Genomic DNA, 95,122 nt, shown 5'->3' on the forward strand with positions numbered 1-95,122 from the left:
GGTGCCGCTCGGGGTGGCCGTCACCGTCGGTTTCGCCGGCCCGCTGGTCGTCTCGCTGCTGGGCAGCCGGCGGGTGGTCGACGTGCTCTGGGCACTGCTGGCCGGCACCGGGGTGCTGCTCCTGGCCGGGCTGGGCGGCGCCGGCGTCGACCCGCTCGGGCTGCTGCTCTGCGGGCTCATCGCGGTCGGCTGGGCCGGTTACGTGCTGCTCGGCAAGGCCATGAGCAACCACCTGCCGGGCACCCGGGGGCTGGCGCTGGGGATGGCGGTGGGCGCGGTCTGCGTACTCCCGTTCGGGGTCGCGTCCGGCGGCGCCGAGCTGCTCGACCTCCGGATCGTGGCGCTCGGGCTCGGGGTGGCGCTGCTGTCGTCGGTGCTGCCCTACTCGGCGGAGCTGGCCGCGCTGCGCCGGATGCCGGCGCGCGTCTTCGCGGTGCTGCTGAGCCTGGAGCCGGCGGTGGCCGCGGTGGTCGGCACGCTGCTGCTGGGCGAGCTGCTGGCCTGGCCGCAGCTGGCCGGCGTGGCCTGCGTGGTGGGCGCGGCCCTCGGCGCCACCCTGGCCCGCCGAGACTGACAACTCACCCGTCCACGCTCGAAGCCCGTCCGGGATCTTGGTAGGAAATGGCCCCCATAGGGGCCACTTCCTACCAAGATCTTTCCGAAAATCCTGCCCTTCGGACGACGTGAGCAGGGGTTGATACCAGTGCACGACGATGACGAGGCAGCGCCAGGAGTCTGGACCTGGCTCCAGGCCTGGTACGCCATCCGGTGCGACGGCGACTGGGAGCACGAATACGGCATCCGGATCGAGTCGCTCGACAACCCGGGTTGGTCGTTGACCATCGACGTGGCGGACACCGGTCTGGCGGACCAGCCCTACGAACAGCAGGAGATCCACCGCAGCCAGCACGATTGGGTCATCACCAGGGTGCAGAACGCCCAGTTCCATGCTGCCTGCGGCCCACTCAACCTCGGCGAGGCGCTGCACCTGTTCCGCCGCTGGGCGGACGCCGACGGTTGACCTCGCGCAGGACCGAGTGCTGGCGCGGCGGGTGACGTCGAGGGCATGCTGATCCGATGGGGGTACGCGTCGAGCACGCCGGTCCGGTGACCACGGTGATCCTGGACCGGCCGGAGGCCCGCAACGCCGTCGACGGCCCGACCGCCCGGGCCCTCGCCGATGCCTTCCGGGCCTTCGAGGCCGACCCGGACGCGGCGGTCGCCGTGCTCTGGGGCGCGGGCGGCACCTTCTGCGCGGGGGCCGACCTCAAGGCCATCGGTACGCCGCGCGGCAACCGGGTCGAGCCCGAGGGCGACGGTCCGATGGGCCCCACCCGGATGCGCCTGTCCAAGCCGGTGCTCGCCGCCATCTCCGGTCACGCCGTGGCCGGGGGCCTGGAACTGGCGCTCTGGTGCGACCTGCGGATCGCCGAGTCGGATGCCACGCTCGGCGTGTTCTGCCGGCGCTGGGGCGTGCCGCTGATCGACGGCGGGACGGTCCGGCTGCCCCGGCTCATCGGCGAGAGCCGGGCCCTGGACCTGATCCTCACCGGCCGCCCGGTGGCCGCCGACGAGGCGTACGCGATGGGTCTGGTGAACCGGGTGGTCGCGCCGGGTGCGGCCCGGGCGGAGGCCGAGCGGCTGGCCGCCGAGATCGCCCGGCACCCGCAGACCTGCCTGCGCAACGACCGGGCGGCGGTGCTGTCGGGCGCCGGGCTGCCCGAGCCGGAGGCGATGGCCACCGAACTCGCCTTCGGGATGGAGTCCCTGGTCACCGACGCCGTGAAGGGCGCGGCCCGGTTCACCGCCGGCGCCGGCCGGCACGGCGCGCCGGCCGACTGACGGCTACTTCAGGTTGCGCAGGGCGTCCTCGATGGCGCGGTGGAAGGTCGGGTACGCGTAGATCATGTGCCGGAGCTGGCTGACCGGGACGGCGGCGTGCACCGCCACGACCAGCGCGGAGAGCACCTCGCCGCCGGCCGGCCCGACGGAGGTGGCGCCGATCAGCACGCCCTGGTCGGCGTCGGCGACCAGCTTGATGAATCCCGCGTTGCCGGCCTTGTGGATCCAGCCGCGGGTCGACGAGGTCAGGTCGGTGTAGCCGACCTGGACGTTGATGCCGCGGGCGCGGGCCTGCTGCTCGGTGAGGCCGACCGCGCCCACCTCGGGGTCGGTGAAGGTGACCCGGGGCAGCGCGCGGTAGTCGGCGACCGGCACGCTGCCCGGCGCGGCTGCCGAGCCGCCCGCGCTCATCGACCCGCCGACCGCGCTGACCACGCCGGCCGCCCCGCCCATCACGCTGGCGGTGCCGCTGGCGTCCGGCCCGCCCTTCATCCGCCGCACGTGGTCGAGGACGTCGGCGACGACGATGCCCGCCTGGTACATGGCGATGTGGGTGAACGCGCCCTCGCCCGTGAGGTCGCCGACCGCCCAGATCCCCTCGGCGGCGTGCATCCGCTCGTTGACCGGCAGGTAGCGCTGCGTGCAGTCGATGCCGACCGAATCCAGGCCCAGCTCCTCCAGGTGGGCCTTGCGGCCGGTCACCACCAGCAGCTTCTCGCCACTGAAGGCGCGGTCGCCGGAGTGGACGGTGAAGCTCGTGCCGTCGTGCGCGACCCGCTCGGCCCGGACCCCGGTGTGGATCTCGACCCCGTCGGCGCGCAGCGCGGCTGCGGCGATCTCGGAGGCTTCCGGCTCCTCGACGGCGAGCACGCGGTCGGCCGCCTCGACCACTGTCACGCGGACCCCGAACCGGGCGAAGACCTGGGCCAGCTCCAGCCCGATGGCGCCACCACCCAGCACCAGCAGCGAATCCGCCAGCTCCTCGACCTCGATGGCCTGGTGGTTGGTCCAGTACGGGGTGTCGGCCAGCCCGTCGATCGGCGGGACCGAGGGGCGGGTGCCGGTGCCGAGGACGACGCCGTACCGGGCCTCGAACACCTGGTCGCCGACGTGGACCCGGTTCGCGCCGTCCAGCCGCCCGCTGCCCCGGACGAACCGGCCCCCCTTGCCGGTGAACCGGTCCACCGCGACCTTGTCGTCCCAGGTGTCGGTGGCCTCCTCGCGGATCCGCTTCGCGACCGGCGCCCAGTCGGGGCGTACCTCGGCGCTGCCGGCCAGCCCGTCGACCCGGCGCGCCTCGGCGAGCGCGTTGGCCGCCCGGATCATCATCTTGCTCGGGATGCAGCCCCAGTAGGGACATTCGCCGCCCACCAGGTCCCGCTCGATGCCCACCACGGTGAGGCCGGCCTCGGCGAGCCGCCCGGCCACCTCCTCGCCGCCGACCCCGAGCCCGACCACGACCACGTCCACAAGTTCCGGCTCCGCCATGCCGCCAGCATTCCGCACGGCCGCGCCACCGGCCACCGCGTCGGGCCGGAAATCCCGCGCCGGTGATCATCGCCACCGCCTACGGTGGCCGCATGCAGGAACGCTTCGCCCCGGTCCGGGACTGCTTCCACGACCTGTTCGCCACCGGCCGGGAGACCGGCGCCGCGCTGGCTGTCTGGTACGACGGCGCGCCGGTGCTCGACCTGGTGGGCGGCACCCGCGCCGCCGTACCGCCCGGCGCGGTCGTACCGGCCGTGGGGGCCGAGGCGCCGTGGCGGCCGGACACGCTGGTGAACGTCTACTCGGTGGGCAAGCCGGTGGTCGCGCTCTGCCTCCTGCTGCTCGTCGACCGGGGCCGGGTCGACCTCGACGCGCCGGTGTCGGCGTACTGGCCGGGGTTCCGCGCGCCGGCCACCGTGCGGCAGGTGCTCGCCCACACCGCCGGGCTGCCCGCGTTCCCGGTGCCCCGGCCCGCCGCGGCCATCGCCGACTGGGGGCTGCTCTGCGCCGACCTGGCCGCCGCCGAACCGGAGTGGGCGCCGGGCAGCGTCGCGGGCGAGCACGCCTGGACGTACGGGCACCTCGTCGGCGAGCTGGTCCGCCGGGTGGACGGGCGGCCGGTGGGCCGGTTCCTGGCCGAGGAGATCGCCGGACCGTGGCGCCTCGACCTGGGCTTCGGCCTCGACGCCGCGGACCAGCGGCGCTGCGCCGACCTGTCGTACGCCGATCCGGGCTGGCCGGTGCGGATGCTGGGCGAGCCGGGGTCGCTGCGTGCCCGGGCGGTGGGGAACCCGGCCGGCGGCCTGGACGTGGCGGTGGTCAACGGCCCGCTCTGGCGCGGCACGGAGTTCCCCGCCGTGAACCTGCACGCCACCGCGTCCGCCCTGGCCCGCCTCTACGCGGGCCTGCTCGCCGGCGGCACCCTCGACGGGGTACGCCGGTTCAGCCCCGACCTGGTCGCCGAAGCGACCCGGACGCAGTACGAGGGGCCGGACCTGCTGCTGGACCGGCCGGTGTCCTGGACGTTGGGCATGCAGTGGGAGCCGGACGGGAGCTGGGGCATGGGCGGGATCGGCGGCAGCAGCGCCTGGGCCGACCCGGAACGCGGCTACACCTTCGCGTACGCGACCGCCCGGCTGGCCGACCACGACCGCGTGGAGGAGCTGGTCGAGGCGCTGCACTCCTGCCTCTAACGGCCTCCAGCAGGGGCGGGCAGCCCCGGGGAACTCACGCGGCCAGGGCGGGCCGGAGCACCGGGCCGGGGACCCGCACGGGCGCGCCGGCAGGGGTGACCAGCGCCTGCGCGGCCACCGCCACCCGCCGCCGCCGGGGTACGCGGGCCCGCCGGGTGAACACGTCGAAGTCCTGGGCGGCCACCTCGTCGAGGATCCCGCCGTAGAGCGCGTACGCGGTGCGCATGCACGCCTGCGAGGCCGGGGCGAGCAGCGGGATGCCCGGCGCGGCGGCCGCGTAGTGGGCCTGGGCGCGGGTCACCTCGTACTCGATCAGCTCGCGGAGCCGCGGGGTGGCGCGGCCGGCGGACCGGGCCGCGAGCAGGTCGTCCCGGGTGACGCCGAACGCGGCCAGGTCCTCGTCGGGCAGATAGGTCCGTCCCCGGTCCAGGTCCTCCGCGACGTCCCGGATGAAGTTGGTGAGCTGGAAGGCGAAGCCGAGCTGGCGGGCCGGCTCGCGGGCGGCGGCCGGGTCGGAGCTGCCCAGGATCGGCAGCATCATGGTGCCGATGACCGCCGCGGACCCCTCCATGTAGTCGAGCAGGTGGTCGTAGGTCGGGTACGCCAGGACCGTCAGGTCCATCGTCATGCTGCGCAGGAACGAGGCGAAGTCGTCGCGGTCCAGGTCGAAGACGGCGATGGTGTGCAGCACGGCGGGGAGCAGCGGGTCGTCGACCGGCTCGCCGTGCAGGCCGGCGACGAACCGGGCGGACCACTCCGCCAGCCGGGCGGCGCGCTCGGCCGGAGGAAGCGCGTCGGTGCGGTCGACGATCTCGTCGGCGTAGCGCGTGAAGCCGTACAGGGCGTGGACGTGCCGCCGTTTCCAGGCGGGCAGCAGCCGGGTGGCGAGATAGTAGGTACGGCCGTGGCGCCGGTGCAGCTTCCGACAGCGCTCGTAGGCAGCGGTGAGATCCGTGTCCACCGGCCCTCCTCGGATTCGACGCAGCAATCGACGCAACTCGCACTCTAGGGTACGCTCGCCGACATGGCCAACGACGCAGTTGCCGGTAGTCCGCCCCGCTTCGTCGCGCCGGCTCAGACCGGGGGGACCGACGATCCGGTCCGTGGCGTCCTGGCCGCTTTCACCAACGACCTGGTCACGGGGGTCGACGAGACCCTGGCCGCGTTTCTGGCCACCGAGGTCGACGCCCTCGCCGAGATCGACGCGGCGATGGGCGGGTTCGCCGCGACGGCCCGCGACTGCGTGCTGGCCGGCGGCAAGCGGGTCCGGCCGACCTTCGCGTACTGGGGCTGGCGCGGTGTGGTCGGCGTCGACGCGCCACTGCCGTCGGTGCTGCCGGCGCTCGCCGCGCTCGAACTGCTGCACACCTTCGCGCTGGTGCACGACGACGTGATGGACGGCTCCGACACCCGGCGCGGCCGGCCCACCGCGCACCGGGCCGCCGCCGCCCGGCACCGGTCGGCCGGGCACACCGGCGACCCGGAGCGCTACGGCGAGGCGGTCGCCGTGCTCATCGGCGACCTCTGCCTGATCTGGGCCGACCGGCTGATGGCACACGCCGCCGTGCCGCCGGCCCGCCTGCTCGACGTGCGCCGCTGCTACGACCAGATGCGGGTGGAGACCGTCGCCGGGCAGTTCCTCGACGTGCTCGGCGAGCACGATGCTGCGAACTGGTCGGTCGACCGGGCGCTGCGGGTGGCCCGCTACAAGACGGCCGGCTACACCGTCCAGCGGCCACTGCTCTTCGGCGCCGCCCTGGCCGGCGCCGAGGCGGACACCCCGCTGATCGCCGCCTACACCCGCTACGGGCTGGCCGTCGGCGAGGCGTTCCAGCTCCGCGACGACCTGCTGGGCGTCTACGGTGACCCGGCCACGACGGGCAAGCCGGCCGGTGACGACCTGCGGACCGGCAAGCCGACCGTGCTGCTCATGCTGGCGCGGCAGCTCGCCACTCCGGCCCAGCGCCGCGCCCTGGAACGGGCCGGCACGGTCACCGGGGCGGGCGAGGTGGCCCGCCTGGCCGACCTGGTCCGCGACACCGGGGCGGTGACCCGGGTGGAACGGATGATCGCCGAGCGGGTGGCCGAGGCGCAGGTGGCGCTCGACGGCGCGCCGATCGACGGCACCGCGCGGACCGCGCTGACCGGCCTGGCCACCGCCGCCACGACGCGGCGGGCATGATGGGCAACTTCGCGAACAGGAGGGCCGGAATGCGCACCGTGAGCGGGCGTACCGACCGGGTGGTGGTCGTCGGCGCCGGGCTGGGCGGGCTGGCCTGCGCGCTGCACCTCGCCGGCAGCGGCCGGCAGGTGACCGTGCTGGAACGCGAGCCGGTGCCGGGCGGGCGCGCCGGCCGGCTCGGCGTCGACGGGTACGAGTTCGACACCGGCCCGACCGTGCTCACCATGCCCGACCTGATCGCCGAGGCGCTCGGCGCGGTCGGCGAGGAGCTGGACGACTGGCTCGACCTGACCCCGCTCGACCCGGCCTACCGGGCGTACTACCCGGACGGGTCGACGCTGGACGTCATCAGCGACACCACCCGGATGGCGGCCGAGATCGCCCGGGTCTGCGGGCCCCGCGAGGCCGACGGCTACCTGCGCTTCGTCGACTTCGCGCGGGACCTGTGGCGCTGGGAACGGGCGGACTTCATCGAGCGCAACCTGGACGCGCCGACCGACCTGCTCACCGGCAACCTGCTCAGACTGCTGGCCAACGGCGCGTTCCGGCGGCTGCAGATCAAGATCAACCAGTTCTTCCGCGACCCGCGTACCCAGCGGATCTTCTCCTTCCAGGCCATGTACGCCGGCCTCGCGCCGCACGACGCGCTGGCCATCTACGCGGTCATCGCGTACCTCGACTCGGTGGCCGGGGTGTGCTTCCCGCGCGGCGGCGTCCACGCGGTCTCCCGGGGGATGGCCGGCGCGGCCGAGAAGCACGGCGTGCAGATCCGGTACGGCACCACGGTGACCCGGGTCGCGACCGCGCACGGCCGGGCCACCGGCGTCGTCACCGCCGACGGCGAGTTCGTCCCGGCGGACGCCGTGGTGCTCAACCCCGACCTGCCGGTCGCCTACCGGGAGCTGCTGCCGCCGGGCCGGCAGCGCCGGCTCACCTACTCGCCCTCCTGCGTGGTGCTGCACGTCGGATCGACGCAGGGCTACGGCCGGATCGCCCACCACAACATCCACTTCGGGCGGTCCTGGAAGGGCACGTTCGACGAGGTGATCCGGCGCGGCGAGCTGATGAGCGATCCGTCGCTGCTGGTGACGAACCCGAGCCGGACCGACCCGTCGGTGGCCCCGGCCGGGAAGCACACCTACTACGTGCTCGCCCCGGTGCCCAACCTCGACCGGGCGCCCCTGCACTGGCCGGGCGACCTGACCCGCCGCTACGCCGACCAGCTCGTGGCGACGCTGGAGGAGCGGGGCTACGTCGGCTTCGGCGACGGCATCGAGGTCCTGCGCGCCGTGACCCCGGCCGACTGGGCGGCGCAGGGGATGGCCGCCGGCACCCCGTTCGCCGCCGCGCACAGCCTCTTCCAGACCGGCCCGTTCCGCCCCCCGAACCTGCACCGGACGCTGGGCAACGTGGTCTTCGTGGGCTCCGGCACCCAGCCCGGCGTGGGCGTGCCGATGGTCCTCATCAGCGGCAAGCTCGCGGCCGCCCGCATCACCGGGACCGTGTCGTGACGGCGCGGGAGAAGCACCTCGTCGAGCTGGTGGACGACGGCGGGCGCGTGCTCGGCGAGACCACCGTGGCCGCCGCCCACCAGCCGCCCGGCCGGCTGCACCGGGCCTTCTCGGTGCTGCTGGTGGACCCGCACGGGCGGATCCTGCTCCAGCAACGGGCCGCCGTGAAGACCCGGTTCCCGCTGCGCTGGGCCAACGCCTGCTGCGGGCACCCCCTGCCCGGCGAGTCGCTGATCGAGGCCGCCAACCGCCGGCTCGCCGAGGAGCTCGGCGTCGACCCGGTCGACCTCACCGAGGTCGGGGTGTACGTCTACTACGCCGAGGACCCGGCCACCGGTCGGGTCGAATTCGAGTACGACCACGTGCTGCGCGCCGACGTACCGGCCGACCTGCCCATCCGGCCCGACCCGGACGAGGTGGCCACGCTGCGTTGGGTCGACCCGCGCGAGCTGGAGGCCGACCTGGACACCGACCCCCGCGCGTACGCGCCCTGGCTCGGCGGGGTGGTGAACCGGCTGCTGCGGCCGGCCCGGCCCGCCACCGACGTGGCGCGGGCGGGCGCGCCGGCCGACGAGGCACCGGAGCGGTCGGGTGGCCGATGAGGCGCTGAGCGCGGGAGCCGTCGCGCGGCGGCTGGGGGTCGCCGTCACCACGCTGCGCACCTGGCACCAGCGCTACGGCCTCGGCCCGAGCGAGCACGTGCCGGGGCACCACCGGCGCTACACGCCGGCCGACCTCGCGCGCCTGGAGATCATGCGACGGCTCACCGCCGAGGGCGTCGCCCCCGCCGAGGCCGCCCGCTGGGCCCGGCAGGCGCCGGCCGTCCTTCCGCCCGAGCGGCTCGGGCCGCAGCGCCGGGTCGCAGCGGCCCGGGACGGCGGCGGTACGACGATCCCGGTGGGCCGGGCCGGACCGGTGGCCCGGGGCGTGGCCCGTGCCGCCATGCGGCTGGACGCGGTGGCGATCGGGGAGACCGTCGCGCACGCCCTCATCACCGACGGCGTGGTGCCGACCTGGGACGGGCTGCTCCGGCCCGTGCTCGCCGGCATCGGCGAACGGCATGCCGCCACCGGCGGGCTCATCGAGGTGGAGCACCTGATGTCCCGGTGCGTCTCCGAGGCGTTCGCCACCGTGGCCCGGGCGCACCCGGCCGCCGGGACGGCCCGGATCCTGCTCGCCTGCGCCGATGAGGAACAACACACGCTGCCGCTGGAGGCGCTGGGCGCCGCCCTGGCCGAGGCCGGGGTGGGCTACCGGATGCTGGGCGCCCGGGTGCCGGTGGGCGCCCTGCTCGAGGCGGTCCACCGGACCGGGCCGGCGGCCGTGGTGCTCTGGTCGCACACCCCGCTCACGGCCGATCCGGCGCAGCTCACCGCGGTGCTCGCCGCTCCGCGCCGCCCGTTGCTGGTGCTCGCCGCCGGGCCGGGCTGGCGCACCGACACGCTCCCGGCCGGGGTGGTCCGCCCGGTGCACCTGGCCGAGGCGGTCTCGCTGGCGGTGGCCGTACGCGATTCCCTGGACCAGTCGACGGCGGGCTGACGGCCCCTCCCGATTCGGCGCGGCGTCCACTACGGTCGGAAAGTCCGCCCGACCCGACCCCTCTCGGGAGCGACGATGCGTCCACGCGCCGTGCTGGCGCTCGCCCTCGGCCTAGTGCTCCTGCTCACCGGCTGCGGCGAGCCCGGCAAGACGCCGTCACAGGCCGGCGCCCCGCCGTCCGCCTCGGCCGTCCCCACGCCGACGCCGAAGCCGAAGCCGCGCCCCAGTCCGAGCCGCACCACCCCGCCGAAGCCGAAGCTGCGCCCACTGCCGAAGACCCTGCCCGCCGGGTTGCACCGGACCAGCGGCGACCGGGGCGTCGCCCTCACCTTCGACGACGGGCCGGACCCCCGGTACACGCCCCAGATCCTCGACCAGCTCCGCGCGGCCCACGTCACGGCGACCTTCTGCCTGGTCGGCAAGCAGGCCAAGCGCTACCCGCAACTGGTGGCCAGGATCGTCCGCGAGGGCCACCAGCTCTGCAACCACAGCTGGCGCCACGACATCAACCTCGGCCGGCGACCGCTCGCCGAGATCCGGGCCGACCTGGTCCGCACCAACCAGGCCATCCGGGCCGCCGCGCCGCGCGCGCCGATCACCTGGTTCCGCCAGCCGGGCGGCCGCTGGACGGCGGAGGAGCTGATCGTGGCTCGCCAGCTCGGGCTGCGCCCGCTGCACTGGAGCGTCGACCCGCAGGACTGGGAGCACCCACCGGCGAAGACGATCATCAAGCGGGTGACCGCCGCCACCCACCACGGCTCGATCGTGCTCATGCACGACGCGGGCGGCGACCGGACCCAGACGATGGCCGCCTGCCGGCGCCTGATCCCCGACCTCAAGCGGCGGTACGGGATCTCCCGGCTCCGGTGACACCGCCTCTGACCTGCGGTTTCACTGGGCTGCGCGCCGGCAGCCATACCGGTTTGGCCGACCGAGGAGGCATGGCATATGCTTCTCATGCCTCCGGCGGGGCCGGATGGGAGCAAGTCCGCTTGAAGTTGCGAGTGTGCAATGATGGCGGGGCCGCCCTCATCGTCTAGCGGCCCAGGACGCCGCCCTTTCAAGGCGGTAGCACGGGTTCGAATCCCGTTGGGGGCACGGTCCGGCTCACGCCGGATGCAACACCAGCTAGGTCCTGTGGAGCAGTCGGAGTGCTCGCCGCCCTGTCAAGGCGGAGGTCGCGGGTTCAAGTCCCGTCAGGACCGCAAGCGCTGACGCCGCGCCCTTCATGCGCGGCGTTCTGCGTATCGGCCTGTGCGGTAGCATGAGCCGAGCAACACGGCCAGGTAGCTCAGTTGGTACGAGCGTCCGACTGAAAATCGGAAGGTCGGCGGTTCGACCCCGCCCCTGGCCACATAGCCTTTCGCCGGGCTACCGGAGCGCCGACCAGCGGAAACGCCGGTCGGCGCTTCTGCGTTGGGCTCGAAATCCCGCCTGCCGGGTCTGCCCTTGGTTGACCCCGGAATCCCGCTGGTGACCGCCCCCATTCGCACGTTGATCGCACGCCGTTCCCGCTTCTGGATGCTGCGCGTCTGGTCGCTCGTACATACAGTGCCTAGCCGTGGGGGATCTCTTCGGAACGCTGGCGGCTGCGGCCGGGGTGTTCGCCGGTACGAACGTCGACGACATCATCGTGCTGACCGTCCTGTTCCTGTCCGCTCGGGCGGCCGGCAAGCCCCGGCGGTGGCAGATTTGGGCCGGCCAGTACGGCGGAATTGGTGCCCTAGTGGCGATCTCCGCGGTGGCAGCCCTTGGCCTGACGATCGTGCCTGACCGGTGGGTGGGTCTGCTGGGCTTGATCCCGTTCGGGCTCGGGGTGAGGGGCCTCATCGGGGCCATCCGCCGCCGCAATGACGAGGAGCTGCCGACTCCGGCCGTGGCTTCGGGTCTTCTCTCCGTGATGGGGGTCACGATCGCCAACGGCGCGGACAACATCTCGGTCTACACGCCGATGTTCCGCACGATCGGTCCTGCCGCCAGCCTGATCACCGTCGCCGTGTTCGCCCTCGGGGTAGCCGTCTGGTGCCTGGCGGGCTCGTGGCTCGGCTCCCACCGCAGCGTCGTCAACGTCATTGAACGGTACGGCCACTGGATCGTGCCGGGCGTGTTCATGCTGATCGGCACCGTGATCGTGATTGAGTCCGGCGTCCTTGGTCGGATAGCTGGGTAACCGCTCCTGGTGGTTCTAGCGGAACTCTGGCCGACCTGATGAAGCGACTCCGGCACTCGTCCATGGCGGCGGCCAGCCCATCGCCCGATGGTTAAAGGCCCCCAACCCTGGGACTTACTCGTCTAGGGCTCGAGTGTGGCGGGCATGCTGAAGGCGGCGAGGTGACGGGCACCGATGAAGGCGTTGCTCTCCACGATCTTCCCGTTCTCGATCCGGAGTACGTCGACGACCAACGCCTCGTAGTGCGGGCTGCCGGGCCGGCGGAGATAGTTGATCAGTGCCGGGCGCCCGTTGGCCGAGGTGGGGAACGTACGCCAGTCGAGCGGTCGGCCGAGGAACTCCGCGGCCGCGTCGATCCCGACGACCGGCGGCTCGGGCGGCATCGTGATCCGTACGTCCTCGGCGAGCAGTGCCCGGAACGTCTCCGGGTCCTTCGCGTTGGCGTAACGGCGCAGGATCTCCTCGTCCTCGCTGGTGAGCTGCGGGCGGCGCCAGTCCTGCGGGTCCGACGGAGCGCGCCGCCGGAGGGTGTGGCGGGCCCGCTGGAGGAGGCTGTTGACGGCCGCTACGGCGGTGTCGAGCGCGGCGGCGATCTCCTGCGGCGTCCAGCCGTAGACCTCGCGCAGCACGAAGGCCGCCCGCTGCCGCGGCGGCAGGTACATGAGCGCCGCGATCAGGGCCAGCTCGACGGTCTCCCGGGCGGCGAGACCGGTCTGCGGATCGTCGGCCAGCAGAGCGTCCGGATAGGGACCGAGCTCGGTGGACCACTCGAAGGGGTCACCATGAGGAATCGTCCGGTGACCGGCCGCCTTGCGGCTGTCGAGGAAGACGTTCGTGGCGATCCGGTAGAACCAGGTGCGCGCCGACGCCCGACCCTCGAAGCGGTCGCGAGCCCGCCAGGCGCGCAGGAAGGTCTCCTGCACCAGGTCGTCCGCGTCGGCGACGTTCCCTGCGAGGCGGTAGCAGTGCACGTGTAGCTCACGCCGGTGCTCGTCGAAGGCGTGCTGCAGCCAGACCGCCTGCTCGTCAGGCGAGTCGGGCATGTGATCTCCCCGGGGCTGACTGGTTTTCACAACCGTACTGACGACCGTGGACCCCGTCCGTCATCGGTCACCGATGACGATCGCCGGCTCGGTCGTCTGTACCTGTGACCGATCCCCGCTCCACGAAGGAGACAGCCATGACGGCAACCCCCGCGTCCAACGTCGCCACGCCCCCGGTCGTCGACCGGGAGACCTGGCTGCGCGAGCGCAACGAACTGCTGGTCCGGGAGAAGGCCCATACCCGCGAAGGAGACGCGATCGCAGCGGCTCGCCGTCAGCTGCCGATGACCTTGATGCCGGCGGTGACGGTGCAGGGCCCTGGCGGGGACACCCCGCTGGTGGAGGTGTTCGAGGGCCGCCGGATGCTCATCGCCTACTTCCACATGTGGCACGACGGCAAACCGTACGAGGATCAGTGTGAGGGGTGCACCTTCTCGACCTGTCACATGCAGATGCTGGACTACCTGCACGCTCGGGACGTCACCTACGCCGTGTTCTGCCAGGGTCCCTACGACGAAAGTGCCCCGTTCGCGGAATTCATGGGCTATACGTTCCCCTGGTATTCGGCGAAAGACTCCGACCCGGCTCTGGCCGACGGTCGCGGCTTCGGGTTCATCTCGTGCTACCTGCGCGACGGCGACCAGGTCTACGAGACCTACTGGACCACCGGGCGGGGCGTGGAGGCGTTGACGACCAGCTACCACGCCCTGGACCTCACGGTGTACGGCCGGCAAGAGCACTGGGAAGACTCGCCTGAAGGCTGGCCGCGGGTCACCGGGCACCCGTGGCGTCTCAACGGCCGCCCCACCGCGCAATGGTCACGCCCCGGCGTCGCACCGCGATGACGTCCTCATGATCGAGGTGATCATGCTCGGGTCGGCCGCGCTGTCAGCCTTCTGCTGCGTGGTGCCGCGGGCGGGCGCTTCCCGCAGGGCCCGGATGCTTGCGGGTGCCATGGTGGCTGTCATGGTCGCGGTGACCCTCGACGCCGCACCGGTTGTGCAGTACGCGAGCACGCTGCTGCTCCTCGCCGTGGCGGTGGCAACCGCCGTCGGCGGTCCGGCCGAGCGCGGCCCGGAGATGGAGTGGCACCGAACGGCCGCGGCCGTGCTCATGGCGCTCGCCGTGCTGATGCATCAACACGGCGAGCCGATGGCTGACCACCACCTGGCCGCCGGGCCCCGGACGGACCACGGCACCGCCTCCGGCCATGACGCGGCGCTCGTGTTGCTACGCGCCGCCACGGCCGCGTACCTCTGCTGGATGGCGGCCGCACTCGTCCGGCTGCGCAATCGACCGATCACGGACCTGCTCCGTTGGGAGCACCTGGCCATGGGGGCAAGCCTCGCGGCCATGATCTTCTTCATGAGCTGACCGGGTAAGCGCGTTGATCAAGAGGTTTGCGTCAACCCAGGCCGACTTCTCGACGTGAACTTCTTGGTCGACATCGGCCGGGGTCAGGGTTCGGGTTCGGGGTTGGGCCCGGGTTGGTCCCGATGGTCCGGCGCCCGGGTGGTGCCGAGACTGGCCGTATGACACGAGATCGGCTTGACGTTTTCGCGCCCTGGCGAATCGCCTACGGGATGGGGAGTTGGCGGCGGCTCGCCTGGTCGGTGGTTGCGGTGCCTCCCGCCGTGGGCGCGCTGGGTCGCGCGCTGTTCCGGGCGGGGCGGCTGCGGGCACTGGGCGGGGCGCTGCTCGCGCTGCCGGTCGCGGTCGCCTCCACCGCGCTCACCGCCGTGCTCGCCTACCTGGTGCTGATCAACGTGGTGGGGTACCCGTTGCGCCCCATGCTCGGGCTCAGCGAGCAGACAGGCACCGCCTGGTACGAGAACGCCTGGGGCGGCCCGACCCTGGCCGGCGCGTGGGCGACCCATGCCGCCCTGATCCTGCTGCTGGCCGTGCCGCCCGTGGTCTGGGCCGTCCGCGGGCTGACCGCCCTCCAGCTGCGGCTGACCGGCCACCGGTCGGCCCCGGCCGCACCGGCCGTCGCGTCCCGCCGCACCGTGGACGTCCGACGGACCGGCGCCGAGCAGGTGGACGTGCGACCCGTCGCCGCCGCCGAGCGAGCGGCGCTTCGCTGATCCTCGACGGGACTACCGCTTCGGACGGTGCTGGCCCATGCCGCTCTGGATCGCCTCCCAGACGCTCCGGCCCGCTTGCAACAGCGTCTCCCCGGCCTGGCCGGCGAGTTGGGCCGGCCCGGGCGGACCGGCCGCCCCCTTCTCCGCCTCCGGCTTCCCGCCGCCCGGCTTCCCCGCCTCGCCGGCCTTCCCCTGCGCACCGGCCTTCCCCTGCGCACCGGCCCTCCCCTGATCCGAGGGCTTCCCAGGCTCTGCGGCCTTCCCCTGGTCCGCGGGCTTCCCAGGCTCCGGTGCCTTTCCAGGCTCTGCGGCCTTCCCAGGGGCAGGCGGCTTGCCAGGGGCAGGTGGCTTGCCGGGTCCGGTGGGCGCCTCACCGGCCGACGGCCCGCGCGCGCCCCCGCCGCCTCCTGCGCCGGAAGGGCCGCCCGCGCCGGGCTGCCAACCTTCGCGGGACGGGGCGCCGCCGCCCTCCCGGGTGGCGCAGGGAGGCTCGCCGCCACCCCCGGGACCCGACGGCTGCTGCCCCCGGGCGGGCGGACCGCTCGGCGGCGGACCACCGGCGCCCGTCGGCGGCTTCACCTGTCCCTGGTCGCCGGTCGGCGGCTCCGGCGCACGTGCCCCGGTCGGGGTCGACACGGACGGCGGCGCCGGCTGGCCGACACCCTCCCGCAGTGCCCGGTCGGCCACCGCGCCGACCGTCCCGATGCGCTGCCCGCTGTCGTCCAGGATCGGTGCGCTGGCAAGCTGCTGGGCCGCCCGGTTGACGTCGTCGACACTGCTGACGGCGGAGCGGGCCAGCGCTTCGATCAGCTGCGGGTTCCGGTCGATGGTGGTCAGCGCGCGGTCCAGGATCTGCACCAGCTTCTCCAGGCGTACCTTGAGCAGCGCCTCGGCGCTCACACCGGTGACGTCCAGTTCCACGTTCTCCAGGTGCACCCGCACGCCGGCGTCGAGTTGGAGCAGGTTGGCCAGCCGGGCGCGCAGCGACAGGTCGGCGTCGAGCCCCTCGACCGAGAGCCGGATCTGGTCGACCGTCACCTCCGGGATGTCGAGCAGGACGTCCGGCTCCGCCTGCCCGCCGCCCTCGCGGCTGGGCCGCCCGCTCGTCGGGTCCGGCTCCCGCCCGGTCGCTCCGCTCTCGCTCATGCTTCCCGCTCCCCGCTGGCCCGCCGGCCGGGCCGGATCAGCCGCGGTTACCCGCTTTCCGGCCCGGCATCCCTGGTGGTCCGAAAGGTCCCGCACGACAGCGGCGACGGCCGACCGGAGAGCGATCTCCCCGTGTCCGGAAGCCGGCCGACAGGAAAGCTGCACAGCGAGGCATGAGCCGGTATGGTCCGGGCCTATGGGACAGGGGATGGCCGATCCGGATGAGGTCCGGCAGGAATTCGACCGCTTCTCCCTCCGCAGCACCCTCTTCGCCCCCGCCTCGGCCGAACGGGCGTACGCCGTGTTCACGGGGTCGCTGACCGACTGGTGGGTGCGCGAATACACCTGGTCGGGGCCGGAGGCGCTGGCCGAGCTCGGCATCGAGCCCCGGGCCGGCGGCATGCTCTACGAGATCGGCCCGTACGGGTTCCGTGGCGACTGGGGCCGGGTGCTGACCTGGGATCCGCCCCGGCGGCTGGTCTTCACCTGGCAGCTCGGACCGGACCGGGTGCCGGTGCCGGACCCGGCGCGGGCCAGCGAGGTCGAGGTCATCTTCGAGCCCGAGGGGCCGGAGCTGACCCGGGTCGACGTCGAGCACCGCTACTTCGACCGGCACGGCGACGCCGCCGAGGGCTACCGCAAGGCGCTCACGGCCGGCTGGCACGAACTCCTCTGCCGCTACCTGGCCACGGTCGCCCGCACCACCGACTGACCGGCGGGCGGGTCAGCCGCCGATGCCCCTCGCCCTCGCAGCGGCGCCGGTCACGCCGGTGCCGCCGAGGTCGGCCCGGCGGCCCGCGGCCGCACCCGGACCGAAGCCACTGCCCGCGAGCCGGCGGCGCGGGGCGGTACACAGCCGCGGGTACACCTCGGCGAGCCGCCGCTGGACCCGGTCGGAGCGGTCGGCGAGCACCAGCGCCACCGAGGGCGCCCCGGACTCGGCCACCGCGCCCGCCTCGGCCGTCCGCAGCCGCTCGGCGACCACGTGCGCGAAGCCGGCCAGCCAGGTGCGCCGGAAGGCGGCCGGATGCTCCCCGGCCGGTACGGCGGTGCCGGCCAGCCCGTGCGCGGCCTGCACGAGCAGCGAGGTGAAGAGCAGCTCGACCCGTTCGAGGTCACTGGCGAAGCCGAACAGGTGCAGGTCGAAGCCGCTGCCCCGCTGGCGGCGTACGCAGCGGCAGCGCAGGGGGTCGGCGACCGCCGCGAGCAGGCCGGCCTTGTCCCGGGCGTACGGGGCGACCACCTCGACCACCCGGTCACCGACCGGGTCGGTGGCCGGCTCACGGGCGGCGAGCAGCGCCCGGTCGACGCCGTAGCGGGCGATCAGCTCGGTGGCCTTGGCCATGAAGGCGGCCGACTCGGCGGGCGTGCAGGCCGGGTCCTCGGCCTGGGCGAGCAGCTTGCGGACCTTGCTCAGCATCGCCTCGGACATGCACCAGAGCTATCACAGGCCGGTCGGCTCGACGCGGCTGCGCAGCGTCGCGACCGTCGAACCGGCCAGGGTGAGCAGGCAGTCGGGCAGCAGCCCGTCGGCCGCCGCGGCCCCGAACAACGCCTCGCCGGTGTCGGCGTCGTCGTTGGCGTACGCGCTGACGAAGCGGGCCACCCACCGGGTGTCGTAGTCGGCCTGGTCGATTCCGGGGAAGTCGAGCGCGGCGCCACCCGCGGGTGCGTCGTCGCCGACCATCGTGGCGGCCAGGCACCAGGCCACCCCGTACGCCCCGGCGAGCCCGGAGCGGTCCACGACGGCGTCGAAGGTGTCCACCACCCCGGGGCCGTCGCCGGCCAGCGCCGAGCGGAGCACGGCGGTCGCATCGTCCAGCGTCTGCTGTGCTTCGTCGGTCACCTGCCGAACAGTAGTTCCGGGGGTCAAGCGGTGACCCCGGAACGGCTCGGCAATCACACAGAGTGATACCGGCAGTCGGGGTGCCGACGGACGGACCTCCACGGTCCCGCTCTCCGCGCCGGCACGCTAAGGTGCGCAGCGGACCTTCGCCGGAGGAAGGACGACCATGCTCAAATCTCGCGCGTCGCGTGCGGCCCTGTCCACGGCCTGCGCGGCGCTCCTGCTCGCCACCAGCGCCTGCGGGAGCGACAAGCCCGAAGAGGCCGCCGCCACCCAGGTGCGCCTCTACGGCACCGACGGCAACATGCAGAACTCGTACGTCGACGAACTGAAGGACCGCGCGGACCTTCTCAACGGCATGAAGGGCACCACCCCGCTCACGCCGCTGCCCGAGAGCTTCAAGGATCGGCTACGCACCGTAGACCCGAAGCTCAAGGATTACCTCTACTCGGCGGAAACCTACGACGCGATCGTGATAAGCGTGCTGGCCGCCCAGCTCGCTGGCACGACCGAGCCGCGCGAGATCGCCCAGCAGATCGTCGGCGTGACGACCAGCGGCCAGCAGTGCGACGAGGTCGCCACCTGCCTCCAGCTGGCCCGTGCCGGCCAGGACATCGAGTACCGCGGGGTGTCGCTGACCCGGGCCGGGTTCACCGACGTCGGCGAGCCGGCGGCCGCCAGCTACGCGACGCTGCACTTCGGCGACCGGCAGCTCGACGACGGCAAGACCGAGTTCGTCGGCGCCGGTGACGAGTCGGGGGCGAGCACCAAGGCACCGCCGAAGGGCAAGAAGTCGCGTCCGGCCAAGTCCTACAAGGAGGACGGCTCCCCGCTGGTGCTCGGTGGGCTGCTGCCGAAGACCGGTGACCTGGCCCTGGCGTACCCGCCGATGGCGGCCGGCGCGGCGCTGGCGATCCGGGAGATCAACGCGGCGGGCGGCGCGCTCGGCGAGCCGGTGGTCTGGAACGAGGGCGACGACGGCACGGACCCGAAGGTGGCGAAGGCGACGGTGGCCTCGCACGTCCAGCAGGGCGCGCACGTCATCATCGGTGCCGGTGCCTCGGGCATCTCCCGGGCCGTGCTGCCCGACGTGGTGGCCGCCGGCCGGATCCTCTTCTCCCCGTCGAACACCGACGCCGGGCTGAGCACGGTGGACGACAAGGGCCTCTACTTCCGCACGGCGCCGCCGGACGGCCTCCAGGGCCGGGCGCTGGCCGACGTGATAATGCGCGACGGACCGCACAAGATCGCGATCGTCGCCCGTAAGGACTCCTACGGCGAGGGCCTCCAGGAGAACGTCCGCTCCGAGCTGGAGCGGGCGGGCATGGGCGCCGACAAGGTGAAGCTGCTGTCGTACGTGCCCCCGGAGGGCGCGTCGGCGCCGCCGGTGGACTTCTCGGCGGGTGCCAAGGAGATCAAGGACTACGGGGCGGACGCCGTGCTGGTGATCGGCTTCGGCGAGTCGGCGCGCGTGATCACCGCGCTGGCGGACGCCGGGGTGCAGATCCGGCACTGAGACGACGACGAGGGCCGCACCGGGCGAACCGGTGCGGCCCTCGTCGTGTCCGCGGTCAGCGGGAGCGGCGCCGCTCCAGGAACTCGGTCATCCGCCGGTGCTTCTCCTCGTCCTCGAAGAGCACCGCCTGGCTGAGCAGGTCGAGCTGCGGGTGCGCGGCGGCCGGCGCGTCCACGGCCAGCTTGGTCAGCCGCAGCGCCAGCGCCGAACCCTTGGCCATCTCGTCGAGCAGGCCGTGCGCGGTGGGCAGCAGCTCCGCCGGCTCGGCCACCACCCGGTTGACCAGCCCGATCCGCAGCGCCTCGTCGGCGTCCACCCGCCGGCCGGTGAACAGCAGCTCCTTGGCCCGGGCCTCCCCGACCAGCGCGGGCAGCCGGTAGGTCGCGCCGGCGCCGGCCAGGATGCCAAGCCGCACCTCGGGCTGGCCGAACACCGCGCGCGCCGTGCACACCCGCAGATCGCAGGCGTACGCCAGTTCGGCGCCGCCGCCCAGCGCCGGGCCGTCCACGGCCGCCACGGTGGGCATCGGCAGCGCCCGGATCCGGGCGAACGCGGCCTGGTTGATGGCGGCCAGCGCGTCCAGCCGGCCGCGCTCGCGGAGCTGGGCGATGTCCGCACCGCCGGCGAAGATGCCGTCCGTCCCGCCGGTGAGCAGCAGCAGCCGGGGCCGTGCCTCCAGCTCCGCGCAGACGGCGTGCAGCTCGCCGATCAGGTCGGCGTCGATCGCGTTGCGCTTCTCCGGCCGGTCCAGGGTGACCACGAACCGGTCCGGCAGCTCCTCGATCCGCAGTCCGCTCACTGTGCCCGCCTTTCGTTCGCGACTGCGGGGCTCGCAAGCTCACTCCTCGCGCTCACTGCTTGACCCCGCTTCTCCAGGTGTAGAAGCCCTGCCCCGACTTCTTGCCCAGCCGGCCGGCGGCCACCATCTCCTCCAGCAGCGGGGGCGGCGCGAACCGGTCCCCGTACGCGGCCTGGAGGGTGCGGGCGATGTCGAGCCGGACGTCCAGCCCGACCAGGTCGGTCAACTCCAGGGGGCCGACCGGGTGCCGGTAGCCCAGCACCATGGCCTTGTCGATGTCGGCGGGGCTGGCCACCCCGTCGGCGACCATCCGGATCGCCTCCAGGCCGAGGGTCACGCCGAGCCGCGAGGTGGCGAAGCCGGGCAGGTCGCGTACCACGACGGGGTCCTTGCCCAGCCGGCTGGCGAGCGCGACGGCCGCCTCGGTGGTCTCGGGCGCGGTGGCCGGGCCGACCACGACCTCGAGCAGTGCCATCGCCCAGACCGGGTTGAAGAAGTGCAGACCGAGGAAGTCGGCCGGCCGCTCCAGCCCCTCGGCCAGCTCGGCGATCGGGATGCTGGACGTGTTGCTGCCGAGCAGGACGGGCCGGCGGCCCTCCGCGTCACGCAGCACGGCCCGCTTGAGGTCGAGCCGCTCGGGGACCGCCTCCACGATCACGTCGGGGCCCTCGGCCACCTCGGCGAGCCCGGCCCGCAGGGTGACCCGCTCGCGGTTCGCCGTCGCCGCCTCGGCGGTCAGCTTGCCGCGCTGCACGCCGCGGTCCCACAGCTCGCCGAGCCGCCGTACCGCGTCCGCGCCGCGCGCCGCGTCCACCTCGACCAGCTCGACCGCGTAGCCGGCCCCGGCCGCCACGTACGCAATGCCGAGGCCCATGGTGCCGGCCCCGACGACCACAAAACGACCACTCATCGATGTCCCTCCGCCGCGGCCGGTGACGGGCGGGGTCTCCGCCGCGCCGGACCGTCCGCTGGTTCCTGGATGCGACCCTATGCAGGGCCGGGACCGGGGGCATGCGTGGGGGCGCGCCGGATCGGGTACAGACGGCCGTCAACGCCGAGGGAAGGATCGAGATGAGCCAGGCACCGGAGAGCGCGGAGAGCACCGAGACCGTGGAGACCCGCGGCGACGAGCGGGTGGACCTGCTCCGCGCGGACACCAACAACGACGGGAAGACCGACGTCTGGGTGGTGGACACCGACGGCGACGGCAAGGCCGACCTGTTCCAGTTCGACACCGACGGCGACGGCAAGGTGGACATCACCATGGTCGACATCGACGAGGACGGCACCCCGGACGAGGTGGTCGACGGCGACGGCGGCCTGCCTCCGGAGCAGACCACCCCCACCGTGCAGGTCTGACGCCGACGCCGGCGGGTGCCTCCGGTGCCCGCCGGCCTCAGGCCAGTCGGAGCGTCGCCAGGTAGTACGGGTGGTCGCGGTCGTCCACGTCGGCCAGTCGCCAGGGCGAGCCGTGGACCAGCTCGGCGAACTCCTCGACCGAGCACACCAGATAGTCGAACCACTCGGTGCCGAGCAGCCGGTAGCGCAGCCGCAGCCGGAGCTGCCCGCCGAGCCGCCCCCGCCGCCGGTTCAGCTCGTGGTAGCCGGTGTGCACCGGGTCGGTGGTGCCGTACGGGTCGGTGCCGTGCGCGATGATCTGCGCGCCGGGGCGGGCCAGCGCGGCGAGCGCGGCCAGCAGCGCGGGGGCCCGCTCCCGCCCCTCGAACAGCCCCAGGTTGTTGCCGAGCAGCAGGAACGTGTCGTAGCGCCGGCCGTCGGCGACGTGCTCGTCCACGGTGCCGAGCACCAGGTCCCGTACGCCCCGGTGCCGGCTGACCCGCAGCGCCCCTTCCGAGGTGTCCAGCCCGGTGACCGGCACGTTGCGTTCCTGGAGGTGCAGCGCGATCCGGCCGGCCCCGACGCCGATGTCCAGCACCTGCCCGTGCACCTGGTCCACGGCCCGGTGGTCGTACGGCTGCCAGCGCTCCGGCGGGTCCAGGTAGTGCTCGGCGGGTGCGCCGTTGACCAGCCCGTCGTCGCGCTCGATGATCTCGATGACCGGCCGGGGCAGCCGCCCGCCGACCATCGGCCGGGGCCCGATCCCGGTGCTGACCGCGTACGCGTCGCGGATCATCTCACCGAACACGTCGCCGATTCTGGGTTCCCCGGTCACGGCGTCACGCTATCCGGGCTCGGCCCGGCTGTCGCGGCCGTATCCTGAGCGGCGTGACAGACCTGGACCGCCTGGCGGCGGAGAAGTACGTGCTGCTCACCACGTTCCGGAAGGACGGGCGGGCGGTGCCGACTCCGGTGTGGGCGGTACGCGACGGCGAGGCGCTGGCGGTGTGGACGGTGTCGGACTCCGGCAAGGTGAAGCGGATCCGGCGCGACGGCCGGGTCACGGTGGCGCCCTGTGACGTGCGCGGCCGGCCGCACGGCGAGGCGGTGCCGGGGCACGCGACGATCAGCGGCCCGGAGTCGACCCGGCGGATCCGGGGCCTGCTCAAGCAGAAGTACCGCCTGATCGGCCGGCTGAGCCTGCTGGGCAGCCGGCTGCGCCGGGGTGAGGCCGGCACGGTGGGCCTGCGCATCGTGCTCGACTGAGCCGGCCCCGGAAACGATTGAGGGCGGTGGATCGTCGCTGTCGCGACGTCCCCCGCCCCTGATCGGAACGCCTGAGAAACGTCCGGGTCTCAGTCTCCCTGACGCTGCTGGGGAATCTGCCCCTGCAGCAGGGCCCGAACCTCCGACTCGCGGTAGCGGCGGTGGCCGCCCAGGGTCCGGATGGCGCTGAGCTTGCCAGCCTTGGCCCACCGGGTCACCGTCTTCGGGTCGACACGGAACATCGACGCCACCTCGGCCGGTGTGAGTAGCGGCTCTGGTTCGTGCGTTCGCGATGCCATCGGGGTCACTCCTCCACATGTATAGACATCGGCCGGGGTCCCGCCGGCCGACGCGTCTCCCATGGTCCGGCTAGTCCCCGATGTCCGACATGGGCCGAACGGCTGAAGGTCCCTAGACGGACGGATGAACCATGCCCGATTTTTACGACTTTTATGCCGCAGAAACTACCTTAATGGGACTCATGATCACGGGTCGTGATGCGTCAACTACGAGACACTCTCGCATCGAGATGCCTCAACCCGGGCAAACCCGGCCCTAGTTGCAGCGCTCCAGCAGCTGCACGGCGCGCCACCGGGCGACCAGCTTGTCGTACGCCGCCGAGGCGTCCTCCGCCTCGCCCCGGGAGAGCCCGGCCAGCCCGGCCGCCACCAGCTCGGTCGAGTCGTCTGCGGCGAGGGTGTCGTCGGGCAGCAGCTGCACCAGGCCGCCGTAGTCCAGCTCCACCACGGAGCGGGGGTGGAACTCCTCCAGCCAGCGGGCGGCCTCCTCGACCGCCTCGGTGATCGGGGCCTCGCCGACCGACTTGCGCAGCACCGACAGCGCCCGGGACGAGCGGCGGCGCGCCTTGGAAATCTCCGTCCGGTAGCGCAGCGCCCGCCGCTCCGGCTCGGTGACCAGGTGCCGCTCCTGCGGGTCGAAGAGCACGAACCAGCGCAGCGGCACCCCCCAGGTGGCGATCTGCTCGTGCACCCGGGGCACCCCGTGCTCCAGCACCCGCGCCCCGCTGCGCCAGTCCTCCACCACGGCCTTCGCCTGGCCGGCGAGGACCGGCGGGACGAACGCGTCGGCCAGCACCGAGGGCACCCCGTCCCGGGCGCTCAGCGCCGCCTCGGCGACCCGGATCCGCAGGTTCCAGGGGCAGACCAGCAGTGTGTCGTCGGCCTCCAGGACGTACGCCTCGTCGGGCAGGTCGGGCAGCCGGGTCCAGCCCGCGCCCAGCGCCTCGATCACCGCGGTGCGCTGCCGGACCGGCCCCTCCAGCGGGGCGACCGCCCGGCCCTCGCTGACGTAACGGCGCCAGTACGACTGGCGGTCGCGGTCGAAGGCGGTCAGCGGCTCGTACACGCGCAGGTATGAGGCGAAGAGCGACGGCACGGCGCGATCCTCCCACGAGACGGGACTAGTCCGCCGCCGCCGCCACGAGGCGCCGTGACGTGCGCGACAGTACGGCTGCGGCCGATATTAGGCTCAGCAGCACCGGCACCATCCCGCCGGCGTACCGACAGGTCCGCGCCCCACAAGGACGCACACCGACACAGGAGCCAGCCATGGGCGTATTCGCCAGCACCGACGACCCGGGATCCACCGGTCACGAACAGGTCGTGTTCTGCCAGGACAAGCAGTCCGGGCTGAAGGCGATCATCGGGATCTACTCCACCGCGCTGGGCCCCGCGCTCGGCGGCACCCGGTTCTACCCGTACGCCGACGAGGAGGCCGCCCTCGCGGACGTGCTCGACCTGTCGCGCGGCATGGCGTACAAGAACGCCCTGGCCGGCCTCGACCTCGGTGGCGGCAAGGCGGTCATCTGGGGCGACCCGGAGCAGATCAAGAGCGAGGCGCTGCTGCGCGCCTACGGCCGCTTCGTGGAGTCGCTGGCCGGGCGCTACTACACCGCCTGCGACGTCGGCACCTACGTCGCCGACATGGACGTGATCGCCCGCGAGACGAGCTACGTCACCGGCCGCAGCGTGGAGCACGGCGGCGCCGGTGACTCCTCGGTCCTCACCGCCTGGGGCGTCTTCCAGGGCATGCGGGCCGCCGCCGAGCACGTCTGGGGCGCCCCGACGCTGGCCGGCAAGCGGGTCGGCGTGGCCGGCCTCGGCAAGGTCGGCAAGTACCTCACCGGCCACCTCCTGGAGGACGGGGCCGAGGTCGTGGCCACCGACGTCAACCCGAAGGCCCGCGAGTGGGTGCGTGCCACCCACCCGCAGGTCACCCTGGTCGACGACACCGCGGCCCTGGTGGCCGCCGACATCGACGTGTACGCCCCGTGCGCCCTGGGCGGCGCGCTGAACGACGACACCGTGCCGGTGCTGCGCGCGAAGGTGGTCGCGGGAGCGGCCAACAACCAGCTCGCCCACCCGGGCATCGAGAAGGTCCTCGCCGACCGGGGCATCCTCTACGCCCCCGACTACGTGGTGAACGCCGGCGGCGTGATCCAGGTCGCCGACGAGATCGAGGGCTTCAACTTCGAGCGGGCCAAGCTGCGGGCGACCCGGATCTTCGACACCACCCGGGAGATCCTGCGACTCGCCGACGACGAGGGCGTCCCCCCGGCGGTGGCCGCGGACCGGCTCGCCGAGCGGCGGATGGCCGAGGTCGGCCGGCTCCGCACGATCCACCTGCGCTGAACGTCACCCGGGGGCGGGTCGCACGGCCCGCCCCCGGGCCGCAGCGCGGCCGGCACCAGCGTTAAGCTGGACGTTGGGGTGATTCGTGCCGATTTGACCACTGTCACGGCCGGTCCCGCTGTCCGCTCCTTACCGGGTACACTTTGTGACGGCCGGATCACTGCGACGCGCAGGGCCGGTTGACGGTAACCCGAGGTGCCGAACGGTGGCATCCCCATGTACCGTAAGAGCCACGAGAGATGCCTGACGTCATCGGGGCCCGCCTTCGGGCTGCCCCGCATTCTGTGCGAGGGGGTCGAGCCATGGGGCGCGGCCGTGCTAAGGCCAAGCAGACGAAGGTGGCCCGGGAGTTGAAGTACCACTCCCCGAACACCGACCTCACCGCCTTGCAGCGCGAACTGGCGGGTGCTGGTAAGTCTGAGCACAACTTCGACGACGACTACAAAGAGTATGTCGACGACGATGATGAGGATCACGCGGACGACGACCCGGACACCTGGGCCCGTCCGACCCGCTGACCTCCGGTCGCATCTGAGCACGCGGTGACTCCCCGCGTGCTCACGCATGTGCCCTTCCAATGCGGCGCACCGACGATCAGGGGCCACGCCGTCCCGGACTCGATCCGGCCGAGCGGCGGGCCCCTGATCGCGGACGCGTGCCCTCATCGGGGCCGGTTGTTCCAGTTGTAGAACGTCGGGATGTTCTCGAAGTGGTTCCAGGCGCACACCGCGCTGGCACCGTCGCCGCCCGACACCTCCGCCCGCAGCAGGCGCGCGGCCTCGGCCTCGTGGAGAAGTGCGGCCAGTCCGACGGCGGCTTCCCGCACCCGGTCCGCCACGGGATCGGGCTCGGCTCCTCCGACGCGCTCAGGCTGCCGGTGACTCGTGGTCTCGGGCATGCTCCAACACTCCCTCCAGTAGGCGGATCTTGCTGTTGCGGCAGTGCTCGGTCTCCGTACCGTCGAAACGCCCCAGCTCGAAGTAGCGGTTGGCCGCGTGGCCCCCGCCGCAGAAGCCGAAGTAGGGACAGGACGACCGGCACGCCTCCACGCCGGTGAGGAACTCGCCCACCCAGGGTGTGCGCCCGGCGCCGGCCAGGATCTCGGCCAGCGGGGTGGTCAGCACGTTACCGCTGCTGAAGTCGCCGTAGTGCGGGTCGGTGAAGCCGGCCAGCTCCGGGGAGAGCACCACCACCGAGCCGTCCTGGGCGACCGTGGGGATCGGGTCGAGCCGGCGGGGCAGCACGTCGTCCGCCGTGCCGGCCAGGACGGCGCCGGCGTAGCGCAGCGACCACTCGACCTCGCGGAGATGGATCCGGGGGTCCCGGCGCCAGGCGCCCACCAGCTCCGCCCAGAAGCCGGTCACCGCGGCCGCGTCCCGGGCGTTGGTGCGGGTGTTGACGCCCTCGGTCTCCTCGATGTTGATCCCCAGCACGTCGCAGCCGAGGTCGAGGAAGTAGTCGTAGAGCTCGGTGGCCAGCCCCGGCTCCGGTCGGGACACCACGGCCAGCGCCGAGAACGGCAGCCCGTGCCGGCGCAGCGCCGCCACCCCGGCCAGGATCCGGTCGTACGCCGGCCGCCCGCCCCGGGTGACCCGCTCGCCGTTGCGGTCCCGGGGGCCGTCCACGCTCACGCTGACCCGGATCCCGTGCTCGGCGAAGAACGCGCACCAGGCGTCGTCGATCAGCGTGGCGTTGGTCTGGACGTGGTGCTCCACCTCCGGCCCGAACGGGGCCAGCAGCGCCGCCAGATGCTCCCGGCCGGCCGCGAGCGGCTCGCCGCCGTGCCAGACCACCGAGAAGCGACCGGCGGCCGCCCAGGGGTTCACCGCCGCCGCCACCGCCTCGGCGACCGGCACGGGCATCCGCTTGTCCACCGCCCGCAGCGGCAGGTAGCAGTAGACGCAGTCGAGATTGCAGAGCGTGGTCGGCTGCATCACCACGTACGAGGGGACGGCGGCGATGCCTTGCATTCCGGTGTGCGTACGCGCAGCCATCAACCCTCCCCCGCCTAGCCTGAACTGCCCTTCAGGCTAGGCGGCGGTGGCCACTCGGGTGAACCCCCGATCAGGTGCCCGGATGATCACCGGAGAGTGATCAACCGCGGGTGTGCTGACCGATCATCTGCACGTTGCCGGAGCCCTCGATGATCTCGCCGGCCTGCCACGCGTCGACGCCGCGCCCGGTCAGGGTCGCCAGCGCGCGGTCGGCGTCCTCGGCGGAGACGATGGCGAACATGCCGACGCCCATGTTGAACGTCGCCTCCATCTCCGGGTCCTCGATCCGGCCCTTGGACTGGATCAGGTCGAAGACCGGCTGCGGCTTCCAGGTGGACCGGTTGACCACCGCGTCGACGTGCTCGGGCAGGATCCGGACGAGGTTGCCCGGGATGCCGCCGCCCGTGACGTGGGCCAGCGCCCGCACCTCGGCCTCGGCGATCAGCTTGAGGCAGTCCTGCGCGTAGATCTTGGTCGGGGTGAGCAGCTCCTCGCCGAGGGTGCGCTGCCGGCCGAAGTCGTCGATCACCACGTCCAGCCGCATCCGCCCGGCGCCCAGCAGCACGTGCCGGACCAGCGAGTAGCCGTTGGAGTGCAGGCCCGAGGAGCGCATCGCGATCACGACGTCGCCCACCTCGACCCGCTCCGAGCTGAGGATGTCGCTTTCCTCGACCACGCCGACGCCGGTGGCGGAGATGTCGTACTCGTCCGGGCGCAGCACGCCCGGGTGCTCGGCGGTCTCGCCGCCCAGCAGGGCGCAGCCGGCGTAGCGGCAGCCGTCGGCGATGCCCGCGCCGATCTCGGCGACCTTGTCCGGCACGACCTCGCCGGTGGCGATGTAGTCGAGCAGGAACAGCGGCTCGGCGCCGCACGCCACCAGGTCGTCGACCACCATGGCGACCAGGTCGATGCCGACCGTGTCGTGGATGTCGAGCTGCTGGGCGATCACCAGCTTGGTGCCCACGCCGTCGGTGGAGGAGGCCAGGATCGGGTTCTTGTACTTCTTCGTGTCCAGCCGGAACAGGCCGGCGAAGCCGCCCAGGTCACCCATGACCTCCGGCCGCCGGGTCTGCCGGACCTTGGACTTCAGCAGCTCGACCGCGCGGTCGCCCGCGTCGATCGACACCCCGGCGTCGGCGTACGAGACCGAGCGTTTGCGCTGCGTACGGCCGGTCCCCGCCGACCAGGGCTGGCGGTCGCCGCCGGCGCCCGTCGGGCTGGATCCTGCGCCGCTGCGCTCGGACACGTGGGTCACGGTTCTCCCCTTTGGTTCCCGCGGGCCGGCCGGTGGGCCGCCCCGCGTCGGTGGTGCTACGGGCGGTGGGTGGCTGCGCCGCCCGGAGTGGCGGCCGACGGCGTCAGACGCGCCGAGCTGAAGTTGTCGTTCAGTGGGGCGCTGGGCTCGGACGCCTCGGCGGCGACCCGGCGGCCCACCCCTTCGAGCACGTGCTTGCCGATCAGGTTCCCGGCCGGCAGCTCGATCGGGTATTCCCCGTCGAAGCACGCCCGGCAGAGCCGGGTCTTCGGCTGCTCGGTCGCGGCGATGAGACCGGGGAGCGAGACGTAGCCCAGCGTGTCGGCCCCGATCGACCGCCGGATGCCCTCGTTGTCCAGCCCGTTGGCCAGCAGCTCGGCCCGGGTGGCGAAGTCGATCCCGTAGAAGCAGGGCCAGTTGACCGGCGGGGACGAGATCCGGACGTGGACCTCGAGAGCGCCGGCCTCGCGCAGCATCCGCACGATGGCCCGCTGGGTGTTGCCGCGGACGATCGAGTCGTCCACCACCACAATGCGCTTGCCGCGGACGTTCTCCCGCAGCGGGTTGAGCTTGAGCCGGATGCCGAGCTGGCGCAGGGTCTGCGACGGCTGGATGAAGGTGCGCCCGACGTACGGGTTCTTCATGAGGCCCTGGCCGTAGGTGATGCCGGACTCCTCGGCGTAGCCGATCGCGGCCGGGGTGCCGGACTCCGGCACCGGGATGACCAGGTCGGCCTCGACCGGGTGCTCCTTGGCGAGCTGGCGACCGATCTGCACGCGGGCGGAGTGCACGTTCCGCCCCGCGATGGTGGCGTCCGGGCGGGCGATGTACACGTACTCGAAAAGGCAGCCCTTGGGCTCCGGCGCGGCGAAGCGGCTGGATCGCAGCCCGTCCTCGTCGATGGCGATCAGCTCGCCCGGCTCCACCTCGCGCACCACGCTCGCGCCGACGATGTCCAGCGCGGCGGTCTCGCTCGCCACCACCCAGCCGCGCTCCAGCCGGCCCAGCACCAGCGGGCGGACCCCGTGCGGGTCACGGGCCGCGTAGAGGGTCGACTCGTCCATGAAGACGAAGCTGAAGGCGCCACGCAGCTGGGGCAGCACCTCCAGGGCCGCCGCCTCGACGGAGAGGTCGGGCCGGCTGGCCAGCAGCATGGTGACCAGCGAGGTGTCGTTGGTCGAGCCGTCCGAGTCCAGCCCTCGCTCGGCCACCTCGCGCTGCAGCTCGGCGGTGTTGACCAGGTTGCCGTTGTGGGCCAGCGCGATCGTGGTGCCGGCGCTGGTGGCCCGGATGGTCGGCTGGGCGTTCTCCCAGGTCGACCCGCCGGTGGTCGAGTAGCGCGCGTGCCCGATCGCGACGTGGCCGCGCAGGCTCGCCAGGGTCGGCTCGTCGAAGACCTGGGCGACCAGGCCGAGGTCCTTGTAGACCACCACGCCCGATCCGTCGCTCACCGCGATGCCCGCGGCCTCCTGGCCGCGGTGCTGGAGGGCGTAGAGCCCGAAGTAGGTCAGGTTCGCGACCTCCTCCCCGGGCGCCCAGACGCCGAAGACGCCACACGCGTCCTGGGGGCCGGGTCGCTGGGGATCAAGGTCGTGGCTCAGCCGGCCATCGCCTCGGGGCACCTGCCGCTCCCTCTTGCTGGGGTCTGGACTGGCCTGGCGGAGGTCGGGGGTCAAGCTCCGCACGGTGGGCCGGGGACCGTCGTCGCCTCACAGTGTACGCGAACAGCGGTCGATACCGACAGTCACGATACGCCCGCTCTGCGTGATTGTGAGCAGTGTGTCGCCGCAGCTAGAGCGGTAGGTGCTCGGAGAGGTCCGCCCGGATGCCGGACACGCGTACGCGACCCTCGGTGACGGCCTCCGCCCAGCCGAGACGGCCGGTGGCCAGCGCCAACCAGGTCGCGGGGTCCATTTCCACCACGTTCGGTGGTGTTCCGCGGGTGTGTCGCGGCCCCGCCACGCACTGCACCGCGCCGTAGGGTGGAACCCGCACCTCCACCGATCGGCCGGGGGCGCGCTCCGCGAGGGTGGCCAAGAGGGTACGGACCGCCTCCCGGTACACCGGTCGATCGGGCGTACGCCCCTCATCCAGCGCCGTCAACGTCGCCGCCACGGCGGCCGAATAAGTGTGCGGAGAGGACACGACGGGACGATACGACCCGGCAGCATCGCGCTCGACGCTGGCCCTGGGTAGAGATAGCCCGGCCGGACAAGGCATAGTTGCCGACGGCGTATTCGTACCGTGAGTGATCACCCGGCCGGACCGGCCGGCGGGAGATCAGACCCGGAAGGCGGTGGACGTGTCAACACACCGACGTGCCTGGAAGCAGCGGGCCGGTGTGGTCGTAGCGCTGGTCTTCGGCGCGCTGCTCGCCGTCCCCGCCACACCCGCCCTCGCGGCCCCCAACATCGGCAACGTGTCCGCCTCGCCGAACTCGGTCGAGGCCGGCGGTTCCGTCAAGGTGACCTACAGCCTCAACTTCACCGACCCGCTGTCCAGCGCCGACGTCTCGGTTACGTCCAGTAACCCGAAGCTCACCTGCGTCGACGGCTGCTCCCGGGGCCGCGTGAACCAGAACGGCACCTTCGACGCCACGTTCCGCGCCGCCGCCGACGCGCCGAACGGCTCCGCCACGATCACGATCAAGGCGACGGACTCCAACGGGCCGAACAAGCAGGAGGAGACGGCCACGGTCACGGTGACCCTGGTCGCCAAGGCGCCGCCCCCCGAGTCGCAGACGGTCAAGTCCATCTCCGGCAAGGTTGTCATCTCCGCCAACGGCGACCCGATCGCGGGCGCCCTCGTCATGCTGCGGGACAGTCGGAACAACCAGCGCCAGACCAACACGGACAGCAGCGGCAACTTCAAGTTCACCGGCTCCGCCTCGGACCCCATCGCGCCGGGCCGGATCGACCTGGGCGCCTCCAAGGACGGCAGCACCCCCGGCACCAAGTCGATCAACGCCAACGGCGGCCAGGCCGTGACCGGCCTGCGGATCAGCGTGCCGCTCAAGGTCGAGGCCTCGCCGAGCCCCACCCCGTCGGCCAGTGAGGAGCCGCTGCCGACCGAGGAGACGACCGACGAGGCCACCGAAGAACCGGCCAGCGAGGCGCCCGCCGCCCAGCAGCCGGCCGCCAACGAGGACTCCGGCGGCTTCAGCTCGTGGCTGCTCATCCTGCTCGGTGGCCTCTTCGTCGCCGTCGGCGTGGGCACCATTGTCCTGCTCTACATGCGGCGCAAGAACGAGGACGGCGACGGCGACGGTGACGGCCCGAACGGGCCGACCGGTCCCGGTGGCCCCATGGGGGCGGCCGGCGCGGTGCCGGGTGCCCGGGGTGCCTACCGGGGCGCGGACGACCAGACCCGCGTGGTGAACGGCATGGGCGCTGGAGCGGCACCGACCATGGTCGGCGGCGCCTCGCTCAGCGACGCGCCGACCATGATGCACCGCCCGGTCGTGGACGACGTCCCGCCGGACCCGTACGGCGCGCCCCCCGGGCCCGCGTACGGGGCCGGGGCCGGACAGGGTGGCTGGGCCGGCAACGGCTACGGCGACGAGGCCCCCGGTCAGGGCGGCTACGGTGCCGGCAACAACGGCTACGGCAACGCACCGTCCTCCGGCGGCGGCTACGGCAACGCCCCCTCGTCGGGCGGCGGCTACGGCGGCCCGGACTACGGCGCCGGTGCTGCCGGCTACCCGCCCGCCCAGGGCAGCGGCTACGGCAACGAGCGCTACGACGAGCCCACCGGCCGCTACACCGGTGACAGCACCCAGTACGCCCCGCCGGCCGACCCCTACCCGACCAGCACCTACCAGCCGGACCAGGGCCGGGGCTACGACCAGCCCGGCCAGGCCCCGTACGGCCGTGGCCCGGAGCAGGGCGGCAACGGCTACGGCACGGGTGGCGGCTACGGCGCCCCGGCGGGCGGCTACGACAACGGACCCGCCGGTGGCTATGACAACGGCCAGACCGGCGACTACGACAACGGCCGGGGTGGCTACGACAACGGCCCGGGCGGCGGCTACGACCGCGGTCCGAGCGGTGGCTACGACAGCGGCCCGGCCGGCGGCTACGACAACCGCCAGGGCGGTTACGACGGTCGCCAGCAGGGCGGCGGGTACGACGGCGGCCAGCCGGGCGGCTACGACCAGCGCGGCGGCTACGGCGGCGGCGACGGCTACGGCCAGCCCCCGCAGCAGGGTGGCTACGGCCAGCCGGGCGGCTACGGTCAGGAGCAGCCGCCGCAGCAGCGCGGCGGTGGCTACGACAACCCGGGCTACGACCAGGGCGGCTACTACGCCGACCCGGCGGAGGCCGGCCGGGGCCGGCCGGACGCCCCGCAGGACCGTGGCGGTCGCCGCCTGGACTGGCTGGACGACTGACGGCCGGGGCGCGAGCGCCCCACCGAGCACGACGAGAGTGGCCGCCCGGCTGGAGCCGGGCGGCCACCTCGCTTCGGTGCCGCCACCTCGGCGGGCAAAGGTCTGCCGGCCTGGGCGGCGGGCAAGGGGTCGCCGGCTCAGGCGGCGGTCACGTGGTCCTGGCGCCGGTCTCAGGCGGCGGCGAAGTAGCCCTGGCGCAGCACCGGCACCACGTCGGAGACGCCGAGTTCGACGGCGACGGCCACGTCCTCGGCGAAGCCGCCCTCGACGAGTTCACGGCCGGAGACGCAGCCCCGCACCGCCGCCGGCACGTCCGGCGTGCTGGCGAGCGCGGCCAGGGCAACGGCGGCCTCCACGGACAGCCCGCCGGGGACCCCGGAGAGGGCGTCCAGCACGCTGGCGGCGCCGAGCAGGTCCTCCACGCCGGGGCGCACTGATCCGTCCGGCCAGCGTTCACCGGCGGCCACGACACCCACCGGGGCGTCGGCCGAGCCGTACCCCTGGGCCCGGAGCCAGCGCCCGACGGCGGGCGCGTTACGCAGGCACGCCGCCACCACCGGCAGGCCCGTGGCGCTCGCGGCGGCGCTGATGGCCGAGCCGTTCGGCGACGGCAGCACCAGGTCGGCGACGACCGGCGCGGCCCGCAGCGCCGCCGGGGAGAGCGACCACGGATGTTCCGGGGTCGTCCTGCGACGGCCGACCGCCGCGACGGCCCCGACGCGGCGGGCGTAGTCGGCGGCCTGCTCGCCCCAGGGGAACGGGTGCACCCGCATGCCGCGGCTGACCGCCACCTCCACGGCGGTGGTGAACGAGAGCACGTCCACCACCACCAGGGCGGCACAGACCCGGCCCAGTTCCGCGGCCCCGCTCAACCCCCAGTCGAACCGGGCACCGGAGCCGGGTTGGGCGAAGACGGCCAAGGCCAGGGCCTCAGCGCTGGTCCGGGGCGGAGGGCTGGTCCGGGTCACCGGTGGCCGTCGCGGAGTCGTCCGGGTCGGCGGCCGCGGGAGCGTCGGCCGCGGCGCCGGCGGCGTCCGTCGGAGCCTCGTCCGCCACGACCTCGTCCGCCGGGGCGTCGTCGGCCGCCGGAGCGTCCGCGACGTCCGCGGACGTTGCGGACGTCGCCTCGACCTCGGTCTCCGCCGGAGCGGCACCGGCCTGCGCGATCGGCTCGGCGGCCACCTCGGCCGGGTCGACGTCGACCGGCTGCTCGGCGGTGGCCGGCAGGACGGTGGTGGTCCCGGTGCGGGTGGCCTCCACCTCGACCCGGGCCGCCTCCGCGCCGCCGAAGAGACGCGGCAGGGTGCCGGTGTGCGCCTCGCGCAGCTCGTCCAGGCCGATCCGGAACTGGCCGTGCACCTCCAGGGCGCCGCTGGCCGGGTCCGTCACCCCGATGAACTCCCACGGCACCCCGCGCTCGGCGCAGAGGGCGGTGAACGCCTTCTCGTGCCCGCGCGGCACCGACACCAGCACGCGGCCGGCGGACTCGCTGAACAGGAAGACGAACGGCATCGACCCGCCGGCGAAGCGCTCCGGCAGCACGACCCGGGCACCGACCCCGCGGCGCAGGCTGGACTCGACCAGGCTCTGGGCCAGACCACCGTCGGAGAGGTCGTGCGCGGAGCTGAGGTGCCCGACCCGGGCCGCTTCGGCGAGCAGCTCGGCGAGCTGCCGCTCGCGGGCCAGGTCGACCTGCGGCGGGATGCCGCCCAGGTGCTCGTGGGTCACCCAGGCCCACTCCGAGCCGGAGAGCTCGACGTGCGTCTCGCCCAGCAGGAAGAGCTGGTCGTGGTCGCCGGCCGGCCGCGGCACGAAGCCCATGGGCACCTGGTCCGCGACGTTGTCCAGCACGCCCAGCACGCCGACCACGGGGGTCGGGTGGATCGCGGCCGCGCCGGTCTGGTTGTAGAAGCTGACGTTGCCGCCGGTCACCGGGATGCCCAGCTCCAGGCAGCCGTCCGCCAGGCCGCGCACGGCCTCGGCGAACTGCCACATGACGCCCGGGTCCTCGGGGGAGCCGAAGTTGAGGCAGTTGGTCACGGCGATCGGCTTCGCGCCGGTCACCGCCACGTTCCGGTACGCCTCGGCCAGCGCGAGCTTCGTCCCGTGGTACGGGTCGAGGCGCGCGTACCGGCCGTTGCCGTCGACCGAGAGGGCAACCCCCAGGCCGGTCCGCTCGTCGATCCGGATCACGCCGGAGTCCTCCGGCTGGGCGAGCACCGTGTTGCCCAGCACGTAACGGTCGTACTGCTCGGTTACCCAGGTCTTGTCGGCCAGGTTCGGCGACGCGATCATGCGGAGCAGGGTCTCCCGCAGCGCCTCCGGGTCGCTCGGCCGGGGCAGCGTCTCGGCCCGGTCGGCCTGGAGCAGGATGAGGTCGGCCGGCTCGCGCATGGGGCGGGCGTAGACCGGCCCGTCATCCACCAGCGAGCCCGGCGGCACGTCCACGACCTCCTGGTCGCGCCAGGTGATCAGCAGGCGGCCCGGCTGGCCGTCCGGGGACGGCGCGGTGACCTCGCCGATGGCGGTGGCGAGCACGCCCCACTTCTCGGCGGTCTTGAGCACCGCCTCCAGCTTGTCGGGCGCGACCACCAGCAGCATGCGCTCCTGGGACTCGCTGGCCAGGATCTCGTGCGGCTCCATCGACGGCTCGCGCAGCGGCACCCGCTCCAGCCAGACCCGCATGCCGGTACCGGCCGCGGCGGCCGTCTCGGTGAGCGCACAGGTCAGGCCGGCACCGCCGAGGTCCTGGATGCCGACGACCAGCTCGGCGTCGTACAGCTCGAGGCAGGCCTCGATGAGCAGCTTCTCGGTGAACGGGTCACCGACCTGCACCGAGGGGCGACGCTGCTCGCTGCCCTCGTCGAAGGTGGCGCTGGCCAGCACCGACACGCCGCCGATGCCGTCCCGGCCGGTCTTGGCGCCCATCAGCACCACGACGTTGCCGGGGCCGGCCGCCTCCTTCTTCTGCAGCCGGTCGACCGGCAGCACGCCGAGGCAGAGCGCGTTGACCAGCGGGTTGCCCTGGTAGCAGGGGTCGAAGACCACCTCGCCGCCGATGTTGGGCAGGCCGAGGCAGTTGCCGTACCCGCCGACGCCGGCCACCACGCCGGGCAGCACCCGGGCGGTGTCCGGGTGGTCGGCCGCGCCGAAGCGCAGCGGGTCCATCACGGCGACCGGGCGGGCGCCCATGGCGAGGATGTCGCGCACGATGCCGCCGACGCCGGTCGCGGCGCCCTGGTACGGCTCGACGAAGCTCGGGTGGTTGTGCGACTCGACCTTGAAGGTCACCGCCAGCTCGTCGGAGACCTGGACCACACCGGCGTTCTCGCCGATGCCGGCCAGCAGCCGGTCGCTGGGCGGGGCCTTCTCGCCGAACTGGCGCAGGTGCACCTTGCTCGACTTGTAGGAGCAGTGCTCGCTCCACATGATCGAGTACATGGCCAGCTCGGCCTGGGTGGGCCGGCGACCCAGGATGTGCCGGATCCGGTCGTACTCGTCGTCACGGAGGCCCAGCTCGGCGTAGGGCTGGAGCTCTTCGGGGGTGCCGGCGGCGCGGGGCACGGTGTCCACGCCGCGGGCCCAGTCGTCGGCCGGGCCGGCCTGCGGCACCACGCCCGGCGTCTCCCGCAGGGCCGGGTCCGGATGGGTGGTCATGACCTCTCCTCGCTGCGCTCGCCGCCGTGGCGGCGGGTGAGCCGACCGATGATCCCGCCGCGTACGGTCACGCCGGGGCTCCCACCAGGTGCTTCAGCACCGAGGTGAAGAAGCCGAGACCGTCCAGGGAGGGGCCGGTGAGCGCCTCCACCGCGTGCTCGGGGTGCGGCATGATGCCGACCACGTTGCCGGCCTCGTTGGTGATCGCGGCGATGTCGCGCTGCGATCCGTTGGGGTTGCCGCCGACGTAGCGGGCGACCACCCGCCCCTCGGCCTCCAACCGGTCCAGCGTCGCCGGGTCCGCCACGTAGCAGCCCTCGCCGTTCTTGACCGGGATGAGTACCTCCTGGCCGGGCTGGAACGCGTTGGTCCAGGCGGTGCCGACGGCCTCGATCCGCAGCACCTGGTCCCGGTTGCGGAAGTGCAGGTGCTGGTTGCGGGTGAGCGCGCCGGGCAGCAGGTGGGCCTCGCACAGGATCTGGAAGCCGTTGCAGATGCCGAGCACCGGCAGGCCGCCGCGGGCGGCGTCGACGATCGACCCCATCACCGGGGCGAACCGGGCGATCGCTCCGCAGCGCAGGTAGTCACCGTAGGAGAAGCCGCCGGGCAGGACCACCGCGTCCACGCCGTGCAGGTCCGGGTCGCCGTGCCAGAGCCGGACCGGTTCGGCGCCGGCGATCCGGACGGCCCGGGCCGCGTCCCCGTCGTCGAGCGAGCCGGGGAACGTCACCACACCGACCCGCGCGGTCACGAGCGTGCGTCCGCGGTCTCGTCGGCCTCGACCAGGCGGACCGTGAAGTCCTCGATGACCGGGTTCGCGAGCAGCTTGTCGGCGATCTCCCGGGCCCGGTCCAGGTCCGGTTCACCGGTGAACTCGATCTCGATCCGCCTGCCGATCCGGACCGAGGCGACGTCGCTGACGCCGAGCCGGGGCAGCGCGTTTGCGACGGCCTGGCCCTGAGGATCGAGGATCTCGGGCTTGAGCATGACGTCGACGACGACGCGAGGCACGGGGCACTCCTGACTGTGTACGCAGTTGGGTGCCGGCCCACTACGGGCGAGCGCAGCCAGCCTACCTGGCAGATACCGCTCCGCCCGCACCGGCCGGTGCCCGCCCGGGGAGTGATCGGCGTAACCGGCCGCCCGGACCGGCGGCCGATACGCGTTCGTTGCGGCGTCGATACGGATTCGTTGCCCAGCGCGGGAGCCAGACCCCGACGACAGGGCCCTCACCAGGCATTTCGCACCGCGGATCGCGCGACGGGACCGGTTTCCGACAGGCGGCCGACACCCCCGTCCCGACCGGCCACGCCGATCGGCGGATTTCGATCGAGGGTCTTGTGACGGACACCAACCGACCCTTAGCATTCATCGCCAGGTGTCGATGCCTTCTCCGACCGGCCCGCCGGGTCCACCCGCCCCGGCCGGGTCACGCCCTGCCCGGCGATCCCGGGCACCCCACCGCCGAAGGAGTACCCCGCATGCGCCTCCGTCCCCTGCTCGCCGTGCTGACCACCACCCTCGCCGGCGTGCTCGCCACCGCCTCCGGCGCCGCCGCCGCACCCGCCGGCCCGCAGCCGATCATCGGCGGCAGCACCGTCTCGTCCGCTCCGTGGGCCGCCGCCGTGTTCAGCAACGGCTCGTTCACCTGTTCCGGCAGCGTGATCGCGTCCCAGTGGGTGCTCACCGCCCGGCACTGCGTCAGCGGCTCGATGTCGGTCCGGGTCGGCAGCGTCTACTACGCCTCGGGCGGGGTCACCCGCACGGTGAGCGCCTCCTACACCCGCTACGACCTGGCCCTGCTCCGCCTCTCCAGCGCGGTCAGCACCTCCACCGTGACGCTGGCCAGCAGCAACCCGCCGGTCGGCTCCACCAACTCGATCTACGGCTGGGGCATGACCTGCTACAGCGGCTGCGGCGCGTCGCCCCAGCTCAAGACCGCCAGCGTGCAGGTGACCAGCACCAACGCGACCGACGCCTACGGCGGCCAGGCGATCCGGAGCACCCGGATCAACGGCAACGCCTGGCGCGGCGACTCGGGCGGCCCGGAGTTCTACAACGGCCGGCAGGTCGGCGTCGCCTCCACGGCCGACGGCTCCAGCATCCAGAACTACGGCAGTGTCGCGTACAACCGGTCCTGGATCACCTCGGTGGCCGGTGTCTGACGGTTAGCGACCGGCGCGGCGCGGATGGGTCGGTGGCACCCCGACCGTCCGCGCCGCGCCGTTTTGCAGCATCCGATCAGGTGAACACGGCTCACGAACCGGCCGCCCGCAGGCTGACAGCATCGGAACCGTGCTGGTCGTGACGACGGATCAACTGCCTGGCTACGAGATCCGCCAGATCCTCGGCGAAGTGGTCTCCTCGATGGCGCGGACCCGCAACCCCTACCGCGAGGGGGTCAAGAACCTGCGCGGTGGCGCCTACGACCCGATGGCGCCGGACAACCTCACCCGCTGGCGTACCGACTCGGTGGCCCGGCTCGGCGAGGAGGCCATGCGGCTGGGCGCGAACGCCGTGATCGGCATGCGATTCGACAGCCGGGACTGCGGCGAGATGTGGATGGAGATCTGCGCGTACGGCACGGCGGTGATCGTCGTACCCAAGACGCCCGACGTCATGCCGCCCGACCAGCCGATGATCGCGGCCGAGACCGCCCACGAGCCGGAGATCACCGCCTCGCCCGGCGGCATCGCCGAACCGGCCAGCGCCCCGAACCTCCAGTCCGCCGCCGAGACCCCCACCCCGGGCTCCTGACCGGGGTCAGAGGATGGGCGGCGGGGAGTAGGCGGCGGCCTCGGGGTGGGCTTCGACGATCTTGGCGATGCGGGCGGTCACCTGGTCGACCTGCGCGCCGGCGGCGCCCACGAAGGCATTGCGGTCGGCGACCAGAGCGTCGATCTCGGCCCGGGTCAGGCCGAGCCGGCCGTCCGCGGCGAGACGGTCGAACAGGTCGTTCTCGGCGGCGCCCTTCTCCCGCATGCCGAGCGCCACGGCGACCGCGTGCTCCTTGATCACCTCGTGCGCGACCTCCCGGCCGACGCCCCGGCGCACCGCCGCGACCAGGATCTTCGTGGTGGCCAGGAAGGGCAGGAAGCGCTCCAGCTCGCGGTTGATCACCGCCGGGTACGGCCCGAACTCGTCCAGCACGGTGAGGAACGTCTGGAACAGCCCGTCGGCGGCGAAGAAGGCGTCCGGCAGGGCCACCCGGCGGACCACCGAGCAGGAGACGTCCCCCTCGTTCCACTGGTCGCCGGCCAGCTCGCCGACCATCGACAGGTAGCCCCGAATGATCACGGCGAAGCCGTTCACCCGCTCCGACGAGCGGGTGTTCATCTTGTGCGGCATCGCGCTGGAACCCACCTGGCCCGGCTTGAAGCCCTCGGTGACCAGCTCCTGGCCGACCATGAGCCGGATCGTGGTGGCCAGCGACGACGGCGCGGCGGCCACCTGGGCCAGCGCGGAGAGCACGTCGAAGTCCAGCGAGCGCGGGTAGACCTGGCCGACGCTGTCCAGCACCCGGCGGAACCCGAGGTGCTCGGCGACCCGGCGCTCCAGCTCGGCCACCTTGCCGGCGTCGCCGTCGAAGAGGTCGAGCTGATCGGCCGCGGTGCCCACCGGCCCCTTGATGCCCCGCAGCGGGTAGCGGTCGATCAGGTCGGTCAGCCGCTCGTACGCGATGAGCAGCTCCTCCGCCGCCGACGCGAAGCGCTTGCCCAGCGTGGTGGCCTGCGCGGCGACGTTGTGCGACCGGCCGGTCATGACCAGGCCGGAGTACTCGTGGGCGTGCCAGGCGAGCCGGACGAGCGTGGCCACCACCCGGTCCCGGACCAGCTCCAGCGAGGCCCGGACCTGGAGTTGCTCGACGTTCTCCGTGAGGTCCCGCGAGGTCATCCCCTTGTGCACGTGCTCGTGGCCGGCGAGGGCACTGAACTCCTCGATCCGGGCCTTCACGTCGTGCCGCGTGACCCGCTCGCGCTCGGCGATCGAGGCCAGGTCCACGTCGTCGACCACCCGCTCGTACGCCTCGACCACCCCGTCCGGCACCGGCACGCCGAGGTCCCGCTGGGCCCGGAGCACGGCGAGCCAGAGCCGCCGCTCCATGCGTACCTTCTCCTCGGGCGACCAGAGCGCGACCAGCTCGGGCGAGGCGTAGCGGTTGGCGAGCACGTTCGGGATCGTCACGACCCCATTCTCCCGTACGCGCCGACCAGCGCTCCGGTCGCCCCGAGCCGGTCGACCGGTCAGGGCAGCGTGAGGGCCGGGTCCAGCGCGACGGCGGTCATCTCCGCCGCCGTGAGCAGGAACTGCTCCGTACGGCTCATGGTGTCCACGTGTACCTGCGTGCCGTCCGGCCGGAGGACATCAACCCTCCGGTGGCCGGCGCGGATGGTCGGCTGGCCGGGAGGGCGGTAACGGGCCTCCCACTCCACGACCCTGACCCGCTCACCGTTCGGACCCGGCGACGTCTCGCAGGCCCGCGCATACTCCGGGCAGTCGGAGGGCTCCGGCGACTGCCCCGCCTTCGACCTGCTGACCTCCATGGACAGGCGGGCCCGCACATCGCCCCGGACCGCCACCCCGTTGCCGATCCATCCGGACGCCGACTCGTGGGAGAAGGGGCTGACCGGCCAGCTCGGCTCGGCGACGGCCGGCCCCGACCATCTGGCCATGTCGTTCTCCTGCTCGGCGCCGGGCAGCCAGCGCAGGTCCGGCGCGGCCCGCTCGATCGCCGCCAGCATCGCGTTCCGAATCTCGGCCGGCTGGGCGGCGCTCGCCCCGCTGGACGCGATCACCGGTCCGGTGTCCGGCACACCCGGGGTGACCAGCACCGACGCACCGGTGGCGACCGTGAGCACGGCCACGGCGGACAGCCCGTACGCGCCCGCGCGGCGGCGCCGCGCCCGTCGCGTCTCCTGCCCGATGATCCGGTCGAGGTCGACCGACGGGGGCGGTGGCGTGCCGACCGCTTCGTCGAGGATCTCCCGGTATGTCATGTCCGCCTCCCGTATTCCGTGGCCAATTCGTTCCCGGCGAGCAGGCGCAGTTGTTCCAGCGCCCGGGCGGCCTGGCTCTTCACCGTGCCGGTGTTGACGCCGAGGATCTCCGCGGTCTGCTCGACGGACAGATCGCAGTAGAACCGCAGCACCACCACCGCCCGGCGCCGTGGCGCGAGCCGGCCGAGCAGCTCCCACAGCAGCTCCCGGTCGGCCACCGGGGACTCCGCAGCGCGTACGTCCGGCCGGTCGGGCAACTCGTCGCTGCTCCGTTCCCGCCGCCACGGCCGCCGCCGCTCGTCCAGCCAGGCATGGGTCAGCACCCCGCGGACGTACGCGTCGACGTTGTCCGCCGCCCGGACCCGCCGCCAGTGCCGGTAGAGCCGGCCGACGGTGATCGACACCAGGTCGTCGGCCAGGTGCCAGTCCCGGCAGAGCAGGTAGGCCGTCCGGCGCAGCGGATCCAGCCGGGCCGACACGAACTCCCGGAACTCGTCCTCGTCGCGCCGGTTCACGCCGCGGGACCCGTTGCTCGCCTCATGACCAGGGGACGGAAGGCGGCCCCCCTCGGGTTGCTCAGGGCGCGGGGCGGCCGGTGAGGCGCGGTACAGCCCGGCGCAGGCGTCCTCCTCGGTGTCGATGACGGCAGAAATCCTCGCCGACAGGGCAGCGAGACGCGCCCCGATGAGCGAAGATCAGCTTCCCGGCCCGTCCGGGTTCCCTTTCTCCTCGACCGAGGACGCACATGCGCAATTCCTCCCTCGCCGGGCTCACCGCACTCGCGCTGACCGGCGGTTCCCTGCTGTCCCTCGCGACCCCCGCCCAGGCTGCCGACACGACGGTCCGCTACGTCCGCCAGACGTCGACCGCGTGCTCCGACACCGGCGCCGGCACCCTCGCCGAGCCCTTCTGCTCCATCGCCCCGGCCGTCGCCCACGTCAGCGCCGGCCAGACAGTGGACATCGGTGCCGGCACCTACGCGGAGCGCGTCACCATCGCCGAGTCCGGAACCGCGGACCAGCCGATCACCATCGTCATGAGCGGCGCCGCCACGCTCAGCGGGCCGACGGCTGGCGTCGTCGTCGACGGCCAGCACGACATCGCGCTCCAGAACCTCCGGGTGGCCAAGACCGTCGAGGTGCCCGCCCTCGACCTACGGAACGCCTCGGGAATGACGGTCAATGCTGGCAGCCTCTTGATGGGCGACGCCGCCGCCGTCCCCGTCGTCCGGCTCACCGGGGTGACCCGATCGACCCTGACGAAGATCGTGGCGAAAGGTACGGGGCTGAGCAGCGCGGTAAGCATGGACGCGGACACCACCGGTGTCGTCGTCCGCTCCGGCGTCCTGATCAGTCCGACGGATGCCGGCCTCGCCGACCAGAGCGTCGGCATCCGGATCGAAGGGCCGGACAACACCGTCCTGAACAGCACTGTCTCCGGATTCACCGGCGCCGCCATCGCGGTCGGTCCAGGAGCGGCGGACACCGTGGTGGCGAACAACCAGGTCCAGGGCGGAGCGGGAGTGGGCATCCACAACCGCGGCGCCGCCCGGACGGCGATCACCAACAACAACGTACGCGGCCGCTGCCTCGACGGCATCCGGGTGGACGGTGCCTCCAGCGGCGTGTCGGTGCAGAACAACGTGCTGACCTCGAACGGCCTCTTCGGCCAGTCCTACTGCGACCGCTCCGCCGAGCCGGGCGCCGAGATCGGCCTCTACGGCGCCGCCGCTGGCAGCACCGTGGTGGACTACAACAACACCTACCACTTCGCGTCGCCGTCGGAATCGGCCTACTCCTGGAACGGCACCCACCTGGGGCTCGCCGCTTTCCGAACCGCCTCCGGGCAGGCCGCGCACGACCGGGACACGCCGTACAGCACGGAGGCGGAGGACTCGGCCAACTCCGCGGCACCCGGCTTCCAGGCCACCGACGGCGCCGGCAACGCCCGCGCCGACAACCCGAGGCGGCCCGACACCGGCGCCGGCCCCATCCCCTGGGCCGATCGTGGAGCGACCGAGTTCCTCGGCAGTCCGCTCGCGTGGCTTCAGACGAAGCTGGACCTCGGTACCCGTACCGTGACGGCCGACGCCTCGGGCTCGACCGCTGGATACGTCCCGATCACCTCGTACGTCTTCGACTTCGGCGACGGCACCGTGGTCACCCAGGACAAGCCGGTGGCCTCGCACGTCTACCAGACCACCGGCAGCTACACGGTGTCGGTCACGGTGTCCGGTTCGGACAACCGCGGAAACACCACCTCGCAGAGGGTCAGCATGCTGCGGCGTACCGGCACGATCGGGCTGCTCTCGCTCGTCAACCTGCGCTACGCGGCCACCTCGTCGGTGGGACAGGTCGTGGCGGCCGACAAGACCATCCCGGGCGCCGACGCCCAGTTCGACCTGGCGGACGCAGGGAACGGAAAGGTCGCCGTGCTCTCCCGGGCCGCCGGCCGCTACCTGGTCAACAGCGGCGCGATCCTGCCGAACAGCCAGGCGGTCACCGACGAGGAGACGTTCGACCTGATCCGCAACGCGGACGGCACGGTCAGCCTCCGCTGGAGCGGCCGGGGCTACGTGGGCGTCAACGCGAGCGCCCAACTGGTCGCGACCGCCACGGCGATCGGTACCCGGGAGAAGTTCTACCGGGTCAACGTGGCCGACGCCGACCGCTCCTTCAAAGCCGGCGCCAACGGCCGGTACGTCACCGCCGAGAGCGGGGGCACCAAGCCGCTGATCGCCAACCGGACCAGCGTGGGTCCGTGGGAGCGGTTCGACCTGGTCGACCTCGGCAACGGCCAGTTCGGCCTCTTCGCCCGGGCGAACAACCGGTTCGTGTGCGCTGACGGCACCGGCACCAAGCCGCTGATCGCCAACCGGACCAGCGTGGGCGCCTGGGAGAAGTTCGCCCTCCTGCCCAACGCCGACGGCACGGTCAGTTTCAAGGCGACGGTCAACAGCCGCTACGTCACCGCCGACAGCGGCGGCGCCAAGCCGCTGATCGCCAACCGCACCGCGATCGGCCCGTGGGAGAGGTTCACCCTCGGCAGCTGACCCGTACGCCGGACGCCCGCCCGGATGCAGCCATCCGGGCGGGCGTCGGCGTCAGCGCTCCAGGATCGCGGTCACGCCCTGCCCACCGGCCGCACAGATGGAGATCAGGCCCCGCCCGCTCCCCTTCTGATCGAGGAGCTTGGCCAGGGTCGCCACGATCCGGCCGCCGGTGGCCGCGAACGGGTGCCCGGCGGCCAGCGAGGAGCCGTTGACGTTGAGCTTGTCCCGGTCGATCGACCCGAGCGGCGCGTCCAGGCCGAGCCGTTCCTTGCAGAACTCCGGCGACTCCCAGGCGGCCAGGGTGGCCAGCACCTGCGAGGCGAACGCCTCGTGGATCTCGTAGTAGTCGAAGTCCTGGAGGGCCAGCCCGGCCCGGGCCAGCATCCGGGGGACGGCGTAGGCGGGGGCCATGAGCAGGCCCTCGTCGCCGTGCACGAAGTCGACCGCCGCCGTCTCGGACCAGGAGAACCAGGCCAGCACCGGCAGGTGGTGCTCGCGCGCCCACTCCTCCGACGCCAGCAGCACCGTCGACGCGCCGTCGGTGAGCGGTGACGAGTTGCCCGCCGTCATGGTGGCCCGCTCGGCGTCCGGGCCCTTGGCCCCGAAGACCGGCTTCAGCGAGCCGAGCTTCTCCAGGCTGGTGTCCGCGCGCAGGTTCTGGTCGCGGGTGAGCCCCAGGTAGGGGGTCATGAGGTCGTCGAAGAACCCCTTCTCGTACGCGGCGGCGAGCCGCTGGTGCGAGCGGAGCGCCAGCTCGTCCTGGGCCTGCCGGTCGACGTTCCACCGCAGCGCGGTCTTCGCGGCGTGCTCGCCCATCGACAGCCCGGTCCGCGGTTCGGCGTTGCGCGGGATCTCCGGCTTGAACGGCTGGAGCGGCCGGAGCTTGGCGGCGAGCTTCAGCCGCTCGCCGAGGGTGCGGGCCGAGTTGAGCTGGATGAGGGTCCGGCGCAGGTCCTCGTTGACGGCGAGCGGCGCGTCGGAGGTGGTGTCGACGCCGCCGGCGATGCCGACCTCGATCTGCCCGAGGGCGATCTTGTTGGCGACCAGGATGGCGGCCTCCAGCCCGGTGCCGCAGGCCTGCTGGATGTCGTACGCCGGGGTGTGCGGGTCGAGCCGGGAACCGAGCACCACCTCGCGGGTGAGGTTGAAGTCCCGGGAGTGCTTGAGCACGGCACCCGCCACCACCTCGCCGACCCGCTGCCCGGCCAGCCCGAACCGGGCGACCAGCCCGTCCAGCGCCGCACCGAGCATGTCCGCGTTGGACGCGTGCGCGTAGCGCGAGTTGGAGCGGGCGAAGGGGATGCGGTTGCCGCCGATCACCGCGACCCGCCGGACACTCTGCACGATCGGCCTCCTCGAAGCTGTTGCCCGAACCCTACTCGCCAGTAGGCTACGCCTATGACCGACAGGTACGCGAGCTTCGTCCAAACGGGGGCCGGCCGCGCGCTGGTCAAGCGCCTCGGGCTGCCCGACCCGCCCCGCCTGCGCCGGCACACGCCGGGCGACCCGCTCGTTCCCGGGCCGGTCCTGCTCGGCTCGTCGACCGGTGGCCGGCTCGCCGAGCCGGTGGGCAAGGTCCTGACCGCCGCCGGGGTCGAGCTGGTCGACCCGGCCGCCGCCACCGACGCCACCGCCCGGTTCGGGGGCCTGGTGTACGACGCCAGCGGCATCACCGACTCCACCGGCCTGCGCCAGCTCTACGACTTCTTCCACCCGCAGGCCCGGGCGCTGCTGGCCAGCGGCCGGGTGATCGTGCTGGGCACCCCGCCGGCCGAGTGCGGCTCACCCCGGGAGGCCACCGCCCAGCGGGCACTGGAGGGGCTGACCCGCAGCATCGGCAAGGAGTTCGGCCGGGGCGTGACCGCCCAGCTCGTGTACGTCACGAGGGACGCCGACGCCGGCACCCCGGTGAGCCTGGAGTCCACCCTGCGCTTCCTGCTCAGCGGCCGTTCCGCGTACGTCTCGGGCCAGGTGATCCGGGTCGGCGCCGGGACCGCCGCCGCGCCGGCCGACTGGGACCGGCCGCTGGACGGCCAGGTCGTCCTGGTCACCGGGGCGGCGCGGGGCATCGGCGCGGCGCTGGCCCGGGTGCTCGCCCGGGACGGCGCCTCGGTCGTCGCGCTGGACATCCCGGCCGCCGGGGACGAGCTGGCCGCGGTCGCCAACGAGGTCGGCGGCAGCGCCGTGCAGCTCGACCTGACCGCGCCGGACGCACCGACCCGGCTGGCCGATCACCTGGCGAGCCGGCACGGCCGGGTCGACGTGGTGGTCCACAACGCCGGCATCACCCGGGACAAGACGCTCGGCCGGATGGACGCCGACCGCTGGGACTCGGTGATCGACGTGAACCTCTCCAGCCAGGAGCGGATCAACGACGTGCTGCTGGAGCGGAACCTCATCCCGGCCGGCGGCCGGATCGTCTCGGTCTCCTCGATCGCCGGAATCGCGGGCAACCGGGGCCAGACCAACTACGCGACCAGCAAGGCCGGCGTGATCGGCCTGGTCGACTCCCTCTCCCCGGTGCTGGGCGAGCGGGGCATCAGCCTCAACGCGGTGGCGCCCGGCTTCATCGAAACCCGGCTGACCGCCCGGATCCCGCTGATGATCCGGGAGGCGGGCAGGCGGATGAACAGCATGTCCCAGGGCGGCCTGCCGGTGGACGTGGCCGAGACGATCGGCTGGCTGTCCTGGCCGGCGAGCGGCGCGGTCAGCGGCAACGTGGTCCGGGTCTGCGGCCAGAGCCTGCTGGGGGCGTGATGGCGCGGCGGAAGCAGCGGCCGGAGGAGCCGGCCGAGGAGCTGTCGGTGCACGAGCTGATCGAGGGGCCGACGCAGGACCTGACGTCGGCCCGGGCGGCCCTCGCGGCCCGCGAGGTCGCGCAGGTGGAGGCGACCCAGGACCTGTCCGCGCTGGCCGAGGACCGGACCCAGGACCTGTCCGCGCTGGCCGACGACCGCACCCGGGACCTGTCCGCCGCGGCCGCGGCCGTCACGTCCGGCGGCGCGGCCACCCTGACCGCCCCGGAGCGCACCGGGCCGGATGGCCGCGTGCGTCTCGACCTGCCCCGGCTGCCGGCGCCGGGGGCGCTCTACCGGCGGGCCCTGCTGGGGGCGCTTCCCGGCACGGGCGGCCGGCGCCGGCCGGACGTGCCCGCCGTCGAGCTGGCCGTCTCCGGGGTGACGGTCGACCCGGCCCACCTGGCCGACTACGACCGGGTCTGCGGGTTCCGGCTGGCCGACCGGCTGCCGGCGACGTACCTGCACGTACTGGGTTTTCCGCTGTCGCTGCGGCTGATGACCGCACCGGAGTTCCCCATCCCGCTGACCGGGGTGGTGCACGTGGCGAACCGGATCACCGTGCTCCGGCCGGTCGAGGCCGGCGAGACGGTGGACTTCCGCACGTACGCCGAGAACCTGCGCCCGCACGAGCGGGGCCGGCAGCTCGACGTGGTGTTGGTCGGTTCGGTCGACGGGGAGGAGGTCTGGCGGGGCGTCTCGACGTACCTCGGGAGGGAGCGCGCGGCCGGCGGTGGCCCGCGGCGCGAACCGGGTGACCGCCCGACCCCGCCGGCCGCCTCGGCACACTGGCGGGTGACGCCGCGGGTGGGCACCGACTACGCGCGGGTCTCCGGCGACCACAACCCGATCCACACCTCGCGGCTGGGCGCGCGCCTGTTCGGCTTCCCGCGCCCGATCGCGCACGGGATGTGGAGCAAGGCGCGCTGCCTGGCCGCGCTGGAGGGCCGGCTGCCGGAGTCCTACACGGTGGAGGTGGCGTTCAAGCTGCCCGTGCCGCTGCCGTCCACGGTGGCCTTCAGCGCCACCGCCACCGGCGCGACCTGGGATTTCGCGCTGCACGACGCCCGGCAGGGCCGGCCGCACCTGGTGGGCACCGTCCGCTGAGAAAGAGGGGGCTTGAGGCCCCCTCTTTCCTACGTTCGCACAGTTCGGCGCCGGGACGTTCCGCCCCCGGCGTCCCTACGCACCTGTCGCGGCACGTGGTGGTGGACCCGCTGGCGCCGACCGCCGAGGACAAGGTCCCCGCCCTCGCCGGAGCCGTTTCCGCTCCCTGCTGACGCCCCACCACCGAGCATGGGGACATGGGGGACGTGGTCGACCTGCTGCACCAGACGGTGACCTCACCGTGGGTGTACCTGGTGATCATCACGGTCACCGCTGTCGACGCGTTCTTCCCGGCCGTGCCGGGCGAGACCGTGGCCATCACCGCCGGGGTCTTCGCGGCCGGCGGGGAGCCGAACGTGGTCGGGGTGATCGTGGCCGCCGCGTTCGGCGCGTTCGCGGGCGACCACATCTCGTACGCCATCGGGCGCGGCGGCGGCGCGCACCGGCTGGCCCGGCTGCCCGTCGACAGCCGGCGCCGGGCCGGTTCGGAGTGGGCCCGGCGGGCGGTCGACCGGCGGGGCGGGATCATCCTGACCACCTCCCGGTACGTCCCCGGTGGCCGCACCGCGGTCACCCTGACGATGGGCGCGGTCCGCTACCCGTTCCGCTCCTTCCTCATGTACGACGCACTGGCCTGCGGCACCTGGGGCAGCTACTGCGGGTTGCTCGGCTACTTCGGCGGGCTGGCCTTCGAGCACAACCCCGTCCAGGGCCTGCTCGCCGGCGTGGGCCTCTCGGTGGCGGTCACCGGCCTGTTCGAGGCGGTCCGCTGGGCCCGCCGCCGCGCCCGCGCCCGCGCCACCGCAGGCCGCTGAGCCCGGATCTCACTCCGCCAACAGGTCGGCGTCGTGGACCAGGATGGCGAGCTGGACCCGGTTGGCCACGCCGAGCTTGGCCAGCGCGCGACTGACGTGCGTCTTCACGGTCGCCTCGCTCGTGCCCAGCCGGCGGGCCACGTCGGCGTTCGCGTCGCCGCGGGCCACCTCCCGGACGATCGCCGCCTCCCGGCCGGTGAGCCGGGCCAGCCGCTGCCGCGCGGCTTCCCGCCGGGCCGGGCCGCGTTCGGCGAACGAGCTGATCAACCGCCGGGTCACCGTCGGGGCGAGCATGGCGTTGCCGGCCGCGACGGTCCGCACGGCGGCCGCGAGCTCCCGGGGCGGGGTGTCCTTGAGCAGGAAGCCGACCGCGCCGGCGCGCAGCGCGGCGTGCACGTACTCGTCCCGGTCGAAGGTGGTGAGCATGACGACCCGGGGCCCCTCGGCCACGATCCGGGGCGCGGCCGCCAGCCCGTCGGTGCCGGGCATGCGGACGTCCAGCAGCACCACGTCGGGCCGCAGCCGGACGGCGGCGGCCAGCGCCTCGTCCCCGTCGGCCGCCTCGCCGACCACCGCGATGTCCGGCGCGGCCTCCAGGATCAGCCGCAGTCCGGCGCGGACCAACTGCTCGTCGTCGGCGATCAGGGTACGGATCACGGCAGCTCCTCGACCGGCACGAGCGCCCGCAGCAGGAAACCGCCGTCGGCGGTCGCGCCGGCCGACAGCCGCCCGCCGGCCAGTTCGACCCGCTCGCGCAGCCCGACCAGACCGAGCCCCGCGCCGGGCAGGGCGGGGCCGGGCCGGGTGGCCGGGCCGTTGCGGACGGCGACCTCGATCCCGTCGGGCAGGTGCCGCAGGCGTACGGTGACCGCCGCGTCCGGGGCATGCTTGCGCACATTCGTCAGCCCCTCCTGGACCACCCGGTGCACGGTCCGGGCCACCGCACCCGGCACCGGCCCGGGCGATCCCTCGTCCCGCCGGTCCACCCGGAGGCCGGCCGCGCGGGAGTCGGTCACGAGCTCGTCGACCGCGTCCAGTCCGGCGGCCGGGAGCGGGGTGCCGCCGGTGGCCGGCTGGCGCAGTACGCCGAGCACCTCACGCAGGTCGGTCAGCGCCGCCCGGCCGGTGGAGCGGATCAGCGCGGCCGCCTCGACGGTGGCCGGATCGGCGGCGGTCACCTCCAGCGCCCCGGCGTGCACCACCATGAGCGAGACGCGGTGCGCCACCACGTCGTGCATCTCCCGGGCGATCCGGGCCCGCTCCTCGGCGCGTACCCGGTCGGCCTGCGCCTCCTGCTCGCGTTCCAGCCGCTCGGCGCGGTCCCGGAGCGCGGCCAGGGTGTCCCGCCGCGCCTGGATCCACAGGCCGGCGAGCAGCGGGAAGACCACCAGCCAGGCGAAGAGCGCCGTGGCGTTGGCGCCGGTCGCGGTGGTCAACCGGCGCTCGCCGCCGACCGCGACGCCGACCAGCACCCCGAGCAGGGCGACGAGGCCCGCTCCGAGCAGGTGACCGGCGAGCCGCCGACCGCGCAGCCCGACCCCGGCCCGCCAGGAGGCCAGGACGGCGGCCGGCCAGGCGGCCAGGACGACCCAGCCGACCGCCGCCGCGGCGACCAGCGGCCAGCGGCGGGCCGTGCCGGCGGCGGCTCCCGAGGCCAGCGCCACGACCAGCACCAGCAGCCGGGGCAGCGGCGAGCGCACGCCCAGCGCACCGGTCGCCGACGCCCAGGTGGCGGCAGCCACGAGCCCGGCGAGCATCAGCGGCGTGTGCTGCTCGGCCCGCCGGAGCAGGGTGGCGCGGGTGGTCACGCGGCGAGCCTAGGTCGGGCCGGCTCGCGATGGCGCGTACCTCCGGGTGGGTTGGGGGCCGACCCCGACGGCCCGTCGGGGTACGACGCGACGAAAGTGACCCCCGCCGGCCGACCGACGACAGATGGCGGGGACGGGCGGCGCGACAAGCATCGGGGCCATGGATTCCGTGCTCGGCCTGCTCCACCAGACCATGTCCTCGCCCTGGGTCTACCTGGCGCTGTTCACCATCGCGGTGGTCGACGGCTTCTTCCCGGTGGTGCCGAGCGAGACCGCCGTGATCACCGCCGGGGTGTTCGCCGCCACCGGCCAGCCGGACCTGCCGCTGGTGGTCGGAGTGGCCGCGCTCGGTGCGCTCGTCGGCGACCACGTCTCGTACGCGATCGGCCGGCACGGCGGCGGCCGGCTGCTGGCCCGGCTCCCGGCGGCCGGTCCGGCTGGCGACCCGGGCGAGGAGGGCCGGGCCGGTCGTGGGAGCCGGCGGAGGGCCGCGGTGGAGCGGGCCCGGCGGGGTATCGCGACGCGCGGCGGGCTGATCCTCACCGTGGCCCGCTACGTCCCGGGTGGACGGACCGCGGTCACCCTGACCATGGGGGCGACCCGGTTCCCCCGGCGGCGGTTCCTCGCCTTCGACGCGCTGGCCGCCGCCTCCTGGGGCGTCTACTCGGCGCTGGTCGGCTACCTCGGCGGGCTCGCCTTCGAGCAGGACCCGGTGCGCGGGCTGCTGCTCGGGCTGGGGCTGGCCCTGACCCTCACCGTGGTCGTGGAGGCGGTGCGGTGGGCGAGGGGCCGGCGGGCGGCGCGCGCGAGGGTCAGCCGGCCGGCGGGTGCCAGGTGACGCCGCGCAGCAGCTGGTCGGCGCCCAGCCAGGCCACGTTCATCATCCGGGTCGCGGTCTTCTCCGGGTCCGCCTCCGGGTGGTCGGCCAGCCAGTCCGCCAGCGACTCGGTGGCGCCCACCAGGGCGTACGCGACGACCTCCAGGTCGGTGACGCCGACCTCGCGGCCCTTGGCGCGCAGCGCGTGGTCCAGCATCCCGGCGACCACCTCGACGAGCCGGCCGCGCATGGTGGTCAGCTCGGCGGCGAACGGCTGCTCGCCGCGGGCCTGCCGGTAGAGGACGGCCCAGCCGTCCCGGTGCGCGCCCACGAAGCCGAAGAACGCGCGCAGCCCGCGCCAGAGCCGCTCGTCCGCGGGCAGGTCGGGCGCCGCCGCCCCGGCGATGGCCTCCATCATCCGGGTGCCCTCGCGGTGCAGGCAGGCGACGAAGAGTTCTTCCTTCGTGCCCAGATACGCGTAGACCATCGGCTTGGAGATGCCGGCGTCGTCGGCGATCTCGTCCATGCTGGCCGCGTGAAAACCCCGGCGGGAGAACACCTTGACCGCCGCGTCGAGCATCTGCTGCTCACGCACGGCGCGGGGAAGGCGCTTGAAGGTCGGTGTGCTGGACACCCTTGCGAGCATACCTACTCGTGCGTAGGGTTACGCCAGAGTAACCAAAGTCGGCTCGCCCGAGAGGTGCATCCCCCATGAGTGACTTCGACCCGGCCAACTTCGCGAACGTCGGCCCGAAGGAGTTCGCGCAGCTGGTCAAGTCCACCCCCGACGACAAGATCGCCGAGATCATGTCCGGCGACCTGCGCGGCAAGATCTTGAGCGAGGTCTTCAACCGGATGCCGACGCTGTTCCGGGCCGACCGGGCCGGCTCGACCAACGCGGTCATCCACTGGAACATCACGGGCCGCCCCGACGGTGGCACCGACACCTACGAGATCGTCATCGAGAACGGCACCTGCTCCGTCTCCGAGACCCCGAGCCGGGACCCGAAGCTCAGCCTCACCATGGGCCCGGTCGAGTTCCTGAAGATCGTCTCCGGTGGCGGCAACCCCGTCATGATGTTCATGACCGGCAAGCTGAAGGCCAAGGGCGACCTGGGCCTCGCGGCGAACATCGCCAACCTGTTCGACATCCCCAAGGCCTGAGATGGCCGAGTTCTCGCTCGACCTGAACGAGGAACAGCGGGACCTTCGCGACTGGGTGCACGGCTTCGCGGCCGAGGTCGTGCGCCCGGCCGCGGCCGAGTGGGACGCCCGGGAGGAGACTCCCTGGCCGATCATCCAGGAGGCGGCGAAGGTCGGCCTGTACGGCTTCGAGTTCCTCGCCACCTGCTGGGCCGACCCCACCGGGCTCTCCCTGCCGATCGCCAGCGAGGAGCTGTTCTGGGGTGACGCCGGCATCGGCCTGAGCATCTTCGGCACCTCGCTGGCCGTCGCCGCCATCTACGGCGCCGGCACCCCCGACCAGCTCGTCGAGTGGGTGCCGCAGTGCTTCGGCGACGTCGACCAGCCGGCCGTCGCCGCGTTCTGCACCACCGAGCCGGAGGCCGGCTCCGACGTCGGGTCGATGCGGAGCCGGGCGGTCTACGACGCGGCCACCGACGAGTGGGTGCTCAACGGGCAGAAGGCGTACGCCACCAACGGCGGCATCGCCGGCGTGCACGTGGTCACCGCCTCGGTCGAGCCCGACCTGGGCTCGCGGGGGCAGGCCGCGTTCGTCGTGCCGCCCGGCACGCCGGGGCTCACCGCCACCCGCAAGCTGCGCAAGCTCGGGCTGCGCGCCTCGCACACCGCCGACGTCTTCCTCGACGACGTACGGGTCCCGGGGCGCTGCCTGCTCGGCGGCAAGGAGGCGCTCGACGAGCGGCTGGCCCGGGCACGCACCGGCCAGCGCGCCTCCAGCCAGGCGGCCATGCGCACGTTCGAACTGTCCCGCCCGACCGTCGGCGCGCAGGCCCTCGGCGTGGCCCGCGCCGCGTACGAGTACGCCCTCGACTACGCCAAGGAGCGGGTCCAGTTCGGCCGCCCGATCATCGAGAACCAGGCGGTCGCGTTCGCGCTCGCCGACATGAAGATGGAGATCGACGCGGCCCGGCTGCTGGTCTGGCGGGCGTCCTGGATGGGCCGCAACAACCGGCCGTTCACCGCGGGCGAGGGCTCGATGTCCAAGCTCAAGGCCGGCGAGGTGGCCATCTCCGTGACCGACCGTGCCGTCCAGCTCCTCGGCGGCGCCGGCTTCCTGCGCGACCACCCGGTCGAGCGGTGGTACCGGGACGCCAAGATCTACACCATCTTCGAGGGCACTTCCGAGATCCAGCGGCTGGTCATCTCCCGGGCCATCTCCGGCATGCAGATCCGCTGATCGCCGGCGTACGCCGGCCCGACCCGCGACGGTACCGCCGCCGCGGGTCGGGCCGCCGGTCCGCGCTTCGCATTCCGCAGGCTGGGCAAGTGATCACGTGGACTGGGCCCGGCGCCGCCCCGGGTGCATGATCGGGAGAACACGAACGCGAAGGAGGGTTGCGACTTGGACCTGCCGTTCATCGTCGCCACGCTGACCCGACGCGGACTGCTCAACCCGGGCCGCCCGATCCGGGTGGCCTCCCAGCTCAACGCCCTGCGCCGGTGGGGCTGGAGCCTCGCCGGAGAGCTGCGCCAGGCCGCCGCGCGCGACCCGGGGCGGACCGCCGTCGTCGACGAGCACGGCGCCTCGCTGACCTACCAGGAACTGCTGGACCGGTCGGAACGGCTGGCCCGGTCGCTGCGGGCCGGGCTCGGCGTGCAGGCCGGCGACCGGGTGGGCGTGCTCTGCCGCAACCACCACGGCCTCATCGAGGTGATCGTCGCCGCCATGCTGCTGGGCGCGGACGCCGTACTCGTCAACACCGGTCTCTCCGCCGCCCAGCTGGCCACCGTGGCCGAGGAGCAGAACCTGCGCGTGCTGGTGCACGACGCCGAGTTCGCCGAGCGGATCCTCGGTCTCCCCGCCGACCTGCACCGGGTCGACGAGCGCCGCCAGGAGGAGCTGATCGCCGGCGCGCTGCCCGGTGACCAGCTCCAGCCGCCGGAGCGGGACGGCCGGACCATCGTGCTCACCTCCGGCACCACCGGCGCGCCCAAGGGCGCCCGCCGGCCCACACCGCACGGCTTCGGCCCGCTGGTGTCCATCATCGACCGGATCCCGCTGCACGTCCACGACACCGTGCTGATCGCCGCGCCGATCTTCCACACCTGGGGGTACGCAGCCCTCCAGGTGTCGTTCGCGCTGCGCGCCACGATCGTGCTGCACCGGCGGTTCGACCCGGCCGCCACGCTGGCCGCCCTGGCGGGGCAGCCCTGTGACGCGCTCTTCGCCGTACCGGTGATGCTGCAACGGCTCATGGAGGTGCCACCGCCTGAGCCCCGGCCGCCGCTCAAGGTGGTCGCGGTGAGCGGCTCCGCGCTACCCGGCGGCCTGGCCACCGCGTTCATGGACCGCTTCGGCGACGTCCTGCACAACCTCTACGGTTCGACCGAGGTGTCCTGGGCCTCCATCGCCGGCCCGGCGGAACTGCGCGCGGCCCCCACCACGGCGGGCCGCCCGCCGCACGGCACCCGGCTCGAGATCGTGGACGACGCCGGCGAACCGGTCCGGGACGGCCGGGTGGGCCGGATCTTCGTGGGCAACGAGATGCTCTTCGAGGGATACACCACGGGGGCCGGCCGGGAGAGCCGCGACGGCCTGCTCGACACCGGCGACCTGGGCCGGATGAACGCCGACGGGCTGCTCTTCGTCGACGGGCGGGCCGACGACATGATCGTCTCCGGTGGGGAGAACGTCTTCCCGTCCGAGGTGGAGGATCTGATCGCCCGGCTGCCGCAGGTCCGCGAGGTCGCCGTGATCGGCGTGCCCGACCCGGAGTACGGCCAGCGGCTCGCCGCGTTCCTGGCCCTGCACCCCGGTGAGACGCTCGACCCGGAGGCGGTCCGCGAGTACGTGCGGCACTACCTGGCCCGCTTCTCCGTGCCCCGCGACGTCGTGTTCGTGAAGTACCTGCCGCGCAACGCCACCGGCAAGGTGCTCAGCCGCGAACTGCGCCGCTACTACGGCTGAGGGCCGCCCCACGGGGGACAGACGGCGTGGCACCGCCGGTGGTAGCTTCCGTGCGCCGGCTGTCCCGGCAGTGACTCTCACTCCTCGGGAGTTCTCACATGGTGCGACTCCGTCGGCGCTGGGCCCTGGGCCTCCTCCTCGGCGGCGTCTCCGCGACCGCGCTCGGCACCGGTGAGCCCGTGCTGAGTCGCCGCACCGGCACGCCGGTCCGCCGGCAGTCCTCACCCGTCGAGGTGGAGAACCACGCGGCCGGCGAGCCCTGGTGGCCGCGGGACGACACCCGGGCCGCCGACGACCGGCTGCGGCAGATCCAGGGGTACGCCTCGACGACCAGCCTCGCCCCCGGCGAGTCCGTGGACTTCCACGTCGCGCTCAACCCGGCCGGCCGGTTCCGGATCACCGTGCACCGGCTCGGCTGGTACGACGGCGCCGGCGCCCGCACCATGCTGACCAGCCCGCACCTCGACGGCACTCCACAGCCGGTGCCGCCGGCCGACCCGGACACCGGTGCCATCGCCTGCCGCTGGCCGGTGTCCTGGAGCCTGCGCATCCCCGAGGACTGGACCTCCGGCCTCTACCAGGCGGTCTTCACCTCCGCCGGCGGCTGGCGCGCCTGCACCCCGTTCGTGGTGCGGGACGACCGGCGGGAGGCCGCGCTCTGCGTGGTGCTGCCGGTGACCACCTGGCAGGCGTACAACCAGTGGCCGCGGGACCAGCGGTCCGGTACGAGCCTCTACAACGGCTACACGGCCGGCGGGCGGCAGGATCCGGCACTGCGGGCGCGCGAGGTCTCCTTCGACCGCCCGTACGCCGACACGGGCCAGCCGACCCAGTTCAGCCGGGACAACGACGCCGTCAGGTGGCTGGAGCGCAACCGCTACGACGTCTCCTACGCGACCAGCTTCGACCTGCACTCGGGCCGGCTCGACCCGCGCCGGCACCGCGGGCTGGTGTTCTGCGGGCACGACGAGTACTGGTCGGCGGAGATGCGCCGGGCCACCGAGGCCGGGCTGGCCGGTGGCACCAGCCTCGCCTTCCTCGGCGCCAACAGCGTCTACTGGCACATCCGGGTGCGTCCCTCCGCCGACGGCCGCCCCGAGCGGGTCGTCGCCTGCGCCAAGACCACCCCCGACCCGGACGAGGACGCCGCCGGGCCGACGGTGACCTGGCGCGACCTCGACCAGCCCGAGCAGGCACTGCTCGGTGTCCAGTACAACGGCATCGTCGCCACCCCGCAGCCGCTGGTGGTGCGCTCCGCCGACCACTGGGTGTGGGCGGGCACGGGGGTGGCCGACGGCGATCGGATCCCCGGGGTGGTCGCCGGCGAGGCGGACGGCGTCCATGCCGCCACCGCCCGGCCGCTCGGGCTCGGCGAGACCCTGCTCAGCGGGTCGCTCTATCCCGCGCGGCAGGGCGGCCGGCGGATGCAGAGCACCCACGTCTACGAGACGCCGCGGGGCGCCGTGGTCTTCGCCACCGGCACCCTCGGCTGGACGATGGCGCTCAACCGGCGCGGGCACCGCGACGAGCGGATCGAACGGGCCACCGCAAACGTGCTCGACCGGATGATCGCCGACCCGCCCGCCCGCTCGGCGCCGGTGAGCGGAACCGACCCGGGGACGGCGGACAAGCCGGGAGCTTCACCCGCCACGACGAACCGCTGACCACGAGACCGGGGCTCCAGCCGAGGGTCGTCGTCGGCCAGCGGCTGTCGCGGCAGACCTTGACGGCGAGGAACGGTGGATCCCGTCAGGCGGGGAGATCGATCCGGCCGTCCACCGCGGCGGCCGCGATGTCGGAGCGGTGGTGCGAACCGGCCAGCTCGATGCCGCGTACCACCTCGTAGGCGGCCTCCCGCGCGGCGGCCAGGTCGGGGCCGGTGGCCGTACCGCAGAGGACCCGGCCCCCGGCGGAGCGCAGCGTGCCGTCGACGCCCCGGCGGGTGCCGGCCTGGATGACGCCGGCGCGGTCCGCGCCGGTGATCACGTCACCGGTGCGCGGCGCCGCCGGGTAGCCCTCGGCCGCCACCACGACGGTGACCGCCGCGCCGTCGCGCCAGCGCAGCGGCGGGTGCGCGGCCAGCGTGCCGGTGGCGGCCGCGTGCAGCAGCCCGGCCAGCGGCGTCTCCAGCAGGGCGAGCACCACCTGGGTCTCCGGATCACCGAAGCGGGCGTTGAACTCGATCACGCGCGGGCCGGCGGCGGTGATCGCCAGGCCCACGTAGAGCAGGCCGGCGAACGGCGTGCCCCGGCGGCGCAGCTCGGCCAGCGTCGGGTGCACGACGTCGCGCATCACCTCGTCGACCAGGCCGGGCGGGGCCCAGGGCAGCGGCGCGTACGCACCCATGCCGCCGGTGTTCGGCCCGGTGTCGCCGTCACCCGCGCGCTTGAAGTCCTGGGCGGGCAGCAGCGGCACGGCGGCCTCGCCGTCGGTGACCACGAAGAGGGAGACCTCGGGACCGGCCAGGTACTCCTCGATCACCACCCGGCCGCACTCCGCGGCGTGCCGCTCGGCGGCGGCGCGGTCGTCGGTCACCACGACGCCCTTGCCGGCGGCCAGCCCGTCGTTCTTCACGACGTACGGCGCACCGAGCTCGTCCAGCGCCCGCCCGACACTCTCCGCGTCGGTGCAGGTGTAGGCCCGGGCGGTCGGCACGCCGGCCGCAGTCATCACGTCCTTGGCGAACGTCTTCGAGCCCTCCAGCCGGGCCGCCTCGGCCGACGGGCCGAACGCCGCGACGCCCTTGGCCCGCACCGCGTCGGCAACCCCCGCCACCAGCGGCGCCTCCGGACCGATCACCACGAGATCCGCCGCCACCTCGACGGCGAGTGCCGCCACCGCCGCCGGATCGGTGGCGTTCACCTCCCGCACCTCGGCCACCGCCGCGATCCCGGGATTACCCGGAGCGGCAACCAGCACGTCAACGGAAGGATCGGCGACCAGCCCGAGGGCGAGCGCGTGCTCCCGCCCCCCACCACCCACAAGAAGAACCCGCACGACGGCATCCTACTGACCACCCCACCCCACCCTGTTGATCAAGAAGTTTGCGTCTCAGATCCGCGCCTCGACGACGCAAACCTCTTGATCAACGGGGTCTTCGGAGAGCGCGGGCGATCGTCTGGGGAATGTAGTCGGGACGGAGGGTGTCGGGCCAGGTGAAGCGGAGGACGGTCCAGCCTGGGTTAGCCAGGCGATTCTGGCGGACGCGGTCCTCGTAGACGGCCTGGGGAGTCTGGTGTGGGGTCTGGCCGTCGGCCTCGGCGATGATGCGGGCGCCACGCCAGGCCAGGTCGCCGATGCCGAGCAGGTAGCCGTCGTCGTCGCGGACCTCCAGTTGCAACGTGTCGGGTGGGACGCCGCCGTCCACGCATCGCAGTCGGACCCGCGTCTCCAGGGGTGACTGGGCACGGCCGTCCGACTCGGCCAAGCTGCGGCGGGCCGCCACGGCGCCCCGCCGCCGGGCGATGAGCGCCGCCACCAGGGACAGGTCCGACTCGTCGATCAGCCCCCGGTTGAGCGCCGAGTCGACGACGCACACCGCCGGGTAGCGATCGGCCCGGAGAATCACGTCAGCCACCGTGCGGACGGGAGTCGTGGCCGGGACACCCGCGGCGGTGGCGACATCAGCCGGACACAGGGCGAGCTGGTGCACCACGAGGTCGGGATCGGCCGGACGCTGCGGTCGCGGACGGTCCGGAGGCACCGAGACGTGGACCGCCGACGTGGCACGCAGGCCACCGATGCGGTGCAGCTCGGCGGCGGTGTCCAGCACGGCGACGGCGCCGGCACCGAGACTCTCGACGACCGCTCGGATCCGGGCCCGCCGGAGCGAAGCGACGTCCCCCTGCGGCGCCGGCACGAAACAGCCCCGAGCCACCCGGATCCACCGCCCGGACCGAGCGAGATGACGAACCTGGTCCCGACTGAATCCCAGAGCAACGGCCTGGGCGGCCGTCACCACCCCACCCTGCCGTGCAGCAACCCGACTCAACGAAACACGATCAGCCACCGCCCCAGGCTGCCCACGAGACCAACATCCCCAAAACCCCTGTGGAAAACCCTGTGGACAACCCATCTCGCGGCCTCGTTGATCAAGAGGTTTGCGTCAGAATCCGCGCCGATCCAGACGCAAACCTCTTGATCAACTCACCATCGGGTGCGGTGGGGAGGGGGTTACGGGAGGAGGGGGTGGCGGATTACGTTTTCTTCTCGGCCTGGGCCTACGCCTACGATGCTGACCTTGGTGCCGCAGAGTTCTTCGATGCGGGCGATGTAGCGTCGCGCGTTCTCCGGGAGCTCGTCCTCGGTGCGGGCCTTGGTGATGTCTTCCCACCAGCCGTCGAGCTCTTCGTAGATCGGCGTGGCGTGGTGGAAGTCGGTCTGCGTCATCGGCATGTCGTCGAAGCGCTCGCCGTTGATCTCGTAGCCCACGCAGATCGGCACCTTGGGCATGCCGGTCAGCACGTCCAGCTTCGTGATGACCAGGTCGGTGACCCCGTTGAGGCGGCAGGCGTACCGGGCCACGACGGCGTCGAACCAGCCCGTGCGGCGCTCCCGGCCGGTGGTGGTGCCGTACTCGTGGCCGATCTTGCGCAGGTGCTGGCCGTTGTCGTCGAACAGCTCGGTCGGGAACGGGCCGGAACCCACCCGGGTCGTGTACGCCTTGCTCACCGCGATGACCTTCGTGATCGCGGTCGGCGGGATGCCCGCGCCCACGCACGCTCCGCCCGCCGTCGGGTTCGACGAGGTGACGAAGGGGTAGGTGCCGTGGTCCATGTCGAGCATGGTGGCCTGGGCGCCCTCCAGCAGGACGGTCTCGCCACGGTCCAGGGCGTCCCAGAGCATGACCCGGGTCTCCGCGATGTACGGCCGCAGCCGCTCGGCGTACCGCAGGTACTCCTCGACGGTCTCGTCGACGTCGATCGCCTTGCGGTTGTAGACCTTGAACAGCACCTGGTTCTTCTCGCGGAGCGCCAGCTCCAGCTTCTTGCGCAGGATGCCCGGGTCGAGCAGGTCCTGGAGCCGGATGCCCATCCGGGCGACCTTGTCGCCGTAGGCGGGGCCGATGCCCCGGCCCGTGGTGCCGATGCGCGAGCTGCCCAGGTAGCGCTCGACCACCCGGTCCAGCGCCCGGTGGTGCGGCATGATGAGGTGCGCGTCACCCGAGATGCGCAGCCGGGAGACGTCCACGCCCCGCTCGGCGAGGCCGTCGATCTCCTCCAGCAGCACCTTCGGGTCGACCACCACGCCGTTGCCGATGACGATCATCGCGTCCGGCGACAGCGCGCCGGACGGCATGAGGTGCAGCGCGTACTTCTGGCCGTCCGGGGTGATCACCGTGTGGCCGGCGTTGTTGCCGCCGGAGTAGCGCACGACGTAGTCGACCCGCTCACCCAGCAGGTCGGTAACCTTGCCCTTGCCCTCGTCGCCCCACTGAGCGCCGATGAGCACGATCGCTGGCATCTTCTCCGCCTCCAGAAGGCTCGGGTGCCAGGTGGCGACCGGTCGGCGAGCCCGGGGTGTCAGGCTAACAAGTAGTGACGGCGGGACCGGCAGGGGTTCGTCGAGAAGCAGGAGGCTCCTTCGTGTACGACGTGGTGCTGCTCACCCTGGGCTCGGAGCGGGACGCTCCCGGCGGGGGCTGCGGCGGCGGTGGAGCCTGCTGCGGTGGCGCGCCGGAGGCGGCCGGTGAGCACACCGAGGAGCGCTGCGAGACGCCGCGCGTGCCGGTGCTGGCCTGCGCGGACGCGCTGACCGCCCGAGGTGCGCGGGTGGAGACGGTGACCGCCCGCTCGGACGCGGAGATCGACGAGGTGCTGGCCCGCCTCGACGGCCCGCCCCGGCCCGACGGCCTCACCTGGCCGGATCCCGACTCCAAGACCCGGCTGGTCGTCGCCACGGCCAGTGACGGACAGCTGCGCGCCGTGCTGCGCCGGCTGGTCCGACGGTACGCTCCGCCGCCCAGCCGCCGCCCCGCCGACCTGCCCGGGAACCGGACCGTGCCGGACCTGCCGCCGGTCGGCGTACTCCCGCTCGACCCGGCCCGCTCCGGCACGGCGCGGGACCTTGCCGCGCAGCTCGGCCTGCCCCGCGACCCGGCGGAGGTGGCCGCCGCGGTCCTGGACGGCACCGCCCGCCGGCTCGACCTGCTGCGCAACGACGGCGGCTCGGTGACCCTGGACGGCGCGCTGCTCGGCGCGGCCGACGACGCGGGCCGCCCGCTGCACTGGCGGGCGCGGGTCGAGGTCGACGGCACGGTGCTGAGCACCGGCGAGGAGCCGATCATGGCCTGCGCCGTCGGCAACGCCGGCGGGTACGCGCGCCTGGACGACGTGGTGCTGCTGGCCGACCCGGACCCCACCGACGGCCGGGTCGAGGTGGCCGTGGCCGTGCCGGTGGTCACCCGCTCGGCGTTGGGCCGGAAGAAGGTACGCCTGGAGGTGCGCCGGGCCCGGGGCCGCGCGGCGGCGGTCGTGCCCCGCGACGAGAAGGTGCCCTTCCTCGACGACGGCGTCGAGGGCGAGCTGAGCCGGAAGCGCTCCTGGTGGACCGAGCCGGGCGCCTGGGCGGTCTGGACGGCCTGACCTCCGTCGATCCCCCGCTCGGGCGACCGGGCTGGCCGGACGGCCTATCCTCGGCGGGAGGAATGGGGAGGAACCGTGGTGCACGAGAACGCCGACCGGGCCCACGTGCCGGGTCAACCGCAGGTGCCGGAGCGGGACATCGAACCGCTCTGGCCGCCCGAGCAGACCGACGGGGCCGTCACCGCCCCGCCGTGGGCGGCCCCGGCCCAGCCCAACGTGGCGGCCTGGCCCGTCCCGCCCGCCCGGCCCACGCCGCCCCCGGCCGACCCGGCGGCACCGGCGGCGGACCCGGCAGCCTCGACCTCGGACTCAGCGGCTGACGGGGCAGCGGCGGGCGACTCCGCGCCGCTCCACAGGACGCCGGCCCCGGTCGACCTGGACCTTCCGTTCACCCTCGACCAACCGACCCCCGCCCCGGCGCCGACCACGCCCGACGACACCGCTCCCCGACCGTCGACCACCGCCGGCCCGGCCGAGACCCCCGGCCCGAACGGCACGCTCGGGCCGGATGCCGCGCCCGGGCCGGAGGGTGCCGTCGGCTCGGAGGCCGCGGTCGGGACGGATCCCCCGGTCACCCCTTCTGACCCCGTGAATGCCGCCGGCCCGGATGGCCGGGTCGGCCCGGCGACGGGCGGCGGCACGAATGGCGCCGCCGATCAGGCCGGCCGCCTCGACGCGACCGGCACCGACGGTGCGGACCGCCCGCTCGGCTCGGAGGCGACGGCCACCCCCACGGCGGCCGGTGTCATCCAGGCGAACGCTCAGGCCGACGCCGGCAGGACGCTCGGAACCGCGGCGGCCTCTCCCGAGAGGACCCCCGGGGCCGCGGTGATCTCACCCGACGGCCCGGCCGGTACGCCGCCGAACGACCGGCCGGAGTCTCCCTGGGCCCAGCCGCCGCAGCGCTCGACCGGCGATGCGCCCGCGCCGCCGGCGCACCCCGGACCCGTCGTGCCGCCGACGCAGAGTGGCGCGGCGCAGCCCGACGGCCGCCCGGCCGACCCTGCCCCGGTGACGCCTGCGGCCGGTGCCGCGCGCGGCGTTCCCGACAGCGCGGCCGAGGGCTCGCCGGACACCCCGCCCCGGCTCGGCCCGTTCCCACCCTCGCCGGGCGTACCCCTCCAGCAGCCCTACGGCGACGGAACGGGGTACCCGCCGGGACCGGTCGGTTACGGGCAACCGGCACCCCAACCCGGTGCACCGGGCTGGTATCCCCCGGCCTGGCCGCAGGAGGCCGGCACACCCCCGCAGGCCGGCGCCCCACAGCAGCCGCCCGCACCGCCGCACCAGCCCGGCCCGCACCAGCCCGCGCCGCATCCGCCCGGCCCACACCAGGCCGGGCCACACCAGGCCGGCCCGCAGCAGACCGGGCCGCAGCAGCCGGGGCCGGCCGCGTTCCCGGAGCAGGTCTGGACGCCGGCGAGCGGTGCCCCGCCGACGGCGGAGGACTTCGCGCGGCGGCGGCAGGCCCGGCCGGTCGACCCCGTGGCGACCACGGGTGTCCGGGCGGTGGTCAACAAGATCGGGCTGGTCCGGCTCCCGCCGGGGCGGCAGGAGCAGGAGATGCGGCGCGACATCGAGATGGTGCGCCGCAACTTCGGCGGGCTGCGCCAGGTGACCGTGGTCAACCCGAAGGGCGGCGCCGGCAAGACGGTCGCCATCCTGCTGCTCGCCATGACCTTCGGGCAGAAGCGCGGCGGGTACGTGCTGGCCTGGGACAACAACGAGACCCAGGGCACCCTCGGGATGCGGGCGCAGCAGGACTTCCACTCCCGCACCGTGCGGGACATGCTGCGCGACCTGGCCCAGTTCCAGGGGCCGCACGGCCGGGTCGGCGACCTGTCGCAGTACGTCCGCTCGCAGGGCGAGGGCATGTTCGACGTGCTCGCCTCGGACGAGTCGGCGACCGGTGGCGAGATGCTGACCGCGGCCGCGTTCGCCGAGATCCGCGAGGTGGTGAGCCGCTTCTACAAGCTGATCTTCGTGGACACCGGGAACAACGTCCGGGCGCAGAACTGGCAGGCCGCCATGGACGCCACCGACCAGCTCGTGGTGACCATGTCGGCGCGGAACGACTCGGCCGAGACGGCCGCCCGGATGCTCGACCACCTGGAGCAGAGCGGCCGCCAGCGGCTGGTCCGCCAGGCGGTGACGGTGGTGTCGATGCCGCCGTCCCGCAAGGAGATCGACCTGCCGGCCATCCAGGAGCACTTCGCCGCCCGGACCCGGGCGGTGCTGCTGGCGCCGTACGAGCGGCTCATCGACACCGGGGAGCCGATCCGGTACGGCCAGCTCTCCTCGGCCACCCGCGAGGCCTGGCTGAAGATCGCCGCCTCGGTGGCGGAAGGGCTGTGAGCAGCGCGACGGCCGACCCGATCAACATGGTCGGGCCGGCCGTCGACGCGGCTCAGTGGCTGGCCAGGGCGTCCCCGGCGGCCGGGTCGCAGTCGCGGAGGAACTGGGCGCAGCGGGCCGCCTCGTCCGCCTCGCCGATCTCGCCGGCCGCGCGGGACAGCACGTAGAGGCACCGGAGGAAGCCCCGGTTGGGCTTGTGCGACCAGGGCACCGGGCCGTGGCCCTTCCAGCCGCTGCGGCGGAGCTGGTCGAGACCGCGGTGGTAGCCGGTGCGGGCGTACGCGTACGCCGGGACGACCTGGCCCGCGTCGAGCGCCCGGCTGGCCAGCGCCGCCCAGCCCGCGCTGTAGGTGGGGAAGCGGGCGGCGATCTCGGCGTACGCCTCGTCGGTGTCCTGCTCGGCGGCGGCCGCCAGCGCGGCGTCGGCCTCCTCGTGGGCGGGGAGCAGGGTGGCCGGTGGCTCAGGCAACAGGTTCTGCATCGCCCCATTCAACCCGCTTCGCCCTGGGGTACGCGAGGGGGTCCGCCGAGCCGGTCGGCTGAACGGCTGAGGGTTTCGTCACGCCTGCGGTGTGCCGCCCACGTACCCGCGGCCCATGCCACGGCGAGACTTTTTGCACTACAACTACAGATCCGGAGCCTCCCCAGGACCGGGTAGTGCAGGAGCCCGGCGGCCTGGCCACCGGGCTCCTGTCCGTGCCGCCCCGGGTTTGCCGGCTTGCCGCCCGGGGGCAGGATGATCTGGTGCCGACCCCACCACCCGCGGACGTCATCGAGCCGCACGACACCAGCATCGACGAGATCGAGACCCGGACCGAGTTCGACCGGCGGCTGGCCGAGGGGAGCCTCGCCGGCCTGACCGTGCAGGGCCTCCGCCTCGACCTGGACCCCGTCCCCGACCTGCGCGGCGTCGAGGTCACCGGCACCCTGTTCGTGGGCTGCCGGTTCGCCGACCGGGAGGTCGGCGCGGACCTGGTCCGGCGGGGCGCCAACGTCGTACCGCCCTTCTCCGGGCTGCCCTACCCCACGCAGCCGGCCCACCTCTACAGCGCCGACGACCTGGCCGCCGGCTTCGCCGAGGGCGGCTTCGCCGGGATGTACGACACCCGGGTGTACGCGCACTTCCGGGCGCACGGCGGCGCCCTGCCCGACGTGCGGGAGGCGCTCGGCCAGCGGCTGCACGACCACGGGGTGGACAACGCCCTGGCCGACGCCACCCGGACCTGGCTGGCCGTGCACGGGCCGCAGTCGGTGGTGGGTGTGATGGGTGGGCACGCGGTGCCGCGCGGCAGTGCCGCGTACCGGATGGCGGCGGTGCTGGGCTGGGAGCTGGCGCGGGCCGACCGGCTGGTGGTAACCGGCGGCGGGCCCGGCGTCATGGAGGCGGCCAACCTGGGCGCGTTCCTCGCGGCCTGGCCGGCGGAGGAGCTGACCGCGGCGATCGACCTGCTGGCCACCGCGCCCGACTTCACCGACCACGACCGCTACACCGACGTGGCCCTGCGGGTCCGGGCCCGGTACGCGGCCGGCCCGTCCCTGCCCTCGCCCCGCCCGGCTGCGCCGGGCACCGAGTGGGCCCGCTCGGGTGGGCTGGCCATCCCCACCTGGCTCTACGGCCACGAGCCGGCGAACCTGTTCGCCGGCCGGATCGCCAAGTACTTCTCGAACGCCATCCGGGAGGACACCATCCTGCGGCTGGCGCGGGGCGGGATCGTCTTCGCGCCCGGCCGGGCCGGCACGGTGCAGGAGGTGTTCCAGGCGGCCACCAAGACCTACTACGGCACCGACGGGGCCAGCGGCGCGTACGTGTTCCTGGACCGGACCTACTGGACGACCGAGCTGCCGGTGGAGTCGCTGCTGCGGCCGCTCTTCGCGGCCTCGCCGTTCGGTGACCTGTCGCCCACCGTGCACCTGACCGACGACGTCCGCGAGGCGGTCCGGGTGCTCACCGCATGAAAAGAGGGGCCCCTCGAACAAGGGGCCCCTCTTCAACAGGTCACTTCATGGTGGTGCCGGTGGAGCGCAGGTGCTCGCAGGCCTCCACGACGCGGGCGGCCATGCCGGCCTCGGCGGCCTTGCCCCAGACGCGCGGGTCGTACATCTTCTTGTTGCCGACCTCGCCGTCGACCTTCAGCACGCCGTCGTAGTTGCGGAACATGTGGTCCGCGACCGGCCGCGTGAAGGTGTACTGGGTGTCGGTGTCGATGTTCATCTTCACCACGCCGTAGTCCAGCGCCTCGCGGATCTCGGACAGCAGCGAGCCGGAGCCGCCGTGGAAGACCAGGCTTAGCGGCTTCTCCTTGTTGTACTTCGCGCCGACCGCCATCTGGATGTGGTTGAGCACCTCGGGGCGGAGCTTCACGTTGCCCGGCTTGTAGACGCCGTGCACGTTGCCGAAGGTCAGCGCCGCCATGTAGCGGCCCTTCTCGCCGAGGCCGAGCGCGTCGACCATGGCCAGGCCGTCCTCGACGGTGGTGTAGAGCTTCTCGTTGATGGCGTTCTCGACGCCGTCCTCCTCGCCGCCGACGACGCCGACCTCGATCTCGAGGACGATCTTGCCCTTGGCGGCCTCGGTGAGCAGCTGCTCGGCGATCTCCAGGTTCTCGGCCACCGGCACGGCCGAGCCGTCCCACATGTGCGACTGGAAGAGCGGCTCCTGGCCGTTCTTCACCCGCTCCTGCGAGATGGCCATCAGCGGCCGGACGAACTTGTCCAGCTTGTCCTTCGGGCAGTGGTCGGTGTGCAGCGCGATGTTCACCGGGTACTTCTTGGCCACCTCGTGCGCGTACGCCGCGAACGCCACCGCGCCGGTCACCATGTCCTTCACGGACGGGCCGGACAGGTACTCCGCGCCACCGGTGGAGACCTGGATGATGCCGTCGCTCTCCGCGTCGGCGAAGCCCTTGAGCGCCGCGTTCAGCGTCTGCGACGAGGTCACGTTGATCGCGGGGTACGCGTACCGGCCGGCCTTGGCCCGGTCCAGCATCTCCGCGTAAGCCTCAGGGGAAGCGATGGGCATGTCGAACGCTCCTTACTTACCGCTCTCGGCCGTGCAGGCCGCTGTCTTCCATGAAGGCGACCGTCCCGGCCGCTGACTTCCATGGGTGCGCCGGACCGCGCTGTCCACCGCGGGAAGTATCGCGTAGGAGCGCGCGGCGGACACAACCGACCCGGGAACCGCTCACCGTTCGTCCAGGCTGTCCGGCACCAGGACGGTGATCAGCCAGGTCACCACGGCCATAACGATGGCGCCCCAGAACGCGGCCCAGAAGCCGTTGACGTGGAACGACAGGTCCAGCCCGCGGGCGATCCAGTCGGTGAGCAGGAACAGCAGTGCGTTGACCACGAGCGCGAACAGGCCGAGCGTGAGCAGGTAGAACACGCATCCGATCACCTTGATGACCGGCTTCAGCAGGGCGTTGACCGCGCCGAAGATGAGCGCCACCACGACCAGGGTGAACGCCGTGTTGAAACCGTTGTGGCCGGTCACCTCCACGCCGGGCACGACCAGCGTGGTGATCCACAGCGCGACCGCGGTGATGGCCAGCCGGATCAGGAAGCCCACCCCACCATCCTGGCACCGAGGGCTCGCACCGGACGGCACAATCGCCGATCCACCGTTCCACCCGCTGCCGAGCGGGGACCCGGGTCAGCCCGTACGGTGTGGTGGTGACTGTCCGCACCGAGATCCAGGGAGGGACGATGGGTCAGCCCGACGAGGACTTCGCCCCGAGCGACCACCTCGCTCCGGAGGAGCGGGACCTGGAGGCGGAGCCGGCCGACGCGGTCGAGCAGGCCGTGGCGGTCACCCCCGACGACGGCGACGGCGAGCCGCAGCGAGGGCTCGAGGTCGACGACTGGGACGCCATGGAACAGGCCCGGGTGGTCACCGCCGACGAGGACGACTACCGCTGAGCCGCGCGGGGCGGGGGCCGTGCCCCCGCCCCGCCTCAGCGCAGGGTGGTGACCTGCTTCGGGTGCGCGGCGGTCCACTCGGCGAGCCGGTCGCCGCGCAGCGCGTCGAGGAAACCCGGCGCCAGGGCGGAGTCGAGCCGGAACCCGTACGGCAGTTCCTTCGTTCCCCCGTGGCGGACCGGCAGGCCGACCGCGACCGGCTCGGCGGTGGCCGCCGTCCCGGCCGCCGCGAGCAGGGCCGGCAGGGACGACTCCCCGGTGTCGGTCACCACGCCCGAGCCGACCTTCGTGATCAGCCGGCTGAGCAGGACCGGGTTGGTCAGCACCCCCTGCTCCCGGATCCGGTGGAGCAGTCCGGCCGCGTACCGGGCGGCGTTGCGGTCCCGGTCCAGGGCGCCGTCGGGCATGTTGTACCGCTGGCGGAGCACGTCCACCGCGGCGGAACCGTCGAGCCGTTGGCAGCCGGCGGGGTAGGTCCGCCGCGTGTGGTGCGAGCGGATCTCGGCCGGCAGGCACATCGATACGCCACCGACCGCGTCGGTGAGTTCGCGGGTCGCCCGGTAGGTGAGGACCGCGCCGGCGTCGATCCGTACGCCGGTGAGCTGGGCGACCGCCTGTCGGGTCGCCTGGTAGCCCGCGGTCAGATCCGTCCCGGCGGCGAGGGAGGCGTTGAGCTTGCCCGTCCCTCGGCCGGTCATCGGCACCACCAGGTCGCGCGGGAGGGCGACCAGGTAGAGCCGGCTGCGGTCTGCCGGCAGGTGCACCAGGAGGATCGAGTCGGCCCGGCGGCTCCCGTCCGTGCCGGCCGCGTCTGCGCCGACCAGGAGCATGTTCAGTGCCCCGCTGGGTGGCGGCGTCGCCGGCGCCGCGATCAGGTTCGGGGTCTCCGCCGGTCGCGGCGCGATCACGGTGAAACCGGCCAGGGCGGCGGCGACCACCGCCAGCGCCGTACCGGCGAGTCGCACCCGGAGGCGGCGGCGCCGGCGGCGGACCACGGCCCGGTCGATGGCGGCCCGGACCGGGCCGACCGCCGGGGCCAGCTCCTCGCGCCGGGCGAAGGCGGCGCGCAGGTCGTCCTCGATCATCAGCAGACCTCCACGTACTCGGCTCGGAGGGTGGCCAGGGCGCGCGAGATGCAGGAGCGGACGGTGCCGACGGCGCAGCCGAGGATCTCCGCGATCTCCGCGTCGGGCAGGTCCTCGTAGTAGCGCAGCACCAGCGTGGCCCGCTGCCGTCGCGGCAGCCGCGACAACCAGGACCAGACCTGGTCACGGTCCACCGCGGACTGCGCGTGGTCGGCCGGGGCGGGCACCCCTTCGTCCGGTTCACCGCGCAGCAGCACCCGGCGCGCCCACGACCCACGCCGCCAGTCGACGAACTGGTTGGTGAGCATCCGGCGCACGTACCGCTCCGGCGCGTCGCTGCGGGCGACCCGGCGCCAGTTGAGCTGGACCCGGACCATGGTCTCCTGCACCAGGTCCTGAGCCTGGTGCGGATCGCCGGTCAGCATGACCGCGTACCGCAGCAGGGCGCCCAGCCGCGCGTCGGCGAACTCCTCGTACGTCACTGCACCTCCCGGTGTCCCGCCCTGTTGACGGGCACGGGCCGCCGGAACATTGCACCGACGCCGATCAACCGTTCGGTCAATATCTTCGGCCCGGCGCCAACCGGGACTGCGCGGCGACTTAAGGAGTCATTAAGCTCCACGGGCTCCACCTGATCATTCACGGGAGGAACCCCCAACCATGCTCACCAACTCCACCCGGCGCTGGCTCGCCGGGTTGGGCGTCGCAGGCGCGTTCATCGCCGCCTCCGCCACCCCCGCCGCGGCCGAGGAACCCGCTGTCGCGCTGGGTCTGTACTTCAACGACACCACCGTCGCCCTCGGCAGCGAGGGCAAGACCGACTCGCCGATCGTGTACGCGAGCGAGCCGACGGTGGTCAACAACCTCACGGTCCGCTACGACTACTCGGGGCTCGCCGGCAAGGCGAAGATCACCCCGGAGATCGAGGGCGACTGCACCACGCCCGAGGAGGGCGTCCTGGTGTGCCAGGAGCACTTCGAGATCGGCATCGACGACTGGGGTATCGCCGGTCTGCTCGCCGTCAACATCGCGCCGGCGGCCGGCGCGAAGGACGGCGACTCCGGCGACCTGAAGGTCACGGTCAGCGCGGACGGCGTCAAGCCGGCCAGCCACACCGCCAAGGTGAAGATCGGCGAAGGCGTGGACCTCGCCGGTGGTCCCGAGGTGACCCGCAGCGCCGCCCCGGGCGGCTCCTTCACCGCGCCGCTCGTGCTGAGCAACGTCGGTGAGACCTCTGCGAAGGGCGCGGTGGTCGTCTTCGACATGGACTACGGCATCCGCACGAGCAAGCACTACAGCAACTGCACGTACGCGGACGACTGGGTGCGCACCTGCCGCTTCACCGACACGACGGTGGCGGCCGGCGAGACCTTCGCCGCTTCGGTGCCGTACGTGCTCGCCAAGGACACCTACGCCCCCGGCGCCCAGTACGGCTACCACAACTGGATGACCGTCGACGAGTTCGACGACTTCACCGCCTACCTGGACAGCCGGAACATCTCCGTCGGCGAGCCGGGTACCGACGAGGCCCTGGTGCTCACCAAGCAGCCGGCCGCGCAGGCGCGGTCCTTCCAGGCCGACCCCAACCCGGAGAACAACTGGTCGGGCATGCAGGTCAAGGTCACCGGCACCAACGGTGTCGACCTGGCCGCGATCGGCGACGAGCTGACCGGCAAGGCCGGTGAGGTGGTCACCGCGACCGTCGGCGTCCGGAACAACGGCCCCGCGTCGCTCGACTTCGGTCGCGTCGGCTCGCCGGTGACCAAGATCGACGTGACGGTCCCGATCGGCACGACCGCCGTGCAGGTGCCGGGCAACTGCTTCCCGATGAAGGGTGACAACGGCGACTGGGAGGAGCCCGGCAAGCCGGGGGCCAAGGCGTACCGGTGCTACCCGGACATCTTCATCGGTGTCGGCGAGGAGCAGACCGTGGAGCTCGGCCTGCGGATCGACAAGGTCATCCCGAACGCCACCGGCGCGGTGGTCATCAACGCCAAGTGCCAGTGCGAGGGCTTCCAGAACGACACCAACCCGGCCAACGACAAGGCCAAGCTCCTCGTGAACGCCGCCCCCGGCGGCGGTGTCCCGGGCGACGGTGGCCAGGGTGGCGGTGGCCAGGGTGGCGGTGACGGCGGCTCGCTGCCGATCACCGGTTCCAACACCGCTCTGATCGCCGGCATCGGCGCCCTGCTGCTCGCCGCCGGCACGGCCGGCTATGTGGTGTCCCGCCGCCGCAAGACCCGCTTCGTCGCCTGACAAAGCACCAAAGGTGCCCCGCCCCCACCCCGGGAGGCGGGGCACCGCCATATCCGGGCCACCCCAAAGGCCCCACCAAGCGCCAGGGGCGGCGGCCGGCCACGACAGGTTTCCGCACCGCAACCACGGAAAACGAATCGACCACCCTGAGAGCATCAGAACCGTGCTGCTGACCCTCACCACGACCCACCGCCCCGCCACCGACCTCGGCCACCTCCTCGTCAAGCACCCGGACCGCGTGCAGAGCTTCGACCTGCCCGCCGGCGCCGCGCACGTGCTCTACCCCGAGGCGGACGAGGCGCGGTGCACGGCGGCGCTGCTGGTCGAGGTCGACCCGTTGAAGCTCGGTGGCGGTCGCCGCCGGCAGGCAGCCACGCCGGACAGCTTCACGCTCGGGCAGTACGTCAACGACCGCCCGTACGCCGCGTCCAGCCTGCTCTCGTCGGCGCTGGCCAAGGTGTTCCGCTCGGCCCTGCGCGGCGAGTCCCGGGACCGTCCGGAGCTGGCCGCCACCGCCATCCCGCTGGAGGTACGGGTGCCGGTGCTGCGCTGCCGGGGCGGCGCCGACCTGGCGGTGCGGGTGTTCGGCCCGCTCGGCTGGGCCGTGGCGGCCACCCCGATCCCGCTGGACGAGGCGTACCCGGAGTGGGGCGACAGCCGTTACGTCGACCTGACGCTGACCGGCACGCTGCGGCTGGCCGACGCGCTCAACCACCTCTACGTGCTGCTGCCCGTGCTGGACGACGCCAAGCACTACTGGGTGGCGCCGGACGAGGTGGACAAGCTGCTCCGGGCCGGTGCCGGCTGGCTGGCCGACCACCCGGAGCGGGGTCTGATCACCCGCCGCTACCTGGCGCACCGGCGCGCCCTCGCCGGAACCGCGCTGGCCCGCCTGGCCGAGCTGCGCCTCACCGACGAGCCGCCGGCCGACGACAGCGTCGAGGGCGGGCCGGCCACCGGCGACGGCGCCGGGAGCGCGCCGTCCGCCGAGACGCCCCGGGCCTCGCTGGCCGTACGCCGGCGGGAGGCGGTGCTGACCGCGCTGCGCGCCAGCGGGGCGTCGCGGGTGCTGGACCTGGGCTGCGGGGGCGGCGCGCTGCTCGCCGCGCTGGTCGCCGACCGGCGCTTCACCGAGGTTGTCGGCACCGACGTGTCGAGTCAGGCGCTCACCCTGGCCGCCCGGCGGCTGCGGCTGGACCGGCTGCCGGAGCGGCAGCGGGACCGGATCCGGCTCTGGCAGTCGGCGCTGACCTACCGGGACGACCGGCTGCGCGGCTACGACGCGGCGGTGCTCATGGAGGTGGTCGAGCACCTCGACCCGCCGCGGCTGCCGGCGCTGGAGGACGCCGTGTTCGGTCACGCCCGGCCCGGCACGGTCATGGTGACCACGCCGAACGTCGAGTACAACGTCCGCTACGAGGGGCTCGGGGCGGGCCGGTTCCGGCACGCCGACCACCGCTTCGAGTGGACCCGGGCCGAGTTCGCCGCCTGGGTGGAGCGGGTGGCCACGACTTACGGCTACACGGCGACGATCAGCGGGATCGGCGACCACGACCCGGAGGTGGGTGCGCCGACCCAGCTCGCCGTCCTGACCAGCACGGAGACCGGCACCCGGAAGGAGGAGACGACCCGATGACCGTCCTGGACATTCCCGAACTCGCCCTGGTGGCGCTGGTCGGCGTCTCCGGCTCCGGCAAGTCGAGGTTCGCCCGGCGGCACTTCCGGCCCAGCCAGGTGCTGTCCTCCGACACGTTCCGCGGCATGGTGGCCGACGACGAGAACGACCAGTCCGCCTCCGGTGACGCGTTCGACGCGCTGCACCACGTGGCCGGGATCCGGCTGCGCCGGGGCCGGCTCACCGTGGTCGACGCGACCAATCTCCAGCCGCACGCCCGGGCCGGCCTGATCGCGGTGGCCCGCGCGCACGACGTGCTGCCGGTGGCCGTCGTGCTGGACGTGCCGGAGGCGGTGGCCTGGGAGCGTACACAGTCGCGGGCCGACCGGACACACGGCCGGCAGGTGCTCAGCCGGATGCAGCGCGACCTGCGGCAGTCGTACGGGCGGCTGGCGCGGGAGGGCTTCCGGAAGGTGCACGTGCTGCGCGGCGTCGAGGAGATCGAGGCCGCCGAGATCCGCTACGAGAAGCTGTTCAACGACCGGCGCGAGCTGACCGGGCCGTTCGACATCGTCGGCGACGTGCACGGCTGCCGCGAGGAACTGGAGGCGCTGCTGCTCCGGCTGGGCTACGCGCTGCACCGCGACGACGCGGGCCGCCCGGTGGACGCGGTGCACCCGGCGGGGCGTACCGCGGTCTTCGTGGGTGACCTCGTGGACCGCGGCCCGGACTCGCCCGGCGTGCTGCGCCTGGTCATGGGCATGGTGGCCGCCGGCCACGCGATCTGCGTGCCGGGCAACCACGAGCAGAAGCTGCTGCGCAAGCTGCGCGGCCGCGACGTGCGGCTCACCCACGGCCTGGCCGAGACGATGGCCCAGCTGGCGTCGGAGCCGGACAGCTTCGTGGCGGAGACGACCGCCTTCATCGACGGCCTGGTCAGCCACTACGTGCTGGACGGCGGCCGGCTCGTGGTGGCGCACGCCGGCCTCAAGGAGGCCTACCACGGGCGGGCGTCCGGGCGGGTGCGGTCGTTCGCGCTCTACGGGGAGACCACCGGCGAGACCGACGAGTACGGCCTGCCGGTGCGCTACCCGTGGGCGCGCGACTACCGGGGCTCGGCCATGGTCGTCTACGGGCACACGCCGACCCCGGAGCCGGAGTGGGTCAACAACACCATCTGCCTGGACACCGGCTGCGTCTTCGGCGGGAAGCTCACCGCCCTGCGCTACCCGGAGAAGGAGCTGGTCGCCGTCCCGGCGGTCAAGGAGTGGTACGCCCCGGCCCGCCCGCTGGTCGCGCCCGGCGCAACCCGGCCGGACACCGTGCTCGACCTGGCCGACGTGACGGGCCGGCGGCACCTCACGCACGCGTACGGGACGCTGACCGTGCCGGCCGAGAACGCCGCCGCCGCGCTGGAGGTGATGAGCCGGTACGCGCTCGACCCGGACCGGCTGGTCTGGCTGCCGCCGACCATGGCGCCCTGCTCGACCTCCACCGTCGAGGGGTTCCTGGAGCACCCGGCGCAGGCGTTCGCCGACTACCGGGCGGCCGGCGCGGACCGGGTGGTCTGCGAGGAGAAGCACATGGGCTCGCGGGCCGTGGTGCTGGTGGAGCGCGAGCCGGGGCGGTTCTCCGGCGGTGCGGTGCACACCCGGACCGGCCGGCCGTTCTTCGGGCCGCCGCTGGACGGGGAGCTGCTGGCCCGGGTCCGCGCGGCGGTCACCGCGGCCGGTCTCTGGGCCGAGCTGGGCACCGACTGGCTGCTCCTCGACTGCGAGCTGCTGCCCTGGTCGGCGAAGGCGGGCGGGCTGATCCGCGAGCAGTACGCCGGGGTCGGGGCGGCCGGCCGGGCAGCCCTGCCGGCGGTCCTCGCCACGCTGGACGCCGCCGCCGGACGCGGGCTGCCGGTGGGTGAGCTGCGCGGCCGGATGGCCGACCGGGCGGCCGAGGTCGAGGCGTACTCGGCGGCCTACCGGGCGTACGTGGGGCGGACCGACGGGCTGCGCGGCGTGACGCTGGCGCCGTTCGCGGTGCTGGCCGGGGCCGGGACGAGCTACGCCGACCGGGACCACGGCTGGCACCTGGCCCTGGCCGACCGGCTCTGCGCCGCCGGCCCGGAGTTCTTCACCCCGACCCGGCGACAGGTGGTCGACCTGGCCGACGAGGCGGCGGTGGCGGCGGCCACCGACTGGTGGCTGTCGCTCACGGCGGCCGGCGGGGAGGGCATGGTGGTCAAGCCGTACGCCGGCCTGGCCGCCCGCTCGCCGAAGGGGTCGCTGCTCCAGCCGGGGATCAAGTGCCGGGGCCGGGAGTACCTGCGGATCATCTACGGTCCCGGGTACACCGGGCCGGGGCAGCTCGCCGGGCTCCGCAAGCGGTCGCTGGGGCGCAAGCGCGGCCTGGCCCTGCAGGAGCACGCGCTCGGGCTGGCCGCCCTGGACGCGCTGGCCGACGACGCCCCGCTCTGGCGCCGCCACGAGCTGGTCTTCGCCATCCTCGCCTGCGAGTCCGAGCCGGTCGACCCGCGGCTGTGACCCGTACGCCCGGTCCGGCGCACCGCCGGACCGGGCCCGGGTACCCTTTGTGGCCGTGGACACAGCAGAGAAGACCCGGGTGCTCTCCGAGAGCGTGGCCCTGAACCCGCTCGACCCGAAGGAGCTCATCCACACGTTCGGGATGATCGGCGTCTGGGCGATCCTCTTCGCCGAGACGGGCCTGCTGGTCGGCTTCTTCTTCCCGGGCGACTCGCTGCTCTTCCTGGCCGGGGTGGCCGCCTCCCCGGTGGCCGACGCGATCTTCGGTGACGGCACCCGGCTCTCGCTGGCGGGCCTGCTGATCGGCGGCCCGCTCTGCGCGATCGCCGGCGCCCAGCTCGGGCACTGGCTCGGCGCGCGCTACGGCAAGCGGATGTTCGACCGCCCCAACTCCCGCCTGTTCAAGCGGGAGTACGTGGAGAAGGCCGAGTACTACTTCCAGAAGTTCGGCCCGGCCAAGGCCGTGGTGCTGGCCCGGTTCATCCCGATCGTGCGCACCTTCCTCAACCCGGTGGCCGGCGTGCTCGGCATGCCCGCCCGCCAGTTCCTCCTGTGGAACGTGGTGGGCGCGATCCTCTGGGTGGACGGCATCCTGCTGGTCGGCTACCTGCTGGCCCACCAGATCTACGAGGCGATCGGCGACAAGATCGACCGGTACATCCTGCCGGTGGTCGCGCTGATCATCCTGATCTCGGTGCTGCCGATCTTCTTCGAGTTCCTCCGCGACCGGCGGGCGCGCAAGCGCGGCGAGGCGGTCGCGGTGATCGCCGCGGCCAGCGCGGCGGGCGCGGTGGACGCGGTCCGGGACGCCATCGACGGCGACGACGACCAGCAGCACCGGCGCGGTGGCCAGCACCGCCGCTGACCTCGAACACACCGAAGGCCGGCCCCCGCTTCGGGAGCCGGCCTTCGACTACGACCTGTCGACCTGCCGGTGGCACGGATGACGGACAGCCGTCACCGTCCAGTGGTGGCGCCACCCCTGGCACGCCACCCGTCGCCGCACTCGTGCGAGGCGGCCACCAACTCGGACACGTCCGGATTCAGCGGGCCTTCTTGGTGGCCCGCTTCCGCGGCGGGGTGAGCAGATCCGCGATCGTGGCGATCGCGGTCGGCACCAGCCGGTAGTACGCCCAGACACCGCGCTTCTCCCGCTCCAGCAAGCCGGCCTCGGTGAGGATGCGCAGGTGGTGGCTGACCGTCGGCTGCGAGAGGCCGAGCGGCGCGGTGAGGTCACACACGCACGCCTCCCCCTCGGGAGCCGACTGGATCAGGCTGAGCAGCCGCAGCCGGGCGGGGTCCGCGAGGGCCTTGAGGACCCCCGCGAGCCGCTCGGCGTCGGCACGTTCGATCGGCTCGCCGGCAAGCGGCGAGATCTGAGGCATGGTCATTTCAGCCAACGCAGTTCCCACGTTTTCCATCCTTCCACCAGCAGCATCGATCCGCCTGCATATCAGCAGATCCGAATCGGCAAACTTTTACGCCACAAGGCCGAGGTCAGCCAACGTATAGGCCGCCCGATAAGGCAGTCCGGCGGCTCGCACCGCGTCGCCGGCGCCTCGATCAACAATAACCGCCACACCCACCACCTCGGCCCCGGCCTCGCGCAACGCCTCGACGGCGGTCAACACGCTGCCGCCCGTGGTCGAGGTGTCCTCGACCGCCAGGACCCGGCGCCCGGCGACGTCCGGCCCCTCGATCCTCCGCTGGAGACCGTGCGCCTTGCCCGTCTTGCGGACCACGAAGGCGTCCAACGGGCGATCGGTCGCGGCCGACGCGTGCAGCATCGCGGTGGCCACCGGGTCGGCCCCGAGGGTCAGGCCGCCCACCGCGTCGTACGCCCAGTCGGCGGTGAGGTCGCACATCACCCGGCCGATCAACGGCGCCGCCCGGTGATGGAGCGTGACGCGACGCAAGTCGACGTACCAGTCCGCCTCCCGACCCGACGAGAGCACCACCCGGCCGTGGACCACAGCCAGGTCAGTGATGAATTTACGCAGGTCGTCGTGGTCCCCCATGGCGATAGAGGGTACTTCGCAAGTCTGGGAGGCGAGCGTCGGGTCCACCCGGGTCAACCCTGCGGGCGACCGACGGGTGGCGATGGCCGACTACGCTGTGCGACCGTCCACGCTGGGCAGCGGGCGGGCATCCCGGCGGCGGGGCACCTGCCGGGCCGCTCCGGGGTCAGCCGCCGGACCGGCCGACCCGGCCGCGGCTGTCCCGGGACACCCCGCGCAGCAGCCGTCGCGGCGCGTGCCGCAGCCCCGCCACGGCCAGCTTGTACTTCCAGCTCGGCACGCTGACCGGCTTGCCTTTACGCAGGTCACGCAGCCCTTCGTCGACGACGTCCTCGGCCCGGAGCCACATCCACATCGGCGTCCGCGACATGTCGATGCCGGCCCGCTCGTGGTAGCCCGTGCGGGTGTAGCCGGGGCAGAGCGCCATCACGCGTACGCCGAGCGGTGCCACCGACTGGCCGATCGATTCACTGAAATTCGTCACCCAGGCCTTGCTGGCCGAGTAGGTCGATCCCGGCATGGGGACACCGAAACCGGCAACGGAAGAGACATTTATCACTGCCCCGTGGCCGCGCTCGACCATCGGGCCGAGCGCCGCGTGGGTCAGCCGGAGCACGGCCAGCACGTTGAGCCGGACCAGCCGGGTCTCGTCCGCGACGGCCGAGCGGACGAACGGGGTGTTGAGGCTGATCCCCGCGTTGTTCACCAGCAGTTCCACCGGCTCGGCGGCCAGCCGGCCCTCCACCGCGGTGCAGCCTTCGTCGGTGGACAGATCCGCGGCGATGGTCTCGACCCGGTGGCCGTGCCGGGCGGTCAGCTCGGTTGCCAGGGCGTCGAGCCGGCCCGCGTCCCGGGCCACCAGGACGAGGTCCCAGCCGTCGGCGGCGAGCCGGCGGGCGAACGCCTCGCCGATGCCCAGGCTGGCGCCGGTGACGAGGGCCCGGCGCGGGGAGGGGGGTGGTGCGTCGGTCACGGGCGGTCCTCGGGGGGTGGGGTCGGCCCGGGCGGGGCCGACGGAGGCGGGGTGGCGAGCGGGCCGGCCGGCGGCCCCCAGGGCGACGGATGCACGTAGGCGGGCGCGGCCGCCACGGGCCCGCTCGGCGGGGTCGGCCCGGCCGGCGGGCGCGGCGTGCGGCGGTGGAAGAAGGCGCCGGCCGACGGCAGCGTCAGCAGGGCGGCCACCACCAGGTAGCCGAGGATCTGCGCCACCGACAGCGCCGCGTTCACCGGGATCCACCAGTCCGGGTAGGCGTCGCCGACCCGGGCCAGCAGGTCGGCGGTGACCCGGTCGTCGGCGCCGAGCCGGAGCGGGGCGGTCCGCTGCCCGACCAGCACCGCCAGGCCGCAGCAGCCGCAGAACAGGCCCAGCCCGGCGACCACCCAGGTGGCCACCCGGGCACCGGCGCGGCCGGACAGCAGGCCGAGGGCGAGCCCGACCAGCAGGAGCGCGACCAGCACGCCGAGCACGGCGGAGAGGACCGTGGAGCCGCGCAGCAGCGACGCCACCCCGTCGATCTCGCCGCCGCTCGCGTCGGTCGTCCGCGCCGCCTCCCGGAAGCGGTCCACCGTGCCCGCCGTGACCAGCAGGCTGGCGACCGCGTACGCCACGGCGCCCACCGCCATCAGCAGCAGCAGCGCCGCCGCCGAGACCACCGCGCCCGGCCGGCGGGGCGGGGCCTGATGGGGGTACGACACGACAGATCCCTCCGGTAGGCGTCGGCTTGCAACCTACTCGGAGGGATCGTCGGCGTCGCTCTTATCCGAACGTCAACTTGCCGATGGCGGCTCGCCGTCCCGGCGCTCCCCGGACTCCGGCGACGGGCCGGTCTGACCCGGCTGCCCGGGAGCGGACTGGCCCGGGTGACCGGGCGTGGTCGGGTAGCCCGGGGCCTGCGGGTAGCCCGGGGTCTGCGGGTAGCCGGGCTCCGCCGGGTAGGCGGCACCCGGGACCGGCGGCTCCCAGCCCTGCTTCGGCTTGCGGAAGAACTCGTTGGCCTTCGGCAGCGCCAGCAGGATCAGGGCGACCAGCAGCGACAGCAGCCCGAGCACGCCGAGCAGCGTGTTCACCGGCGTGTACCAGGACGGCAGGGCGTCGTTGAGGCTGCGCTGGATCTCCTCGGCCGAGGGCCCGTCGCCTCCGGTGTTGCCACCGACGGCCCCGGTGGCGCCGCTGATCAGGCTGCCACCCAGGCAGCAGATGAGGATGCCGCCCAGCACCCAGGTGGTGATCCGGGTGCCGTTGCTGCCCCGGTTGTTGAACAGGCCCAGAACGACCAGGACCAGCGAGAGGACGAGGAGCAGGGCGGCGGTCCCGATGGTGAACCCGACCACGAACGTGCCGACGTCCTGGGCGCCCGTCGTCGTGCCCTCGAACGCCCGCTCGAAGCCCTCGCGCAGCTTGCCGGCGACGGCGATGGTCGCGATCAGGCCGATCAACTGGGTGAGCGCGAAGAGCAGCAGCAGGTAGAAGGACGCCGCCACCACGCCCGGACGCGCGCGGCCCGGCGCCGGGGAGGAATCGGTCATTGACTCTCTCCTTCTCTAGATCAGGCCCACACAGTAGCGGCCCGGACCCATCGACGCCGCGCATCGAAGATCAGCTCGCCGGCACCTCCCCGGCCTCCCGCTGCAGCCGGCGGTACTCGGCGGTCACCACCGCGAGCAGGAAGAGATCCACGCCGAGCGAGAAGACCGCGCCGAACTGGTTGACCGTGAAGCTGAAGATCTGTCCGAACAGCAGGTCCACGAGGAGCGCGAGCTTGAACAGCCGGAAGGCCCGCGTCTGGTCGCTGGGCAGCAGGAGGGCGCCGCGGATGCTCAGCAGCGCGGTGATCAGCGCGGAGACCGAGACCCCGAGCAGGGCACCCCATTCGTCCTGGTCGGGCAGTTGGCCGGTGACCGCGTCGAGCAGCACCCGCAGCACCACCACGAACGGCTCGCCGATCACGTAGAGCACCACCAGGGACACGACCCACCGGTGCGTGGTCACCCAGACCAGGCCGCGGCGGGCCAGGCGGAGCCAGCGGTGCCAGAACCGGAACGGGGGTGTCTCCCGTCGGGGCACCACGTCGAGCAGCCGGACGACCGCCTCCTCGACCTCCGGCCCGCACCCCTGGACCAGGCGCAGCACGGCCGCCCGGCGCCGGGCCGTGAGGCCGGTCGTGAGACCACCGACGACGGTGTACAGCGCGTTCGCCGTGCGCTCCGGCTCGGACAGCCGGGTCCGCCCGCGCAGCGCCTGGGTGATCACGACCAGCAGGGCGAACGCCACGTAGATGATGCTGGCGGCCGGGGCGTAGAAGTAGTCCGTGCCGGTGGTGACGAACTTGCCGACCTCGTCGATGAACAGCCCGAAGCCCATCCCGCCCAGGATCGCGCCCAGGATGCGCGCCACGCTGCCGAGGAAGACCAGCCCCACCCCGAGGCCCGCGGTCATCAGCAGGCCGCCCCAGAGCACGTGCGCGATGTGCAGGCCGCCGCCGCCGAGTTGCGGGAACCCGGTCGCCTGGAGGTACGCCCGGGTGACCAGCACGGTCACCACCCCGGACAGCACGAACGCCTGAAGGTACGACGGCGCCTCCAGTGCCCGGGGCGGTCGCGACCAGAGGGACGGACGGGCGGGCATGGCTACGACGCTAATGCGGTGTCGACCGACGTTCGCCGGGTTTGGCTGCGGGGGTAGGAATGTCGTACCGGCGAGGTTGACTCGGCTCGTGCCTCGTCGTCGGGATCCTGCCGCGCCACAGGTGGTGCATCGCACGGCGCGGGTGGGGCTTCGGTTGACACTTGGGCAGCGACGACGGTGCTTCGGGTTGTTGCGCTCGGCCGGTGACGTGTGGGCGTGTGTCCTGGAGATCAACACGTGGCGGCGTCAGCGACGGAGCGCGCCGCTGGCGGGCTACCAGGAGCTGTGCCGCGAGTTGTCGGCCTCCGGGCCGGGCACGTTCGGGGAATTGGACACGACCGGAGCGCGCTCGGTGTTGCGCCGTTTTTCGGATGCCTGGTTCAGCGCAGCGAAGCGCCGCCGAGAGGGCGACGTGTCGGCGAAGTTCCCGCGGCGCCGGCGCCGGTTGATGCCGGTCCGTTGGCACCACGGCACATTCACCATTGACGGGCACCGGGTGCGCATTCCGGCTACGAGAAGCGCCGCCCCACTGTGGGTGCGGTTGGCACGCGACCTGCCCTACCCGGTCGAGCAGGTCCGGTCGATCACCCTGCTGTGCGAAGGTGGCCGACTCTTCCTCGACGTGACTGCCGAAGTCCCCGTCGCGGTGTACCCGCCTGGTGAGGGTCCGGATCCGGCTCGGACGGCGGGGGTGGATGTGGGAATCATTCACCCTTACGCAGTGGCCGGTCCGGATGGAGAAGGGCTGTTGGTGTCGGGACGAGCGGTCCGCGCCGAGCACCGCATGCATCTCGCGGACACCAAGAGCCGCCGCCGCGCGGTCGCACAGCGGACGCCCAAGCCGGGGCAGGAGGGGTCGCGGCGGTGGCGTCAATACCGCCGTCGGGCGCGACGGGTGGAAGGCCGGCACCGACGCCGGGTGCGTCAGGCTCAGCACGAGGCCGCCCGCACGGTCGTGTCCTGGGCGGTACGCCAGCGGGTCGGCGTCCTGCACGTGGGTGATCCGCGCGGGGTGCTCAACATCGACTCGGGCCGGCGGCACAACCTGCGGCTACGGCAGTGGCAGATCGGCCGACTCTTGCAAATCCTCACCGACAAGGCTGTCCTGGCCGGCATCACCGTTCACCTCGTTGACGAGCGTGGCACCTCCTCCACCTGCCCAGCGTGCCAGCTGCGGGTACCGAAACCTCGCGGCCGGAGCTTGTCCTGCCCGAACTGCGCATTCTCCGGGCACCGCGACCTCGTCGCGGCCGCCACCATCGCCACCCGCACCCCGGGCGGCGGACCCACCACCCCGCCAGCCGCTGTCGTGCTGCCGGTGGTGGTCACGCACCGTCGAGCCGGCCGACACCTTCCCGGTGCCGGCCGGTCCCGACGTGATCCCCGCCGCCCACATCGGGCGGCGCGAGGATCAGTTGGCCCGCGGCGGCCCGCCCCACCACCTACGGGTGGGGAGTCGCTCGCCCACCCGGCGAGGATCCACAACAACCACCGGACACCCGGTGAACGTCCGTGGACGCCGCACTAGTAGCCGCGCCACTCCGCCCGGGCGTACTCCAGCACCCTGGGCTGCAGCAACGTGGAGGCAGGCACGTCCACCCGCGCCCGGTCGGCCGGGAAGGTGGCCGCCGCGGCGAGGACCGCCGGGGTGAGGAACCGCAGCGGCGGCGCGTCCGCGGGCAGCCCCAGCGCGGGCGGCTCGGTGCCCGGGGCGGCGAGCACGAACCCCCAGTCGCCGAAGCTCGGCACGTCCACGTGGTACGGCACGGTGGCGAAGCCCGCCTCCCGGATCGACCGCTCGATCGACCAGTACGACCGCGGCGCGAAATACGGCGAGCCGGACTGCACCACGAGCCGTCCGCCGGGGGCGAGCACCGGCCGGATCAGCGCGTAGAACTCGACCGTGTAGAGCTTGGCGGTGGCCGTCTCGTCCGGGTCGGGCAGGTCGGCGACGACGACGTCGAAGCGTTCCGTGGCGGAGCGCAGCCAGCCGAACGCGTCGACGTTGAGCACCCGGACCCGCGGGTCGTCGAGCGAGTGGCGGTTGAGGTCCCGCAACTGCGCCTCGGAGCGGGCCAGCCGCACCACGGCCGGGTCGAGGTCGACAAGGGTCACCTGGCGCACGTCCGGGTACTTGAGGATCTCCCGCAGCGCCAGCCCGTCGCCGGCGCCGAGCACCAGCACGTCGCCGTGCGGGCCGCGCATCGCCGGGTGGACGAGCGACTCGTGGTAGCGGTACTCGTCGATCGAGCTGAACTGGAGGTCGCCGTTGAGGAACAGCCGCAGGTCGGTGTCGGTGTGCCCGATCTCCCGCACCGACCGGGTCAGCACGATCTCCTGGTAGCGGCTGCGCTCGGCGTGCACCACCGGGTCGCGGTAGAGCTGCTGCCGGGCGGTCACCTCGAAGTCGTGCGCGGTGACCCAGGCGTACCCGAGGCAGAGGGCGACCACGGCGGCGCCGGCACCGAGTGCGACCCGGGCCCGGCGGCCGAGGTCGGCCCGGAAGACGGTGCAGACCAGGGCGAGACCGGCCACGGCGTTGACCGCGCCGACCACGAGCGCGCCCTTGAGCTGGCCGAAGACCGGCATCAGCAGGAACGGGAAGGCCAGCCCGCCGAGCAGCGCGCCGACGTAGTCGGCGGCGAAGAGGTCGGCCACGGCGCTGCCGGCGGACTGCGCGCGGATGCGTTGCAGCAGCACCATGAGCAGCGGGATCTCGGCGCCGATGAGCAGGCCCAGCACGAACGCGGTGCCGACCAGCGCCGGTCCGTAGAGGTCGAGCCAGGCGAACGCGGCGTAGAGGCCGAGCACGGAGAGGCCGCCGAGCAGGGCCAGGGCCAGCTCGATCGCGGCGAACGCGGCCGCCGCCCGGGACTGGAACGGCTTCGCGACCAGCGCGCCGACGCCCATGGCGAAGACCATCACGCCGAGCACGATCGACGCCTGGCCGACCGCGTCGCCGATCAGGTAGCTGCCGAGCGCGACCAGGGCAAGCTCGTACACCAGGCCGCAGGCCGCGCAGACGAAGACCGCGAGCAGGACCGCCGCGCGGGCCGGGCGCCACCGCGGCCGTGCGGGCGCGTCGACGGTCACGCCTTCTCCCGGGTACGCGACTCCGCCGTCTCCGCCCCGGCGCGCTGCGCGGGCACGGCCACCCGGCGCTGGCGACCACTCCGGCTCGGCGCCTCTGGCGCCGCGCCGCGACCCGGAGCAGTCGGCCGGCGGCGCTGCACCACGCCGACGGTGACGAAGAGCGCGGCGAGCAGGAGCAGCCCGACGGTGGCGAGCAGCCAGCCCCAGCGGTCCCGCAGGTAGTCACTGCCGGCGTCGGGCAGCGGGGACGGGCTGCCCGCGGCCGGCACCGGCGTGTCGGCGGGCTGGGCCAGGCCGGCCTCGACGGCGAGCAGCGGCAGCATGACCGCGGCCCGGGTGACCGCCCAGCCGGGGTCGTCGACGAAGACGTCCTCGGTGAGCCCGAGCTGCTCCAGACCGTTCTCCACCCGCAGGAGGTCGAGCGTGTCGATGTCCGGGGAGCCGGTCACCTCGATCCGGGCGAAGTCGTTGCTCTCGCTGCTCTCCGAGACGTAGCCGATGTCGGCCGTCACCTGCACCCAGCGCGGGCAGGCCGGGTTCTCCTCGACGGCGATCCCGTCGCCCAGGTTGGAGCCGACGTTGCGCGGGGCGGCGCCGTAGTCGTAGTAGTCCTCCAGCACCCAGCCGTAGCAGAGGCCCTGCTCGGCGCTGCTCCGCTGGAGGATGGCAACGCTGTCGGCCCGCTCGTCGGCGGCCGGTGCCGGCACCGCGGTGTCCCCGTCGGTGTGGAGCACGCCCACCGCCACGCAGCCGGCGAGGATCAGACCGACGGCCAGCCAGGCGACCCAGGCGGCCCTCTTCTTCGCCGCCGGCTTGCCGGGTGTCATCAGCTGATCGCGGCGGCGATGATCGCGCCGGTCGCCAGGTGCACGACGGCGGAGACCCAGACCGCGGGGTGCGGCTCCGGGTCGACCAGGAGCTCACCGAGCTTGCCGGGGGTGGCCATGTCCAGCAGCAGGAACGCCGCGGCCATGATGACCAGCCCGAGGATCCCGTACGCGGCCGCGCCGACCAGGCCGAGCGCGAAGTCGTCCGCGCTGGCGGCGATCGCGGCGACCACGATGATGCCGACGCCGGCCAGGTTCGAGGCGAGCAGCAGCGCGGCGTTGCGGTTGCGCTCCGCCCAGATCAGCTCGTGCAGCTTGCCGGGGGTGGCGACGTCGACCAGCACGTAGCCGACGGCCATGAGGGCGACGCCGACCACGCCGTAGGCGAGCGTGACGAGCAGATCGGTGAACAGGGTCTGCACAGGGGACTCCAGGATTCGTCGGGTCAGGTCACTTGCCGGAGCCGGGCCCGCCACCGCGGACCGTGCTGCCCCGCCCCCAGCCCCAGTGGCTGCCCACCCGGGAGTGGTAGCGGGGGTACGCGGTGGTCATCCGCTCCAGCAGGATCACCGAGCCGGCGGCGGCGAGCGGCAGGATCACCACCGAGTCGTCGTCGTAGCGCAGGTAGACCCCGCTGCCGTCGACGTACTGGTCGGCCGGCTGCCAGGCGTCGGTGATGTCCTTCGACACCTGGCTCGGCGACCGGTTCGACGTGTACGCGATCGCGTCCGAGCCGAGGTCCCGGCTGGTCGCCCGGGTGTAGCGGTCCTCCACGTAGCCCCGGGGCGAGAAGTTGCCGTAGAAGATCGCGAAGGCGGCGACCACGGCGCCGATGACGGCGAACGCCACCCCCACGACGAACCACCGTCGATACGTCACAGCGCTACCACCGTCTCGGTCAGGACCAGCTCGTTGGTCTGCGGATAGGCGTGCCAGGTGCGCCAGGCCACCGAACCGTCCGGCGGGTCGGGGCGGACGGCGAGCGCCGTGACCGCGTCCTCGTCGCCGGGAAAGACTCCGACCAGCGCGTACGGGTCGTCGGCCAGGTCGGCGCGGAGTGCGGCGACCCGGGTGCGCAGGCCGTCACCCGCCGGCCGGAGCACCGTGGCGGTGAACCGGTAGCCGGCGGTCTCGTCGTGCAGGGCGTCCGGCAGGTGCGGGGGGCGGCCGGGCAGGCAGGCGACCGTCTCGGTGAGGTCGCCGCAGACCACCTGGTGCGAGGCGCCGAGCAGGCGCAGCCGCAGCCGCAGCCCGCCGGGCAGGGTCAGCTCGCGCACGTGCAGGGCGGGGCGTTCGGGGCCGCCGAGGGCGAGGCTCAGATCGGCGGCGCGGGTGTCGACGTACGGGGCCTCCAGGGCGACGAGCACGTTCTAGCCCACCTTCTCCGGCCCACCCTGCGGGTAGATCATCACCTCGGCCCGGTGCACCTGCTCGCCGAGGTTCACCTCCCAGCCGGCCTCCCCGTACGCCTCGAACGAGAGCCGGGCGCCGCCGGGCGCCTGGTAGTCGTGGTAGCGCATGGTGCCGCGCGGGTCGAGGCCGGTGCCCTCGGTGGCGGTGAACTTGGCCTGGCCGGACTCGTCCCAGTTGTAGCGCCGGCCGGCGATCTCCAGGGTCGGCGCGCCGGGGGTGACGGTGGCCGACGGCTCGCTGGTCCAGAGCACCAGCTCCAGGTCCGGCTCCGACTCGACGGAGAGCCAGCGCTTCACCCCGCCGGCGTCGTCGAGCAGGTGCTCGGCCCAGCTCCAGCCGCCCTCGACCAGGTGCACCGAGCCACGCACGGTGTAGGGGACCTGGCGGATCTCCACGATGTCGCCGGGTTTGAGCGCGCGGGGGTCGCCGCGCAGGGCGTCGGCGTCCCGGTCCCGGAACGGGTCACCGGGGGCGGCCTTCGGGCGTGGCGCCGACCGGGCCTTGCGCAGGGCGATCACGGCGATCACGACGCCGGCCACGCCGACCAGGCAGCCCAACGTGGTCACCACGTACGCCAGCGAACCGTTCACGGCCGTCTCCCCCCAAGGTCCATCGGCGGAGACGGTAACAACCCGACGCACGTGCGCCGTAGTGCCGTTCGTCGAGTGACGGCTCAGCTACTGTGCGGTGCCGGCGAGGCGCTCGGCGGCGTACCCGCGCAGGGTGGCGCGGTCCATGAGGCAGCCGCTGAACGTGGTGAACTCGCCGTCGTCGTCGCGCAGCCGCTCCCACGCGGCCCGGCCGGCCGCCGGGTCGACCGAGTCCAGCAGCGTGGCCGCGTACGCCTTCCCGGCCGGCGACCCGTGCTTCAGCAGCCGGTCGACCTTCTTGCGGGCCGCCTCGGGATGTTCCCGCAGCGCCCGCTCCACGTGCCGGTACGCCTCGGTCTCCGGCAGGATCTGCCCCGCGATCCCCACCCCGCCGAAGGCGAGGGTGTCCGCCCGCCGAAGCTCCTCGACGGCCGCGTCCAACTCCCGGTCCTTCTCCCCGATCCCGAACATGCCCCCACTATTTCCCCGGCGGGCCCCCACCGACCCTGTTGATCAAGAAGTTTGCGTCGGCCGGTGTGCCGCAGCCGACGCAAACTTCTTGATCCGCAGTCAGGGGTCAGGCGGCCGTCACCGTCAGGCCGTCCTTGGTGTCCGACAGGTCCACCTGCACCGTGTCGCCGTCGCGGATCTGGCCGGCCAGGAGGGCCTTCGCGAGCTGGTCGCCGATCGCCGACTGCACCAGGCGGCGCAGCGGGCGGGCGCCGTAGATCGGGTCGTACCCGTGCTCGGCCAGCCACACCCGGGCGGCGTCGCTGATGTCCAGCGACAACCGGCGGTCCGCGAGACGGCGTCGCATCCGGTCGAGCTGGATGTCGACGATGGCCCGCAGGTCCTCGCCCTGGAGGGCGGCGAACACCACGATGTCGTCGAGGCGGTTGAGGAACTCCGGCTTGAAGTGCGACCGGACCACCGCGAGCACGCCCTCCCGGCGCTGCTCCTCGGCCAGCGTCAGGTCGCTGATCACCGACGACCCCAGGTTCGAGGTGAGGATAAGGATCGCGTTGCGGAAGTCCACCGTGCGACCCTGGCCGTCGGTGAGCCGGCCGTCGTCGAGCACCTGGAGCAGCACGTCGAAGACGTCCGGGTGCGCCTTCTCCACCTCGTCCAGCAGGATCACCGAGTACGGCCGGCGGCGCACCGCCTCGGTGAGCTGGCCGCCCTCCTCGTAGCCGACGTAACCGGGCGGGGCGCCGACCAGGCGGGCGACGGAGTGCTTCTCGCCGTACTCGCTCATGTCGATGCGGACCATGGCCCGCTCGTCGTCGAAGAGGAACTCGGCGAGCGCCTTGGCCAGCTCGGTCTTGCCCACACCGGTCGGGCCGAGGAAGAGGAAGCTGCCGGTCGGGCGGTCCGGGTCGGCGACGCCGGCCCGGGCGCGGCGGACCGCGTCGGACACCGACGTGACCGCCTCGGTCTGGCCGACGACCCGGGAGCCCAGCGTCTCCTCCATCCGGAGCAGCTTGGCGGTCTCACCCTCCAGGAGCCGGCCGGCGGGGATGCCGGTCCAGGAGGCGACGACGGCGGCGATGTCGTCCGCGCCGACCTCCTCCTTGAGCATCGCGCCGTCGGCCTGGAGCCGGGCCAGCTCCTCCTCGGCCTGCTTCAGCTCGGCCTGGAGGGCGGGGATCCGGCCGTAGCGCAGCTCGGCGGCACGCTCCAGCTCGCCGTCACGCTCGGCCCGCTCGGCCTCGCCGCCGAGCCGCTCCAGCTCCTCCTTGGCGGTGGAGAGCTTGGTGATGTGGCTCTTCTCCAGCTGCCAGCGCTCGGAGAGCGCGGTGAGCTGCTCGCGCTTGTCGGCCAGCTCCTTGCGCAGCCGGGCCAGCCGCTCGGCGGAGGCGGCGTCCGGCTCCTTGGCCAGCGCCATCTCCTCGATCTCCAGCCGGCGCACCGCCCGCTCGATCTCGTCCACCTCGACCGGGCGGGAGTCGATCTCCATCCGGAGTCGCGAGGCGGACTCGTCGACCAGGTCGATCGCCTTGTCCGGGAGGAACCGGTCGGTGATGTAGCGGTCGGAGAGGGCGGCGGCGGCGACCAGCGCGGCGTCGGTGATCCGGACGCCGTGGTGCACCTCGTAGCGCTCCTTCAGGCCGCGCAGGATGCCGATGGTGTCCTCGATGGTCGGCTCGCCGACCAGCACCGGCTGGAATCGGCGCTCCAGCGCCGGGTCCTTCTCGATGTGCTCGCGGTACTCGTCCAGCGTGGTGGCGCCCACCATCCGCAGCTCGCCGCGGGCCAGCATCGGCTTGAGCATGTTGCCGGCGTCCATCGAGCCCTCGCCCTTGCCCGCGCCGACCACGGTGTGCAGCTCGTCGAGGAAGGTGATGACCTGGCCGTCGGAGTTCTTGATCTCCTCAAGCACCGACTTGAGCCGCTCCTCGAACTGGCCGCGGTACTGCGCGCCCGCCACCATGGCGCCGAGGTCGAGCGAGACGAGCTTCTTGTCCCGCAGCGACTCCGGCACGTCGCCGGCGACGATCCGCTGGGCCAGGCCCTCGACGATGGCGGTCTTGCCGACGCCCGGCTCGCCGATCAGCACCGGGTTGTTCTTGGTACGCCGGGAGAGCACCTGGATCACCCGGCGGATCTCCGAGTCCCGGCCGATGACCGGGTCGATCTTCCCCTCGCGGGCGCTCGCGGTCAGGTCGACGCCGTACTTCGCGAGCGCCTGGTAGGTCTGCTCGGGGTCGGCCGTGGTGACCCGCCGGTCCCCACCGCGCACGGTCGGGAAGGCGGCGACCAGGTTCTCCTCGGTGGCGCCGGAGTTCTTCAGCGCGACGGAGACCGCGCCGCCCACCCGGGCCAGCCCGGCCAGCAGGTGCTCGGTGGAGGTGTACTCGTCGCCCAGCGGCCGCGCGATCTGCTCGGCAGCGCCGATGGCGTTGACGAACTCCCGGGCCAGGGTCGGCTCGGCGATGCTGGAGCCGCGCGCCGCGGGCAGGGCGTCGACCGAGCGCTGGGCGACCCGGCGCAGCTCGGCGGGGTCGGCCCCGACGGCGCGCAGCAGGCCGGCGGCGGTCGAGCCCTCGGTGTCCAGCAGCGACAGCAGCAGGTGCCAGGGCTCCACGGTGGCGTGACCGCGCTGGTTCGCCAGCGCGACGGCACCGGTGATGGTCTCGCGGCTCTTGGTGGTGAGTCGTTCCGTGTTCATGGGCTCCCCCGGATCGGCGTGTCCACTGGGAAGGACACAACCAGAGTTGAGTCTATTCCGCTCAACTCCAGCGATGTGACGCCCATCACTGTGGCTGTTTGTCCAGCATGACCCTGATCCAGCGCCGGTTGGCGGTCCAGCCCGTGCCGAGCACCACGTCGTCCGGGCCGCGGGCGGCGATCGTGCCGTCACCCACGACCGTGAGGTAATGCTCCCCGGTGAGCGGCCAGTCCACCCGGTAGTAGCGGCCGCCGGCCACCACGCCCACCCCGTCCGGGCTGGTCACCGCCACCAGCTCGGCCCCGAGCGGCGCCACCGAGCGGGCCTGCGCGGGATGCCCGGCGGCCCGGACCAGGGCCCACTCGAGACCGGCCACCAGCCGCCACAGCGCCGGGAAACCCGTCCGGTCGGGGCGCTCCCCGACCAGCCACACGCCGCCGTCCGGGGCGATCACCACCCGCAGCACGCCCACCTCGTCGCCCCGCCAGGACAGCGGCGTGGGCGCCCAGTGCCGGCCCGCGTCCCGGGACAGCGCGGCGTAGGGGCGGCCGTCGCGCGCGCCGGCCGCCACCACGAGGTCGCCCGAGTGGCCCACGGTGTTCAGCCCGGGTACGGCCGGCTGGGCGGGCAACGGCCGCAGGGTCACGCCGTCCCACTCGGCCACGGCGCCGCGCCCCTCGTCCACCTGGAAGCGGCCCCGCGCGGCCACCAGCGGGGCCGGCTCCGCCCCCGTGCTGTGGACGAAGGTCGCCCCGCCGTCGGTCGACGTGTACCAGCCGTACGGCTCGGAGAGCAGCACGAGCGCCCCCGGGACGGCGTAGAGCTGCTGGCTCGCCGCCACCGGACGGGGGTGCCGCAGGGCTCGCCAGGTACGGCCACCGTCCACGGTGGCGTACAGCAGCGGAGGGTCGCAGCCGCGGCGGGGCGGCGGGTTGTCGCAGGCGGCGACGAAGAGGGCGTAGCCGTGGTCGGCGTCGGAGAACTCCACGAACGGGCGGTCGTACCGGCTGTCGACGGCGACCCGGACGTGGCGTACCTCGTCGAAAGCGACGGCCCGCGACGGCGCCGGCACGGTCGGCGCCGGCCGCGGGGACGCGGACGACCGGTCCGGTGGGTTCCGGCGGACGTCGCCGATCGAGCAGGCGGCGAGGGCCGGCACCAGCAGCAGACCGATACCCGGGAGCATTCGGCGCCCGATCATGGGGCCTCCTCCGCACGGTAGCCTTGCGCGGGTGCGAGTACGTGTCGAACAGACTGCCCTACCGGGGATCGGCGTCCGTCACGATTTGATGACGGAATCCGGCCGGCGGCTCGGCGTGGTCTCCCACCGCAATGGCCGCCGCGACCTGGTCCTCTACGACCCGGACGACCCCGACTCCTGTCAGCACGACATACCGCTGACCGACGACGAGGCGGAGGCGCTGGCCGACATCCTCGGCGCGTCGCTGATGCTCGGCCAGCTCGCCGGGCTGCGCGACCAGGCCGCCGGGCTGCTCACCGAGCAGATCGCCATCCCGGCCGGCTCCCGCTACGTCGGCCGGCCGCTCGGTGACACCAAGGCTCGCACCCGCACCAGCGCCTCCATCGTGGCGGTGCTGCGTCAGGGCGAGGTCATCGTCTCGCCCGATCCCACCTTCCGGTTCCAGGCCGGTGACGTGGTCGTCGTGGTCGGCACCCGGCAGGGGCTCGACGGCGTCACCGCGATCCTCGCCGAAGCCGACCCGGACGGCTGAGGCGCGGATGCACGAAACCACCACGCTGCTCGTCGAGGTCGGCGCGCTGCTGCTCCTGCTCGGCCTGCTCGGCCGCCTCAGCCGCCGCTTCGGTGTCTCACCCATCCCCCTCTACCTGCTCGCCGGCCTCGCCTTCGGTCACGGCGGCCTGCTGCCGCTCAACGCCAGCGAGGAGTTCTTCGCCATCGGTGCGGAGATCGGCGTCATCCTGCTGCTCGTCATGCTCGGCCTGGAATACAGCGCCAACGAACTGGTGGGAAACCTCCGCTCGGCCGCACCGGCCGGCCTGATCGACGCCGTGCTCAACGCGCTGCCCGGCTTCGCCTTCGCCCTCCTGCTCGGCTGGGGCTGGGTGGCCGCCGTGGTGCTCGCCGGCGTCACCTGGGTCTCCTCGTCGGGCGTCATCGCGAAGGTCCTCGGCGACCTCGGCCGGGTCGGTAACCGGGAGACCCCGGTGATCCTCTCCGTCCTGGTGATCGAGGACCTGGCGATGGCCCTCTACCTGCCGCTGGTCACCGCGCTGCTCGCCGGGGTCGGCCTGGTCAAGGGCGGCATCGCGCTCGCCGTCGCGGTCCTCACCGTGATCCTCGTGCTGGCCGTCGCGATCCGGTACGGCCACCTGATCTCCGCCGCGCTCTCCGCGAAGGACCCGGAGGCCCTCCTGCTCGGGGTGCTCGGCCTGACCCTGCTGGTCGCGGGCGTCGCGGCCAAGCTCCAGGTCTCCGCCGCGGTCGGCGCGTTCCTGGTCGGCATCGCCCTGTCCGGGCCGGTGGCGCACCACGCCACCGAGCTGCTGTCGCCGCTGCGGGATCTCTTCGCCGCGGTGTTCTTCGTCTTCTTCGGCCTGGTCACCAAGCCGCTGGACATGCCGCCGGTGCTGCTGCCCGCGCTGCTCCTGGCCGTGGTCACCATGGGGACGAAGCTCGCCACCGGGTGGCTGGCCGCCCGCCGGGCCGGAATCGCCGAGCCCGGTCGCTGGCGGGCCGGGTTCGCGCTCACCCCGCGCGGGGAGTTCTCCATCGTCATCGCCGGCCTGGCGGTCGCCGCCGCCTACCCGGTCGAGCCCCGGCTGGCGGCGCTCGCCACCGCGTACGTGCTGATCACCGTGGTGACCGGGCCCATCCTGGCCCGCCTGCCCGACCTGCCCTGGTTCAAGCGCTGGCTGCGCCGGCGCAGCGCCGCCCGGCGGCCGGTGCCGGTGGGAGTGTCCGACTGACCTCGGCCCGGGCCGGGTCGACCGTACGGTCGACCCGGCCCAGCCAACGGTTGCCGAATTGATTCCGGGAAGGTCTACCGCCGCCCCGCGGAACCGCGTTAACGTTTCGGCCCAGCAGCCAGGGTCCGCGGGTGGCCGGTGCCCCCGCCAGCGGAAGCGGAAGGTCGGCCGGTGAGCGTGCAGGAAGAGACGTTCCACGGCTTCGCCAATCCCGTCGACCCCTCGCCCGCCGAGCTGCGGTCGTGGGCCTACCAGCCGGATTCCGTCCCGCTCACCTCGATGCCGCCCGACTGGGACCTGCTGGTCGCCGGGGACCACCTGGTGCAGACGCTCTTCGACCTGGCCATGGACCCGGCCTGCCCGGCCCGCCGGTTCGCCCTGCACTGCCTCTACATCTACGCGGCCGACGGCATCCGGACGAACTTCCGGGCCCACCCGAAGCGCCGCTTCCGCAAGCTCGTCGAGCAGGCCGAGCGGGCCGGCGACGAGCTGATGCGCAACTGGGCGCACAACAGCCGGGTGCTGCTGGCGCGGCCCGACCTCTTCGCCTACCGGGACTGGTGCGAAGGCGGGCTGGTGCGGGAGAACCGGCGGCTCTAGTTCCTGATACCTGACGGCGAACGAGCCGGCACCCCCTCCCTGCGTCACAGCGTCCCGACCCGCACCGTTTACGGCGAACGGGCCG

92 protein-coding genes, 3 tRNA genes and 1 pseudogene (1 of these 96 cut by a window edge) are annotated in these 95,122 nt (G+C 73.4%); 46 read left to right on the forward strand and 50 right to left on the reverse strand.

The window, feature by feature from the left end; all coding sequences use genetic code 11:
* The 3 genes from GA0070214_RS17230 to GA0070214_RS17240 all read left to right on the forward strand — a co-directional run.
* Positions 1-574, forward strand: partial view of an EamA family transporter gene (locus GA0070214_RS17230; RefSeq protein ID WP_244167752.1) — the 3' portion only. The gene continues 326 nt to the left of window position 1, outside the view; only the last 574 of its 900 coding nucleotides appear in the window; its start codon lies beyond the left edge, outside the window; the stop codon is at positions 572-574.
* 129 nt (positions 575-703) lie between these two features.
* On the forward strand, positions 704-1,021 hold the full coding sequence (locus GA0070214_RS17235) for an immunity 53 family protein (RefSeq protein ID WP_208602807.1): 318 nt from the start codon (positions 704-706) through the stop codon (positions 1,019-1,021).
* Between the two features lie 56 nt (positions 1,022-1,077).
* Positions 1,078-1,842, forward strand: coding sequence for a crotonase/enoyl-CoA hydratase family protein (locus GA0070214_RS17240; RefSeq protein WP_091264227.1), 765 nt, complete (start codon positions 1,078-1,080; stop codon positions 1,840-1,842).
* Positions 1,843-1,845: 3 nt separating this feature from the next.
* Here the strand turns inward: GA0070214_RS17240 and GA0070214_RS17245 are convergent, their stop codons facing one another.
* Positions 1,846-3,330 carry a dihydrolipoyl dehydrogenase family protein gene (locus GA0070214_RS17245; protein WP_091264230.1) on the reverse strand — a complete coding sequence of 495 codons (1,485 nt, stop codon included), beginning with the start codon at positions 3,328-3,330 and terminating at the stop codon, positions 1,846-1,848.
* Between the two features lie 92 nt (positions 3,331-3,422).
* Here GA0070214_RS17245 and GA0070214_RS17250 point away from each other — a divergent pair, with 92 nt between their 5' ends.
* Positions 3,423-4,523 (forward strand): serine hydrolase domain-containing protein, encoded by a 1,101-nt coding sequence (locus tag GA0070214_RS17250; protein ID WP_091265482.1) that lies wholly within the window; start codon positions 3,423-3,425, stop codon positions 4,521-4,523.
* 34 nt (positions 4,524-4,557) lie between these two features.
* Here GA0070214_RS17250 and GA0070214_RS17255 read toward each other — a convergent pair whose 3' ends face one another.
* The gene (locus tag GA0070214_RS17255) at positions 4,558-5,484 is read right to left on the reverse strand and encodes a phytoene/squalene synthase family protein (RefSeq protein WP_091264234.1); all 927 of its coding nucleotides are present in this window, start codon (positions 5,482-5,484) and stop codon (positions 4,558-4,560) included.
* Between the two features lie 63 nt (positions 5,485-5,547).
* On the opposite strand from GA0070214_RS17255, the gene GA0070214_RS17260 reads away from it, so the two are divergent.
* The 9 genes from GA0070214_RS17260 (at position 5,548) to GA0070214_RS17300 (ending at position 11,925) form a co-directional block, all read left to right on the forward strand.
* Positions 5,548-6,705, forward strand: coding sequence for a polyprenyl synthetase family protein (locus GA0070214_RS17260; RefSeq protein ID WP_091264238.1), 1,158 nt, complete (start codon positions 5,548-5,550; stop codon positions 6,703-6,705).
* A gap of 29 nt (positions 6,706-6,734) precedes the next feature.
* The gene (gene crtI, locus GA0070214_RS17265; protein WP_208602808.1) at positions 6,735-8,216 is read left to right on the forward strand and encodes a phytoene desaturase family protein; all 1,482 of its coding nucleotides are present in this window, start codon (positions 6,735-6,737) and stop codon (positions 8,214-8,216) included.
* Positions 8,213-8,818 carry an isopentenyl-diphosphate Delta-isomerase gene (gene idi / locus GA0070214_RS17270; protein ID WP_091264245.1) on the forward strand — a complete coding sequence of 202 codons (606 nt, stop codon included), beginning with the start codon at positions 8,213-8,215 and terminating at the stop codon, positions 8,816-8,818. Before crtI ends, idi begins: the two co-directional genes overlap by 4 nt.
* The gene (locus tag GA0070214_RS17275; protein ID WP_091264248.1) at positions 8,808-9,755 is read left to right on the forward strand and encodes a MerR family transcriptional regulator; all 948 of its coding nucleotides are present in this window, start codon (positions 8,808-8,810) and stop codon (positions 9,753-9,755) included. The genes idi and GA0070214_RS17275 overlap by 11 nt, the downstream gene beginning before the upstream one ends.
* Before the next feature lie 75 nt (positions 9,756-9,830).
* Positions 9,831-10,625, forward strand: coding sequence for a polysaccharide deacetylase family protein (locus GA0070214_RS17280; protein ID WP_091264250.1), 795 nt, complete (start codon positions 9,831-9,833; stop codon positions 10,623-10,625).
* Between the two features lie 155 nt (positions 10,626-10,780).
* A tRNA-Glu gene (locus GA0070214_RS17285) sits at positions 10,781-10,853 on the forward strand.
* A 33-nt stretch (positions 10,854-10,886) separates the two neighbouring features.
* Positions 10,887-10,960 (forward strand) — tRNA-Asp (locus GA0070214_RS17290).
* 75 nt (positions 10,961-11,035) lie between these two features.
* A tRNA-Phe gene (locus GA0070214_RS17295) sits at positions 11,036-11,109 on the forward strand.
* Positions 11,110-11,316: 207 nt separating this feature from the next.
* Positions 11,317-11,925, forward strand: a complete 609-nt coding sequence (locus GA0070214_RS17300; protein ID WP_091264253.1) for a cadmium resistance transporter — start codon at positions 11,317-11,319, stop codon at positions 11,923-11,925.
* A gap of 122 nt (positions 11,926-12,047) precedes the next feature.
* On the opposite strand, the gene GA0070214_RS17305 is transcribed toward GA0070214_RS17300, so the two are convergent.
* Entirely contained in the window at positions 12,048-12,968 is a 921-nt protein-coding gene (locus GA0070214_RS17305) for an RNA polymerase subunit sigma-70 (RefSeq protein ID WP_091264256.1), read from the reverse strand.
* A gap of 137 nt (positions 12,969-13,105) precedes the next feature.
* On the opposite strand from GA0070214_RS17305, the gene GA0070214_RS17310 reads away from it, so the two are divergent.
* From GA0070214_RS17310 to GA0070214_RS17320, 3 genes are all read left to right on the forward strand, one after another.
* Positions 13,106-13,813: a DUF899 family protein gene (locus GA0070214_RS17310; RefSeq protein WP_091264259.1), complete on the forward strand. Its 708-nt coding sequence runs from the start codon at positions 13,106-13,108 to the stop codon at positions 13,811-13,813.
* A gap of 7 nt (positions 13,814-13,820) precedes the next feature.
* Positions 13,821-14,342, forward strand: a complete 522-nt coding sequence (locus tag GA0070214_RS17315) for a hypothetical protein (protein WP_091264262.1) — start codon at positions 13,821-13,823, stop codon at positions 14,340-14,342.
* A gap of 248 nt (positions 14,343-14,590) precedes the next feature.
* Complete coding sequence (locus GA0070214_RS17320) at positions 14,591-15,052, forward strand: hypothetical protein (RefSeq protein WP_139141867.1); 462 nt, start codon at positions 14,591-14,593, stop codon at positions 15,050-15,052.
* 12 nt (positions 15,053-15,064) lie between these two features.
* Here the strand turns inward: GA0070214_RS17320 and GA0070214_RS17325 are convergent, their stop codons facing one another.
* Positions 15,065-16,198, reverse strand: a complete 1,134-nt coding sequence (locus GA0070214_RS17325; RefSeq protein WP_091264270.1) for a collagen-like domain-containing protein — start codon at positions 16,196-16,198, stop codon at positions 15,065-15,067.
* 196 nt (positions 16,199-16,394) lie between these two features.
* Between GA0070214_RS17325 and GA0070214_RS17330 the strand changes: the two genes are divergently transcribed.
* Complete coding sequence (locus GA0070214_RS17330; protein ID WP_167364284.1) at positions 16,395-16,910, forward strand: SRPBCC family protein; 516 nt, start codon at positions 16,395-16,397, stop codon at positions 16,908-16,910.
* Between the two features lie 12 nt (positions 16,911-16,922).
* Here the strand turns inward: GA0070214_RS17330 and GA0070214_RS17335 are convergent, their stop codons facing one another.
* Complete coding sequence (locus tag GA0070214_RS17335) at positions 16,923-17,630, reverse strand: DUF2786 domain-containing protein (RefSeq protein ID WP_091264276.1); 708 nt, start codon at positions 17,628-17,630, stop codon at positions 16,923-16,925.
* A gap of 12 nt (positions 17,631-17,642) precedes the next feature.
* Positions 17,643-18,044 (reverse strand): hypothetical protein, encoded by a 402-nt coding sequence (locus GA0070214_RS17340; protein ID WP_091264280.1) that lies wholly within the window; start codon positions 18,042-18,044, stop codon positions 17,643-17,645.
* A 166-nt stretch (positions 18,045-18,210) separates the two neighbouring features.
* Between GA0070214_RS17340 and GA0070214_RS17345 the strand changes: the two genes are divergently transcribed.
* Positions 18,211-19,560, forward strand: a complete 1,350-nt coding sequence (locus GA0070214_RS17345; protein WP_091264283.1) for an ABC transporter substrate-binding protein — start codon at positions 18,211-18,213, stop codon at positions 19,558-19,560.
* Between the two features lie 55 nt (positions 19,561-19,615).
* On the opposite strand, the gene GA0070214_RS17350 is transcribed toward GA0070214_RS17345, so the two are convergent.
* Both GA0070214_RS17350 and GA0070214_RS17355 read right to left on the reverse strand, forming a co-directional pair.
* Positions 19,616-20,359, reverse strand: a complete 744-nt coding sequence (locus tag GA0070214_RS17350) for an enoyl-CoA hydratase/isomerase family protein (protein ID WP_091264287.1) — start codon at positions 20,357-20,359, stop codon at positions 19,616-19,618.
* 52 nt (positions 20,360-20,411) lie between these two features.
* Positions 20,412-21,269: a 3-hydroxyacyl-CoA dehydrogenase family protein gene (locus GA0070214_RS17355; RefSeq protein WP_091264298.1), complete on the reverse strand. Its 858-nt coding sequence runs from the start codon at positions 21,267-21,269 to the stop codon at positions 20,412-20,414.
* 161 nt (positions 21,270-21,430) lie between these two features.
* On the opposite strand from GA0070214_RS17355, the gene GA0070214_RS17360 reads away from it, so the two are divergent.
* Positions 21,431-21,718 carry a hypothetical protein gene (locus GA0070214_RS17360; RefSeq protein WP_013283434.1) on the forward strand — a complete coding sequence of 96 codons (288 nt, stop codon included), beginning with the start codon at positions 21,431-21,433 and terminating at the stop codon, positions 21,716-21,718.
* Positions 21,719-21,755: 37 nt separating this feature from the next.
* On the opposite strand, the gene GA0070214_RS17365 is transcribed toward GA0070214_RS17360, so the two are convergent.
* On the reverse strand, positions 21,756-22,532 hold the full coding sequence (locus GA0070214_RS17365; RefSeq protein WP_091264302.1) for a class I SAM-dependent methyltransferase: 777 nt from the start codon (positions 22,530-22,532) through the stop codon (positions 21,756-21,758).
* Between the two features lie 53 nt (positions 22,533-22,585).
* Between GA0070214_RS17365 and GA0070214_RS17370 the strand changes: the two genes are divergently transcribed.
* On the forward strand, positions 22,586-22,963 hold the full coding sequence (locus GA0070214_RS17370; protein WP_091264305.1) for a PPOX class F420-dependent oxidoreductase: 378 nt from the start codon (positions 22,586-22,588) through the stop codon (positions 22,961-22,963).
* A gap of 89 nt (positions 22,964-23,052) precedes the next feature.
* Here GA0070214_RS17370 and GA0070214_RS17375 read toward each other — a convergent pair whose 3' ends face one another.
* Positions 23,053-23,262 carry a BldC family transcriptional regulator gene (locus tag GA0070214_RS17375; protein ID WP_007073996.1) on the reverse strand — a complete coding sequence of 70 codons (210 nt, stop codon included), beginning with the start codon at positions 23,260-23,262 and terminating at the stop codon, positions 23,053-23,055.
* Positions 23,263-23,518: 256 nt separating this feature from the next.
* The gene (locus tag GA0070214_RS17380; RefSeq protein WP_091264309.1) at positions 23,519-24,358 is read right to left on the reverse strand and encodes a DUF8083 family protein; all 840 of its coding nucleotides are present in this window, start codon (positions 24,356-24,358) and stop codon (positions 23,519-23,521) included.
* 173 nt (positions 24,359-24,531) lie between these two features.
* Here GA0070214_RS17380 and GA0070214_RS17385 point away from each other — a divergent pair, with 173 nt between their 5' ends.
* Positions 24,532-25,614: a Glu/Leu/Phe/Val family dehydrogenase gene (locus tag GA0070214_RS17385; RefSeq protein ID WP_091264315.1), complete on the forward strand. Its 1,083-nt coding sequence runs from the start codon at positions 24,532-24,534 to the stop codon at positions 25,612-25,614.
* Positions 25,615-25,916: 302 nt separating this feature from the next.
* Positions 25,917-26,132 (forward strand): DUF3073 domain-containing protein, encoded by a 216-nt coding sequence (locus GA0070214_RS17390; RefSeq protein WP_091264319.1) that lies wholly within the window; start codon positions 25,917-25,919, stop codon positions 26,130-26,132.
* A 143-nt stretch (positions 26,133-26,275) separates the two neighbouring features.
* Here the strand turns inward: GA0070214_RS17390 and amcA are convergent, their stop codons facing one another.
* From amcA to GA0070214_RS17415, 5 genes are all read right to left on the reverse strand, one after another.
* Positions 26,276-26,512, reverse strand: coding sequence for a multiple cyclophane-containing RiPP AmcA (gene amcA, locus GA0070214_RS17395; protein ID WP_091264322.1), 237 nt, complete (start codon positions 26,510-26,512; stop codon positions 26,276-26,278).
* Positions 26,481-27,584 (reverse strand): cyclophane-forming radical SAM peptide maturase AmcB, encoded by a 1,104-nt coding sequence (gene amcB / locus GA0070214_RS17400; RefSeq protein ID WP_208602820.1) that lies wholly within the window; start codon positions 27,582-27,584, stop codon positions 26,481-26,483. The genes amcA and amcB overlap by 32 nt, the downstream gene beginning before the upstream one ends.
* 124 nt (positions 27,585-27,708) lie before the next feature.
* Entirely contained in the window at positions 27,709-28,863 is a 1,155-nt protein-coding gene (gene purM / locus GA0070214_RS17405; RefSeq protein ID WP_091264330.1) for a phosphoribosylformylglycinamidine cyclo-ligase, read from the reverse strand.
* A 56-nt stretch (positions 28,864-28,919) separates the two neighbouring features.
* Positions 28,920-30,485, reverse strand: a complete 1,566-nt coding sequence (purF, locus tag GA0070214_RS17410) for an amidophosphoribosyltransferase (RefSeq protein ID WP_091264334.1) — start codon at positions 30,483-30,485, stop codon at positions 28,920-28,922.
* Between the two features lie 169 nt (positions 30,486-30,654).
* On the reverse strand, positions 30,655-30,978 hold the full coding sequence (locus tag GA0070214_RS17415) for a sterol carrier family protein (RefSeq protein WP_091265489.1): 324 nt from the start codon (positions 30,976-30,978) through the stop codon (positions 30,655-30,657).
* Positions 30,979-31,165: 187 nt separating this feature from the next.
* Here GA0070214_RS17415 and GA0070214_RS17420 point away from each other — a divergent pair, with 187 nt between their 5' ends.
* Positions 31,166-33,250: a carboxypeptidase-like regulatory domain-containing protein gene (locus GA0070214_RS17420; protein ID WP_091265485.1), complete on the forward strand. Its 2,085-nt coding sequence runs from the start codon at positions 31,166-31,168 to the stop codon at positions 33,248-33,250.
* Positions 33,251-33,420: 170 nt separating this feature from the next.
* Here GA0070214_RS17420 and GA0070214_RS17425 read toward each other — a convergent pair whose 3' ends face one another.
* From GA0070214_RS17425 to purS, 4 genes are all read right to left on the reverse strand, one after another.
* Positions 33,421-34,170, reverse strand: a complete 750-nt coding sequence (locus tag GA0070214_RS17425; RefSeq protein ID WP_091265492.1) for a 2-phosphosulfolactate phosphatase — start codon at positions 34,168-34,170, stop codon at positions 33,421-33,423.
* A 10-nt stretch (positions 34,171-34,180) separates the two neighbouring features.
* Entirely contained in the window at positions 34,181-36,907 is a 2,727-nt protein-coding gene (gene purL, locus GA0070214_RS17430; protein WP_091264337.1) for a phosphoribosylformylglycinamidine synthase subunit PurL, read from the reverse strand.
* A 67-nt stretch (positions 36,908-36,974) separates the two neighbouring features.
* Positions 36,975-37,658 (reverse strand): phosphoribosylformylglycinamidine synthase subunit PurQ, encoded by a 684-nt coding sequence (gene purQ / locus GA0070214_RS17435; protein ID WP_091264340.1) that lies wholly within the window; start codon positions 37,656-37,658, stop codon positions 36,975-36,977.
* Positions 37,655-37,918 (reverse strand): phosphoribosylformylglycinamidine synthase subunit PurS, encoded by a 264-nt coding sequence (gene purS / locus GA0070214_RS17440; protein WP_030332194.1) that lies wholly within the window; start codon positions 37,916-37,918, stop codon positions 37,655-37,657. The genes purQ and purS overlap by 4 nt, the downstream gene beginning before the upstream one ends.
* A gap of 470 nt (positions 37,919-38,388) precedes the next feature.
* Between purS and GA0070214_RS17445 the strand changes: the two genes are divergently transcribed.
* Together GA0070214_RS17445 and GA0070214_RS17450 are read left to right on the forward strand one after the other, a co-directional pair.
* Positions 38,389-39,072: a S1 family peptidase gene (locus GA0070214_RS17445; protein ID WP_091264344.1), complete on the forward strand. Its 684-nt coding sequence runs from the start codon at positions 38,389-38,391 to the stop codon at positions 39,070-39,072.
* 70 nt (positions 39,073-39,142) lie between these two features.
* Positions 39,143-39,664: a YbjQ family protein gene (locus GA0070214_RS17450; RefSeq protein WP_244167762.1), complete on the forward strand. Its 522-nt coding sequence runs from the start codon at positions 39,143-39,145 to the stop codon at positions 39,662-39,664.
* A gap of 6 nt (positions 39,665-39,670) precedes the next feature.
* On the opposite strand, the gene purB is transcribed toward GA0070214_RS17450, so the two are convergent.
* From purB to GA0070214_RS17465, 3 genes are read right to left on the reverse strand one after another with little or no spacing between them, the layout of a single operon-like run.
* Positions 39,671-41,092 (reverse strand): adenylosuccinate lyase, encoded by a 1,422-nt coding sequence (purB, locus tag GA0070214_RS17455; protein ID WP_091264347.1) that lies wholly within the window; start codon positions 41,090-41,092, stop codon positions 39,671-39,673.
* Between the two features lie 59 nt (positions 41,093-41,151).
* Positions 41,152-41,904, reverse strand: coding sequence for a hypothetical protein (locus tag GA0070214_RS17460; RefSeq protein ID WP_091264350.1), 753 nt, complete (start codon positions 41,902-41,904; stop codon positions 41,152-41,154).
* The gene (locus GA0070214_RS17465; RefSeq protein ID WP_091264353.1) at positions 41,901-42,419 is read right to left on the reverse strand and encodes a SigE family RNA polymerase sigma factor; all 519 of its coding nucleotides are present in this window, start codon (positions 42,417-42,419) and stop codon (positions 41,901-41,903) included. Before GA0070214_RS17465 ends, GA0070214_RS17460 begins: the two co-directional genes overlap by 4 nt.
* Before the next feature lie 230 nt (positions 42,420-42,649).
* On the opposite strand from GA0070214_RS17465, the gene GA0070214_RS17470 reads away from it, so the two are divergent.
* Positions 42,650-44,956, forward strand: a complete 2,307-nt coding sequence (locus tag GA0070214_RS17470; protein WP_091264356.1) for a PKD domain-containing protein — start codon at positions 42,650-42,652, stop codon at positions 44,954-44,956.
* A gap of 51 nt (positions 44,957-45,007) precedes the next feature.
* On the opposite strand, the gene GA0070214_RS17475 is transcribed toward GA0070214_RS17470, so the two are convergent.
* The gene (locus tag GA0070214_RS17475) at positions 45,008-46,300 is read right to left on the reverse strand and encodes an acetyl-CoA C-acetyltransferase (protein ID WP_091264359.1); all 1,293 of its coding nucleotides are present in this window, start codon (positions 46,298-46,300) and stop codon (positions 45,008-45,010) included.
* Positions 46,301-46,354: 54 nt separating this feature from the next.
* On the opposite strand from GA0070214_RS17475, the gene GA0070214_RS17480 reads away from it, so the two are divergent.
* The 3 genes from GA0070214_RS17480 to GA0070214_RS17490 all read left to right on the forward strand — a co-directional run bounded on the left by GA0070214_RS17480 (position 46,355) and on the right by GA0070214_RS17490 (position 49,673).
* Positions 46,355-47,713 (forward strand): 3-oxoacyl-ACP reductase, encoded by a 1,359-nt coding sequence (locus GA0070214_RS17480; protein ID WP_091264361.1) that lies wholly within the window; start codon positions 46,355-46,357, stop codon positions 47,711-47,713.
* Positions 47,714-47,967: 254 nt separating this feature from the next.
* Positions 47,968-48,858 (forward strand): MaoC/PaaZ C-terminal domain-containing protein, encoded by an 891-nt coding sequence (locus GA0070214_RS17485; protein WP_377462990.1) that lies wholly within the window; start codon positions 47,968-47,970, stop codon positions 48,856-48,858.
* Between the two features lie 197 nt (positions 48,859-49,055).
* On the forward strand, positions 49,056-49,673 hold the full coding sequence (locus GA0070214_RS17490; RefSeq protein ID WP_091264366.1) for a DedA family protein: 618 nt from the start codon (positions 49,056-49,058) through the stop codon (positions 49,671-49,673).
* A 9-nt stretch (positions 49,674-49,682) separates the two neighbouring features.
* Here the strand turns inward: GA0070214_RS17490 and GA0070214_RS17495 are convergent, their stop codons facing one another.
* On the reverse strand, positions 49,683-50,330 hold the full coding sequence (locus GA0070214_RS17495; RefSeq protein WP_091264370.1) for a response regulator: 648 nt from the start codon (positions 50,328-50,330) through the stop codon (positions 49,683-49,685).
* Positions 50,327-51,481, reverse strand: a complete 1,155-nt coding sequence (locus tag GA0070214_RS17500) for a sensor histidine kinase (protein WP_091264374.1) — start codon at positions 51,479-51,481, stop codon at positions 50,327-50,329. Before GA0070214_RS17500 ends, GA0070214_RS17495 begins: the two co-directional genes overlap by 4 nt.
* A gap of 160 nt (positions 51,482-51,641) precedes the next feature.
* Between GA0070214_RS17500 and GA0070214_RS17505 the strand changes: the two genes are divergently transcribed.
* Positions 51,642-52,319, forward strand: a complete 678-nt coding sequence (locus GA0070214_RS17505; protein WP_091264377.1) for a DedA family protein — start codon at positions 51,642-51,644, stop codon at positions 52,317-52,319.
* Here GA0070214_RS17505 and GA0070214_RS17510 read toward each other — a convergent pair.
* Positions 52,294-52,932 (reverse strand): TetR/AcrR family transcriptional regulator, encoded by a 639-nt coding sequence (locus GA0070214_RS17510; RefSeq protein WP_208602810.1) that lies wholly within the window; start codon positions 52,930-52,932, stop codon positions 52,294-52,296. The genes GA0070214_RS17505 and GA0070214_RS17510 overlap by 26 nt on opposite strands.
* Before the next feature lie 77 nt (positions 52,933-53,009).
* Between GA0070214_RS17510 and GA0070214_RS17515 the strand changes: the two genes are divergently transcribed.
* The 4 genes from GA0070214_RS17515 (at position 53,010) to GA0070214_RS17530 (ending at position 58,073) form a co-directional block, all read left to right on the forward strand.
* Positions 53,010-53,462, forward strand: coding sequence for an SCP2 sterol-binding domain-containing protein (locus tag GA0070214_RS17515; RefSeq protein WP_091264384.1), 453 nt, complete (start codon positions 53,010-53,012; stop codon positions 53,460-53,462).
* A gap of 1 nt (position 53,463) precedes the next feature.
* On the forward strand, positions 53,464-54,678 hold the full coding sequence (locus GA0070214_RS17520; protein ID WP_091264386.1) for an acyl-CoA dehydrogenase family protein: 1,215 nt from the start codon (positions 53,464-53,466) through the stop codon (positions 54,676-54,678).
* A gap of 165 nt (positions 54,679-54,843) precedes the next feature.
* Positions 54,844-56,409 (forward strand): AMP-binding protein, encoded by a 1,566-nt coding sequence (locus GA0070214_RS17525; protein WP_091264389.1) that lies wholly within the window; start codon positions 54,844-54,846, stop codon positions 56,407-56,409.
* Positions 56,410-56,507: 98 nt separating this feature from the next.
* Positions 56,508-58,073: a N,N-dimethylformamidase beta subunit family domain-containing protein gene (locus GA0070214_RS17530; protein ID WP_244167753.1), complete on the forward strand. Its 1,566-nt coding sequence runs from the start codon at positions 56,508-56,510 to the stop codon at positions 58,071-58,073.
* 85 nt (positions 58,074-58,158) lie between these two features.
* Here the strand turns inward: GA0070214_RS17530 and purD are convergent, their stop codons facing one another.
* The 3 genes from purD to GA0070214_RS17545 all read right to left on the reverse strand — a co-directional run bounded on the left by purD (position 58,159) and on the right by GA0070214_RS17545 (position 61,872).
* Positions 58,159-59,406 carry a phosphoribosylamine--glycine ligase gene (purD, locus tag GA0070214_RS17535; protein ID WP_091264393.1) on the reverse strand — a complete coding sequence of 416 codons (1,248 nt, stop codon included), beginning with the start codon at positions 59,404-59,406 and terminating at the stop codon, positions 58,159-58,161.
* A gap of 88 nt (positions 59,407-59,494) precedes the next feature.
* A complete protein-coding gene (locus GA0070214_RS17540) occupies positions 59,495-60,418 on the reverse strand; it encodes a type IV toxin-antitoxin system AbiEi family antitoxin domain-containing protein (RefSeq protein ID WP_244167763.1) in 924 nt (307 codons plus the stop codon).
* Between the two features lie 164 nt (positions 60,419-60,582).
* The gene (locus GA0070214_RS17545; RefSeq protein WP_091264400.1) at positions 60,583-61,872 is read right to left on the reverse strand and encodes an adenylosuccinate synthase; all 1,290 of its coding nucleotides are present in this window, start codon (positions 61,870-61,872) and stop codon (positions 60,583-60,585) included.
* Positions 61,873-61,994: 122 nt separating this feature from the next.
* On the opposite strand from GA0070214_RS17545, the gene GA0070214_RS17550 reads away from it, so the two are divergent.
* Together GA0070214_RS17550 and GA0070214_RS17555 are read left to right on the forward strand one after the other, a co-directional pair.
* Positions 61,995-62,993 carry a diacylglycerol kinase family protein gene (locus GA0070214_RS17550; RefSeq protein WP_091264403.1) on the forward strand — a complete coding sequence of 333 codons (999 nt, stop codon included), beginning with the start codon at positions 61,995-61,997 and terminating at the stop codon, positions 62,991-62,993.
* 588 nt (positions 62,994-63,581) lie between these two features.
* Positions 63,582-65,348: a MinD/ParA family ATP-binding protein gene (locus GA0070214_RS17555; RefSeq protein ID WP_425255813.1), complete on the forward strand. Its 1,767-nt coding sequence runs from the start codon at positions 63,582-63,584 to the stop codon at positions 65,346-65,348.
* Positions 65,349-65,400: 52 nt separating this feature from the next.
* Here GA0070214_RS17555 and GA0070214_RS17560 read toward each other — a convergent pair whose 3' ends face one another.
* The gene (locus GA0070214_RS17560) at positions 65,401-65,829 is read right to left on the reverse strand and encodes a DUF3151 domain-containing protein (RefSeq protein ID WP_091264410.1); all 429 of its coding nucleotides are present in this window, start codon (positions 65,827-65,829) and stop codon (positions 65,401-65,403) included.
* Positions 65,830-66,092: 263 nt separating this feature from the next.
* On the opposite strand from GA0070214_RS17560, the gene GA0070214_RS17565 reads away from it, so the two are divergent.
* Positions 66,093-67,304 carry an LOG family protein gene (locus tag GA0070214_RS17565; RefSeq protein WP_208602811.1) on the forward strand — a complete coding sequence of 404 codons (1,212 nt, stop codon included), beginning with the start codon at positions 66,093-66,095 and terminating at the stop codon, positions 67,302-67,304.
* Between the two features lie 40 nt (positions 67,305-67,344).
* Here the strand turns inward: GA0070214_RS17565 and fbaA are convergent, their stop codons facing one another.
* Both fbaA and GA0070214_RS17575 read right to left on the reverse strand, forming a co-directional pair.
* Positions 67,345-68,367: a class II fructose-bisphosphate aldolase gene (gene fbaA / locus GA0070214_RS17570; RefSeq protein ID WP_091264413.1), complete on the reverse strand. Its 1,023-nt coding sequence runs from the start codon at positions 68,365-68,367 to the stop codon at positions 67,345-67,347.
* A 162-nt stretch (positions 68,368-68,529) separates the two neighbouring features.
* Positions 68,530-68,913, reverse strand: coding sequence for a phage holin family protein (locus tag GA0070214_RS17575; RefSeq protein ID WP_091264416.1), 384 nt, complete (start codon positions 68,911-68,913; stop codon positions 68,530-68,532).
* Positions 68,914-69,050: 137 nt separating this feature from the next.
* Between GA0070214_RS17575 and GA0070214_RS17580 the strand changes: the two genes are divergently transcribed.
* Positions 69,051-69,263 carry a hypothetical protein gene (locus GA0070214_RS17580; protein WP_091264418.1) on the forward strand — a complete coding sequence of 71 codons (213 nt, stop codon included), beginning with the start codon at positions 69,051-69,053 and terminating at the stop codon, positions 69,261-69,263.
* A gap of 35 nt (positions 69,264-69,298) precedes the next feature.
* On the opposite strand, the gene GA0070214_RS17585 is transcribed toward GA0070214_RS17580, so the two are convergent.
* Both GA0070214_RS17585 and GA0070214_RS17590 read right to left on the reverse strand, forming a co-directional pair.
* Complete coding sequence (locus GA0070214_RS17585) at positions 69,299-70,348, reverse strand: LCP family protein (protein WP_091264421.1); 1,050 nt, start codon at positions 70,346-70,348, stop codon at positions 69,299-69,301.
* Positions 70,348-70,830 carry a SigE family RNA polymerase sigma factor gene (locus GA0070214_RS17590; RefSeq protein WP_091264424.1) on the reverse strand — a complete coding sequence of 161 codons (483 nt, stop codon included), beginning with the start codon at positions 70,828-70,830 and terminating at the stop codon, positions 70,348-70,350. Before GA0070214_RS17590 ends, GA0070214_RS17585 begins: the two co-directional genes overlap by 1 nt.
* Positions 70,831-71,008: 178 nt before the next feature.
* Here GA0070214_RS17590 and GA0070214_RS17595 point away from each other — a divergent pair, with 178 nt between their 5' ends.
* The 4 genes from GA0070214_RS17595 (at position 71,009) to GA0070214_RS17610 (ending at position 77,618) form a co-directional block, all read left to right on the forward strand.
* A complete protein-coding gene (locus GA0070214_RS17595; protein WP_091264426.1) occupies positions 71,009-72,604 on the forward strand; it encodes an LPXTG cell wall anchor domain-containing protein in 1,596 nt (531 codons plus the stop codon).
* Positions 72,605-72,767: 163 nt separating this feature from the next.
* Positions 72,768-74,240, forward strand: a complete 1,473-nt coding sequence (locus tag GA0070214_RS17600) for a 3' terminal RNA ribose 2'-O-methyltransferase Hen1 (protein WP_091264429.1) — start codon at positions 72,768-72,770, stop codon at positions 74,238-74,240.
* Positions 74,237-76,753, forward strand: coding sequence for a polynucleotide kinase-phosphatase (locus GA0070214_RS17605; RefSeq protein ID WP_091264432.1), 2,517 nt, complete (start codon positions 74,237-74,239; stop codon positions 76,751-76,753). Before GA0070214_RS17600 ends, GA0070214_RS17605 begins: the two co-directional genes overlap by 4 nt.
* A gap of 142 nt (positions 76,754-76,895) precedes the next feature.
* Positions 76,896-77,618: a DedA family protein gene (locus GA0070214_RS17610; RefSeq protein ID WP_341845076.1), complete on the forward strand. Its 723-nt coding sequence runs from the start codon at positions 76,896-76,898 to the stop codon at positions 77,616-77,618.
* Between the two features lie 178 nt (positions 77,619-77,796).
* On the opposite strand, the gene GA0070214_RS17615 is transcribed toward GA0070214_RS17610, so the two are convergent.
* The 6 genes and pseudogenes from GA0070214_RS17615 to GA0070214_RS17640 form a co-directional block, all read right to left on the reverse strand.
* The gene (locus GA0070214_RS17615; RefSeq protein WP_076468717.1) at positions 77,797-78,174 is read right to left on the reverse strand and encodes an ArsR/SmtB family transcription factor; all 378 of its coding nucleotides are present in this window, start codon (positions 78,172-78,174) and stop codon (positions 77,797-77,799) included.
* A gap of 57 nt (positions 78,175-78,231) precedes the next feature.
* Entirely contained in the window at positions 78,232-78,771 is a 540-nt protein-coding gene (gene pyrE, locus GA0070214_RS17620; RefSeq protein WP_091265508.1) for an orotate phosphoribosyltransferase, read from the reverse strand.
* Between the two features lie 166 nt (positions 78,772-78,937).
* On the reverse strand, positions 78,938-79,744 hold the full coding sequence (locus GA0070214_RS17625; protein ID WP_091264438.1) for an SDR family NAD(P)-dependent oxidoreductase: 807 nt from the start codon (positions 79,742-79,744) through the stop codon (positions 78,938-78,940).
* 113 nt (positions 79,745-79,857) lie between these two features.
* Positions 79,858-80,466: pseudogene (locus GA0070214_RS17630) on the reverse strand (hypothetical protein); the annotation flags it as partial.
* Positions 80,467-80,538: 72 nt separating this feature from the next.
* Positions 80,539-81,297: a hypothetical protein gene (locus GA0070214_RS17635; protein ID WP_091264445.1), complete on the reverse strand. Its 759-nt coding sequence runs from the start codon at positions 81,295-81,297 to the stop codon at positions 80,539-80,541.
* Positions 81,298-81,367: 70 nt separating this feature from the next.
* The gene (locus GA0070214_RS17640) at positions 81,368-82,396 is read right to left on the reverse strand and encodes a hypothetical protein (protein ID WP_091264449.1); all 1,029 of its coding nucleotides are present in this window, start codon (positions 82,394-82,396) and stop codon (positions 81,368-81,370) included.
* 13 nt (positions 82,397-82,409) lie between these two features.
* Between GA0070214_RS17640 and GA0070214_RS33040 the strand changes: the two genes are divergently transcribed.
* Positions 82,410-83,924, forward strand: coding sequence for an RNA-guided endonuclease InsQ/TnpB family protein (locus GA0070214_RS33040; RefSeq protein ID WP_377462994.1), 1,515 nt, complete (start codon positions 82,410-82,412; stop codon positions 83,922-83,924).
* On the opposite strand, the gene GA0070214_RS17650 is transcribed toward GA0070214_RS33040, so the two are convergent.
* The 9 genes from GA0070214_RS17650 to GA0070214_RS32825 form a co-directional block, all read right to left on the reverse strand.
* The gene (locus GA0070214_RS17650) at positions 83,921-85,489 is read right to left on the reverse strand and encodes a polyamine aminopropyltransferase (RefSeq protein ID WP_091264456.1); all 1,569 of its coding nucleotides are present in this window, start codon (positions 85,487-85,489) and stop codon (positions 83,921-83,923) included. The genes GA0070214_RS33040 and GA0070214_RS17650 overlap by 4 nt on opposite strands.
* The gene (locus GA0070214_RS17655) at positions 85,486-86,316 is read right to left on the reverse strand and encodes a hypothetical protein (protein ID WP_091264459.1); all 831 of its coding nucleotides are present in this window, start codon (positions 86,314-86,316) and stop codon (positions 85,486-85,488) included. Before GA0070214_RS17655 ends, GA0070214_RS17650 begins: the two co-directional genes overlap by 4 nt.
* The gene (locus GA0070214_RS17660) at positions 86,316-86,738 is read right to left on the reverse strand and encodes a DUF350 domain-containing protein (RefSeq protein WP_091264462.1); all 423 of its coding nucleotides are present in this window, start codon (positions 86,736-86,738) and stop codon (positions 86,316-86,318) included. The genes GA0070214_RS17655 and GA0070214_RS17660 overlap by 1 nt, the downstream gene beginning before the upstream one ends.
* Before the next feature lie 28 nt (positions 86,739-86,766).
* On the reverse strand, positions 86,767-87,195 hold the full coding sequence (locus GA0070214_RS17665) for a DUF4247 domain-containing protein (RefSeq protein WP_091264465.1): 429 nt from the start codon (positions 87,193-87,195) through the stop codon (positions 86,767-86,769).
* Positions 87,192-87,683, reverse strand: coding sequence for a DUF2617 family protein (locus tag GA0070214_RS17670; RefSeq protein ID WP_091264468.1), 492 nt, complete (start codon positions 87,681-87,683; stop codon positions 87,192-87,194). The genes GA0070214_RS17665 and GA0070214_RS17670 overlap by 4 nt, the downstream gene beginning before the upstream one ends.
* Positions 87,684-87,686: 3 nt before the next feature.
* Complete coding sequence (locus GA0070214_RS17675) at positions 87,687-88,319, reverse strand: DUF4178 domain-containing protein (RefSeq protein WP_091264471.1); 633 nt, start codon at positions 88,317-88,319, stop codon at positions 87,687-87,689.
* A gap of 87 nt (positions 88,320-88,406) precedes the next feature.
* A complete protein-coding gene (locus GA0070214_RS17680) occupies positions 88,407-88,790 on the reverse strand; it encodes a hypothetical protein (RefSeq protein WP_091264476.1) in 384 nt (127 codons plus the stop codon).
* A 106-nt stretch (positions 88,791-88,896) separates the two neighbouring features.
* On the reverse strand, positions 88,897-91,488 hold the full coding sequence (clpB, locus tag GA0070214_RS17685; RefSeq protein ID WP_091264480.1) for an ATP-dependent chaperone ClpB: 2,592 nt from the start codon (positions 91,486-91,488) through the stop codon (positions 88,897-88,899).
* A gap of 85 nt (positions 91,489-91,573) precedes the next feature.
* Positions 91,574-92,689: a sialidase/neuraminidase family protein gene (locus GA0070214_RS32825; protein WP_139141868.1), complete on the reverse strand. Its 1,116-nt coding sequence runs from the start codon at positions 92,687-92,689 to the stop codon at positions 91,574-91,576.
* A 31-nt stretch (positions 92,690-92,720) separates the two neighbouring features.
* Here GA0070214_RS32825 and GA0070214_RS17695 point away from each other — a divergent pair, with 31 nt between their 5' ends.
* The 3 genes from GA0070214_RS17695 (at position 92,721) to GA0070214_RS17705 (ending at position 95,037) form a co-directional block, all read left to right on the forward strand.
* The gene (locus GA0070214_RS17695; protein WP_091264487.1) at positions 92,721-93,221 is read left to right on the forward strand and encodes a cation:proton antiporter regulatory subunit; all 501 of its coding nucleotides are present in this window, start codon (positions 92,721-92,723) and stop codon (positions 93,219-93,221) included.
* Positions 93,222-93,228: 7 nt separating this feature from the next.
* Positions 93,229-94,437, forward strand: coding sequence for a cation:proton antiporter (locus tag GA0070214_RS17700; protein ID WP_091264491.1), 1,209 nt, complete (start codon positions 93,229-93,231; stop codon positions 94,435-94,437).
* Positions 94,438-94,608: 171 nt separating this feature from the next.
* A complete protein-coding gene (locus GA0070214_RS17705) occupies positions 94,609-95,037 on the forward strand; it encodes a hypothetical protein (RefSeq protein WP_091264495.1) in 429 nt (142 codons plus the stop codon).
* The last annotated feature ends 85 nt before the right edge of the window (positions 95,038-95,122 follow it).

It is taken from the genome of Micromonospora chaiyaphumensis, assembly GCF_900091435.1.
Classification (GTDB): domain Bacteria; phylum Actinomycetota; class Actinomycetes; order Mycobacteriales; family Micromonosporaceae; genus Micromonospora; species Micromonospora chaiyaphumensis.

What these genes read in the sequence shown, in the direction of transcription:
- GA0070214_RS17240 (WP_091264227.1), top strand. Translation starts at nt 1,078, where the DNA reads ATGGGGGTACGCGTCGAGCACGCCGGTCCGGTGACCACGGTGATCCTG.
- GA0070214_RS17245 (WP_091264230.1), bottom strand. Translation starts at nt 3,330, where the DNA reads ATGGCGGAGCCGGAACTTGTGGACGTGGTCGTGGTCGGGCTCGGGGTC.
- GA0070214_RS17250 (WP_091265482.1), top strand. Translation starts at nt 3,423, where the DNA reads ATGCAGGAACGCTTCGCCCCGGTCCGGGACTGCTTCCACGACCTGTTC.
- GA0070214_RS17260 (WP_091264238.1), top strand. Translation starts at nt 5,548, where the DNA reads ATGGCCAACGACGCAGTTGCCGGTAGTCCGCCCCGCTTCGTCGCGCCG.
- crtI (WP_208602808.1), top strand. Translation starts at nt 6,735, where the DNA reads ATGCGCACCGTGAGCGGGCGTACCGACCGGGTGGTGGTCGTCGGCGCC.
- GA0070214_RS17280 (WP_091264250.1), top strand. Translation starts at nt 9,831, where the DNA reads ATGCGTCCACGCGCCGTGCTGGCGCTCGCCCTCGGCCTAGTGCTCCTG.
- GA0070214_RS17305 (WP_091264256.1), bottom strand. Translation starts at nt 12,968, where the DNA reads ATGCCCGACTCGCCTGACGAGCAGGCGGTCTGGCTGCAGCACGCCTTC.
- GA0070214_RS17310 (WP_091264259.1), top strand. Translation starts at nt 13,106, where the DNA reads ATGACGGCAACCCCCGCGTCCAACGTCGCCACGCCCCCGGTCGTCGAC.
- GA0070214_RS17315 (WP_091264262.1), top strand. Translation starts at nt 13,821, where the DNA reads ATGATCGAGGTGATCATGCTCGGGTCGGCCGCGCTGTCAGCCTTCTGC.
- GA0070214_RS17325 (WP_091264270.1), bottom strand. Translation starts at nt 16,198, where the DNA reads ATGAGCGAGAGCGGAGCGACCGGGCGGGAGCCGGACCCGACGAGCGGG.
- GA0070214_RS17330 (WP_167364284.1), top strand. Translation starts at nt 16,395, where the DNA reads ATGGGACAGGGGATGGCCGATCCGGATGAGGTCCGGCAGGAATTCGAC.
- GA0070214_RS17335 (WP_091264276.1), bottom strand. Translation starts at nt 17,630, where the DNA reads ATGTCCGAGGCGATGCTGAGCAAGGTCCGCAAGCTGCTCGCCCAGGCC.
- GA0070214_RS17345 (WP_091264283.1), top strand. Translation starts at nt 18,211, where the DNA reads ATGCTCAAATCTCGCGCGTCGCGTGCGGCCCTGTCCACGGCCTGCGCG.
- GA0070214_RS17355 (WP_091264298.1), bottom strand. Translation starts at nt 21,269, where the DNA reads ATGAGTGGTCGTTTTGTGGTCGTCGGGGCCGGCACCATGGGCCTCGGC.
- GA0070214_RS17360 (WP_013283434.1), top strand. Translation starts at nt 21,431, where the DNA reads ATGAGCCAGGCACCGGAGAGCGCGGAGAGCACCGAGACCGTGGAGACC.
- GA0070214_RS17375 (WP_007073996.1), bottom strand. Translation starts at nt 23,262, where the DNA reads ATGGCATCGCGAACGCACGAACCAGAGCCGCTACTCACACCGGCCGAG.
- GA0070214_RS17385 (WP_091264315.1), top strand. Translation starts at nt 24,532, where the DNA reads ATGGGCGTATTCGCCAGCACCGACGACCCGGGATCCACCGGTCACGAA.
- GA0070214_RS17390 (WP_091264319.1), top strand. Translation starts at nt 25,917, where the DNA reads ATGGGGCGCGGCCGTGCTAAGGCCAAGCAGACGAAGGTGGCCCGGGAG.
- amcA (WP_091264322.1), bottom strand. Translation starts at nt 26,512, where the DNA reads ATGCCCGAGACCACGAGTCACCGGCAGCCTGAGCGCGTCGGAGGAGCC.
- amcB (WP_208602820.1), bottom strand. Translation starts at nt 27,584, where the DNA reads ATGCAAGGCATCGCCGCCGTCCCCTCGTACGTGGTGATGCAGCCGACC.
- purL (WP_091264337.1), bottom strand. Translation starts at nt 36,907, where the DNA reads ATGACCACCCATCCGGACCCGGCCCTGCGGGAGACGCCGGGCGTGGTG.
- GA0070214_RS17445 (WP_091264344.1), top strand. Translation starts at nt 38,389, where the DNA reads ATGCGCCTCCGTCCCCTGCTCGCCGTGCTGACCACCACCCTCGCCGGC.
- GA0070214_RS17460 (WP_091264350.1), bottom strand. Translation starts at nt 41,904, where the DNA reads ATGACATACCGGGAGATCCTCGACGAAGCGGTCGGCACGCCACCGCCC.
- GA0070214_RS17470 (WP_091264356.1), top strand. Translation starts at nt 42,650, where the DNA reads ATGCGCAATTCCTCCCTCGCCGGGCTCACCGCACTCGCGCTGACCGGC.
- GA0070214_RS17480 (WP_091264361.1), top strand. Translation starts at nt 46,355, where the DNA reads ATGACCGACAGGTACGCGAGCTTCGTCCAAACGGGGGCCGGCCGCGCG.
- GA0070214_RS17490 (WP_091264366.1), top strand. Translation starts at nt 49,056, where the DNA reads ATGGGGGACGTGGTCGACCTGCTGCACCAGACGGTGACCTCACCGTGG.
- GA0070214_RS17505 (WP_091264377.1), top strand. Translation starts at nt 51,642, where the DNA reads ATGGATTCCGTGCTCGGCCTGCTCCACCAGACCATGTCCTCGCCCTGG.
- GA0070214_RS17515 (WP_091264384.1), top strand. Translation starts at nt 53,010, where the DNA reads ATGAGTGACTTCGACCCGGCCAACTTCGCGAACGTCGGCCCGAAGGAG.
- GA0070214_RS17520 (WP_091264386.1), top strand. Translation starts at nt 53,464, where the DNA reads ATGGCCGAGTTCTCGCTCGACCTGAACGAGGAACAGCGGGACCTTCGC.
- GA0070214_RS17530 (WP_244167753.1), top strand. Translation starts at nt 56,508, where the DNA reads ATGGTGCGACTCCGTCGGCGCTGGGCCCTGGGCCTCCTCCTCGGCGGC.
- GA0070214_RS17545 (WP_091264400.1), bottom strand. Translation starts at nt 61,872, where the DNA reads ATGCCAGCGATCGTGCTCATCGGCGCTCAGTGGGGCGACGAGGGCAAG.
- GA0070214_RS17560 (WP_091264410.1), bottom strand. Translation starts at nt 65,829, where the DNA reads ATGCAGAACCTGTTGCCTGAGCCACCGGCCACCCTGCTCCCCGCCCAC.
- fbaA (WP_091264413.1), bottom strand. Translation starts at nt 68,367, where the DNA reads ATGCCCATCGCTTCCCCTGAGGCTTACGCGGAGATGCTGGACCGGGCC.
- GA0070214_RS17580 (WP_091264418.1), top strand. Translation starts at nt 69,051, where the DNA reads ATGGGTCAGCCCGACGAGGACTTCGCCCCGAGCGACCACCTCGCTCCG.
- GA0070214_RS17585 (WP_091264421.1), bottom strand. Translation starts at nt 70,348, where the DNA reads ATGATCGAGGACGACCTGCGCGCCGCCTTCGCCCGGCGCGAGGAGCTG.
- GA0070214_RS17595 (WP_091264426.1), top strand. Translation starts at nt 71,009, where the DNA reads ATGCTCACCAACTCCACCCGGCGCTGGCTCGCCGGGTTGGGCGTCGCA.
- GA0070214_RS17605 (WP_091264432.1), top strand. Translation starts at nt 74,237, where the DNA reads ATGACCGTCCTGGACATTCCCGAACTCGCCCTGGTGGCGCTGGTCGGC.
- GA0070214_RS17610 (WP_341845076.1), top strand. Translation starts at nt 76,896, where the DNA reads ATGATCGGCGTCTGGGCGATCCTCTTCGCCGAGACGGGCCTGCTGGTC.
- GA0070214_RS17615 (WP_076468717.1), bottom strand. Translation starts at nt 78,174, where the DNA reads ATGGAAAACGTGGGAACTGCGTTGGCTGAAATGACCATGCCTCAGATC.
- pyrE (WP_091265508.1), bottom strand. Translation starts at nt 78,771, where the DNA reads ATGGGGGACCACGACGACCTGCGTAAATTCATCACTGACCTGGCTGTG.
- GA0070214_RS17635 (WP_091264445.1), bottom strand. Translation starts at nt 81,297, where the DNA reads ATGACCGATTCCTCCCCGGCGCCGGGCCGCGCGCGTCCGGGCGTGGTG.
- GA0070214_RS17640 (WP_091264449.1), bottom strand. Translation starts at nt 82,396, where the DNA reads ATGCCCGCCCGTCCGTCCCTCTGGTCGCGACCGCCCCGGGCACTGGAG.
- GA0070214_RS33040 (WP_377462994.1), top strand. Translation starts at nt 82,410, where the DNA reads ATGCGGTGTCGACCGACGTTCGCCGGGTTTGGCTGCGGGGGTAGGAAT.
- GA0070214_RS17655 (WP_091264459.1), bottom strand. Translation starts at nt 86,316, where the DNA reads ATGACACCCGGCAAGCCGGCGGCGAAGAAGAGGGCCGCCTGGGTCGCC.
- GA0070214_RS17680 (WP_091264476.1), bottom strand. Translation starts at nt 88,790, where the DNA reads ATGTTCGGGATCGGGGAGAAGGACCGGGAGTTGGACGCGGCCGTCGAG.
- clpB (WP_091264480.1), bottom strand. Translation starts at nt 91,488, where the DNA reads ATGAACACGGAACGACTCACCACCAAGAGCCGCGAGACCATCACCGGT.
- GA0070214_RS32825 (WP_139141868.1), bottom strand. Translation starts at nt 92,689, where the DNA reads ATGATCGGGCGCCGAATGCTCCCGGGTATCGGTCTGCTGCTGGTGCCG.
- GA0070214_RS17700 (WP_091264491.1), top strand. Translation starts at nt 93,229, where the DNA reads ATGCACGAAACCACCACGCTGCTCGTCGAGGTCGGCGCGCTGCTGCTC.